The 115,343-nt window shown below is 49.8% G+C and carries 92 protein-coding genes (1 of these 92 running past the window's edge); 49 read left to right on the top strand and 43 right to left on the bottom strand.

The window, feature by feature from the left end; all coding sequences use genetic code 11:
• On the top strand, window positions 1-268 hold a 268-nt coding region (locus tag LMED105_RS09530; RefSeq protein WP_008250592.1), incomplete at its 5' end, for a hypothetical protein.
• Between the two features lie 32 nt (window positions 269-300).
• Window positions 301-1,830: an AAA family ATPase gene (locus tag LMED105_RS16335; RefSeq protein WP_008250593.1), complete on the top strand. Its 1,530-nt coding sequence runs from the start codon at window positions 301-303 to the stop codon at window positions 1,828-1,830.
• Between the two features lie 47 nt (window positions 1,831-1,877).
• Here the strand turns inward: LMED105_RS16335 and LMED105_RS09540 are convergent, their stop codons facing one another.
• Window positions 1,878-2,087, bottom strand: coding sequence for a hypothetical protein (locus LMED105_RS09540; protein WP_008250594.1), 210 nt, complete (start codon window positions 2,085-2,087; stop codon window positions 1,878-1,880).
• A 226-nt stretch (window positions 2,088-2,313) separates the two neighbouring features.
• Between LMED105_RS09540 and LMED105_RS09545 the strand changes: the two genes are divergently transcribed.
• The 7 genes from LMED105_RS09545 to LMED105_RS09575 all read left to right on the top strand — a co-directional run bounded on the left by LMED105_RS09545 (window position 2,314) and on the right by LMED105_RS09575 (window position 18,664).
• Window positions 2,314-3,006 carry a response regulator transcription factor gene (locus tag LMED105_RS09545; RefSeq protein ID WP_008250597.1) on the top strand — a complete coding sequence of 231 codons (693 nt, stop codon included), beginning with the start codon at window positions 2,314-2,316 and terminating at the stop codon, window positions 3,004-3,006.
• A gap of 319 nt (window positions 3,007-3,325) precedes the next feature.
• On the top strand, window positions 3,326-12,601 hold the full coding sequence (locus LMED105_RS09550) for a YDG domain-containing protein (RefSeq protein WP_008250599.1): 9,276 nt from the start codon (window positions 3,326-3,328) through the stop codon (window positions 12,599-12,601).
• A 16-nt stretch (window positions 12,602-12,617) separates the two neighbouring features.
• Window positions 12,618-13,001, top strand: coding sequence for a hypothetical protein (locus LMED105_RS09555; RefSeq protein WP_008250600.1), 384 nt, complete (start codon window positions 12,618-12,620; stop codon window positions 12,999-13,001).
• An 18-nt stretch (window positions 13,002-13,019) separates the two neighbouring features.
• Entirely contained in the window at window positions 13,020-14,660 is a 1,641-nt protein-coding gene (locus tag LMED105_RS09560) for a ShlB/FhaC/HecB family hemolysin secretion/activation protein (RefSeq protein WP_008250601.1), read from the top strand.
• A 21-nt stretch (window positions 14,661-14,681) separates the two neighbouring features.
• Window positions 14,682-14,876: a hypothetical protein gene (locus LMED105_RS09565; RefSeq protein WP_008250604.1), complete on the top strand. Its 195-nt coding sequence runs from the start codon at window positions 14,682-14,684 to the stop codon at window positions 14,874-14,876.
• Window positions 14,877-14,904: 28 nt separating this feature from the next.
• Window positions 14,905-15,789, top strand: a complete 885-nt coding sequence (locus tag LMED105_RS16340; protein WP_050771205.1) for a DUF1330 domain-containing protein — start codon at window positions 14,905-14,907, stop codon at window positions 15,787-15,789.
• Window positions 15,790-15,937: 148 nt separating this feature from the next.
• On the top strand, window positions 15,938-18,664 hold the full coding sequence (locus tag LMED105_RS09575) for a hypothetical protein (protein WP_008250606.1): 2,727 nt from the start codon (window positions 15,938-15,940) through the stop codon (window positions 18,662-18,664).
• Window positions 18,665-18,841: 177 nt separating this feature from the next.
• Here the strand turns inward: LMED105_RS09575 and LMED105_RS16815 are convergent, their stop codons facing one another.
• On the bottom strand, window positions 18,842-19,030 hold the full coding sequence (locus tag LMED105_RS16815) for a hypothetical protein (RefSeq protein WP_156799635.1): 189 nt from the start codon (window positions 19,028-19,030) through the stop codon (window positions 18,842-18,844).
• 272 nt (window positions 19,031-19,302) lie between these two features.
• On the opposite strand from LMED105_RS16815, the gene LMED105_RS09580 reads away from it, so the two are divergent.
• The gene (locus LMED105_RS09580) at window positions 19,303-20,544 is read left to right on the top strand and encodes a CehA/McbA family metallohydrolase (protein ID WP_008250607.1); all 1,242 of its coding nucleotides are present in this window, start codon (window positions 19,303-19,305) and stop codon (window positions 20,542-20,544) included.
• 310 nt (window positions 20,545-20,854) lie between these two features.
• On the opposite strand, the gene LMED105_RS16820 is transcribed toward LMED105_RS09580, so the two are convergent.
• Complete coding sequence (locus LMED105_RS16820; protein WP_156799637.1) at window positions 20,855-22,393, bottom strand: hypothetical protein; 1,539 nt, start codon at window positions 22,391-22,393, stop codon at window positions 20,855-20,857.
• Window positions 22,394-22,573: 180 nt separating this feature from the next.
• On the opposite strand from LMED105_RS16820, the gene murF reads away from it, so the two are divergent.
• The 3 genes from murF (at window position 22,574) to LMED105_RS09605 (ending at window position 27,227) form a co-directional block, all read left to right on the top strand.
• Window positions 22,574-25,648, top strand: a complete 3,075-nt coding sequence (gene murF / locus LMED105_RS09595) for a UDP-N-acetylmuramoyl-tripeptide--D-alanyl-D-alanine ligase (protein ID WP_008250610.1) — start codon at window positions 22,574-22,576, stop codon at window positions 25,646-25,648.
• Between the two features lie 282 nt (window positions 25,649-25,930).
• Window positions 25,931-26,632: a hypothetical protein gene (locus LMED105_RS09600; RefSeq protein WP_008250615.1), complete on the top strand. Its 702-nt coding sequence runs from the start codon at window positions 25,931-25,933 to the stop codon at window positions 26,630-26,632.
• A gap of 19 nt (window positions 26,633-26,651) precedes the next feature.
• Window positions 26,652-27,227 (top strand): hypothetical protein, encoded by a 576-nt coding sequence (locus LMED105_RS09605; protein ID WP_156799638.1) that lies wholly within the window; start codon window positions 26,652-26,654, stop codon window positions 27,225-27,227.
• Window positions 27,228-28,220: 993 nt separating this feature from the next.
• Here LMED105_RS09605 and LMED105_RS16345 read toward each other — a convergent pair.
• Together LMED105_RS16345 and LMED105_RS09615 are read right to left on the bottom strand one after the other, a co-directional pair.
• Window positions 28,221-29,522 carry a S8 family peptidase gene (locus tag LMED105_RS16345; protein ID WP_050771206.1) on the bottom strand — a complete coding sequence of 434 codons (1,302 nt, stop codon included), beginning with the start codon at window positions 29,520-29,522 and terminating at the stop codon, window positions 28,221-28,223.
• A gap of 170 nt (window positions 29,523-29,692) precedes the next feature.
• Window positions 29,693-33,103, bottom strand: coding sequence for a hypothetical protein (locus tag LMED105_RS09615; protein ID WP_008250626.1), 3,411 nt, complete (start codon window positions 33,101-33,103; stop codon window positions 29,693-29,695).
• A gap of 182 nt (window positions 33,104-33,285) precedes the next feature.
• On the opposite strand from LMED105_RS09615, the gene LMED105_RS09620 reads away from it, so the two are divergent.
• Together LMED105_RS09620 and LMED105_RS09625 are read left to right on the top strand one after the other, a co-directional pair.
• Window positions 33,286-35,175 (top strand): 7TM-DISM domain-containing protein, encoded by a 1,890-nt coding sequence (locus LMED105_RS09620; protein ID WP_008250629.1) that lies wholly within the window; start codon window positions 33,286-33,288, stop codon window positions 35,173-35,175.
• 11 nt (window positions 35,176-35,186) lie between these two features.
• Complete coding sequence (locus LMED105_RS09625; RefSeq protein ID WP_232222740.1) at window positions 35,187-35,849, top strand: response regulator transcription factor; 663 nt, start codon at window positions 35,187-35,189, stop codon at window positions 35,847-35,849.
• 185 nt (window positions 35,850-36,034) lie between these two features.
• Here LMED105_RS09625 and LMED105_RS09630 read toward each other — a convergent pair whose 3' ends face one another.
• The 4 genes from LMED105_RS09630 to LMED105_RS16675 all read right to left on the bottom strand — a co-directional run bounded on the left by LMED105_RS09630 (window position 36,035) and on the right by LMED105_RS16675 (window position 39,998).
• A complete protein-coding gene (locus LMED105_RS09630) occupies window positions 36,035-38,476 on the bottom strand; it encodes a TonB-dependent receptor (RefSeq protein ID WP_156799639.1) in 2,442 nt (813 codons plus the stop codon).
• Window positions 38,477-39,437: 961 nt separating this feature from the next.
• Window positions 39,438-39,647, bottom strand: a complete 210-nt coding sequence (locus LMED105_RS09640) for a hypothetical protein (RefSeq protein ID WP_008250637.1) — start codon at window positions 39,645-39,647, stop codon at window positions 39,438-39,440.
• On the bottom strand, window positions 39,644-39,775 hold the full coding sequence (locus tag LMED105_RS17145; protein ID WP_083797160.1) for a Na+/H+ antiporter NhaA: 132 nt from the start codon (window positions 39,773-39,775) through the stop codon (window positions 39,644-39,646). The genes LMED105_RS09640 and LMED105_RS17145 overlap by 4 nt, the downstream gene beginning before the upstream one ends.
• The gene (locus LMED105_RS16675) at window positions 39,738-39,998 is read right to left on the bottom strand and encodes a hypothetical protein (RefSeq protein ID WP_198006833.1); all 261 of its coding nucleotides are present in this window, start codon (window positions 39,996-39,998) and stop codon (window positions 39,738-39,740) included. Before LMED105_RS16675 ends, LMED105_RS17145 begins: the two co-directional genes overlap by 38 nt.
• A 191-nt stretch (window positions 39,999-40,189) precedes the next feature.
• On the opposite strand from LMED105_RS16675, the gene LMED105_RS09650 reads away from it, so the two are divergent.
• The 4 genes from LMED105_RS09650 (at window position 40,190) to LMED105_RS09665 (ending at window position 42,442) form a co-directional block, all read left to right on the top strand.
• The gene (locus LMED105_RS09650) at window positions 40,190-40,483 is read left to right on the top strand and encodes a hypothetical protein (protein ID WP_008250639.1); all 294 of its coding nucleotides are present in this window, start codon (window positions 40,190-40,192) and stop codon (window positions 40,481-40,483) included.
• Window positions 40,484-40,501: 18 nt separating this feature from the next.
• Entirely contained in the window at window positions 40,502-41,299 is a 798-nt protein-coding gene (locus tag LMED105_RS09655) for a DUF692 domain-containing protein (protein ID WP_008250641.1), read from the top strand.
• Complete coding sequence (locus tag LMED105_RS09660) at window positions 41,283-42,062, top strand: DNA-binding domain-containing protein (RefSeq protein ID WP_008250642.1); 780 nt, start codon at window positions 41,283-41,285, stop codon at window positions 42,060-42,062. Before LMED105_RS09655 ends, LMED105_RS09660 begins: the two co-directional genes overlap by 17 nt.
• 206 nt (window positions 42,063-42,268) lie before the next feature.
• Complete coding sequence (locus LMED105_RS09665) at window positions 42,269-42,442, top strand: hypothetical protein (protein ID WP_156799640.1); 174 nt, start codon at window positions 42,269-42,271, stop codon at window positions 42,440-42,442.
• A 166-nt stretch (window positions 42,443-42,608) separates the two neighbouring features.
• Here the strand turns inward: LMED105_RS09665 and LMED105_RS09670 are convergent, their stop codons facing one another.
• The 5 genes from LMED105_RS09670 to LMED105_RS09690 all read right to left on the bottom strand — a co-directional run bounded on the left by LMED105_RS09670 (window position 42,609) and on the right by LMED105_RS09690 (window position 49,376).
• Window positions 42,609-44,078: an iron ABC transporter permease gene (locus LMED105_RS09670; RefSeq protein WP_232222741.1), complete on the bottom strand. Its 1,470-nt coding sequence runs from the start codon at window positions 44,076-44,078 to the stop codon at window positions 42,609-42,611.
• A 130-nt stretch (window positions 44,079-44,208) separates the two neighbouring features.
• A complete protein-coding gene (locus tag LMED105_RS09675; RefSeq protein WP_008250645.1) occupies window positions 44,209-45,225 on the bottom strand; it encodes a Fe(3+) ABC transporter substrate-binding protein in 1,017 nt (338 codons plus the stop codon).
• Window positions 45,226-45,241: 16 nt separating this feature from the next.
• A complete protein-coding gene (locus tag LMED105_RS09680) occupies window positions 45,242-47,677 on the bottom strand; it encodes a TonB-dependent receptor domain-containing protein (RefSeq protein WP_156799642.1) in 2,436 nt (811 codons plus the stop codon).
• 104 nt (window positions 47,678-47,781) lie between these two features.
• Window positions 47,782-48,834, bottom strand: coding sequence for a FecR domain-containing protein (locus tag LMED105_RS09685; RefSeq protein WP_008250647.1), 1,053 nt, complete (start codon window positions 48,832-48,834; stop codon window positions 47,782-47,784).
• Between the two features lie 38 nt (window positions 48,835-48,872).
• Window positions 48,873-49,376: an RNA polymerase sigma factor gene (locus LMED105_RS09690; RefSeq protein WP_008250650.1), complete on the bottom strand. Its 504-nt coding sequence runs from the start codon at window positions 49,374-49,376 to the stop codon at window positions 48,873-48,875.
• Window positions 49,377-49,598: 222 nt separating this feature from the next.
• On the opposite strand from LMED105_RS09690, the gene LMED105_RS09695 reads away from it, so the two are divergent.
• The gene (locus LMED105_RS09695) at window positions 49,599-50,615 is read left to right on the top strand and encodes a class I SAM-dependent methyltransferase (protein WP_156799643.1); all 1,017 of its coding nucleotides are present in this window, start codon (window positions 49,599-49,601) and stop codon (window positions 50,613-50,615) included.
• Here LMED105_RS09695 and LMED105_RS17150 read toward each other — a convergent pair.
• Window positions 50,612-50,896, bottom strand: a complete 285-nt coding sequence (locus tag LMED105_RS17150; RefSeq protein ID WP_008250652.1) for a helix-turn-helix domain-containing protein — start codon at window positions 50,894-50,896, stop codon at window positions 50,612-50,614. The two genes, LMED105_RS09695 and LMED105_RS17150, sit on opposite strands and share 4 nt — an antisense overlap.
• A gap of 504 nt (window positions 50,897-51,400) precedes the next feature.
• Here LMED105_RS17150 and LMED105_RS09710 point away from each other — a divergent pair.
• The 3 genes from LMED105_RS09710 to LMED105_RS09720 all read left to right on the top strand — a co-directional run bounded on the left by LMED105_RS09710 (window position 51,401) and on the right by LMED105_RS09720 (window position 54,583).
• Window positions 51,401-53,227, top strand: a complete 1,827-nt coding sequence (locus LMED105_RS09710) for a CocE/NonD family hydrolase (protein WP_198006835.1) — start codon at window positions 51,401-51,403, stop codon at window positions 53,225-53,227.
• 47 nt (window positions 53,228-53,274) lie between these two features.
• Complete coding sequence (locus tag LMED105_RS09715; protein ID WP_008250655.1) at window positions 53,275-54,132, top strand: hypothetical protein; 858 nt, start codon at window positions 53,275-53,277, stop codon at window positions 54,130-54,132.
• Between the two features lie 106 nt (window positions 54,133-54,238).
• Complete coding sequence (locus LMED105_RS09720) at window positions 54,239-54,583, top strand: hypothetical protein (RefSeq protein ID WP_008250656.1); 345 nt, start codon at window positions 54,239-54,241, stop codon at window positions 54,581-54,583.
• Between the two features lie 53 nt (window positions 54,584-54,636).
• On the opposite strand, the gene LMED105_RS09725 is transcribed toward LMED105_RS09720, so the two are convergent.
• From LMED105_RS09725 to LMED105_RS09745, 5 genes are all read right to left on the bottom strand, one after another.
• A complete protein-coding gene (locus tag LMED105_RS09725) occupies window positions 54,637-56,154 on the bottom strand; it encodes an NAD(P)/FAD-dependent oxidoreductase (RefSeq protein WP_008250657.1) in 1,518 nt (505 codons plus the stop codon).
• A 23-nt stretch (window positions 56,155-56,177) separates the two neighbouring features.
• Window positions 56,178-57,011, bottom strand: a complete 834-nt coding sequence (locus LMED105_RS09730) for an SDR family oxidoreductase (RefSeq protein WP_008250658.1) — start codon at window positions 57,009-57,011, stop codon at window positions 56,178-56,180.
• Window positions 57,012-57,053: 42 nt separating this feature from the next.
• Complete coding sequence (locus LMED105_RS09735; protein ID WP_156799644.1) at window positions 57,054-57,995, bottom strand: metal-dependent hydrolase; 942 nt, start codon at window positions 57,993-57,995, stop codon at window positions 57,054-57,056.
• 535 nt (window positions 57,996-58,530) lie between these two features.
• Complete coding sequence (locus LMED105_RS09740; protein ID WP_008250670.1) at window positions 58,531-59,232, bottom strand: acetolactate decarboxylase; 702 nt, start codon at window positions 59,230-59,232, stop codon at window positions 58,531-58,533.
• Window positions 59,233-59,245: 13 nt separating this feature from the next.
• Window positions 59,246-61,345, bottom strand: coding sequence for a TonB-dependent receptor plug domain-containing protein (locus tag LMED105_RS09745; RefSeq protein ID WP_008250672.1), 2,100 nt, complete (start codon window positions 61,343-61,345; stop codon window positions 59,246-59,248).
• Window positions 61,346-61,492: 147 nt separating this feature from the next.
• Here LMED105_RS09745 and LMED105_RS09750 point away from each other — a divergent pair, with 147 nt between their 5' ends.
• From LMED105_RS09750 to LMED105_RS09785, 8 genes are all read left to right on the top strand, one after another.
• Window positions 61,493-62,101: a bifunctional 2-polyprenyl-6-hydroxyphenol methylase/3-demethylubiquinol 3-O-methyltransferase UbiG gene (locus LMED105_RS09750; RefSeq protein ID WP_008250675.1), complete on the top strand. Its 609-nt coding sequence runs from the start codon at window positions 61,493-61,495 to the stop codon at window positions 62,099-62,101.
• Between the two features lie 244 nt (window positions 62,102-62,345).
• Window positions 62,346-62,999, top strand: a complete 654-nt coding sequence (locus LMED105_RS09755; protein ID WP_008250677.1) for a peroxiredoxin — start codon at window positions 62,346-62,348, stop codon at window positions 62,997-62,999.
• Window positions 63,000-63,243: 244 nt separating this feature from the next.
• On the top strand, window positions 63,244-64,611 hold the full coding sequence (locus tag LMED105_RS09760; RefSeq protein WP_040513162.1) for a cytochrome ubiquinol oxidase subunit I: 1,368 nt from the start codon (window positions 63,244-63,246) through the stop codon (window positions 64,609-64,611).
• Window positions 64,598-65,626 carry a cytochrome d ubiquinol oxidase subunit II gene (locus LMED105_RS09765; protein ID WP_008250680.1) on the top strand — a complete coding sequence of 343 codons (1,029 nt, stop codon included), beginning with the start codon at window positions 64,598-64,600 and terminating at the stop codon, window positions 65,624-65,626. Before LMED105_RS09760 ends, LMED105_RS09765 begins: the two co-directional genes overlap by 14 nt.
• 19 nt (window positions 65,627-65,645) lie before the next feature.
• Entirely contained in the window at window positions 65,646-67,229 is a 1,584-nt protein-coding gene (locus LMED105_RS09770) for a bifunctional protein tyrosine phosphatase family protein/NAD(P)/FAD-dependent oxidoreductase (protein WP_008250682.1), read from the top strand.
• Window positions 67,226-68,932: a SulP family inorganic anion transporter gene (locus LMED105_RS09775; protein ID WP_008250684.1), complete on the top strand. Its 1,707-nt coding sequence runs from the start codon at window positions 67,226-67,228 to the stop codon at window positions 68,930-68,932. The genes LMED105_RS09770 and LMED105_RS09775 overlap by 4 nt, the downstream gene beginning before the upstream one ends.
• A 103-nt stretch (window positions 68,933-69,035) precedes the next feature.
• Window positions 69,036-69,938 (top strand): MBL fold metallo-hydrolase, encoded by a 903-nt coding sequence (locus LMED105_RS09780; RefSeq protein WP_008250686.1) that lies wholly within the window; start codon window positions 69,036-69,038, stop codon window positions 69,936-69,938.
• Window positions 69,928-70,365: a TIGR01244 family sulfur transferase gene (locus LMED105_RS09785; RefSeq protein ID WP_083797163.1), complete on the top strand. Its 438-nt coding sequence runs from the start codon at window positions 69,928-69,930 to the stop codon at window positions 70,363-70,365. The genes LMED105_RS09780 and LMED105_RS09785 overlap by 11 nt, the downstream gene beginning before the upstream one ends.
• A 70-nt stretch (window positions 70,366-70,435) precedes the next feature.
• On the opposite strand, the gene LMED105_RS09790 is transcribed toward LMED105_RS09785, so the two are convergent.
• The 3 genes from LMED105_RS09790 to LMED105_RS09800 are packed head-to-tail and all read right to left on the bottom strand — an operon-like array spanning window position 70,436 to window position 71,701.
• A complete protein-coding gene (locus LMED105_RS09790; protein WP_008250691.1) occupies window positions 70,436-71,023 on the bottom strand; it encodes a rhodanese-like domain-containing protein in 588 nt (195 codons plus the stop codon).
• A 16-nt stretch (window positions 71,024-71,039) separates the two neighbouring features.
• A complete protein-coding gene (locus LMED105_RS09795) occupies window positions 71,040-71,471 on the bottom strand; it encodes a hypothetical protein (RefSeq protein ID WP_040513168.1) in 432 nt (143 codons plus the stop codon).
• A 26-nt stretch (window positions 71,472-71,497) separates the two neighbouring features.
• Window positions 71,498-71,701 carry a DUF2892 domain-containing protein gene (locus tag LMED105_RS09800; RefSeq protein WP_008250695.1) on the bottom strand — a complete coding sequence of 68 codons (204 nt, stop codon included), beginning with the start codon at window positions 71,699-71,701 and terminating at the stop codon, window positions 71,498-71,500.
• 210 nt (window positions 71,702-71,911) lie between these two features.
• Between LMED105_RS09800 and LMED105_RS09810 the strand changes: the two genes are divergently transcribed.
• Both LMED105_RS09810 and LMED105_RS09815 read left to right on the top strand, forming a co-directional pair.
• Window positions 71,912-73,222 carry a sigma-54-dependent Fis family transcriptional regulator gene (locus LMED105_RS09810; protein ID WP_008250697.1) on the top strand — a complete coding sequence of 437 codons (1,311 nt, stop codon included), beginning with the start codon at window positions 71,912-71,914 and terminating at the stop codon, window positions 73,220-73,222.
• Between the two features lie 23 nt (window positions 73,223-73,245).
• On the top strand, window positions 73,246-73,746 hold the full coding sequence (locus tag LMED105_RS09815) for a TonB-dependent receptor (RefSeq protein ID WP_008250699.1): 501 nt from the start codon (window positions 73,246-73,248) through the stop codon (window positions 73,744-73,746).
• Between the two features lie 79 nt (window positions 73,747-73,825).
• Here the strand turns inward: LMED105_RS09815 and LMED105_RS09820 are convergent, their stop codons facing one another.
• Together LMED105_RS09820 and LMED105_RS09825 are read right to left on the bottom strand one after the other, a co-directional pair.
• Entirely contained in the window at window positions 73,826-74,869 is a 1,044-nt protein-coding gene (locus LMED105_RS09820) for a hypothetical protein (protein WP_040513140.1), read from the bottom strand.
• A 57-nt stretch (window positions 74,870-74,926) separates the two neighbouring features.
• Entirely contained in the window at window positions 74,927-80,050 is a 5,124-nt protein-coding gene (locus tag LMED105_RS09825; protein ID WP_040513142.1) for a site-specific integrase, read from the bottom strand.
• 306 nt (window positions 80,051-80,356) lie between these two features.
• On the opposite strand from LMED105_RS09825, the gene LMED105_RS09830 reads away from it, so the two are divergent.
• Window positions 80,357-81,313, top strand: coding sequence for a ketopantoate reductase family protein (locus LMED105_RS09830; RefSeq protein WP_008250705.1), 957 nt, complete (start codon window positions 80,357-80,359; stop codon window positions 81,311-81,313).
• Here the strand turns inward: LMED105_RS09830 and LMED105_RS09835 are convergent, their stop codons facing one another.
• The gene (locus LMED105_RS09835) at window positions 81,314-82,024 is read right to left on the bottom strand and encodes a GntR family transcriptional regulator (RefSeq protein WP_008250706.1); all 711 of its coding nucleotides are present in this window, start codon (window positions 82,022-82,024) and stop codon (window positions 81,314-81,316) included.
• Between the two features lie 163 nt (window positions 82,025-82,187).
• Between LMED105_RS09835 and LMED105_RS09840 the strand changes: the two genes are divergently transcribed.
• From LMED105_RS09840 to LMED105_RS09890, 11 genes are all read left to right on the top strand, one after another.
• Window positions 82,188-83,642 carry a 2-hydroxymuconic semialdehyde dehydrogenase gene (locus tag LMED105_RS09840; protein WP_008250707.1) on the top strand — a complete coding sequence of 485 codons (1,455 nt, stop codon included), beginning with the start codon at window positions 82,188-82,190 and terminating at the stop codon, window positions 83,640-83,642.
• Window positions 83,643-83,652: 10 nt separating this feature from the next.
• On the top strand, window positions 83,653-84,483 hold the full coding sequence (locus LMED105_RS09845) for an alpha/beta fold hydrolase (RefSeq protein ID WP_008250708.1): 831 nt from the start codon (window positions 83,653-83,655) through the stop codon (window positions 84,481-84,483).
• Window positions 84,484-84,488: 5 nt separating this feature from the next.
• Window positions 84,489-85,271, top strand: a complete 783-nt coding sequence (gene dmpE, locus LMED105_RS09850) for a 2-oxopent-4-enoate hydratase (RefSeq protein ID WP_008250709.1) — start codon at window positions 84,489-84,491, stop codon at window positions 85,269-85,271.
• 29 nt (window positions 85,272-85,300) lie between these two features.
• Complete coding sequence (locus LMED105_RS09855) at window positions 85,301-86,218, top strand: acetaldehyde dehydrogenase (acetylating) (RefSeq protein ID WP_008250710.1); 918 nt, start codon at window positions 85,301-85,303, stop codon at window positions 86,216-86,218.
• 10 nt (window positions 86,219-86,228) lie between these two features.
• Window positions 86,229-87,257 carry a 4-hydroxy-2-oxovalerate aldolase gene (gene dmpG, locus LMED105_RS09860; RefSeq protein ID WP_008250711.1) on the top strand — a complete coding sequence of 343 codons (1,029 nt, stop codon included), beginning with the start codon at window positions 86,229-86,231 and terminating at the stop codon, window positions 87,255-87,257.
• Window positions 87,254-88,042, top strand: a complete 789-nt coding sequence (gene dmpH / locus LMED105_RS09865; protein WP_008250718.1) for a 2-oxo-3-hexenedioate decarboxylase — start codon at window positions 87,254-87,256, stop codon at window positions 88,040-88,042. Before dmpG ends, dmpH begins: the two co-directional genes overlap by 4 nt.
• An 11-nt stretch (window positions 88,043-88,053) precedes the next feature.
• Complete coding sequence (locus tag LMED105_RS09870; protein WP_008250719.1) at window positions 88,054-88,245, top strand: 2-hydroxymuconate tautomerase; 192 nt, start codon at window positions 88,054-88,056, stop codon at window positions 88,243-88,245.
• A gap of 87 nt (window positions 88,246-88,332) precedes the next feature.
• The gene (locus LMED105_RS09875; protein WP_008250721.1) at window positions 88,333-89,337 is read left to right on the top strand and encodes a YCF48-related protein; all 1,005 of its coding nucleotides are present in this window, start codon (window positions 88,333-88,335) and stop codon (window positions 89,335-89,337) included.
• Window positions 89,334-91,742, top strand: coding sequence for an RND family transporter (locus LMED105_RS09880; RefSeq protein ID WP_008250723.1), 2,409 nt, complete (start codon window positions 89,334-89,336; stop codon window positions 91,740-91,742). Before LMED105_RS09875 ends, LMED105_RS09880 begins: the two co-directional genes overlap by 4 nt.
• A 44-nt stretch (window positions 91,743-91,786) precedes the next feature.
• Window positions 91,787-93,709 (top strand): DUF1302 family protein, encoded by a 1,923-nt coding sequence (locus LMED105_RS09885; RefSeq protein WP_008250725.1) that lies wholly within the window; start codon window positions 91,787-91,789, stop codon window positions 93,707-93,709.
• A gap of 18 nt (window positions 93,710-93,727) precedes the next feature.
• Complete coding sequence (locus tag LMED105_RS09890) at window positions 93,728-95,032, top strand: DUF1329 domain-containing protein (RefSeq protein ID WP_008250727.1); 1,305 nt, start codon at window positions 93,728-93,730, stop codon at window positions 95,030-95,032.
• Between the two features lie 101 nt (window positions 95,033-95,133).
• Here the strand turns inward: LMED105_RS09890 and LMED105_RS09895 are convergent, their stop codons facing one another.
• The 11 genes from LMED105_RS09895 to LMED105_RS09945 all read right to left on the bottom strand — a co-directional run bounded on the left by LMED105_RS09895 (window position 95,134) and on the right by LMED105_RS09945 (window position 104,974).
• A complete protein-coding gene (locus LMED105_RS09895; RefSeq protein WP_008250728.1) occupies window positions 95,134-96,798 on the bottom strand; it encodes a sigma-54-dependent Fis family transcriptional regulator in 1,665 nt (554 codons plus the stop codon).
• A gap of 141 nt (window positions 96,799-96,939) precedes the next feature.
• Window positions 96,940-97,875: a catechol 2,3-dioxygenase gene (locus tag LMED105_RS09900; RefSeq protein WP_040513143.1), complete on the bottom strand. Its 936-nt coding sequence runs from the start codon at window positions 97,873-97,875 to the stop codon at window positions 96,940-96,942.
• 30 nt (window positions 97,876-97,905) lie between these two features.
• Window positions 97,906-98,232, bottom strand: coding sequence for a 2Fe-2S iron-sulfur cluster-binding protein (locus LMED105_RS09905; protein WP_008250732.1), 327 nt, complete (start codon window positions 98,230-98,232; stop codon window positions 97,906-97,908).
• 15 nt (window positions 98,233-98,247) lie between these two features.
• Window positions 98,248-99,306 carry an NADH:ubiquinone reductase (Na(+)-transporting) subunit F gene (locus LMED105_RS09910; protein WP_008250733.1) on the bottom strand — a complete coding sequence of 353 codons (1,059 nt, stop codon included), beginning with the start codon at window positions 99,304-99,306 and terminating at the stop codon, window positions 98,248-98,250.
• A 19-nt stretch (window positions 99,307-99,325) separates the two neighbouring features.
• The gene (locus LMED105_RS09915; RefSeq protein ID WP_040513144.1) at window positions 99,326-99,688 is read right to left on the bottom strand and encodes a phenol hydroxylase subunit P4; all 363 of its coding nucleotides are present in this window, start codon (window positions 99,686-99,688) and stop codon (window positions 99,326-99,328) included.
• 22 nt (window positions 99,689-99,710) lie between these two features.
• A complete protein-coding gene (locus tag LMED105_RS09920) occupies window positions 99,711-101,252 on the bottom strand; it encodes an aromatic/alkene/methane monooxygenase hydroxylase/oxygenase subunit alpha (RefSeq protein WP_008250735.1) in 1,542 nt (513 codons plus the stop codon).
• A gap of 45 nt (window positions 101,253-101,297) precedes the next feature.
• Window positions 101,298-101,600, bottom strand: a complete 303-nt coding sequence (locus LMED105_RS09925) for an MmoB/DmpM family protein (protein ID WP_008250736.1) — start codon at window positions 101,598-101,600, stop codon at window positions 101,298-101,300.
• Window positions 101,597-102,610, bottom strand: a complete 1,014-nt coding sequence (locus tag LMED105_RS09930; RefSeq protein ID WP_008250738.1) for an aromatic/alkene monooxygenase hydroxylase subunit beta — start codon at window positions 102,608-102,610, stop codon at window positions 101,597-101,599. Before LMED105_RS09930 ends, LMED105_RS09925 begins: the two co-directional genes overlap by 4 nt.
• Window positions 102,611-102,644: 34 nt before the next feature.
• Window positions 102,645-102,941 carry a phenol hydroxylase subunit gene (locus LMED105_RS09935; RefSeq protein WP_008250741.1) on the bottom strand — a complete coding sequence of 99 codons (297 nt, stop codon included), beginning with the start codon at window positions 102,939-102,941 and terminating at the stop codon, window positions 102,645-102,647.
• Window positions 102,942-103,381: 440 nt separating this feature from the next.
• Window positions 103,382-103,678, bottom strand: a complete 297-nt coding sequence (locus tag LMED105_RS09940) for an HU family DNA-binding protein (RefSeq protein WP_008250743.1) — start codon at window positions 103,676-103,678, stop codon at window positions 103,382-103,384.
• A 249-nt stretch (window positions 103,679-103,927) separates the two neighbouring features.
• Complete coding sequence (locus LMED105_RS09945) at window positions 103,928-104,974, bottom strand: methyltransferase domain-containing protein (protein ID WP_008250746.1); 1,047 nt, start codon at window positions 104,972-104,974, stop codon at window positions 103,928-103,930.
• Between the two features lie 158 nt (window positions 104,975-105,132).
• Here LMED105_RS09945 and LMED105_RS09950 point away from each other — a divergent pair, with 158 nt between their 5' ends.
• Window positions 105,133-105,537 carry a TM2 domain-containing protein gene (locus LMED105_RS09950; protein WP_008250748.1) on the top strand — a complete coding sequence of 135 codons (405 nt, stop codon included), beginning with the start codon at window positions 105,133-105,135 and terminating at the stop codon, window positions 105,535-105,537.
• A gap of 7 nt (window positions 105,538-105,544) precedes the next feature.
• Here LMED105_RS09950 and LMED105_RS09955 read toward each other — a convergent pair whose 3' ends face one another.
• Window positions 105,545-106,045 (bottom strand): SRPBCC family protein, encoded by a 501-nt coding sequence (locus tag LMED105_RS09955; protein WP_008250749.1) that lies wholly within the window; start codon window positions 106,043-106,045, stop codon window positions 105,545-105,547.
• A 62-nt stretch (window positions 106,046-106,107) separates the two neighbouring features.
• Here LMED105_RS09955 and LMED105_RS09960 point away from each other — a divergent pair, with 62 nt between their 5' ends.
• Window positions 106,108-106,296 (top strand): hypothetical protein, encoded by a 189-nt coding sequence (locus LMED105_RS09960; RefSeq protein WP_040513174.1) that lies wholly within the window; start codon window positions 106,108-106,110, stop codon window positions 106,294-106,296.
• A gap of 174 nt (window positions 106,297-106,470) precedes the next feature.
• Here the strand turns inward: LMED105_RS09960 and LMED105_RS09965 are convergent, their stop codons facing one another.
• Both LMED105_RS09965 and LMED105_RS09970 read right to left on the bottom strand, forming a co-directional pair.
• Complete coding sequence (locus tag LMED105_RS09965) at window positions 106,471-107,106, bottom strand: response regulator transcription factor (protein ID WP_008250751.1); 636 nt, start codon at window positions 107,104-107,106, stop codon at window positions 106,471-106,473.
• Window positions 107,107-107,111: 5 nt separating this feature from the next.
• Window positions 107,112-108,737 carry a two-component sensor histidine kinase gene (locus tag LMED105_RS09970; RefSeq protein ID WP_008250752.1) on the bottom strand — a complete coding sequence of 542 codons (1,626 nt, stop codon included), beginning with the start codon at window positions 108,735-108,737 and terminating at the stop codon, window positions 107,112-107,114.
• 751 nt (window positions 108,738-109,488) lie between these two features.
• Here LMED105_RS09970 and LMED105_RS16350 point away from each other — a divergent pair.
• Window positions 109,489-111,108, top strand: coding sequence for a hypothetical protein (locus LMED105_RS16350; protein ID WP_156799645.1), 1,620 nt, complete (start codon window positions 109,489-109,491; stop codon window positions 111,106-111,108).
• Between the two features lie 55 nt (window positions 111,109-111,163).
• Here LMED105_RS16350 and LMED105_RS09980 read toward each other — a convergent pair whose 3' ends face one another.
• The 3 genes from LMED105_RS09980 to LMED105_RS09990 all read right to left on the bottom strand — a co-directional run bounded on the left by LMED105_RS09980 (window position 111,164) and on the right by LMED105_RS09990 (window position 114,469).
• Window positions 111,164-111,718: a hypothetical protein gene (locus LMED105_RS09980; RefSeq protein ID WP_232222742.1), complete on the bottom strand. Its 555-nt coding sequence runs from the start codon at window positions 111,716-111,718 to the stop codon at window positions 111,164-111,166.
• 51 nt (window positions 111,719-111,769) lie between these two features.
• Window positions 111,770-112,270, bottom strand: a complete 501-nt coding sequence (locus tag LMED105_RS09985; RefSeq protein ID WP_083797164.1) for a thioesterase family protein — start codon at window positions 112,268-112,270, stop codon at window positions 111,770-111,772.
• 84 nt (window positions 112,271-112,354) lie between these two features.
• On the bottom strand, window positions 112,355-114,469 hold the full coding sequence (locus LMED105_RS09990) for a TonB-dependent siderophore receptor (protein ID WP_008250774.1): 2,115 nt from the start codon (window positions 114,467-114,469) through the stop codon (window positions 112,355-112,357).
• Between the two features lie 233 nt (window positions 114,470-114,702).
• On the opposite strand from LMED105_RS09990, the gene LMED105_RS09995 reads away from it, so the two are divergent.
• Window positions 114,703-115,343: the beginning of a BCCT family transporter gene (locus LMED105_RS09995; RefSeq protein ID WP_008250775.1), read on the top strand. It continues 964 nt past the right edge of the window; the window shows 641 of its 1,605 coding nt (coding positions 1-641); its start codon is at window positions 114,703-114,705; its stop codon lies off the right edge, out of view.

The following is a 115,343-nucleotide window of genomic DNA, read 5'->3' on the forward strand; positions in this document are numbered from 1 at the left end:
GAACTGTGAGTTGCTTGGTCATGAGCAAACCATGCTCAAGTGGATTGCTGTGGCCTGTGCGGTTTCGGGGTGTTATTCCAGCGAACGTGAGCTTGCCCTTGAACATGCCATTTGCGCCGTGAGAAAGCAGCACGACCAGGCTGGAGCACGCAAGCGCAAAACCCCAGAAAGCTTTGTATTGCACAAGGCCGATTGTGCCAGTGCGCGTGCCTTTGATTTGGGCCAACCCAGTGTGCTGCTGACCCAGCACTTTGTTTGCGGAGAATAACCATGGGCTACTTCACAGACGGACCATTTAGAATGTCCAACAATGTTATGCGTCACCAAAAGCCTCAGCCCAAAGTGCCTGATGAGGATTTTATCCACTACACGCAAAGCGGCTATCACCGAATCCTCGTGCCCCTGGATCTGTCTGGCCAGATTGATGAGGTGATGCACAGGCTCATGCGAGAAAAGTTCAGGATCCAACTGATCCACCCTGAGAACTTCCCTGTTGTTCAGGAATACACCCTTTCAGACCAGTTCCGTGAACTGCAGCAGGAGGCCGAGATCCGGGCAGCGATCGCAGACGGAGATGATGACAATGAGGATGACCCGGGGCAAGGTGTCTCAGGCGCGAGACCGTTGCCTTTGAAATCACCAAGTGATTTTCCTGCACCCTCGAATCTGGATAGCTTTGTGCGTGCCATTCACCAGTGCATGAATGATGGCGAGGAATACGCCATGACAGAGCCCAACATGATTCGCGTGTTCACCGCCAAAGCGGCAGTTCAATTTGCAGAAGAGGTGGGCGAGGATTCAGAACGCATGCCTCGGGCTTGGCGCATGTTCACCCATTTTGCAAAAAACAATGGCTATCGCCAAATCATTGAGCCCAGTGATGAGCTTGAAGCACGTTTGCTCAAGCTTCGCTTTAACTTCCCCAATTTTGAGCGCGTGGTTGATCACCTGATCAATCAATTGCGACTGTGGCCCTTGAAACATCCCGATGAACGACGCTTCAGACCCTTGATGCTCGATGGCCCCAAAGGTGCTGGCAAAACTGCCTTTGCCAAGGAGCTCTCCAAAACACTGAACACGCGGTACGCGTTCTTCAATGTGGCCAGTGCGTCCATGGGTGGCATTCTGACGGGCATCTCCAGCAAATGGGGCAATGGACAGGCAGGTCTGATTTTCTCGGAAATGGCCAGAAGCGAGACCGCATCACCCTTGATTTTGCTTGATGAGATCGACAAGGCGATCGTGGGGGGTCCGTTCCCCATTGAAGGTGCATTGCTCAATGTGTTGGAGCCACAAACCTCAAGAGAAATGCGAGATGAATTCGGCGGCTTGGAGTTTGATGCATCACGCGTTATTTACGTCGCCACATCGAACGACCTGAACATGATTTCAGCCCCCTTGCTCTCGCGCTTTGATGTGTTCGCAGTGGATTATCCCGACCCATCACAACGTGAAGTGATCATTCGCAACATGCTGAAAAAGCAATACTTGCAAACCATTCTTACTCCGGTGGCTCTCTCAATCCTAGCCAGGCAAGACGGGGATCTTCGAGCGCTGCAGTCCTTGCTCGATAAAGTGGTGAGCCAGCATGTGCAGGCAGTGCTCAATCAAATGGGGGCCAAGGATCAGGTGGCTGACAAAGGTGGTGAAGGGAGCAGTGAAGGGATCAGTGGGGAGGGCAGCGGCGAGGGCAATAAAGCGGGAACAAAGAAATCCAACCCGCGTGCTTCGCTTTATGGACCACAGGTGATTGATGAACTCACCGTGAGGATTTGCCTCGCGCAACTGGGTGTGAAGACTCAGTCGCACTTTGGGTTCATCCATGTGTAGTGACAACGAATGCCGCCAGTCAGGGGTCTGGCGGTATTCAGATCAATTCAGATCTCTGGCTTGTTTAAGCTTAACTCCTCAACGAATTGTTCTACTTGCAAGCGAATTTCGTAGATGGAGGTGCCTTCATTGGCCAGCACCCAAATTTCTCCGTTTCGGTTTCTGTTGATTCGTGGCTTCTTGGATTTTGTACGGACGATTTCAACCTTTCCAATGTCTGGAAAGAACAGCAGTTCCTTCGGTACTTCGTGTTTCATTTACTGACAACCTTACCGTTTTACAGAATTCTCTTTTTTAAAATAGCTCAAGAAAACTAGAGTTGTCACCACCAATTTTTGGCATCAATCGTCCCTCGGCCTATTTTGTAATCTTTCGTAATCTTCAAGAATTCGTGGGTGTTATGTTCGCGCTTTGTGAGACCCAAAAGCTCGGCATTTGTTGTGCTGCTTGATCTCACCTCTTAACCACGGATGGTGACAAAGTGTGAGTAGCGAATTGCAGATTTTGCTGGTTGAGGACAACGAACAGTTGCGAGAGGAAATGCTCGACTTTCTGAACCGCCCCGGTTGGGTTGCGTATGCGGTAGGGTCTGGCGCACTGCTTGATCGTTTTCTGATTCAAAACACGCCCGATGTGGTGCTGCTGGATGTGAACCTGCCCCATGAGGACGGCTTTAGCATCACTGCGCGTTTGCGCGCGAGCCACCCCGGCATGGGCATTGTGCTGCTCACTGCCCGAGTGCACCCATCGGACCGGGTAATGGGCTACAAAGCCGGAGCGGATGTGTACTTGACCAAGCCCGCCCACACCGACGAATTGGTCGCGGTACTCAACAATCTCGCAAAGCGCGTAAAGCCTGTGGAAGTGACTCAGTATTTTACGCTGGACCGCATTGGCGGGCGACTGTTCACACCCGATGGACGCAATTGCACCTTGTCGCGTGGCGAATTGAGGTTGATGGAAGTCTTGGCCCTGTCTGCGGGCCAAGAAGTGGAGTTCGATCAAATGCATTTTGTTCTAAATGCCCTGGCTGACAAAGATTTGACCAAAGCCAGCCTGGCGACCTCGATTAGTCGGCTGCGAAGTAAATTCAAGGCCGAACTGAAGGTAGACAATTTAATTGCGGCAAGCCGAGGCGTGGGCTACCGGCTTACGGTGCCCATGCAATTGAGGTGAGCCGGACCAGAAAGTGGGCCTTGGGCCGGTTAGAAACAGGGGTGGATACCGCTTGAAAAAGGTGCAAAAAAGCCAAAAAAATTGGGTCAAAAAATCTGCTTAAAAAATATTGTGAACAATTGTTAAATAATAAAAATAACTTAAATCCGCACCCACATTGACTCTTGGGGTGGTGGGTTGGAAGAAAAAGTTGAGACTTCCTCTTTAAGGTGTCAGAAATCGCCTTACACGCTTCTTCAATGTAAACATTCGTAATGTTCACCAATTCGGGTTTGTTAGGCTGCGGAAAATACCTCCTAATTTTCTACAGGTCTACACCATGAATAGCTCGCTGAACCACATTTACCGCGTTGTATGGAATGCATCTCTTGGCCTGTGGCAAGTGGCCTCGGAAGTGGCGCGCAACGGTGGTAAAACACAAAGCGAGCAACGTAAAACGCGCCGCCCGAAAGTGGGTGCAGCAGCAGTGGCGGGTGCCTTTGCGGGGTTTGCCAGTATTGCAATACCTAGCGTTGCATTTGCACAGTTGCCCACGGGTGGGCAAGTGGTTGGTGGGCAAGCCAGCATTGTGCAAAATGGCAATGCGCTGAACATTAACCAAACCACCGATCGCGCAGCCATTGATTGGCAAACCTTTAATGTGGGCCAAGGCAACACGGTGAATTTCAACCAGCCCAGCGCCAGTTCAATCGCATTGAACCGCGTGTTGGGTAGCGATGTATCGGTGATTCAAGGTGCAATCAATGCAAATGGCCAAGTATTCCTTGTTAACCAAAACGGTATTTTATTTACCCCCACGGCCCAAGTGAATGTGGGCGGCATTGTGGCCAGTACACAAAGCATCAGCACAGCCGACTTCATGGCGGGCAAGCACACCTTCAGCGGCAACAGCACAGGCACTGTAGAAAACCAGGGCAGCATCACCACCGCTACAGGCGGCACGGTTGCGCTAATCGCCGCGAAAATTATCAACACCGGCACCATTACCGCGCCGCAGGGCACGGTTGGCCTGGCAGCAGGCAACACAGTAACTCTCGATTTGGGTGGCCCCGTCAAAATTCAAGTCACCGAAGGTGCGCTGAACACTGCGATTGAACAAGGCGGCGGCATTGTGGCCGATGGTGGGCAAATTTACCTGACCGCCAAAGCAGCAGGCAACCTTGCAGCCAGTGTTATTAACCACACTGGTGTTACCCGTGCGCGCACCTTGGCAGGCAATCAAAAGGGTGAAATCATTTTACTGGCCGACATGGAAGTGGGCACCACCACCGTGGCCGGCACACTGGATGCCAGCGCACCCAACGGTGGTGATGGCGGCTTTATTGAAACCAGTGCAGCGAATGTAAAAATTCAAGATGGTGTGAACATAACCACCCAATCTTCCCAAGGTAAGAACGGCCAGTGGCTAATTGACCCGCACGACTTTACGATAGCAGCCAGTGGTGGCGATATTACGGGCGCCGCACTGGGCACCGCCTTGGCAAACAACAGCGTGACCATTCAAACCCTGGCCAGCTCAGTGAGCTGCACAGGTACCACTTGCGGTACAGGTAAGGCTGATGGCAATGGCGATATTTTTGTGAATGATGCCATTAACGCCGGAACATCGACCAACACGCTGACCCTGCAAGCGCACCGCGACATTAATGTGAACAAAACAGTGACTGTGGGCGGTTTGAACCTGACCGCTGTGCGTAATGTGAACGTGAACGATGTGGTCACTGTGAACAACAGCCTTGCTGTGAACTATGGCGCAAATACCAACTTCACACCTAATGCATTGGTGCGCCCGACCGACAACGGCTCATTGAATATGAAATTAACCCCAGATGGGTTTGTTGGAAAAATAAATCTTGGATCATCTGCAACAGTTAATTTAAACGGTAGTAATTACACAGTTATTCGCGATAGGGCTGGTCTGGAAGGGATTCTAGCTGGTTCCGTTTCAGCAACTTTTAGCCCCGTCAAGTATGTGTTGGGTAATGACATTGATTTACAGAATGTGGCATGGACACCAACTGCCGCATTTCAAGGAAGTTTTGATGGTCTTGGACATAAGGTCACAGGATTGAGTGTTAATTCAAATGCTACCAATGTTGGGTTCTTTAGTCTCATATCACGAACCACTGCCTCTACCGAGGGTGGCAACGTGGCGAATTTCGGAGTTGAGGGCAGTGTTACTGGATCAAACTCTAATAATTCTAATATTGGCGGTCTAGCCGGGTCTATTTCAGGTGCTTTTACCCGAAATATCTATTCGAAGGTGAATGTAACAGGCGCTGGAACTCCTGCTCAGAGTCACGTAATTGGTGGAATGTTTGGTTCAGTAAATTCAAGTTCACGAATTCAAAATGCTTTCGCATCCGGTTCGGTCACGATTGCACCTACGGTAGCAAGCGCTAACTCAATAGCTGGTGGATTTCTTGGGGTGTTGAACTGTAGCTCGGGACCATGCAGTGTAGATCGAGTCTTTTCGACTGGCAATGTGAATGGTGGCGTAGGCTTTGGCGGTGGTTTGATTGGTCGTACGATCAACGTTACATCGACCACCACCATATCTAATGTGTATGCAACTGGTAACGTGGCCGGAAATAATCTCTCTGGTGGTTTGATTGGTCAATTAAGTACTAATACAGGTGCGGTTTCTCCCACGATAACAAATGCTTTTGCCTCAGGAATAGTCTCTGGGCCTAGGGCAGGCACACTTATTGGTCGTTTGGCTCTAGGGGCAGCATCTAATAACGTTAACAATGTTTACGTTAGAAGTGGCACATTAATTGGTGAGGTGTTCTCCACATCGGCTGCCCTAGATCAGGCCAGTATCACCGTGGCTGATTTCGGTAATCCAGCACAAACCTACCCCAATCTGGACCCGAATGTGTGGAGTGTCGTTAACGGAACTCCAGTGCTGAAAGTATTCCAGTCTGCAGCCCCCATGGTGATGCCCATCTTCATCCGCCTGGACTGCGGCCTGTGCGAAAGTATTTATGGCGAAACACCACAGTTCAGCTTCAAAGCATTTACTGCCGCAAGTGGTGGCACAGCGGTAGCTGATGCCATGCTGACTGGCACTGCGTTGTATTCACTCACCAATGGTGGCGTGGCTGCGGGCACTGAGCTCGGCCGATTAACCGATGCAGGCACTTACGCGGTGACTTACGCCAGTGGTTTGACTGGTAGCTCCATGTATGAATTGTCAGCAGGTGCTGCCACCAACTTCACGATCAAGCCCAAACTGCTGACGGTGGCCATTCAAGCCGCACTGGGTAGCCCATTGAGCAAGGTGTACGACGGCAACCAAAACATTGCGCTTGCTGCCAACAACTTTGCAATTTCTGGCTTCGTGGATCAGCAGGGTGTGGGTGCATCAGTCAGTGGTGTAACAAGTGGCACTTTTAACAATGCCAATGTGGCGCAGGCCAACACCATTACGGCAACGCTTGGGCAAAACAGCATTGTGCTGCCCTCAACTGCAAAGGCCGGTAACTACACCTTGCCCACCACGGCAAGCGGTGCAGGCACCATTACGCCCAAAGCATTGAACATCACCACCAATGAGTTTGTGTCTTCGGCCACGGCCAACGCGGTGATCGCCACGACCAACGGTTTGGTGGCAGGCCAAACTGTGAGCGCCTTGAACCTGGAGGGTAAAAACTTAAGCGTGGCTTTTGGTGAAAACACCCTTTCAAGTAACTACGCTACCACCGTGGTGGTGCCCGGTGCCACGGGCGCTGATTTGTCTGTGAACCGCGACCTTACCCTGGCCAGTGGTTTGAACCTGACCTTGCGATCAGACAAAAACATTTTCATCAACAAGGTGATTGATGCCACCACGGGCACGGGCGGCAAAGTGACCCTGGAGTTTGGTCAAGGTGCAGTGGCTGCGGGCAACACAGCCGAGTATGTGATGAACCTTGTTGACACCACATTCAACGGCAAAATTAACCTGCTCAAGGGGCAAAACTTTGCCACCAAGCAGGGCAGTGATGGTGAAGTGTTGAACTACACCGTGATTACGGAGCTGGGCGCACAAGGCAGCACCACGGGCACGGATTTGCAGGGCATTAATGGAAACGTTGCTGGGCGTTATGTGTTGGGTTCCGATATTGATGCCACGGTCACAAACACTTGGAATCTAAACAATCAAGGCGTAGCGCAGGGCTTTGCACCTCTTGTCTTAGTAACAAATCCAGGTAGAAACGCTGTAGTTACGCCCTTCTCTGGCGATTTCGACGGTCTGGGCCACGCGGTAAGTAATCTCACAATAAACCGGAGCGTAGCAAGCTCGGGTTTAGGTTTGTTTGGCAACAGCTCAGGTCATATTCGCCATGTGGGTCTCTCTGGTGGAAGTGTTACAGGCGGCACTGGGACCGGTGCATTGGTTGGTGGGCAAACTGGTGGCAGCATTGCCCATGTGTTCTCCACCACAAATGTTAATGGTACTTCTAGCAGCGTGGGCGGTTTGATCGGGCAGCTTCAAAACGCCGCCATTGTTCGCCATGCCCGCAGCACTGGCGCTGTGTCAGCTTCTGGCGGCGCTGTTGGTGGTTTGATCGGAAGCGTATCAGGCGCTAGCGTAGTGACCAACAGCCACGCCACCGGCAACGTTCAAGCGTCGAATGGATCCCTAGTGGGCGGTTTGGTGGGCTTTGTTTTAGGCTCTTCTACCCTGACTGATGTGTCGGCCACTGGCCAGGTAACCGGGTTTAATAGCACTGGCGGCTTGATTGGTTCTCTAGATGATTCAACCCTAAGCCGGGCCTTTGCCAGTGGTGCAGTCAATGGCCCCACAGTTGGTACCAACAACACCAATAGCTACGGCGGTCTTTTGGGAGATGCTAGTAATTCAACGATCAGCGATGTGTTTGCTACGGGCGCTGTTAATGCTGGAGCATTGCGAGAAGTGGGTGGCTTGATTGGTGGTTTAAATGGTGGTTCTCTTACCAACGGCTATGCCACTGGCGCTTTGACAGGTATGACCAATGTAGGTGGACTGATCGGATTTACTGGAAATAATGCCACACTGAGCAACAGCTTTTGGAACACCCAAACCACGGGGCGTGACAATGCGGTGGGTACTGGTGAACTCAGCGCCACCTCAGCGGGCAATGCCGGTAAAACCACAGCCCAACTGCAAAACGCTTTCACCTTCATTGATGCGGGTTGGAACTTCGAGACCGTGTGGGGCAAATCCACCCTCGGGGCGAACAACGGCTACATGCAATTGCGAAACTCAAGCAACGACAACTTTGACGATTACGTGAAAGTGGCCGATTCCAGCAAGGTCTATGGCGCAGCCAACAGTACCATCACCGGTGCAGCGCTTAGCGGCGTGGGTGTGGCCAATGTGACCGCCAGCTTTGGCAGTGCGGTGGGCGATCTAAGCGATGCGGGCGAATACCTGTACAGCACCAAGAATGTGCTGAACGTGACGAACAAAGTAGCCGGGCGCACTACCTTTGTAGAGCGCTCAGGCAAACTGACGATTACGCCGAAGGTGTTGACTGTTGCGTTGCAAGCGGCCATGAACAATCCGCTGACCAAAGTGTATGACGGCAACGAAACTATTGCACTGGGTAGCGGCAACTTTGCGCTCAGTGGCTTTGTAGGCCAGCAAGGTGTGGGGGCCACATTGGGTGGCGTGACCAGCGGCACATTCAACAGCAAGAATGTGTTGCAAGCCAGCACTGTGAGTGCCGATATTGCCAAAGCAACCCTCAGTGGCACGGCAGAGGGCTTTAAATCCAGCAACTACAGCTTGCCCACAGGGCCAGTAACAGCGGCGGGTTCCATCACAGCCAAGGGCATTGCAGTAAGCGGCCTTGCCGCGCAAAACAAAACTTACGATGGCAACCGAAACGCCGTGGTTACAGGCACCGCGGTGGTGGACACCACGGGTGTGATTCAAGGCGACACCGTGAATGTGACTGGCACAGTGAATGGCGGCTTGTTTGCGGATAAAGACGCAGGCACCGACAAAGCGGTGAGCGTGAGTGGCTTAAGCCTAAGTGGCACTGATGCGGGCAACTACGCCATTGCACCGGCTAACTTGAAAGCCAATATCGCCCAAAAGGCGCTGAGCATTACCGGCACCACAGTGGCCAACAAGGACTACGATGGCAACACCAATGCCACAGTGACTGTGGGCACGATCACCGGTGTGGTGGAAGGTGAAACCTTGGGTAGCACCACAGCCACTGGGCAGTTTGCCGGTAAAGACGTAGTGCGCAATGCACAAGGCTCTGCCATTGCACAAAACGTGAATGTGACCTACACCCTGGCCAACGGAGAAAACCCCGCGCACAAGGCGAGCAACTACACCTTGGCGAGTGAAACTAAAACCGCGACCATCAACCCCAAGGCGTTGACCATTACTGGTAGCCAAGCGGCCAACAAAACCTACGATGGCAACACAGTAGCCACGGTGAGTGCGGGCATTTTGAGTGGTTTGGTTGGCAGCGAAACACTGGGCACGACCACAGCCACAGGCCAGTTTGCCGACAAGAACGCAGGCACGGGCAAGAACGTGACAGTGGCTTACACACTGGTGGATGGTGTGGGCAGCATTACTGCAGGCGCACCAATTGGCGGGCCTGGTGGAACTATTGGGGGCGCTGTACCGATTGTTACTCCCGGTGCCAAGGCCAGCAACTACAGCCTGGCCGGTGAAACCTTGAAGGCGGATATTGCGCAAAAGCAGGTCAACATCACCGAGTTTGCAGCATCCAATAAAACATATGATGGCAACACCACAGCCACCATTTCCAATGCTGGCAAACTCAATGGTGTGCTTGAAGGTGATGCAGCCAAAGTCGCGTTGACCAACACAGGTGCAACGTTCGAGACCAAAGATGCAGGCACCGGCAAAACCGTCACACTGAACGGCAAAGCGCTGACTGGTGATGAAGCCAAGAACTATGTACTGGCTTCCGATGCAGTAACCGCCAAAGCCGACATTGCACAAAAGCAACTGACGGTGACAGGCTTTGCGGCAGACAACAAAACCTATGACGGCAACACCACAGCCACCATTTCCAATGCAGGCACACTGAACGGTGTGGTGCAAGGTGATGCAGGTAAGGTGGCTTTGAACAACACCGGGGCCACGTTTGCTACCAAGGATGCAGGCACTGCAAAAACAGTGACCTTAAATGGTAAAACCTTGACTGGTGATGAAGCCAAGAACTATGTGTTGGCTTCTAATGCTGTAACGGCCAAGGCTGATATTTCGCAAAAGCAATTGACCATTGCCGAGTTTGCAGCAAGCAACAAGGTGTACGACGGCAACACCACAGCCACGATTTCGAACGCAGGCAAACTGCTTGGCGTGGTGGAAGGTGATACCGGCAAAGTTGCGCTGGGCAACACCGGTGCCACGTTTGATACCAAGAACGCAGGCACCGGTAAAACTGTGACCTTGAACGGTGCCAACATTACTGGTGCTGAATCGGCCAACTACCTGCTGGCCCCCACAGCGGTGACAGCGAAGGCCGACATCACGCAAAAGGCCATCACATTGACTGGCTTTGATGCAGCGAACAAGGTGTATGACGGCAATACTGTTGCACAAATTGTAAGCAGTGGAAGCCTCACTGGCGTGGTGAGCAATGACACCGTGATGGTGAGCAACAGCGGTGCAACGTTCGATACCAAGAATGCAGGCACTGGTAAAACGGTAACTCTCAACGGTGTTGCACTGAGTGGTAGCGATGCAGAGAACTACAGCATTGCCAACACAGCGACTGACACAGCCGACATTGCACAAAAGCAACTGACAGTGACAGGCTTTGCGGCAGACAACAAAACCTATGACGGCAACAACACAGCCACCATTTCCAATGCAGGCACACTGAACGGTGTGGTGCAAGGTGATGCAGGCAAGGTGGCCTTGAACAACACCGGGGCCACGTTTGACACCAAGGATGCAGGCACAGCAAAAACAGTGACCTTAAATGGCAAAACCTTGACTGGTGATGAAGCCAAGAACTACGTGCTGGCTACCACACCGGTTACAGCACAGGCCAATATTGACAGACGGGCACTGAGCATTGCTGGCAGTGTAGTGGCCAACAAAACCTACGATGGCAACACAGCAGCCACGGTAACAGCAGGCACTTTGAGTGGTTTGGTTCAAGGCGAAACACTGGGAGCCACCACAGCCACAGGCCAGTTTGCAGACAAAAATGCAGGCACCGGCAAGAACGTGACTGTGGCTTACACACTGGCCAATGGTGAGCAGGGCCAAGCCAGCAACTACAGCCTGGCGGGTGAAACCCTGAAGGCGGATATTGCGCAAAAGCAGGTCAACATTACCGAGTTTGCAGCAAGCAACAAGGTATACGATGGCAACACCACAGCCACAATCTCCAATGCAGGCAAACTCACTGGCGTGTTGGAAGGTGATGCAGCCAAAGTAGCACTGACCAACACCGGTGCCACGTTCGACACCAAGAACGCAGGCACTGGCAAAACAGTCACATTGAATGGCAAAGCGCTGACTGGTGATGAGGCCAAGAACTATGTGCTGGCATCCGATGCGGTAACCGCAAAAGCCAACATCACGCAAAAGGCCATCACATTGACTGGCTTTGATGCAGCGAACAAGGTGTATGACGGCAACACCACGGCACAAATTGTAAGCAGTGGCAGCCTCACTGGTGTGGTACAAAACGACACCGTGATGGTTTCTAACAGCGGTGCCACGTTCGATACCAAGAACGCAGGCACCGGTAAAACTGTGACGCTGAACGGTGTTGCACTGAGTGGTAGCGATGCAGGCAACTACAGCATTGCCAACACGGCAACTGACACAGCCAACATCACGCAAAAAGCCATCACCCTGACTGGCTTTGATGCAGCCAACAAAGTGTATGACGGCAACACCACCGCTCAGATTCTAAACAGCGGAAGCCTTGCCGGTGTGGTGGAAAAAGACACTGTGATGGTTTCCAACAGCGGTGCCACGTTTGACAATCGCAATGCAGGCACAGCCAAAACTGTGACCCTAAATGGCGTTGCACTGAGCGGAACGGACGCGGGCAACTACAGCATCGCCAACACAGCCACTGACACAGCCGATATCACCAAACGCGGTGGTGTGGTGTTGACTGCCCAGAACAAAGAAAAGCAGTTGGGTGAAGCCGACCCAGCCTTGACCTTTGAGGTGACTGGATTGGTTCAGGGCGACAGCCTGACTGGAAGCCTGAGCCGTGTGGCTGGTGAAACCCCTGGGTTTTACGCCATCAACCGTGGCACGGTGGACAACGCGAACTACGAGATTTCGCAGTTCAACGCGGGCCAATTGCAAATCAACCAAAGCTTGCCGCAAGAAACCATTGCCACGGTGAACACCTTGAGCTCGCCCGAGTTGCGCCCCTCATTGGGCGAACGCCCACCGCTGGACCAAGGCGGTGTACCTCAGAGCCAGGCACAAGACACACCGTTCCTGGTAACCCCAGCGCAGGCGAATGTAGGTGGGCCTGCTCAGGTGGTGGTGATTGAGGGTGGTATTAACCTGAACTTTGCGGGTACCTCAGCAAGTGGTGCAGGTAACAACTCAGGCAATAACTCTGGCAACACGTCAGAACAACAATAAAGAGCAAGTTAAAACCATGACTACTTTTGAATCGAAAGACCAAAACACCACGGCTGCTGCTCCTGCTCCGCAAGAGCAGGAAACCATCAAAGGGCAAAGCGCATTTCATGTGGAGCTGTCTCCCGTGGGCATTGTTGTGCGAACTGTGTTTGTTGGCGAAAACTCTGAATTGAGAGCTGCACCTGCTGCTGTATTTCAGAATCTGGACATGGCTATTCACCAGTTGGATGAATTAAAGCGTTTGGTGCTGGGTCATTTTGGCCAAGCTGCTTTGATTGGCATGCAGGCACTGCAGCAAGCTGAGCAACAAGCTCAGCAAGCAGCGCCTCAATCTGCTTCTGAGTCTGCCTCTGAATCAGCTCCCAATCCATCAAATGATGCCAAGCCCGAAACCAAATAATTTAGGACAACGCTTGAAATGACAACAAAAAATACCTGCCTGACCCTGGCCTTGATTGCTGCTGGTGTGGTGTCCCCGGTGTACGCGCAAGTGGTGGCCCCGCCCCCGGATGCAGGTCGCTTGCAGCGCGAATTGCAACAAGCTCCCCCGGCGCCACAAAAACCATCGACTGGGGTTACCGTGCCGCAAGCGCCGCGCGAGAAAGTGGCACCGGGTGGTTTGCGGGTGGCTTTGAACCAAGTGGCCTTTAGTGGCAACACCGTGTTTGATTCAGCCCGCTTGGCCGCAGTGGTTCAAGGGGCCATTGGGCAGTCGTACGACCTGGCCGGGTTTTACGCCTTAGCCGATCAGGTGGCTGAGTTCTACCGCAGCGAGGGCTATGCATTTGCCAGCGTGTTTGTGCCCAGCGACGGTTACCGAGACGGCGTGCTCACCCTGCAAGTGGTGGAAGGGCAATACGGTGAGCGGCGCGTGCGCGCATCCGATGCATCGCAGGCCAAAGGTGCACAGAAGTTTGTGGATGTTCTCAAAGCGGGTGATCCCATTTACGCACCCGACCTGGAGCGCGCCGTACTGCTGCTGGATGATCAACCCGGCGTGGATGCCACACCAGTGATTAAACCCGGGCAAACCGTGGGCACAGGCGATCTGGATGTAGAACTGAAGCCGCTGGACAAAGTGGGCGGCAGCATTGGGCTGAGTAACCACGGCAACCGCTACACCGGTTACCTGCAAGCGCGTGCCAATGCGTTCATCAACAGCCTGTTTCAGTTCGGTGACCAACTGAACGTAACCGCCCTGCAAAGCGATGAAGACTTAAGCTACGGTGCGGTGCAATACAGCGTACCGATTGGTGGCAACGGCTTGCGTGCCACAGTGGGTTATAGCGTGACCGATTACGAATTGGGCCGCGAGTTTGCCAACCTGCGCGCAAGCGGCAAGGCCGAGACCGTGTCAGCCGCCATCAGTTACCCGTGGATACGTTCACGCAACACGAACGTGAGCTCCTCGCTGGTGTTTCAGAAAAAAGACTTCTTTGATGAACAGCAAGCGGTGAATGCCAGCGTCTCACGCACAAGCGACAGCGTATCGGTGATCACCAACTTTGACCATCTGGATGCCTTTGGCCTCACCTATGGTCAACTGGACTGGACCCAAGGCAAGTTCAATGGCCCAGTGCCCGATCCATCGAGAACCAATGGCGACTTCACACGGGTGAGCTATGACCTGGTGCGCCAACAATCGCTGAAACGCAGGCTCAGTGCCTATGCCCGCTTGAATGGGCAATTGGCCTTGGACAACCTGGACAGCTCAGAGAGCTTCACCCTGGGTGGTCCCTATGCAGTGCGTGCTTACCCCACGGGCGAGGGCACGGGCGACGAGGGCATGTTGGCGCAGTTTGAATTGCGCTTTCAGTACACCGAGCGAATCAGCCCGTTTGTGTTCTACGACATTGGCCGGGTGAAGTTGGAGAATGACCCCACCGCACCGGGCAACAACGACCGAACCCTCAGTGGTGCAGGTGTGGGTGTGCGTTACCAGGAAGGCCCGCTGGCGCTGGAATTGTCGGTGGCGGCTCGTGGAACAGGTGGTGCGGCACAGTCTGACCCAAGGGACAATAGCGTGATGACCTGGCTGACCATGCGGTATGCGTTTTAACTAAGGCAACTAAGCAATCTGATGGACTTCAACACTTCGATTCGCACTGAGGAAGACGCACGGCGCTACATTCGAGAAGCGCTAAGCAACATGCGATATGACGATTTAATTGAAGTGTTGAGTCAACTGCCGGCCTCAGAAGAAAAGCAGTGGCTTGAAGGTTTGATCTTCGAGGAGTTGGGTTGTTTATCTGACCGGGGTAAGTTCATTGTTTGATCTTCGCTCCTAAAAGTGATGACGCGCCATGGATACAGTCACCGCTACTACTTACTCTGCCGTTGCACCCAGCCCGGATCAAGTGCGATTGCTGACCCGAGTGAGATCCAAGCGAGGAGTGTACCTTCAAGTTCACTTTGCTTGGGTTGAAGGCGTATTGCCTGAAATTGCCTACAGTACCTGCATTCAAAAACTTCGCGAATTGGACGGATCAGAGACAAACCGAACCCGTTTGGATTGTTTGTTCATTGGCCATGATTTGCAGTTTTGGAATACCTTGGGTGTGTGGTTCTTTCCCAATACACATGCGCTACTGGCATTGATACGGTCTAGGGAGTTTATGGCGCTGGCTGCGCATGCCACGAATGCACTGGCCATGGTGTTGGTTCCCAATCCAGCTTTGAGTCAACGGTGGCTAAACTTGGGCCATAAACTTATGCCGCGATTGACTAGTGATCAAACCTCAAAGGCTTTAACTGCTGGTAATCAGTTCACTGGACTTGATCCCAACCCTGTGCAATTGAAGAACTTTCAGCAGTGTGATCAAGACACACCCATTCACATGTTCAATGCGCTGAAGTTTAGAAAGTTTGCCGACTATGGCACCCATCGCCAAGCTGTCTCGGGGCAACAGGTGTACCGAGAAAGGTATGGACGATTGGCCATCGCCTGCATTCACAAATCGGGTGGCAAGCTGGTGGCAGATGCGCAGTATCAATTCAACTTGATTGGCGCAAACGGAGATCCTCGAAGGGGGCAGTGGGATGAAGTAGTGATTGCGCAATACCCAAGCCGCCAAGCCTTTCTGAATATGCTGCGCTTGGATACCTATCAACACGCATTGGTTCATCGACAAGCCGCGTTAGAGAGAACGTGTTTGTGGTCTGCCACACCGCTCGAAATAAGCGACTGAAGCGAGGCTTAGTTCTCTTCAATTGCGTCGGCGATATTTCTTTGTTCAAAACTTTGTTAGCAATTGTTAATTCACCCTTTTTTAGATGATTGGTACTAGGCAAATCCGGCATGCTGCTTTTTGTCCGTAAAAAACTTATTGAGTCCTTATGTCCCAAATTATTTTGAAAACCGGCGAGCTTGCAGTGTCACGCGGCGAAGAAAAAATTCTTCTTTCCCCAGGTGATGTTATTTTGTTTGATGATGAAATTTTGAATCAAGGTCGGCAAGATGCCGTGGTTGAGATCGCATCTTTTATTGAAGGTCAGATTCCATCCGTATTGATGTTGCAAACGGGGGCTAGTGTAAGGATTCAGCGCAAGATTGATGATTCCACCGGTATAGAACAGGCCGAGGTGATTCCTACCTGCGAGCAAGGTGTGTTGCTGGAAAATGAGGACGATGAGCTGGCCGCAGGTGTGCTGGGTCAGGGTCAAGGTCAAGGATGCGGAGTTTTTGGATTGGTGGGTGGCGGTTTGTTGGCAGCAGGCAGTGGCCCTTTGGCCGGTGCAGCCGCCGCGGGTGGTTTGTTGCTTTTCTCCGATAGCGATGATTCTGGTTCCGGTGGTTCAAGTGCTCCCGGTTTGGGCGGGTCAACTTCTCCCGACCCTGGCCTATTGCCACCCTCACCGGCGGATCAAGCCAATGGCCTGGCAGGCACGGTGGATAGCGTGAGCGAAGGAGTTGCGCAAACACCCGCAGCGCCATTAGCGCAAGTGCTTGAGCCTGTTGCTCAGGCTTTGACTGAGGCTGGTTCTGCTTTGGATGAATTGGCCGATCAAGACCCCACGGGCGTGGTCAGAATCGTTGCCGAGGTGGTTGGTGTGAGCATGCCTGGCAGTGGTTCTGCTGACACGGGTTTGGTGGGTGGCATCAATGGTTTGGCGGCCGCCCTGGATGAAGGTACAAAGGGCACGGCGCTTTCGCCAGTGGTGGAGCCCGTGGCCAATTTACTTGGGTCTGAAAATGGACAAACCAGTGCACTGGCCTCCGGGGTGGCAAATTTGGGAACAGTGCTTGTTAACGATGAAAGTGCATTGAGTCCACTGACAGCCGGCTTGCTTGGACCGATTGTGGGTGGAACTGGAACAGGCGCTCAAGGGTTGCCAAAAACATTGGAAGCGGTAGGTGACGGTTTGCAGTCGCTGACTTCTGAGGATAGTGCCTTGGCGCCCCTGGCACCAGTTACTGCTGGTGTGACCCAGGTACTAGGCACTTTGACGGATGGCCTTACACAAGCAGGCCAAACTTTGGATGAAAACAAAGACGCAGATCCAACTGGTGTTGTGGATTTGCTTGCAGAAGTGCTCGGTGCACCAGTTGAAGCGGGCAGCGCAGATGACACGCCACAATCCAATGGTGAAACGACAGGTGCGGCCGGGCTGGTCTCCGATCTTGATTTGGCTTTATCCCAAACTGCGCTTGAACCACTGACTGCGGTAAGTACACCTGTGGCCGAAGCCTTGTTAACCGTAGGCGATGCAATCACCGGTGTATCTGCTGAAGATCCAACAGGAGTAACTTCGTTACTTGGCAATGTGCTCGGCACAAACGATACAAGTAGTTCATCGGACACTGGACTGGTGGGTGCGCTTAACGCGTTGGCCACCGGTTTGGACAAAGGCAGTGAAGGTACGCCTTTGGAGATGTTGGTTGATCCAGTTTCCAGAACCCTCGGCAGTGATGAGGGACAAACCAGTGGCGTTGCCTTGGGTTTGTCTGAGCTAGGTGGGGTGCTTAGTGAAGACGTTAGCCCACTGGCGCCTTTGACTGCTGAACTATTGGGCCCTGTCGTTGGAACGCATGATGGTTCTTCCAACGGATTGCCAGGAACCCTGGAGGCCGTATCTTCTGGCGTTGTTGAGCTAACTTCAGACAGCGCCTTAGAACCCTTGAGCCCGGTGACTGAAGGTCTTGCCACAGTGCTTGAGGCAGTTTCCGAGGGCGTTGAAATGGGTGGTGATACCTTGGCTGAAAATGCTGGGGCTGACCCAACTGGAACATTGGGTTTGATTGCAGAAATTTTGGGTGGGGAAATTGCCAAGCCCGAACCGCAACCGCAGCCTGAGGGGCAGAACATCAATGGTGTTGCAGGCTTGTTGGATGATTTGGGTACAGGCGTGGATCAAACAGCCTTGTCACCAGTTTCCGCAGTGACGGATGCACTTTCATCTGGCCTAGTTCAAGCTGGCGATGGATTGGGGACTCTAGCAGAACAGGACCCCACAGGACTTGCAACTTTACTGGCCAATGTACTGGGTACGACCGACACCAAGGCCAGTGCTGATAGCGGGCTTACTGGTGGAATAAACGCATTGGCCACTGGGCTGGATGAGGGTAGCACTGGCTCACCATTGGAAGCGTTGATTGATCCCGTGGCAGATTTGTTGGGTTCGCAAGAAGGCGAGACTTCCGGAGTGGCAGCCGGTGTGGGCGCATTGGGCACAAGCCTTGCGCTGGATACCTCACCATTGGCACCATTGACTGCTGAATTGTTGTCACCCATTGTTGGCGAGGCTTCGGGAGTGGAAAGTGGCCTTCCGAGCACCCTGGACCAGGTTGCAGATGGTTTGACTGATTTGACGAGCGACAGTGCGCTTGAACCGCTTGCACCGGTAACAGAAGGTGTTAGCACCGTGGTTAAAACTGTAGCCAATGGCTGCCGTGGAATCGGCAGGCAGGTGAGTGAAGTTGCTCAAGATGATCCAAGCAATATTTCTACATTGCTGGGCGATGTCTTAGGATCAGGTCGCGGAAGAGGGCGCTCAATTGGTCGTCGTGATGTGGATACTGATCTATTTGATTCCTCATCGTTGGGGCTGGATTCGCTAGGCTAAAACGACTGAAGACAAATCTGGATGACTCGTCTAAAGGCCACTCGGCTAGGCATGTGAGTTTCGGAGTTTAATAACTTGGGGTAGGGGCTTTCTATCGATCCCGGTGGTGGTGCTCCATAGACTCTCCGTTACGGCTTAAAGTCTCTCAACACACCACGTCGTTGGGAGGGTAGCTTTTTATCCAGGCTTTTTGCCAAAAAGAGAAACAAAGAATGCGGTGATACCAACGGCTGATGATAGAGCCACTACCGTATCGATTCCGTAAAAAAGAACGGTTCCATTCAGGCTAAGAATCAAGAATGCTGGCACCGTTGCCGCAAATCCCAATGATGTGGAGTTGATTACGGAAAACTGTCGAGGCTGCATGGCGATACTCCTTTTAAAATGACCAGTTGGTCATTAATAAGAGTACATCCGTACACTTAGAGGGTGCTCTACTAATTCCGGCATATTTGTCAATAAAACCAACAGAAATTGTAGGCTCCATTGTCAGTGTGACAATTCATGTAATTGTCATAGATTCCGTTGTCTCTTCATGTCAATAAAATGTCCATTCACATAGATTATTGGATCGAATCGGATCGCACAAAGGCGCAGTATCAACGTTGTGCTGTTGATTATCAATTGAGCGATTCAAGATGAATGTTCCTTCCCTATGTGCTGTATTCAGCATTTTGTTGCTCGTGGCATGCTCAAGCGATGACAATGAGCCATCCAATAGACAATCTGCAGGCGTCGACACTTCACCGAACGAAGTACAAACTGGATCGCGTGCTTTCGGCGGCTTTCCTGTGCCAGAACCCCTGCCTGTGGATGAAGGTATTTGGTTGGCTGGCGATTTACACGTGCATACCAACTACAGCACCGATGCGAGTAACAGGCCTATGGCCGAAGTCATTTCGATTGCAAAAAATAACGGGCTGAATTTCCTGGCTGTAAGCGATCACGACAACCATGTAGACGGAGATTTGGCTGGTAATACTTGGTCGGATCCAGGTTACAAATCAGATGATGAATTGCTTGTACTTTATGGGGCTGAGTGGACAACAGGCAAAGGACACGCGAATACCTTTTCAGCCACCCCCTATGATCATCAGGCTATGTACGCGGTTCGCGATGGCTTAAGTTCAGAGGTGGAGCGGGTAGTGAAATCGTTGGGGCTTCACTTTTCTGCCAATCATCCCGCCTCGGGCGATGCTTGGGGATACGGCTACGATGTTGTTCGCTCAATTGAGGTGTGGCAATCATCTGTTTGGTTTTTGAATATGAATGCTCAAACCATTTGGGACGATCAAATTCGAACTGGGCGACGAATGACTGGTCGCGGTGGCAGTGATTCGCATCACGGATATATCCGGTCGTTTCCAACCCGCATCGATCCCAATAATTTTCAACCCTTTGTCAATGCAATAGGCACACCTACCACTTGGGTTCGCGCGCGCAATCGCGACGCAGAATCGGTAGTTGAGGCTTTGAATGCCGGGCGTGTCACGATATCGGCGACACCTCAATCACCCAGGCTAGTTCTGACAGCGTCTTCTGGCGCTGATGGGGTGTTTGATGTGGGAATGGGTGACAATCTTGTGCTGAAAGAAGACCGCCCCGTTCGATTTAAAATCGCGCTTGAAAATATCGAGATTCAAAGCAGCTTTTACAGAATTGAAGTGATTCGTGATGGCTCGGCGCTGACTACATTGAATATTTTACCAGGACAAACCAGCGTTATATTCACAGATCAGCCAGGTGCAAATACCATGACGTATTACCGGGTCACGATGCAGGGAGTGTCTACACCCCTACTAGATTCACCGGGGTCTTTCATCCCCAGTTTGCCGATGGTGTCGATTAGTAATCCTGTTTACGTCAATTACAAAGATTAACTTGAAATTGACGCGTCGCCTCTGTAGAAGGTGACATGTCAGGCTCAAGGATATCTTTTTGAAATCCCCGATTAAGGGCTATGCAGATATGGCAAACATATGCGTATTAGGGAATAGCGGAGGAATTTTTTTCATGCGTTGAAGAAGGATCGGAATGGATCAACGCTAGGTTGTCAAAGCAACCGGAAGCATGCGTGTCGCGTAACGCCTTTTAACGTTTTTATTCACTTGTGAAGTCAACGGTTCGATATCAGTTGCTACCCCAAACAACCCGCTGAACGAAATTCAGCGGGTTGTTTTAATTGGGTGGTTAATTGTCTACAAGATTCAAAGGATCTGGTGCGTTGGGCCCAGTAGGGGAGGAGGAAATTGGGCTAGACGCTGCCATTGTTTCCATGTCTGCATTTGGTTGGCGATCTCCGCCTAGCAAATTGCCAACAGTTTCAACTAAGGGAGTTAATGGGCCAGCCATTTCCGCACCATCCACAATTATTTGACCAACTTGGGACACTCCGTCAGATATCGAAGAAAGCGCTTGTTCAGAGACAGCCGAAGTAACGGGGTCCAGAGGTGCGAGTGCACTGTCTTCATTTGTAAGATCGGTGAGGCCTTCGCCAATTTCTAGAAGAGTTCCACTGACTCCTTCCGAGTCTTGATCGGAGTCGCTTGTTCCGACAATTGGAGCAAGCAAATCCGATGTTATGGGAGAAAGTGGGCTTTGATCCGAGGCTAACACATCTCCTACATAGGTCAGCCCTTGAGCAACTCCATCGACACCTTCATCTTCACTGTAACCAAGCGTTTGAGCCAAGGGATCAACTATTGGATCTAGAGGTCCACCCTGGCTGCCAGCAGCTAACCCTTGAGACACGTTGCTAACCACGCCCGCTAGACCATCCTGTTCGTTACTGTATCCCGGTTGTTCCTGACCTACGGTCTGAGATAAAAGTTGTGCAAGACCTGTCGGATCTTGATCAGCAAGATCGCCAATTCCATCTGATAGTACCCCTAACCCGTCTGCTAACGCATTAGTTAGAGCGGTAGCTGGCGCTAAAGGGGTTTGTTCAAGACTCATATCTAACGATTGCAGGCCACCAATCACACCCGCGAAATCCATGTCAGCATCAGCATCAGCATCAGCATCAGCATCAGCATCAGCATCAGCATCAGCATCAGCATCAGCATCAGCATCAGCATCAGCATCAGCATCAGCATCAGCATCAGCATCAGCATCAGCATCAGCATCAGCATCAGCATCAGCATCAGCATCAGCATCAGCATCAGCATCAGCATCAGCATCAGCATCAGCATCAGCATCAGCATCAGCATCAGCATCAGCATCAGCATCAGCATCAGCATCACCTTCTTCATCAACGCGCACTGGGGAGCCACCACCACCGCCGCCGCCAAGAGAAGCCAATCCGAGCAGACCCGCTCCGATAAGTGCAGCCGTTGCAGCGTCGCCAACAAGATTGGCCCCAACTAGTCCAGTCATGTTGCCATCATAGACACCAAGAATCGCTGAGCTAATGTCATCGTCGATGTCATACAGTTCAACTCCTTCCGACAAAGGTTGAATCAGTGTGCGAGAGGCCCCGCCAGGAATTGGGGACTCAATTGCTTCTAGCTTGGCTGAAGACCCAGGAGCCAACTGAAGAAGAGTCTCACCGTGACCGCCGGACATAGCAGGAAGAATTACTTCGGCCTGCTGATTGCCAGCGTTGGTAATTATGTCATTCCATCTCAACTCATCGCCTTGTGAAAGCGTGATAGTTTGACCCGAACGTTGTACTTCGATAGGGCCTACTGCCGATTTCAATTTCCCTACTGCAAGATTGTTTGATTGCATTTAACCACCATCGCAAAAAATGAAAAATTCAGGTAAGTTTCGCACGGAGTACAGTGTGATTTTGCACGGCATTTAACATTTGACATTTTTTAACTGTTTTAAAAGCTGATGCGTTGGTTTTAATCCACTTCTGATATTTGTTTAGTAACTTTACCGACATATTAAATAGGAATATTACTAGTGAAGCTGAAAATTTTGCATAAATTTCTCTCTGAATATGAGAGGACTTCTGTGTCAGAAAAGACAGTTGTTGTAATAACTAAGCGCTGTGAAACTTATAGAGTTAGACAAGAAATATTTAAAATTGATTTAAGTTCATCAAAGGATGTCCTCGAATTTATCGCGTACTTTGAGAGTTGTGGTTATCACAATGCCAGGGTTGAAATAGTCAAAAATATAGTGCCAATCAAGTTAAGAATTTTGAGTGAATTTATCGGTGATACGAAAAGATTCTATTTCTTCCAAGGAATATCGTTTGATAGATATTTTAAGACCTTTTTTCTTCAAGAGGAGTTGAATGCTAATGCAATATTCTACAAAGGGGTTGAGCATGAAAATTCGCATTTAGATACCAATAAAATAAATTTTTTCCTCAATTTAAAATATGAGAATTATAAAGGTGTAATTGGATTGGAAGATACCGTATGGACTTTCACCACAGATGGATTCTACTTTGATGATGAAGGTTCAATATTTAGGCTGGAAAATACTAACTCTGCTGCTGGTCGAAGGGTAATAGGCAAGGATGATGGGTCTGTAAATGACGTAATGATTAAAGAGTCTTCACGGTATCTTGCAGCACAGATCGGTAACAATGGTCAGTTTAAATATGGTCAATTTCCATGTTTTGATAAAACTATAAATCATTACAATACACTTCGGCATGCAAGTTCTACGTTTGCATTGATAGAGGCTTATGAATATACAAAAGATGACTATCTTGTTGAACCAATAAAAAGATCTTTGTTGTTTCTAAGTACTGTTCTTGTTAGAACAATAAAGTTAGCTGGACACTCCGAAGTTTCCTTTCTATTGGATCTTAACAATGAAATTAAACTTGGCGGTAGTGCTGCAGCAATATTGGCGTTCGCCAAATACACTATTGTATTTGATGATCAAAAATACAAGGCGCTAGTTGACAAATTGGCATTAGGTATTCTCTCCATGTTGGACTTGTCCACTGGGGATTTTGTTCATGTACTTAATTTTCCAGAATTGACAGTTAAAGAGAAATTCAGAATCGTATATTATGAAGGTGAGGCTGTACTGGCTTTGTTAAAGGCTTATGAATTAACCAGAAAGTCAAGATACTTGCAGGCTGTTGAAATTATATTTGATCGGTTTATAAATAATCAATACTGGAAATATTCTGATCACTGGTTGGCCTACGCGACAGCTCATCTTATTCGGTATAGACCAAAGCGCGAGTATCTCGAATTTGGTTTGCTTAATGTAAAAGACAAATTAGATTTCGTTCTTGAGCGTCAGACCACATTCCCTACATTATTGGAATTGATGGTGGCTTCCAAGAAGATTCTAGATGTTGTTTTTCTGGAATCCGAAAATGTTGATTTAATTAATGATTTTGACGTTGAGAAATTTTACCGTGCAATAAACTATCGTGCTAATTATTTAAGAAACGGATTCTTTTGGCCAGAATGGGCCATGTTTTTTCCTAAGCCTCAAAAACTGAAGGGGGCTTTTTTTATAAGACATCATGCATTTAGAGTTCGTATTGATGATGTTGAACACTATTTATCAGGATTGATTGGGTATCAAAATATTTTAAAGTCAACTATACAGAGTGGTGAGAATAGTTCAGATGATTCTGTTTCTCAGGAATTTAATATTCGATCACGCTCAGTCCTACATTGGGACGCAGAACAAATAGCGCGAGTGACTGGCGGTATTTGGATAAAATCTCCACCAGACTCCTGGCGTCCATCTGGGATCTGCGTCTGGGAGTCTGGATTTAGACCGAATGATATCGTAGCACTGCGTAGTGAAAGTGAAAATGGAGGTTTGAGTGCTGATTCATTCAAGCGTTTGTCGCCTCTACCCAATGCCGTAATGATTACTAGTGGTACTCAGGTTCCACACACCTTGCCTACAACGGCCGGTGTTCTTGTTGTCAAGAGCATCCACCAAGCGGTTATTTTCATGGGACGCCATGCAAGGAGGTTGTTCACTGGAAAACTTGTGGGTGTAACTGGCAGTGCGGGTAAAACCACTACAGTTGCTATGCTGAAACACGCTTTTAACGATAGTGGGCATATCTCTGCAACACGTGGTAATGCAAATTTGCCCTACGGAGTTGCTTGGAACCTGGCTTCAATGGAGTCGGGGACAGATTATATGATTCTAGAGATCGCCATCGGGAGGATGAAGGAAAGCGCTGTTTTGGCAAGACCACATGTCGCCGTGGTGACTAATATAGGTTCTGCCCATCTGGAGTTTCACAAAACGATAGAAACAATTGCCAAGCGAAAGGCAAGAATTTTCTGGGGGCTTGTTGACGGTGGAATAGCAGTTATCAATCGAGATACTGAATGTTTTGATTTGATCCTACATGAGGCCAATAAGGTCAAAGCTGTAGTTATCACTTATGGAGAACACAGCGAGAGCGCAGTGCGTTTGATCAATATCAATGACAAGGATAAAGAGGTTGAAATTCAAGTAGAGGGTCGAATTTATATATTTGGTTCAAAGGTGCTATCCAAGCACCACATTTCCAACATGCTGTGCACAGCTGCTGTGGCTATCGCACTAGACTTACCGATAGATAAAACATTAAAAAAACTTATCAATTTTTCTCCTTTGCCTGGTAGAGGAGAACATTTCGAGGCGGTGATTGACGGTAAAACCATTTTAGTCATCGATGAAAGCTACAACGCAAATCCGCTATCGATGCAAGCAGCTATTCAAGGCGCTCGGACTACAGCGCGAAATAGGTCGAGCAAACTAATACTGGTGTTGGGCGACATGTTACAGCTGGGCGATCAGACGGAAAAATTACATCTGAGCCTGTTGCCCGAAATTTTATCGCCTGAAATCAGATTGGTGGTCTTAGTTGGAGAACAGATGGCTTTACTCAAAGGTCACATTACCGATCACGCCGAAGTAATCGCGGTCGACTCTGTTGAGGATGCACTGGAGCCTTTAATTTTCGGGATAAGGGCTAATGATGTCGTGATGGCAAAGGGATCAAACAGCATCAATCTCAACTACTTAGTGGATCAACTGAGAATGGGATGAATTAAATTGGCTTAAAAATGAGCTGATTTAAGTATGGATGCTATAAGTAAAATGCCTATTGTGTAATAAATTGCATAATTCATTTAACAATATTCTACATTGTTAGACTCAAAATTCTATTCACTATAGATAGTGAAATTACCTGATAAAGGTGACAAATTTGATCAATTGTTAAATTATTTCGGGAAGTTTACGACTTCTAGTAGAAACAGTTTGTATTTACGCTAACCAATCAACTGCTCATCATTTGCCAGTTAATGTTTAATGCAGTGAGTAATTGCGATGAGCAACCTCTGGAAAATTCTTGTTGGGCTGGCGGCCGGTTGCATGTTGAGCGGTTGTGGCTTGAAAGATCCGATCGACACTGTTAGGCATGGCTCGTTGGATGAGTGGGGGCCGATTGCCATTCAAGATCAATTAGTGTTTTGGGACTGCATTGACATTTCATGGAGTGTTGAGGAGGAGCATGAATCGTTTTCCACCGTAAATGCTGTATGCAAAAGCGCATCAAGAACGTCATTCAATTCCAAGGTTCGCACCACGGTTTGCTTGAGTGCGATTGAGTTCAGACATCATTGCCTAGATTTGTTTGATTCAACTGAGTCGATTGAGATGCGCTTTGCGCTTCACGATGATGATCGGATCGTATTGTTAGACGCCAGTGAAGTTCGCTTGAAGGCTGGGAAAATTGTGAGTGAAAGTGCCCTCCCAATGTCTTATCTTTCTAACATTCGAGACCATAGTCATTATCTGCCAGAGGTATCTTACGCGGTGTTAGAGTCAATCGAGAGAAATCCTAAATTGGTTGACCAGATTTGGAATGAATTGATTCTTGGTACTGCCAACACTAAAAAGAACAGCCATAGTTCCATGAACACCGAAATAGCGCGCTTAATTACCAAAAGACTAAAGGAGGTGTACTCTCCCAGTGAGTTGGCGTATTTAAGCGGTGTGTATGATGAAATTGATAGTATTGTTGAGTAAAGGGCTGGGAATTAGCACGATGAAAATTAAACTATTCGCTACTTTATGTTTTATTCTGGTGGCAACTTTTTCTAAAAACTTAGAGGCTCAGAATAGGATTCCACAAAACCAATATGGTACTCGAGAGGCAAATGAACAGCTTTTAATTGAGAAGCAAAGACTGATCAAAGAGATGGAGGAATCTAAGAATCTTGCCTTTAAACACAGTGACACTGTTTTAGTGGAATCTCTCTCGCAATTAAGTGATGGATTAAAAGGATGTCCCAAAGAATCTCTTGATGTAATCTACACGACGGCTGATGAGTCCTTTGGCTACGCAGTAGCAAACGCTTCCAGCACGAAATGGGAAGCTTTGATCCAGGATTGTTGGGTATTTGTAAAGCTCACCAAAAATAATTCTGATATACCAAGCGATAAAAGCTCAAACTATTTCTACTTTAGAACAATTGAAAAACTTGAAAGATTCGAAGTTGTGGATAGATCGAATGCCCAGTATATCTTGCGTGGAAGCAAAGAAGTTTATTCAAGGAAAGAGTCCGAAACGACCGTTTCTGTTTCCGCGTTTAGAGTTTCAGATATTGTGAAGTATCGTTAAATTGCTATTTGGAGTTTTTACAGGTAAAGCTGCTGTTATCAATCAAATAGTACTTTACTTAACCACGCTGGCTTCACATCTATATGCTTTAAATGCGAGCTTGACACTTCTTGTGTTCATGAAAGCTGAGGTTTTTGGCTACACGCTGGCCCTATTAAGCACCTCATTGTTAGTCTTATTATTCTCTATCGTTTGGGCTGATTTACTGCTTGAAATCGTTCTCCGAAGATGATGGTTGCTGCGCCTCAATAACCAACTTTTGCATAAACACATTTTTTGTGACTTTGGTATTTAATTTTGCTTTTTTGTTATTATTTCGATTCTTCTCTTTCGGGCATTCAAAGCAAGACTTCCGAACTGGTTCTTGCAATTGAGAAAGAGTTCTTGGTATTTTCTTTTTCCCGCGTGGATGATCTGAACAAGGCGATCGAATTTGCTGTGCCGAGTCTGATTGTATGCCGACATTCGATTAAGGATTCGGAATCGGATTCTTTAGATCGTTGTTTGAGAAAAGCAGCAAAATTCACATATCCGAAAATAATCTGGGCAAAAGATGAATACACTTACGGTCAATATTTTAATGATTCAAGATTTTTGCTTCTGTCTAATTCTGCGACAGTGGATGAATTTAAAAATCTCATTTCAATTCTATTTTCTCTTAAAACATAACTAGTAAATCAAAATAGCACTCGCTTCATCTTTGGTGTTTCTTGGAATTTTCTGGAAAAAGTATTAAACATTAGATGTGGCAAACCCTCTGAACCCTAGCAGTTCGTCAGTACTGACTTCGCCTTACACTAGGTTGAACGAATACCTAAAGCGCAAGGAATGGATAGGCGGCTTCAAGGATATTGTAGAGTCTTACTCCACACTGGATGTTTAAATAGTGCGCGCCTAGTGAATTCACGGTTTCTGGCTGCGGGCGAAATTCTGGAGGAAAGCTTATTCAATGAAGGGTTCCTCGCACAGGTCGTCGGAACCCTGTTTTGCAGGCTATCGACTGTAAAGCATCAAATTCAAAGTGTTTCTTGAGTCACTCACTACGCCTGAAGTGGCTTCATTTCTCAAGGCAGTGGCCACATTGCCAGGTGCAATACCTTTTGAAAGTAGTTTGGCTGCAGCGCCCGCCACATGGGGTGAGGCCATAGAGGTTCCACTGAGCACTTGTTGTGCGTTGTCATTGTTGATGCCGGCGGAGGTAATTTCGCTGCCGGGTGCAAACAAGTCGACGCAACTGCCAATGTTGGAGAAAGAGGAACGCCTGTCGTTGCGGTCGGTTGAGGCCACGGTCAAGGCCAATGGCTCGCGGGCTGGCGAGAATTCGCACGCATTGCGTGAATCATTGCCTGCCGCCACTACCGTTACAATGCCCGCATTGTGGGCAGCACGAATTGCTTGGTCTACCGCAGTGGATGCACCACCACCCAGGCTTAAGTTCATAACTGCCGGCTTTACATGGTTTTGAAGTACCCAGTCAATACCCGCCACGGTTGAGGACGAAGTGCCTGTGCCCGCGCAGTTAACCACCCGTACGCCGTGGAGAATTACATTTTTTGCCACGCCAAACTGCGTGCCACCAATGGTGCCCGCAACGTGGGTGCCGTGTCCGTTGCAATCGCTGGGTGTGGAGGATGGATCAAACGGATCCGAAGCATTGCCAGAGGATGGGGGCGGGGAACTGGGAGAACCGAACAAGCCCCCAAACAGCCCGCCACCGCCAAGAAATCCACCACCGAGAAAACCACCTCCCAACAAGCCGCCCGATGAAGAGCCGATCGTGGCGTCAAAACCGTTGCCCACGCGCCCCCTAAATTCGACATGGCTTGCACGTAACCCCGAGTCCACGACATAGGCATGAACTTGTGCACCTGTCGATGAGTAGGTGTATCGCATGTCTCGCGCATTCTCGCGAGTGTCCAAACGGTCAAGGCCCCAAGTGGCATTGTTCTGGGTCACTTCGTTGTTCAACTTCACAGTTTGGTCTTGCTCAACAAATGCCACCAAACCACTGCGATTCAAGCCGCGTGCGATGTGGTCGGGCAGGTTGACTGCAAAACCCTTGAATACGTTTTGATAACGGAAATTGATTTGTTGTGCTGGTAACCCCAATTGGGCTTGTGCTTGGTCCAACAGGCTTTTAACCGGGGTGCCAACAGGCAATTCAAGAATTTGGGTAAGTACAGCGGTGTCTTTCAACACCACAATGTATTGGTTTTGAATGGGTTCGGCTTGGGACAGACTTGCTGTGGCGAACAAGCTTAAGGTTGCAGTAATCCGAATAAGTCGAGAAGGCATGAAAGCTCCGTAAAAGTAGAGTAGGCGACTCCATTCACTTGATACTTCGCCTGATAAGAATTCGATTCGTGTTGTTTCACTAAATGACACGTCAATTGTTTGCAATCGTCAAGCAGTCCCGAAATACTGGTTTCGGGACTGCTTGAGTACTTTGGGTTCAAGTATTAGATTTAACTTCCAGTGGCAAACGCAACGCTATTGTTGTCGCGGTAAATCACCATGTTGCCATCACTTTGCAAGTGTAAAGTTGCATTGTTGAGGCCGCTGGTGTTGGATGCCCAAATCGGGTTGTCACGCAGGTCATAAATTACCAGGTTACCGTCGCGCTGAAAAATGATGCGATAGTTAAGGCCGCTAGTACCTGTGGCGAACCTGGCTCGTCCTTCTTTGTTGGTCTCCGGGTCGTATTCATACACCACAAAATTGCCATCTTCCTGCATGATGAACTTTCTGTTTTTCGTGATGTAGAAGCTACTCGTAGATAACTCGAATTCCCCTGCTTTAAAAATTCTGGATTCGGGCGCATTGTTCGCTGACGTCCCCGTGCAAGTTGGGGAGTCTGTTTCAGGTCTTGGGTTGATACCCACACCCTCTTTTTTGGGGAAGGGTTTATTGGTGTCAAATGCGAAATCCCAGCCATAAGATGCAATATGGAATTTTTTCTCGTAAGGAATAAATTTGTATTGGTACTTGATAAGGCTTTCAAGGGGTGAGTCGGTGGTGTCCACTTCGTAGAACACCCTGCCGCCTGCATATAGCGTTGCCGAGGCACTGCCTTGTCCATCCAGGCAGAACTTTTGCCCCACTCGCGACAATGTGGCGGGCTCGTTGCTTACTTGAATGGTAGGCCCTTCAATTTTGACTTCTGCCTGTACGAATGCCCTTGCAGCAACTTTGAACAGGTCTTTGTCGACACCGCGAATGCCGCTGTTAAGCGCCACTTGCAGGTAAGGTTCAGCCGTACCACTGACCGAAGAAGATGCTAGTTTGGCGGTGTAGAAAATACTGGGCACTACTTTCAAACCAGCTTGCACTCCGCCAACGCAGTCCCTCAAGAAGCTTTTACGACAACCCCATCCCGCTGCAAATGCACCGTCGTATCGTGTAACCACGGGTAGACGAACAGTTAGTTCTGCTGCGGCTGCAACAGCGAGCTCTAACCCTACGTCAATTGAAATAGTGCCGCGATACAAGGCGCCTGCGGGTAATGCATTTTTCGAATAATCAAATTCGTAAATTTTCTTACGCAAATCCGTCGAAGGACCTTTGCTGGCTTGAATGCCTAGACCAATTTCGGGCGTTAAGCTAACAAAGCCGTTTACAAACGCTTCCACTCGCAATGGTTTTACCCAGGTAATTCCACCGCGGGTTCGTGCTTCAATTTCAATTTTTGCCTTCACAGTCAAGGTGTAAACACCTTTGGTGATTTCAACTGAGAAAGGTGGGTCTCCCTCTTTGGGAAAACTGAATTTTGCCACCTGTGAAATGGGTGAGCCACCAAACTGTCCGCAGCCGGTCATGTGGGCGTTGCGTTTGCATACAACCTTCATCACCTCGACGGCACGCTCCTTGGGTGTGGCGGGCTTTAAATCGCCTTCGGCTTCAATCATTAACAAGCCAGGTTTGTTGGGGTTGCTGGTCAGGTAAACATTGTCGCCCAGGTCAAAAGCACGTCCGTAACCCGCCAGAATAATTTCCCGGGCTTTCACCATGCCATTTTTGTTGCCAGTCTGTTCTTTGGCCAGCACGCGCAAGGGCTTGTCATCCTCAGAACTCTTGGAATTGGAAGTCAATCGATCGTTGGTGGGAATACAGTACACACGGCCATCGACTGTGGTTAGCACATCTTCCTGAGGTACCTGGCATGATGCAGCAGACTCATCAGGTTCAGCACCTTCCTCAATACAGGCGATTACGACTTCTTCTTCCCCGTTCCCGTTGCGGATCGTGGCATAAATTTCTTCGTCTGTGGCAGCGCTACAGCTTCCTTGAGCGCCGCTTTGTCCAGATGGTGTTGGGCCTTCAATAAAGCTGCGGTTGGCGCGAGTGGGCAGTACGATTGTTTTCTGTGCCTCGTTCACCTCGGGTGCATAGCGCACGGCGGTGAGATCGTCCAGTTCAATTGGGCGGTCGTCTTCCAGGTAAGTCGCCTGCTCGAATGCGTTGAACAATTCAATGGATTCATAACGGAACTGTTTGCGGTAAAACTCCGGAGTGTTGCCTGAGCTCACCACCGGCGCCTCACCCAAGTCTTCCAGTACTTTTACCTGGGGAAAGGTGATCAAGCCTGTGTGAATCAAAGAGCCTGCCATGACGCTGTCAATTTTTGCCTTGCTCTGCGCGTCGTTCATCAGCGCAGTCAACGTCAGTGTGTTGTTGCCGGAGAGTACAACACCCAGTTTGCCGGGTGAGTCGCCCAGTGCAACTTGATTGGTCAGTCCTGCGACCAACTTGTTTTCGTTGAGCATGAATTGCGCCGACACCGCAAAGTTGTCCTCGGCATTTTGCACTACGCAAGTATCACCCATCGAAATGGCTGGCGCATCACAACCTACCCAACGTGCGAAAGTGAACCCTTCGTCCGCCGTGGCGCGAAAAGTGACTTTGCCGCCGTTGTTGGTCGCCGTTTTTCTGGCCATTTTGTGAACAAAGCTTCTGTTGCCCGAGCCTAGGTCCAGCGTTGGGATGTCTGGGCTAACCACTACACCCCCGTTGCCAGAGCTGATGTTGACAATGACCAGGCCTGTATCAAGTTGGTCAGGAAGACGCGACAAGGTCCGAACACCCAGCACAGTGTTAATCCCCATGGGAATCGCTTCCATGTTGTTGGTGTGAAACTTGGTGACCACGGAGGTACCATCGCTCTGAGGTTTCAGGAAATCGGCATAAGCAAAAGAAAGCAGCGTTTTGTCGCGTGCTCGCGTGGGGTTGAAGGAGAGCACATCGCCATAAGATATGAAACCGTCACCATCGAGATCTTGATCAAAAAGCTGATAGGCAATTTCTTCCATGGAACGTTCGATGGCCTCTTGTGGCACTGTGTCCATTTGTCCTTCAACTGCACGATAAATTGCTTCACTCAGCAAAGTGACAGCTATTGAACGCGTTTTCAGGTCACTGCCCTTTACTAATGCATTGATGGTACCTGTGTTGGGTGTTGGGTTTGCTTCGGGTATTCCGTCGTCGTTCACATCGGTGTCGTTGCCGCCGAAAACCGAAACTTTCAAGAGCTGAGAATCGAACTCAGCCGGAAGGTTCGAAGTATTCAAGGCGAATGCACCGGTTGCTGAAGTAGTACTTGAAACAAGTACGTTTTCAGGTTGTAGCAATGGTGCAACAGTCACGGTTGCGCCGGCCAGTGGGCCCAAGGCAGCCAGGTGCATGCCTGGTTCCGCGCCAGCGCCCAACACTGGTGTAGGTGCCGGTGTTGAGGAAGTGCCGTCTCCGCCACCGCCACAAGCGGCCAGGGCCAGAAAACCAACAGCAATTGCTGTTTTTGTGAGTAGAGTTGGAATAAGGCTTTGAACTGCATTGCCTTGGATTGTGTACTGCGTTTTAGACAATAAGGAAAAAATATGCATTGTAGTCTCCCGTCAGGAATGCCAAGTAAGACTAACAACAACTAATTTTTGAATATTACGTTTTCTTACAACGGCTGTTGGTACACTGCTGGGATCACCGTAATCTTTTGTAATGTTTCATTTCGGGGTAATGGTACATTACAAAATAAAGTGCCACTCCAATCAAAAGCCTGCCACCCTAAATGACCCAACCCGCCCGTTCGCCCGCCTTGTCTCTGTTAGTGGTCAGTGCGTTGCTGTTTGTGGCGTTGGGTTGGTTGTTCAGTTTTCCTGTGAATACTCCCTATCAGGACCTGGTGCAAGAACGGGCGTATTTTGAAGACACAAGCAATACGGTAACTATCGACAACATTCAAAAACAAACATTTACACCATTTATGGGGCCGCTGTTTCGTGGCAACAATTTAGATCCGGTGTGGCTCAGGTTGACAATGGCACCTTCCAGGCAGCCAAATTGGGTCGTGATGGTGCAGCCCAATTACACCCACCATGTGGATGTTTATTTGCCCACTGCTCAGGGTACCTGGGTTCAAAAAATCGTAGGTTCAAAGCATGCGTTTTCGGAAAAGGAAGTGGATACGTTAGCCCCGTCGGTGCGTTACCAACCCAGTGCAACTGATAGCTCGGTGGTTTATATCAAGGTGGTTACACCGACGACACCAATTTACGCACGCGTAATTTCTGAAACAGAAAGTGCCGTGTTCGACTCTCGCCTGCAAATGGTAGGCGGTGCTTTTGTCGGTATCGGATTTTTAGTAGCCATGATCTCGCTGATGGTGTACACGGCGACCAAAGACTCTCTTTGGTTATTGGATGCTGTTTATAACCTGTCGGGTTTGTGTGCATTGGCTTTGTTGTTGGGGCTGGCTTCACGCTTTGTGTGGCCAGATCGTGACAATTGGGTGAACCAAAGCATGGTGCTGGCTAACCTGGTGCACATGGCCATTGCTACAGCGGTGTATTACCGGATTTTCAAATTGTTTGAAGTGCCAAAGTGGCTGCTGTGGCATGCCTATGTACCTTGGGCTTTGATGCCATTGTTGATCTGGATGGCCTTTACAGGTTATCCAGATAAATCTTTGGCGGTGAACAACACACTTATTCTGTCTGGCAACTTTTTTGGCGTACTCATCGCGATATTCGCAAAACACAAAGACAAATACCTGCTGTATGCCTTGCGATTCGCCTATTTTGTGTTGACTGCATTCACTGTGTGGTGGGTTGTACCGCTTGTATTGAAGCTGCAAACTGAAAACTTCTCTGCTTTGTACCCCAACTTGCCCTTGGCCTTGTTCAGCGTGTTCATGTTGATGCTGATGTTGGTGCGCAATACGCAACTGAAAATCCAGGAAGGGGTGCGTACAGAAATTGAAAAGCGCCAGGTGGAATACGAATTGCAACTGGCCCGCAAGCGCCACGAGGAAAGCAGCAGCTTCTACGGCATGTTGATGCATGAAGTTAAGACGCCGCTTAGCACCATTCGCATGGCGGTCAGCAATTTGGAAAATGCATTGGCTGATCAGGATGAGGTAGTACTGCGTCGTCTAAAGCGTGTTCAAAATTCTGTCGACAACGTGGATGAAGTACTCAAGCGTGGTGTTGATGTGGACATTTTGGAGCAGGGCGCCCTGGCACCTGAAATTGCTCAGGTGAATGTGTCTGCCTTGGTTCAAGAGGTGTGCCGATCACACCCGAAACACCGCCGATTGAAGTGCACTTTGCCTGAACTTTTGATGGCCAAAGTGGACCGCCAACTGCTCGCCCTGATGTTGATAAACCTCATTGACAATGCAGTGAAATACTCGCCGGAGAATACAGACATTCCTGTAATTCTTCTGCAGCCAGATGTATCGCGTTGGGAGCTTTGCGTGCGCAATCAGGCAGGGCCGGTGGGTTTTCCAGATGAAGCGCAGGTGTTTGCCAAGTACTACCGTGCAGAGTTGGCCATTTCAAAAAGCGGTATGGGTTTGGGTTTGTATTGGGTGCGGGGTGTTGCTCGCCGCATGGGTGGCGATGCGCTCTATCAGCGCGATCAACAATGGGTAGTCTTTAAAGTATGTTTGCCGACTTAAGAATCTTACTGGTGGAAGACAACGAGCATTTGCGTGAAGAGATGCTTGATTTTTTAGCGCGCCCAGGCTGGACTGTGCACGGTGTGGATTGTGGCGAGGAGTTAAACGCCTACTTGAGCAAGAACACGCCAGACGTGGTGTTGCTGGATGTGAACCTGCCCTATGAAGACGGCTACAGCATTACTGCACGGCTGCGCACCACACACCCTGATATAGGCATTGTGTTGATTACTGCGCGTGTGCGCCCCATAGACCGCGCCACAGGCTACCAAGCCGGGGCTGATGTGTACCTGACCAAACCCACCAACACCGAAGAATTGATAGCGGTGATTGAAAACCTGGGAAAGCGTTTGAAACGCTTGGAAATGCAATACTTTATTTTGGATCGCTTGGCTGGAAAATTACGTACACCTGAGGGCAGATCATGCGCATTGACACATAGCGAACTGCGTTTGATTGAGCTACTCGCGTTGTCAGCAGGGCGTGAAGTAGATGTGGACCAAATGCTGACTGGCTTGAGTGTGAAAGATGAAAGAACTGCCACCAAAGAAAGTTTGGCTGCTTTGATTAGCCGTTTGCGCAGCAAGTGTAAAACTGAACTCGAGGTGGAAAATCTCATTTCTGCAAGTCGTGGACTGGGTTATCGACTAACAGTGCCAATTCAATTGAATTGAAAGATGCAATGAGATGAGAGTTCTATGACTGAGACCGAGGCGCGTCGATTTATACGAGAGGTATTTACAAAGATGAGACCCATGGAGTTTTTAGAAGTGGTCGAATCTTTGCCCGAATCGGAAGAGAAAGTTTGGTTACTAGGTCTTTTAGTAAACGAACTCAAGGAGTCTGGATATATGGTAGTTCAATAGCTTAGGTCTAAGCTGACCCCAAAAGTTCTGGGATCTCCCGCATAACCACCGTACTCACCCAAGCTGTACAGGGCTGAAACGGCAGCTTTGTAATCTTCATCAAAAAGATTTTTTACCCAAGCTTGCGCATGCCATTTTTGTTTCAAGTTGCGCACACCCAATCGTAGGTTGGTCAACTGGTATGCATCAATAAAACTGTTGCGGCTTTGGTCAACAGCGCCAAATGTGGCTGAGCGAAATGTGTGGTCTAAGCCTACATAAGGTTGCAGTTCGCCTTGGTTGGGTAATTTTTGTTCAAGTGACACAAAACCACTCCATCGTGGTGCGTTGTACAGTTGCTTTCCACTCAGGTTTTTGTCATTTTTGCGAGTATCTTCATTCGGCGCATTTGCAAATTCTGTGCTGATTGCGCGGTTGTAGGCCACACCTGCGCCCACCGTTAAACGGCGTGTTACTTCTCGAGCCATTTCAAGTTCAACACCTTGCAGCCGAACCTCAGGAATATTCAGTACATTGTTTTGGCGGGGGTTGGGAATCAGGCCCATATTTTCTTCGTAGGTTAAAGCCTGAAAGTTTTTAACGCGGGTGTTGTACAAGGTAAGGCTGGATAAGCTGCGCCCTGTGGGTTCAATTCTCTTGAGCCCAACCTGAAAACTGTCTGCAATTTCTGGGTCGAATTGGGCCCGCACGCTTGGGCTTAAACCAGCCAGGTTCAAACCACCGCTCTTGTAGCCGCGCGTCAGGCTGGCATGGCCTGAAAGAGTTTTAGTCAATTGCCGGTGCAGTGCCAATTGACCGCTTGTCCCGTGGTCTTTTCTGGAATCGGTGCGGTCAAACGATTCGCCCACCAGCATGTCGATCAGGCCATCGTAAGTTACAGCGGATAAATCTTGCCCGATCAAATTGCCCACTGTAGTCAGCGTATTGGTAAAGGCCAAAGGGCTAGATTGCAAGTTACCGCCAGACCTGCTTCGGCTAATGCTGCCGCGCCTTTTGCTCTCGGTGTAGCGAATGCCCGCTGTGGCAGTGGTGATGGCGTTGATACGCCAGTCGGCTGTGCTGAAGGCCGACAAGGTGTTGGAGCTTTGGCTGTAGGGTGTACTTAAGCGCAGGCCGTTGAGTGCATCTGGGGGTAATAAGGCATTGACCAAAAAACCGCTGTTCTGCCGGTTAAGGGTGGGCACTTGCTGACGCAAGGCACCACCCAGTGCCCACAGCGCGATTTCATCGCCAAGTATTCCGACTTCTTCGCCGCGTAGTTTCTGGTTCAACGCGAATACGCCCACAGTGGTTTTCAGGCGTTTAAAGTCGGTGTGCCAGCGAAGTTCTTGGGATATTTGCTGTGATTCCGAAGTGGTACTGCCCTCCAGCAAGTTCATGGAGGTGCCATCATCGTTGCGGGTAGGGTTGTAGGCCAAGCGGTTCAAACCGGTAATGCTGACAAACTTGTGCCGTCCGGGTGGACCCCATTCAGCCACCACGGCGGCACTTTCCTTGGTCAGTTTACTCAACGGTTGAATGTTGTTGTCAGTAACACGGTCGGCCGGGTTGGTACCAGGGCGGTTGTAGCCCATGTACTCATCAGACGCTTGAATGGTGCGCGATACTGGGCCGAACAAGGCAATTGCGCAGCACTGTTGATCGAGTTCACCGTACTCGCCGATGAAACGAATCACCAGTTCATCGCTTGGGGTCCAAAGCAGTTGACCGCGCACGCCAAATCGGTTTTGATCGTTCAACAGGGTGCCATCGAACTGATTGAATAAAAAACCATCGCGTTGTTGTTTGAACACGCTGATTCGCCCGGCCAGTTCACCCTCAATCAGCGAGCCAGTGCTCGCCGCGCTCAGTTCTCTGTACCCTTGGTTGCCTAGGCCCAAGGTGATATTGCTCTCACGGGTGTGGGAGGGTTGACGACTCTGAATTTGTACCTCGCCTGCGGTGCTGTCCAGCCCATATCGGCTACCCTGTGGGCCACGATAAACATCCACTGTGTCCAAATCGTAAAGGCCAAAGGCCGAGTACGATTGGCGAGCCAAATACACTCCGTCAACGTACAAACCTACGCTGCTGTCTAGCCCATCATTGAACTGGTTGTTGCCCAAGCCACGAATAGAAAAGCCAGCCAGTCGTGGGGTACTTCCAAAGCCATAAAAGCCCGGTACCTGTTGGCTGAGCTCCGAGAGGCTTTGAATTTTTTTTGTTTCAAGGGTGTCGCCGCTGGTTTTAATTGTTGAGCCAAGTGCAGGCGCTTCTGAAGTGTCGTTTTTCTCAATGTTGCCGGTCACTTCAACTTCTTGAAGCGAAGGATTTACCGATTGAGAAAAAGCGTTGTCCATGGGCAAAGCCAATACCAGTGCAAGACTGAATGCGGGGCGCAATTGGGCTTTTATCGCCGCGTGGAAGAGACGGCGTTGGAATTGGATTTGTCTCAATTGGCTGAACCTGGATAAGGGGGTGGTTCATTTGTAATATTGCCTAATATTAATTCACTTATTGTTATGAAAACAAATATCTGAACCAAGTTTTCTGAGGGAGTTCTCCTTAAGTTGGTAACTCATGTCTGATAGTTGCCCTCTAAGGAACTGAGGAATAGCGCGTCTAAGACCCTACGGAGCAATTCTTACGATATTCTTCATGGCCGCTGGCGGTATTAGCACTTCAATAGGAAAATTCCAGTTGAGTTTGGTTTCGAAGCAATCGGTGCCTGGGTGACGGATTATTGGGCTTCGCGAATTGTATTCATCAATTACTCGGCTTGCATACCTGCGGATATACAGGAAATAAATCCCTTAGAGAACTCCTCAAACTCCAATGAAAAATTAGGCTTTCCCGGATCCAGACTCGGTAGACGCCAGAGAAGTCCTTGATCTACCATCCCATTTAATGTGCTGTTATTCCCACCACGCCTCCACGTCGAAGAGGGGAATTGTAAATAACTACACTGCCCTCATCATCAACGCCCATAACAGCGATGGGCTCTTCCCTTGCCGGGGTGGAGTTGATGATGTCACCACTCATCCTGTCAACCGTTGTATTTGACATCACGAGAGGCCCAAACACCTCACTGCGATCTGGATCAATTTGTATTCCTAGGCCACCCATGAGCAACAAAGCATTCTCAGAAACGGTTGCGGTCTCAATATTTGACGCCTGAAGCTGAAGGGTGGCGGGGCTAGGCCAAGACGATCAAAGGCGTCAACCAAGGTCTGTAATACGGGCAATAGTAGTGGATCGCCATGAAAAATATCGTCAATCCTGGCTGACCAACCGAGCTCTCCAGTACTCCCCTTGTCAGTGATTTGAAACACGCCAGAACCCTAGGCAGCGTACAAGTAATTGTCGTAGGGCGATACGTTTACCGCCAGCATTAAGGTTGGCGGTATTCGGATAAATTCAGATATTTGGTTTGTCCACGCTTAATTCCTCAACAAATTGCTCTACTTGCAATCGAATCTCGTAGATGGAGGTTTCTTCATTGGCCAGCACCCAAATTTCTCCGTTGCGATTCTGGTTGATTCGTAATTTCTTGGATTTCGTCCGGACTATTTCAACCTTTCCAATTTTTGGGAAGAAAAGCAATTCCTTAGGCACTTCGTGTTTCATTTACTTACATCCTCACCAGCCGCCGCAAGAACGGGAAACAACGCCTTGTTTAAATTTGAAAGCTCGCCACTTACCAGTTCACGCTTGAGCTCAAGGCCAACGAGCAGGAAAAAGACGGACATACACATCGCGCCCAGAGCCGGAGCCGAGGTCGAGAATTCGTTTTCCCTTCAAGTCTGTGGGGCACACCAAGCCACATCGATAATAGCGGCTTAGCACCTCGTCATGAATATTCGACAGAAGTGGCTTTAGCCAGGCCGGTATGGATGAAAAATCACAACAGGCTGTGGTTTTCAGATCGCTGCTGCTTTGAAGTTCTTTGCCGTAGTAGTTCTTGACTGCGTCATACATGGTTTGTTTCCCTGGGAAATTAAAATCCTGATTTTTATAACTTGGATAATTCGTTTTTCTTCTCTTATAGGTTACATATTCTCGACGATAAAAAAATTTAGCAATTATTTTGATGTCGGCTGTAACTAAGTCCACGGAATAGTCGAACCCTTTGTTGTTGGCACGTGCCTTCATCAACTCAGGAGATCAGGATGACTACATTGAAAAACCTAACTTCACTGGCAGGCGCGGCTGCCATGTTTGCATTGAGTACGGCTGTGATGGCTGCTCCCGCTCCGAAGGGAAGTACCGGGGCCGCTGTAGCAGCGGGTGACAAGGTGCATTGCTATGGCGTGCATTCATGCAAAGGTAACTCGGATTGCAAAACTGCAGAACACAGTTGTAAAGGTCAAAATGCCTGTGGTGGGCACGGCTTCAAATCGATGGCTGCTGGTGATTGCCTGAGCAAGGGCGGCACAATTGGCGACCTGGTTGCCAAGAAGTAATTTCAAACAATTCGCGCTGTGAATATATCTGGTTTTGGACTCGGTCTTCGGACCGAGTACTACACTGATTTTCTGGAACACCTGCAACCAGTGGATTGGTTGGAGGTGCTTTCTGACAACTACATGGTGCCGGGTGGCAAACCACTTTATATGCTAGATCGAATCTGTGAGCGCTATCCCATTGTGATGCATGGTGTCTCACTTTCAATTGGTGCAGTGGCAGGCCCATGCCCGGAGTATTTGAACAAACTCAAAATACTTAAGCGACGGGTGGATCCTTGTTGGGTATCTGATCATTTGTGTTGGACGGGCGTGCATGGCCGTCAACTGCACGATTTAATGCCGTTGCCGTTTACCGAGGAAGCGCTAAGGGTGTTGACCCGGAATGTGCTTAAAGTACAAGACACTCTCGGACAGATCTTGGTGCTTGAGAATGTATCCAGCTATGTTGAGTTTGCTTGTTCTGAAATGGCGGAATGGGAGTTCATGAACGCGCTAGCAGACCGCACGGGTTGTCGATTCTTGCTTGACGTAAACAACGTTTATGTGAGTGCCTATAATCACAGCTTTGATCCCATGGATTTCATCGGAGCGATGGAACCTGAACGTGTGGTTCAACTTCATTTGGCTGGACACAGCGACCACGGCACGCACCTGATTGATACGCATGATCAAGCTGTCCCAGATGGCGTGTGGGCACTTTACCAAAAAGCAATTGCGCATTTGGGACCAGTGCCTACGATGATTGAGCGTGATGGGAATATTCCACCGTTGACTGACTTGATAGCAGAGTTGAACCATGCTCGCTCTTTATGAAAAATTACAGTGTCAGTTTCAGGCAGATGTACTGAATAATACACAAGGTGCAGCAAGTCTATTTAAGCAGCACGGCAGAGTACAACCCGCCTTGGGGATTGAGATTTATCAGAATGCGTATCGCCTGCGCTTGCTTGAAACGCTGCGTGACACCTATGCTTACACGGCGATGTATTTGGGCGATGCCTGGTTTGATTCCTTGGGCCTAAAGTACATTGAAGAACAGCCAAGTTTGGACCACAACATTTCCTGGTTTGGTGCGTTGTTTGCGAGCTTCTTGCGTATTCAACATCCTGTTGATCCGGATATTCACGAACTTGCTTTGCTTGACTGGAATTTGAGACGTGCCTTTGATGGACCAGATTCAACGGCGTTACTCATAGACGACTTGGCAAATATTGCACCGGACGAATGGAATCGAGTGGTGTTCGAATTTGTACCCACACTTACACGTCTCATATTTCAAAGTAACGCGGTTGCCATGTGGCAGGCTCTTAAGGAACTGCAGACTCCGCCGACGGTGGTGTTGTTTGAAAGACCAGTTTCAGTGTTGACCTGGCGCAAAGAATTTCAGCCTCACTTTAAAACGCTCGGCGCAGAGGAAGGGCGTATGTTGGAAATGGCCTTGCAACAGATACCTTTTGGCGCACTGTGCGAACAAATGGCCAGCGAATTTGCAAATTCAGATACCACCGCATTGGTGGGTTACTGTCTGCATGACTGGTTCCAACAGGGTTTGGTTGTGGGGTTTAGATTGATTTAGCGATGCCTCAAAAATAACCTTAACTTGTTGTGAATTCAGTTTGATGGTGATGCTTAAATGCCCTATCGCTACTAAACTGTGGGAGGCTAATTTTTTGGCCTGAAGTTGCCATTATCGTTATATGTCATGCTGAACAAATCCTCCTTGGGATGGCTGTAGAAAAGATCTACCTACTCGATAAAATATCGGCCTTTGGGAGCGATACCATGGATGATTTTATTAAAGAGTTAAAAAACGTACGAAAGTCACTGGAGCATGCTATTGACGCTGCTGATGAGATGCCAGTTGCAGAGCGTACGCTAAAAGATTTGAAGGAAGCTCAATCTTTGATCGAATCTGTGATTCGAAGAAACAAGGCCCAACTCAGCAAAGACAAATAAGCAACTATTTGTAGATTTGGTGATTGATCACCCTGGATTCTGCTGGTTACCGTTTGTTGCGTAGATCATCTCCTTTGGGTATTCAGATGTTCATCCCTAAACGTCATTTGGAACCTGGGGACCAATCAGAAATCGGATGGGCTGCGTTATATTTTCACGCGTGATGTCATGCTGAATGACCGATTTGATTCGTTTTGCCAATCAAATAAACTACGGGTATAAGTCCGAGCAATGCGATGATGAGCGCAGGTGATGCAGCCTCCACCCAAAGTGATTCAGACGTTAGTTGATACACCCGCACTGCAAGAGTGTCCCAGCCATATTGACGCGTCATTAGTGTGATTGGCATTTCCTTCATGACATCAATCATCACCATTAAAAATGCTGCAAGTAATCCTGGTTTGAGTAAGGGTAAATGCAGTCTAACAAGTGTTTGCCGCGTATTTAGACCCAGGGACGAACATACATCTTCTTGATTTCTCGTGATGCGTTGCATGCTGCTGTCGGTGGACTGAAACGCGACGGCCATGAATCTAGCGGTCAGGGCCAATAGCATGGAAATCAATGTTCCTTTCAGCATTTGCAACTCGGTTATCTTGAAATTTTCTAGCAGCGCTCCTAGTGCATTGTCCAGCCACGCAATCGGTATGTAGATTCCTACTGCAAGCACCACACCCGGTAAGGCATAGCCTAGTGTTCCCAGCTTGCTTATCCATATTGTGGTGGGGTCAGGATTTCTTCTTTTTATCCACGAAAGGCTCAATGCGAGCATCGTAGCCAACGATGCCGCGAGTATGGCCAAAATCAAGCTGTTGGCTGCAAATTCAAAGTACCGCATATCAATTTGTTCTTTCCAGGATTGCCATGCCCATGCGATTAACTGCAGCATTGGGACTAGGAAAGAAAACATAAAAGTTGCAGCACATAAGACTGTGCACAGAAGTGCTTGCTTGCCTCGAAGCTGTGAACGGGCAGTGATGGGGTTGTTGACATGAAAGCGTTGCTGTTTGGATGCTCTTTGTTCGAAGGCAAACAAGGTCAATACACAAAGAATCAGGATGCTTGCCAACTGCGTTGCAGCTCCCAGGTTGTGCATGTCAAACCAGGCTTTGTAAATTGCTGTGGTAAAGGTGTCGTAATTGAATACAGCCACTGCTCCGAAGTCAGCCATTGTTTCCATAAGGACCAATGCCAATCCACCCAGTATCCAAGGTTTGGCCATGGGTAGGGCTGCCTTAAAGAACGACCAATATGGTCCCATTCCCAGGCATCGTGCTGCCTCCATGGCGCGTGGACCTTGAGTAATGAATGCACTGCGGCTTAACAAATATACGTAAGGGTAAAAGGCGCTGACAAGAACCATGACTAGTCCCCAAAGGCTGCCCCGAATATCAGGCAGCCATAACTCGGGGCCAAACCAAAGTCGAAGGGTGCTTTGAACAGGGCCAGTGAACTCAAAAATGCCCATTTGCACAAAAGCCAGCACGTAGGCGGGCATGGCCAAAGGCAGAACCAACGCCCACTGAAAAAAACGTCGCCCCGGAAATTCGCACACTGCGGTTATCCAAGCCAGGGGCACACCGATTACAATCACACCCGCAGCAACACACACCATCAAAAGCAGGGTGTTACCCACCACAGGCGGAAGCACATACTGTGCAAAGTGGGCCCACAGGCTTGTTTCTGAGGACAAAGCCAAATAGAAAATGACCCCCAGGGGAATGAGGGTCAACAGCGCAATTGGCAAAGCCTTAAGCACGCCAGTTTTAACGGTAGCCAACGCGGTCGAGCAATCGAATGGCTTGCGCCTGTTTGGAACCAATGTCTGCAGCGTTAAGCGGACTTGCTTTGAACTGGCCCCACGCTTTCACGATGGGGTCGGCATCTGCTTTCACATTGACAGGGCTTTCATAGGTGCCATGGGTGTACGCTGTTTGAATAGTTTGGGACGAAAGCCATTCCAGCAATTTACGCGCACCTTCCGGGTTACGTGCATGCGTGGTTACTCCGCCTCCCGACAAATTGACATGCGCACCACCTTCGCCCTCTGACTGATTGGCCCAAAACAGTTTGACCTGTTGTCCGAATTCTGGCTCGCGAGACAGGATTCGACCGTAGTAATAGGTGTTGGAAATACCGACCTCACACTGTCCGGCGGCAATTGCTTTTAACAGGCTTGCATCGTTAGTGAATACGTCTGTGGCGAGATTGTTTACCCAGCCCCGTGCGATTTGTTCGGCTTTTGCTTCACCATGTTTGGCAATCAGCATGGCCACCAACGATTGGGTGTAGGTTTGTTTGCTGGTGCGCAGGCAAAGCTTACCCTTCCATTTGGGTTGAGCCAGATCTTCATAGGTGGATAGATTTTTGGGGTCGACTCGGCCGGCTGCATAAAAAATGGTGCGTTCGCGTTTGGACAATCCATACCAGCGTTGGCCGGGATCGCGCAGGTAGTCGGGCACATTGGCATTGAGTACGGGTGAGTCCATTTTGCGAAGCAAACCCCTCTCGGCTGCATTCCAAAGGTTACCCATGTCCACCGTAATTAATACGTCAGCAGGTGAGCTTTTGCCCTCAGCATTCAATCGCTCGGTGAGTGAACCACCTCGATCTGTGAGCAGATTGATTTTGACACCGGTTTCTTGTGTGTATTGATCAAGCGTAGGTTTGAGAAGTTGCTCAATCCGCGAGGAATAGACCGTGACTTCCTCTGGCTTTTTTTGAGCCTGTGCAAGCCCGGGTAAAAGGACTGCGCAGAGTGTGGCAGTGATTGCAAGTTTCATGATTTTTGTCCTTTGTTCAGAATGTGACATTGGCAGAAAGCCAAAGGGTTCGACCACCTGGCAAGGTGCCCTTGGTAGACTGTGCTGAGCGGAAATAGGGGCTGCCGAATACCGTGTTTCCGTTGATGTCGGAGTACGGTGTGAATTCCCGGAAGTCTTTGTCCAGCAGATTGAAGAGGGTGCCGTTCAATGTCACGTTGTTCGAGACCTTGTATTGCCCCGCCAATGAAAAGATGGCGTAACCCTTCAAGTCACCCAATGCGCGGAACTCATTCAGACTATTGCCTGTGAGTGCGGCTGGGTCACCATCAAAGCGGCGGCTATCGCCACGGTACTCTCCCCGCAGTGACCAATTCCATTTGTCGCTTGCGTCCCAGCGCAGGGCCGCGTTTGCAATGTGTTTGGCCGTGTCGCTGAGTTCGCCAACATTCTGTCCGTCTTCCACCAATTCGGTTTCGGTGAAGGTGTAATTCAAGTTGGCTGACCACTGCTTAGCGATTGGAATGCGCGTGGCCAGTTCAAGTCCGTAGGTATCGGCGCGGTCCCGGTTTACGGGGTAGGTGGCGGTGGGATTGAAACTGCAAGTGGGGATCGCAGTGGATGTGCAATCGCCACCATCGCCGCTGATGATGTCTTTGATGCGGTTGTAGAACAGCGTGCTCGATACCGTGAAACCAGCATGATTGTCGTAGAGAGCGCCGAACTCCGTGTTCGTGCTGATTTCGGGTTGCAAGGCGGGATTGCCGATGCTGATCACAGTGCCTTGACCCGTGATGCCACTGATGCCATCGGCGAGTTGGTTCAGTCTAGGGGCACGGAATCCGCGACTGACCCCGCCTTTCAGAGTCCAGGTGTCGCTCGTGTTCCATACTAAATAAGCGCGAGGGCTGAGGTTTCCACCAAATGCATCGTGTTGGTCTTGACGAAGGCCCAGTGTCAAAGCCAAGTCGTCACGCAGGCGCCACTCATCTTCTGCGAATAGTGCCCAGGTGGTTTGAGTGTAGGGGTTTGGCACCAAGCCGTCTTCAAGCTCGGCATCCCAGTACTGCGCTCCAGCGGTTACCACATGTTGATCGCCAATCGGGGTTACCAGTTTAGTGTCCAGAATAGTATTGGTGGTTTCTAGTCGTCTGGCTGTGCCGATTGATACATCACCTGCCGGGCGGGCAGAGGACGGAACAGTGCGGCCCTCTGTTTCGGTGATACTTCGAGTCAGGCTGCTTTCCAGGGTGCCGAATTGCATGCGGGTGGTGTGCCCCAACACAAATTGCTGTCGGTTAAAGCTAAGCGAATCTGAGTAGCCGCTTGCTGTATTGCTTGGAGCACCTGTGTTGCAGTTGAGAAAGTCGCGTGTCCCAAGCTGACATTCATCATTGTCGTAGGTGGTGCGATACGATTCATAATCAAGCCAAAGGTCGTTGCGGGTATTGGGCGTGGCAGTCAAGCGAAAGCCAAGGTTATGTTGGCGAGATTCTACTGGAGACGGGCCACGACGGCTGATTGTGCCACCAGGGGTACTGGGTTCCAGTGTGGATTCATCCCGGCGAAACAGGTTGCCACGAATGGCTAAGCCCAAGGTGTTTTCCATCAAGGGACCGCTGACATAGAAACTCTGTTTTTGGGTACCTCCTTCGTCGCTGTTTTCCGGGATTCCAGTTTCCAGTTGGACCGAGCCTCCCCAGGCTTTTCCAACCTTGCGGGTGATGATGTTGATGACACCGCCCAAAGCATCCGATCCATACAGGGTGGACATGGGGCCGCGGATCACTTCAATCCGCTCAATTGCAGACAGCGGTGGGATCAAGCTGGTCAGTGCATCGCCAAAACCGTTGGGTGTAACATCGCCCGCTGTGTTTTGACGGCGTCCATCAATCAGCACCAATGTATAGTCGCTCGGCAGTCCCCGAATGCTGATGTTTAGGCCACCTGTTTTTCCAGTGCTGCCGCGCACATCGATACCCTCGACATCTTTCAATGCTTCAGCCAAGTCGCGAAACTGTTTTGTTTGCAGTTCTTCGCGACTGATGACAGAAATCGACGCAGGTGCCTGAGCCAGGTCTTGTTCAAATCCAGATGCACTAACCACCACGCTGGACAATTTCGGAGCGTTGTTTGGATTGCTTGAAAGGGCAGGCTTGGTGAGCACATAGTTGCCATTGCTTTCCAGAACCTGAAGACCACTACCAGCCAACAACAGATTCAGGGCCTGCCGCGCAGTGTACTTGCCGCTCACTGTTGGAGCTTGCAAGCCCTTCACAATTGATTGATCTACTACCAGTTGCGTGTTGTAAGTGTTGGCCCATTGAATAAGCGCTTGGTCTAAGTTCTGGCTGGACAAACTGACTTGTTGCGTGGAGCTGTTTTGAATTTGCTGTGCCAGTGCCAGGCTGCTTGTCAGAGCCATGCTGATGGCCACTGCGAGCGCGCTCATGCGGAGTTGATGGGATTTCATGCTGTCCTCTTAAAAATAAGAAATGATTCTCATTTAAGAAGACGTGGGAGAAAACCAAATTACTGTAGGCCAATGAAGATTTTTTTCAGGATGCCTCGCGTGCTTTATTTACGCACCAGCAGTTGCTGTTGATTCTGTTGAATGACTTTAAGGGGAAGTGCTTGGTTGAGTACCTCTGCGATCGCTCGCTTGTTGCGAACATCAAAAGAGGCCGATACCTTCAGACTTGCTAGTTCTTGATCGCCCAGTCGCCAGGGGATGGTGCTGTAGCGATTCAGCTCAGCTAGCAATTCATCCAGTCGCGTGTTCACCACGGTGATCCGGTGCGAAGTCCATTCAGGCAAAGCGCTGGCTTGAAGATTTCGCAATTCAATGGTTTTGCCCTTTGCATCTAACGCGAGTTGTTGAACCGGGATTAGCTCCGTTCGGTGTGCATAGTTATTGAAGGACGCCCAGTTGTCATTAATAAGGTGCTCCACAGCCACGTGTCCCTGTTTTACGGTGATCACTGGTCCTTCGATACCCGAGTGATCCGGGGTCCATCGAATATCGAATACGGTGCCAAGTACTTGCACCCGTGCTTGCGGCACAGTCACCGCGAAGGGGCGACTGGGATCACGGTGCACATCGAAACGAGCCTGCCCCCGGCTGATTTCCACCGTGCGGCGTGCACGGGTGTATTGCACTTCAAGTTGGGTATTGGTATCCAGAGTTACTTGAGTGCCGTCTCCCAGTTTGACTTTCTTTATTTCGCCTACAGCAGTTTGGAACTGGTGTTGCTCCACCGGCCAGAACTGATACCAGGCCGCAGATAGTGCGGCAGTCAGCAGCACTGGCAGGCTCGCCATTGCGGCAATTTGTAATGGTTTGAGCTTCGTTTTGGGGGGTGAGCTTAGATTAAGTCGCGATTTGTCTATCAAAAGCTGTGCGCGCAGACCTGCCAATTGCTCAGCTTGAACGTTTTGCAAGGTGGCATTCACCGCCTCACACTGGGCCATAGCACTTTGATTGTCAGGGTTGTCAGCAAGCCAAGCCCGAAAGGCTTTCTCCTCTATCTCGGTCCATGGGCCTTGTTGCCGCTTCAGGGCCCAATCCACTGCGTCTGCCTGACTGGCAGTTAAGACATCGCTGTGTGGCTCGGGAGAATAAGGGCGCATTGAAACCAATTTGAAGTGGGTCTATAAATGTTGACGGATCAATCGGGCAAATTACCGTACTCAAGCCCCTTGATGCAGGCGGCCATCGCAATTCTCAGTTGCATTTCAACAGTGCGAGGTGAGATATCCATGCGTTGGGCAATTTCCTGGTAGCTGAGCCCATCAAACTTGAACAGGATAAAGGCCTCGCGACAGCGGGGCGGCAAATCATTGATGATGGCGAGTAGCTTGTCCAGTTGTTGGTTCGCGCTGGCAATCTGCTCTGGATGGATAGGTTGCGCCGCAGTCGGGAAATAACCGTTTTCTTGCTCCTCTTCAAGTGATAAAAGTTCAGGCCGGTTACTGTGCTTGCGGTGCTCATCAATTAGCCAGTTGTTGGCGATTTTGAACAACAGAGCCCGCGGGTCAAGCACGGCTGCACCTTCGCGCTGCATGGCAACAGCCCTGGAAAAGCATTCCTGTGCAGCATCGGCGGCCAAGTCATGGTCGCGCAATCGATTAAGCAAGAAATGTTTGAGCTCTCGGTAATGCTTCTCAAACATGAATATTACTGAATAATGGGAATGTTAAAATGATAATCGATAATTGTTCTCATTAACAATAGAGAAGTTTTACTAAGTATCGGATGATCAAATTTGATAGTTAGAGCCTACTAACTCTTCAAGGCCTGCCTGGCTCAGTCAACATCATTTTTTCCTTTTTACGATTTTTAGTATCAGTCCTGATGCGTGATAAAAAGAACAATATAATGTGCACACATTATATTGTTCTATTCTGCTGCTCACAGCCCTCTTAGTCCCGCCAGCGTGACGCCAGAGGGCTTTGGGCCTATAAGGGCTATGGTCATGGCGAAGTGTCGTTTATGTGGGGCTGAAACTGGCTCATCCTGGTCTGTTAAAGACGCAAAGAGTGCTGAAACTTTAGAGATGTTCATGTGTGGCTCTTGTGCACTGGTTCAACAAGCCAATTTGCCCACCGATGAGGAATTGCGAATCTATTACTCGCACAATTATCGGGAGGACTACAAATCCACACACAAACCCAAGCCGAAGTATGTGTACCGGGCAGGTAGAGCAGCCTTAGACCGTTTGGTCAGAATACGTAAGGCTGGTGTTCCGCAGGGCGAGACCTTGCTGGATATCGGAGCTGGGGGCGGAGAATTTGTGTACATGGCGCACAAGGGTGGCTTTGTGTCGCAGGGCGTTGAGCCTCACCAAGGCTACTCTGAGTTTGCGCGCGATGAATATGGCGTGAAGATCGAGACTTGCCAGATCTCGGACATCGAGCACCCAGGGTTTGGGATTGTTACCATGTTTCATGTTTTGGAGCATTTGGCTCATCCTGAGCAGGTGATGGCCAAAGTACACAGGCTTTTAAAAGAGGGTGGTCACTTTGTTCTAGAGGTTCCGAACATTACCCAGAACGATGCAAGCCCACACAATATTTATTTTAAGGCCCACTTGTTTTACTACAGCCGCCCCAGTTTGATCGCTGCGGCCAGCGCCTACTTTGAACCTATTTATGTTGAAGATACCGGGAACTTATTTATTGTATTTAAACGTAAGAGCAACCCCTTGCCCAGCGTGTTACTACCATCTGCTGCCGATGTAAAACACGTGGCCAGGCGTTTGGAGGAAAAAGGCTGGGGTGAGTACTTGTTCGAGGGTGGGGGGTTGACCAAAATATTTACCCGCATTCCTAAGTCGTTTCGCGAGGGTAAGGTCAAGCAGATGGAGCCTAAGCAAATTCTCGATCAGCTTCACCAGCAGCCCGATGTTTAGAGCTCCAAGCTTCGCTTTCTCGCAGTTCTGGGCTTGTTCGCCGGCTTTGCTGCGGCAAGGGCAATTTCAGCCTCAACTTCTAGAAACAAAGCGGAGGGTTGGATGTTCAATGCATCACAAATGCTAAAGATGGATTCAACCGACGCACTGATTTTGCCGCGCTCAACCAGACCAATCAAATTTCGGTGCAGCCCAGAGAGCTCAGCCAGCTTCTCTTGCGAGAGTTCTCTGGCGAGCCTGTACTTCTTCACTGCTAGTCCGAAAGTGAGTACCCGATTCATTGGTTTTCCATGGAAAACCGAAGTGTCCGGTGCTTAAGAGCTTTTATCTACACAATATACTGTTCATAATTTGGAGCCATACCTCATCGGAGGGGAAGTATGAATCGGATTGCGCTCAAAAATGGCAAGTCCACTGAATGCTCAGGATTTCGCAATTGGTGTTGAAAAGTATGATTTCTGAGCGCTCATCGAAAGCGTATTTCGATGAATGCTGCTCATGAATATCGTACAAGTTAAGATGCTGAAAAAACTGATTTTCAGAATTCTTGTTGATTGTGTTACTGGGTGGTAATATCAAAAACACTACTATATGTAAGTAAAAAACTGACAAGATCAGCGAGACAAAATATGAATTCAAGCCGAATCCCATTTCGAATTCTGCAAGCGTCAATGGTCGTTTTCAGTTTCTTACTGTTCGCCTGCACTTCCGATTCCAGTGACAACGAAAACCCCACCGGTACCGGTGGGGTAACGGCCCCAAGTGAGTCGACAAGAAGCGTCTCGATGCTGGGAACCCGGTCAAGTCAGTCCAGACCAGTGTCAGTGATTGAGGCAAATGAGGGTCAATGGACTAGTTATGAGCGCGCCGAAGATTTCCCATCAACCGTAACTTTGCCCAAAGGCTTTATTCGCATGCGCGATGGCATTGAATTGGCCTACACAGTCACCTTGCCTGCAAATGATTCTGGTCAGCCCGTTCCCGGTGAAAAGTATCCTGCCATTTTGATACAAACCTCTTATAACAAGGCTGCAGGCGCATTTGTACCTGCGATCGGTGGAGCTGATCCATTTATGGTGAAGCGCGGCTACGCTACAGTCGTTGTTGATGTGAGAGGTACGGGTAATTCACAAGGCGTTTGGGATGCGTTTGGTGAGAAAGAGCAGGGTGATTATTCCGAGGTTGTAGATTGGGTGATTGCTCAACCGTGGAGCAATCAAACAGTGGGTGTGTACGGAGTCTCTTATCTGGGTATCAGCGCGATTTTAACGGCTGCGCAAAATCACCCCGCGGTCAAAGCCGCGTTTCCAATAGTGCCCATTGGTGATGGTTACAGAGACATTGTGTTCACAGGAGGACAAGTCAACCCGACTTTTATTCCGCTTTGGATGGGGTTGGTGACCGGGCTTGGCGTGGTGCCGTTTGACGCTTTACAAACAGACCCAGCCCGGGGGCTTGAGTTAGTTGTGTCGCACTTATTGAATGGGGTTGTTCAATTTCAAGTGCCAACAATTCTCAAGGCGCTTTTGGGCGAGAGTGAAACTGCATTTGATGGTGAGTTTTGGAAAACTCGTTCTCCGCTTGAACAGGCTGACAATATCAAAGTGCCCACTTTCATCGTGGGTGGCTTGCGTGACCTATTCCAACGCAGCGAACCTATGTGGTTTGAGCAGTTAAAGGACCAAACCACAGCCAAACTGTTGATAGGGCCCTGGACGCATATTGAATCTGCTGGGATTCCAAGCGATGGGTTGCCACGTGACGGGGTACCTACTCTGCAACAAATTCAGTTGATGTGGTTTGATCAGTACTTAAAAGGCATGGATGTGGACGCTGATAAGTTGCCCAACGTGACCCAGTATGTGCTGGGACATGAGAAATACGTGACAGCCAGTGATTGGCCTCATCCACGTGTCCAGGCCACCGAGTTTTATCTGCGTGGTGACAAATCGTTGAAGCAAAAACCTGCAGAAGCGATGGAGGCATCCAGTGTGATTCTTCAGGCGCCGCTTTTTGGTCTGTGTTCTCCTTCGACCAACCAGTGGACAGCAGGGGCTCTTGGTTTACTTCCAATTCCTTGCAACACGGAGGACACCTTCAATCAGATTCCATCGGCCAATTTCAGAACGCCGGTACTTACTGAGGATCTTTATATCAATGGACCGATCGCTGCGGATATTTGGATTACCACCACAGGTCGACAGGCCGCATTGTCGGTTCGTGTGTCTAGTCATGATCCAGCAACCGGTCGATCAAAATCGATCAGCAATGGATTGCTAACGGCATCGCATCGAGCCGTGGATGACACAAAATCCAGATTCATGAACGGGCTGCGAATTCAGCCCTGGCATCCGTTTACCAAAGAAGCGGTGTTGCCAGTGCAGCCCGGTGAACCAATGTTGTTGCCTGTAGAGATTTTTTCGACTGCAGCAGTCATACCCAAAGGGCATCAACTTCAGGTGTCGATCAATTCAAGTAATTTGCCTCAAGGTTTGCAACCAGTGCCGCAGTTGCTCGGGGGGTTGGTGGGTGCGATTTCCATACTGAATAGCGTCGAGCATCGTTCAAAGATTGTTTTACCTGTAGTGCCAACAAGTGCATTGATGCAATGAACTATTTTTCGTACATCAATTATCGAGCTGACTGAGAGAGGTTGGGGATGACTGCAAGGCGTCTGATTGTTGCCTCTCTTTTGTTGGCTTTTCACGCTTTGGCTGTAGGCGAATCAGCTCTATCTGTGTTTATCCCTGCACCCAACGATGCGCAGCTTAATGCCCATGTTTATCTTCCCTCATCAAAAACCTGTAAAGGTGTCGTCGTGGTCTCGCATGGCGCAGGTGGCAATGAGCGAGGGTATTCCTATCTTGGTGAGTTTTTGGCATCAAGCTCCTATTTGACCGTGATTCCAACCCATCGCATGAGCGACAAAGCGGCATTGACCCGTTTGCGAAAAAGCCATGGGCTTGAGGATGGTTTGATTCAATTGACGACTAATTCAAAGGCCTATAAAGAGCGACTCGCCGACATTGGTATTGCCAAATCGTGGGCAGAGAAAAAATGTGATTCAGGGTTTTCGGTACTGTTGGGGCACTCGATGGGGGCAGCCACGGTGATGCTGGAGGCTGGGGCTACAAACTTGATGGGCTTAAGTGGCGAGGATCGATTTGATGCTTATATTGCACTCTCGCCTCAAGGAGAGGGTTCCATTTTTAACGCGAAATCATGGGGTTCAATCCAAAAACCTGTGCTGTCCGTTACAGGAACAAGGGACGATGAATTAGGCGGCAATTCCTGGAGAAACAGAACACAACCTTTCAAGAATATGCCCGCCGGATGCAAATGGTTGGCTGTCATTGACGATGCAACGCATTTGAATTTTGCAGGACTGGGGTTTTCATATCGGACTGAGAAATACGCCACAGAAGTGATTGATGCTTTCCTGGCAAGAATTAACAAGGGGTGTACCCCCCCAACATCGTTGAAGTCGGTTCAGGGTCTACACGTTTCAATCAAATGATAATTCTTATCTTTGCGGCCTGCCAGTATGACCTCATAGGTCATCGTTTTATCAAATTAAAAGTTCTAAACTCTCCGGAACATTTAAGTAATCCCGAGGAGTCCGAATGAGCTTGTTTCGCATCTATCTAGTCTTGTTGATCGTTGGGCTTGGCGCCTATACCTTGGTTGTGGGATCAAACCATGGGTGGAATCTCCTCCCAATTTTTTTCAGCAATATCACCTCAGTAGATTGGCAAGGTCAGTTCAACCTTGATTTTATGACCTTTCTTTCTTTATCTGCTTTGTGGGTCGCATGGCGACACCAGTTCAGTGCTGCAGGTTGCTTGCTTGGAGTCATCGCTTTTTTTGGCGGCATGATGTTTCTTGCCCCTTATTTGATCTGGGCCAGTTTTCGTACTAATGGAAGTGTTGGCGAATTGTTGGTTGGTGCCAACCAAGCCTCAAAATGAGGCTTGATTTTTCAATGAATGACCGGGAGGCTCATCTTGCGATTCTCGTGTGTCTACGCTGCTTTTTTATTGGCCTTGTTCGAGGACTGTCTGATTACATCGTAATCAGACAGGTTGAAGTGGCTCAGTCGTTTTTTCAGCGTGGCGAGTGACCACGGCCAGGCAGCGAAGTTACGGCCGTTTTCGTCGAGGTAATAGCTTCTACATCCACCTGCATTGAATACAGTACCCTTCAGGTGTTTTTGCACTCTTTCATTGTGGGCATCCAGAACCTCAGGTTTGATGGTGAGCTTGCTGATGGCCTGGCTCTTGATCATTTTCAGGCCATCAATAATGTAGTCCAGTTGCGTTTCGGCCAGGCCAATGAACGAGTCGTATACCAACACGTTGGGCCCCAGCACCAGGAAGGCATTTGGAACATCGCGCAGTGTTGCGCCTAGGTAGGCCTCTGGTGAGCTTTTTTTCCACAAGTCGGCAATGCGCTGGCCTTTGGCATTGATCACTTTTTTGCCAATCGGTGGATGAGATACGTTAAAGCCAGTTCCCCAAATGATCACGTCTACTTCATGCTCCTCGCCATTGGCAGAAATGACGGTATTGCCAGCGATTCGGGTCAGCCCATGTGGAATGAGTTGGGTGTTGCTGGCTTGCAGGGCAGGATAGTAGTTGTTGGCAAACAGAATTCGCTTACAACCCAAGGTGAAATCGGGCGTAACTGCTTCGCGCAGGGTTTTGTCCTTGATTTGTACTTTCAGCAGTTGCTTGGCTGCTGTGCTGACAGGCTCGAGCACGCTGGGGTTTCGCAAGCCGAAGTTAATTACATTCAACGAGCCAGCAACTGCCTTGCGCCATGTGCTTTGAATGACCGGCAATTTGTCCATCAGCATTTTGCCCTTGGTGCCCAGTTGCAGGTCGGGTTTGGGCAGCACCCACGGGGCGGTACGCTGAAACACAACCAGGCTTTTGACTTTGGGCTGAATCCGCGGAATGAACTGAATGGCTGAAGCGCCGGTGCCTACCACGGCCACGCGTTTGCCTGTCAGGTCGATATCGTGGTTCCAACGGGCGGAGTGAAACGTCTCGCCCTTGAAGGTCTCCAGACCCGGCAAATTTGGAATTTGGGATTCGGTGATGGGGCCAGTGGCGAATATCACGGTTCTGGCCAAATACTGGCCCTTGCTGGTGTCCATCACCCAGAGATGGCGCGTGTCGTCCCAGGCAGCCTGTTCAAGTTCGTTCTCAAATTCAATGAGCGGGGTGATGTTGAACTTGTCGCTGACTTCTTCAAGGTATTCCAGAATTTCCGGTTGCAGTGCAAACAGACGGCTCCACTTGCTGCTGGGTGCAAACGAATAGGAGTAGAGGGAAGAAGGCACATCGCATCCGCAGCCGGGGTAGGTGTTTTCACGCCAGGTACCGCCCACTCGCTTGGCCTTCTCAATGATTTTGAAGTGATGGTAGCCTTCCTTTTTCAGTTTGATGGCTGCTGCGATACCGGAGATTCCTGCGCCAACAATGAATGTGTCATAGACGGTGTCACCGGAATGAATTGTGTTTTTATTGACTGGCATGTTGTGTACAGGGCCTTTTTGGATTATTTGACAAACTGATATGAAAAGCCGAGGAACTTTGCGTACAGGTTCGGGGCGGCGCGTTTCATGAGCCAGAACAGCTTGGCGTCGACTTGCGGTGTGGTGTAAAGCTCACCGCTGTCCAGCCGGTTCAGTGTAAGTTTGGCTACGGAGTCGCTGGTGACCATCGCGTAATTCATCAAGGCGTGGTCTGCCAGTTTGGAGTACCGTGCAGGCAGACGGCCATCTTTGATGATGTTGGTGGGTACCAGCGTCGGGCAAAGTACATTCACCGAAATCTTGTCTTTTTTGAGTTCTGCGAACAAGGTTTCTGACAGTGCGCGTACACCTGCTTTGGTGGTGTTATAGGCGCTCATTTCCGGGGCTGCCGTGTAAGACGCAGCGGATGCAACGTTGACAATGGCGCCTCGACCAAGCTTTTTGAACCTAGGTACAAAGTAATGACAGCCATGAATGACGCCCCACAAGTTGACATTCATGCACCAGCGCCAGTCTTCCAGCGTGGTTTCTTCAATTTTGCCGCCCAGCCCGACGCCTGCGTTGTTGATGAGCAAGGTCACCGGGTGCCCCATCAGCACTTCAGCTTGCTCGGCCAACTGTTGCACATGTTCTGCTACACCCACGTCGCAAGCCACAGCGAAGGCCTGTCCTCCCTGGGCTTCGATCAGTCGTACGGTTTCCTCCGCACCTTCCAGTTTCAGGTCGGCGCAAACCACGACACCCTGCCTGCGAGAAATTTCCAGCGCAAAACTCCTGCCAATACCACTGCCCGCACCAGTCACCACGGCGTAGGCGTTCTGGCTTGGCAGGTCTTTTTTTCTTCTCAGTAAACTCATACTTGACTCACTTTGGATTTCTCGACGCGGTATTGCGCAAACTCAGGCTGCCTTGGCACCAGGGTAGAATTCCCGTGTCATGAACGGGGTTAGCAAACCATTGGAAGGATTCAGCAGCTTTTCCTTGTAATAGGCCAATAGATCGCTTGTGTCGTGGTTGTTGGGGTGAAAGTCCCGGCGCAGGTATTCCAGAATATGCTTCATGCTGCCGCCAAATACACTGCCCTTTCCTGTGAACAGCAAATGAGCACTTTTACGGGCATCTTTCCAGAAACTCAGTTTGAACACACTACCCGGTTTGCGCAGAACCGGAATCAAGGCCCCACCTAGCGGTACCAGCATCAGGATGGTCACAAACGCCAGTCCGAATCCGGTAATGCGCATCAGGTAATCGCCCGACAATTGTTGATAAACGTCATAGGCAATGTCTTTGTGCTCGCACTCTTCCAGCATGTGCCACATCCACAAGGCGCGCTGTTTTTCATCATGGCTGAGGAAGAAGATTTCCTCATGTTTCATCATGTATTCAGCCAGTACTGCAGTGAAGTGCTCAATGCCTGCCATCAGTGAAAGCTGCATGCCGTTGGGCAGTTGCTTGAAGCCATACTTGAAGACCTGTTCGGCCAGGAAGCGGTAGAACTTCACGGGATAGTCATTCTCGGCAAGGGTGTCATTGAACTCATGGTGCAATTTGGAATGAATCGCTTCCTGACCAATCAGTGCCGTGACTCTAGCCTTCAATGCCTCGTCTTTGACAAATTGACGGTGGTGTCGGGCCGTGTCGATCACAAGGTCTTCACCAAAAGTCAGAAAAATGGACAAGGCGTGAAAGTAGGCACTGGCAAAAGTCGTATTCTGAAAGAACACGGAGTCAAGGTCTTTGCTGTCGAACTTGAAGTCCATGTGCCGAATTGGAATTCGGGGAGCTGTACCTGATTTGTTTGAGGCCTGGCCGCCGTTGGGCATGGAAAAAACGTTAGTCATGATTACACTTCCATTCAATAAAACTGAGCGTTTGTTCGGGTGTGGTCGAAACAATTTCGGGTTTGTGATCTATGCGTGGGGTATCAATTCATTAAGCATGTGGGTGCTGAATTTAGCCCGCTCGAGGCTGGGTAACTTGACGTTATTTAAGTAAGCATGGGCCACCGGATTGACGACGCTATTTTCCAAGGTTTGCGGGGTATTCACCATGATTTGAAACTTCCGTCGGTTGCAGAACATATTTAACCGTTACATTGACTGATGTAATGGTAAAGCGAATGTTTGTTCGGATTCAATACGGAAAATGATCGGTTTTGGGGATTTGCCAGTAATGGGTATAAAAACAGGGTTTGGCCTAGATCTGCTTATAAAAATGCACCGATGCATCGCGAATTTAGTTTGCTTGTTCGGTTTTTAGTTGTCTATTTTGTAAACCAAGAGGTGTATAGCACTCCCCTGAGAATCGTGCATTGATCAACCCTATGGCAATCAGCATCGTACCCTCACTCCTGGTTTTGTTCCTCGCTTTCAGTCTTTAGTTGTAAGAGAACTCAATCTCCATCTGCTTATTCAGTTTCAATGCGTCAACATGGCCAGTGTGGACGCGATTTAGAACATGAAGGTGAATTCGGGCGCCTTTGTGTGTGAATACTCCGGCATGATGTTTTGAGTAAAAACCAACCAAGATCACTTCTGCGTTTTGAAGTGTTTCAACAAATGCGCCAGCCTTGTGATTTTTTTCGCCACTACCAACCGGTAGTGGCGAAAGTACATGGTATTGCAGTTCATCCACAGTTCCTTTTAATGCGAAGGAAAATGGTTTGTCTGTGCTGATACCCTTGCGTGTTGCTGCAGCTTCAATTTTGGATTCTATGGTTTCAAGGTTGTCAGCATCGAATTGTATTGGTGTGGGCTTTGTCCATTTTTCAGCATAGGTCCAAACCAAAAAACTCGCTTTTAATCCAGTCAAATTATTGGTGGATTCGAGTTGACCGTTGATCACATGCGTAGCGTAAATTTGACTTTTGTATGCAGTGAATTCCCCTTGTAGTTCTTCAAGCGGACCAACAGCAGTCAGATTCGCCTTGTTACCCAGCGCATGCAAGTCAACTTTTCCTTCGTAGTTTCCGTGATGCATTTTTCGAAGTGAGCCTTCGAACTGTACTTCGCCTGCGATAGCTGATGGAATCAAGAATGCCAATGAAGCGAGCGACCAAAATTTCAGTATGTTGTTCATGCTCAATACCCGCTTAAAACTTCAATTGCGCGCCAACTGTGAAACTTTGCGGCTCGCCCGGTGCAAAGCTTGCTGTGTCCGCGCCGGCTGCATTGAGTGATGCACCAATTACTGTAGACGCGTAGCGTTCGTCGGTCAGGTTTCGTGCTTCAGCAAACAATACCCATTCCTTGAATTGAACTTGCCCGCGAAGACCAAGGGTTAGATAGTCACCGGCACGCACTGTGTTTGTGTAATCCACATAAGCACCGCGGCTTACTGATTGTGCGAACAGTTCGGTTTGCCAGTTGTTCGATTTGTTCAAGGCGAGGGCCGAATACATGCTCAAGGGGGTAACCACAGGCAGTGTGTTGTTGCCAAACATGGGGTCGGCATCAAAGCGTGCATCCACCCAGTTCAGGTTGAATTTGGCCAACAGGTCTGCGCCAGAACCAAGTAAGTTTTGTGCTGCCCTGGTTTGCGCATTCAGTTCAGCGCCAATGCGTTGTGTGTCATCGGCATTGCGCAGGTTGGTGTTAATTTGATTCACTGGGTCCAGCGTAGCGATTACTTCCTGATTCAGTTTTGCGTAATACAGGGTGAAGTCAATCGAAGAGTAGTTTGATAAATGCCGCCAGCCAGCCTCAAAGGTTTGTTGACGTTGTGCATCAAGTGGTTTGAGGGTTGGGCGCCGCGGGTCGGCACCATTCACCAGGGCTGCACCTGCTCCAGTGCCAGCACTGTTCAACAGCAGCATGTCGTAGGTGGGTGGTTCGCCCACTGAATTAAATCCCAGAAAAACTGTGTTGGTTTTACTTAGTGCGTATCGAATTTCTGCAAAACCCGACAACTGGGTGTAATCGGTATCCAGTTCAGCGGCTGGGCGTAACGCCGATGTTTGAAAGTTGTCTTCAATGCGACGCGTATGGTGGTTCAAGCCAACAGCCATCAAAGCGCTAAACGAATTACCAAGATCACGTTCCTGGCCAGCCGTGAATGCGAAGCGATCCGCTTTCAGTGTGTTGTCAGCCCATTTCAGCCCGCGCGTACCTGTGAATGTGGGCATGGTGCCACCACCGTTGAGGTATTGCTGAAGGCTGCGTTCATTGTGCTGGTAAATGGTTTCAAGAAACCACGGGCTGTTGTTGGGTTTGAAGTGCGCTTGAAGCGCAATGTCTTCGTTGCTTTCGTCTTGTTGATCACGGCGAATGAACTGTACATCAGCCAATTGATAGGCCATGTTTACGTTCAAATAACCGGTAGCTGTTGGGCCTTCAAGCCCCGCATTCAAGCGGGTTCGTTGGGTAATTCTGCGCCAGTTGCCGCGCACATTGCCGGGTTGCGCGGCGTTGGAGCCGTTCAAAATTTGCGTAAAAGTTTGCGGCCCTGGCAGTTGCAATTCGCTGGATGAATCAGCAACACCTGCACGCCAGCGCCACGCAGATTCCTTTATCTTGGCTTCCAATGAAAGTTGGCTGCGAAGTGCCTCCTGCCGGTTGTGTAGGCGAAATCCGTTTTTTTGGTAATCAGTGATATTCACTGTTGCCTGAGTGGATCCAATTTGTTTTGTGGCTTGGCCTTGTATGGAATGCAAACCGAACGACCCTGTTTCATAGCGCAGTTGATTTTGATGAATACCCAACTGCGCTGGGTAGCGAATGAAGTCGATTACACCACCCAAGGTGGCAGAGCCGGTAACCACTGCACGCCCCGAGCGCAACACGCGAACAACGTCAAAACTCAAAGGATCGATTGATTCCACAAAATCAAAGCTGCCGTCGGCATAGCCCAAAGGCAGTCCTTGCTCGCGAATTTCAATGCCGCGGCCTGCTGGTTGTGTACCACGTTGTAAACCCGATCCACGAATGGAAAGGCGAGGGTGGTCAATTCCGCCAAACACTCCTTCAGCGATCAGGCCAGTTTGTCCTTCAAGCACTTGGGGAAGCGTGTAGGCGGGGCGTTGTTTATCCAATTCGCGCGTGTCGGTGATAGTGTCTGCATAGCTGGGTGAGCCAACCGGGGTTGAATCGCTGTTCACCTCGACGGCAGGTAGTGTTGTTTGCCCGATCGCTGTTTGTGGTTGTGCAGCAAGCAAAGCGCTGGGCAACAAAAGGGCAGTAAATTTGTGTTTCATTTCTATGTATGAGTGGATGATCATGCTTTAATTGAGTTGAAGTATAAGCAAGACGGTTAACGGTATTCGATGACTTTGAGGCAGTTATTACCGTTTACACCCCAAGTGCGACACTATGTCGCACCGTGGCAGTAAGGGGTTTGTGAATTGAATTCAGAGTTTTGGGACAGGCGCTACAGCACCGATGATTTTTTGTACGGTGAGTTACCCAATGAGTTTCTGGCAGAAATGGTGACTCTGTTAGTGCCCAACGGCAGTGTGTTCGTTCCCGGGGATGGAGAGGGGCGTAATGGAGTTTGGTTGGCTCGCAGAGGGTTCTATGTCACCACAGTGGATTCTTCTGTTCAAGGCGTTGAGAAAGCGCGATCGCTGGCATCTCGGCATGGTGTAAGGCTGCTTCAGACAGTTGCGGATCTGTCCACCTGGGAATATCCCAAATCCACATTTGACGCAGCAGTCCTGATTTATCTGCATTTGCCGGAATCTATTCGACTGCGGGTTCATCAACAAATTGCCAGCTCACTTAAACCTGGTGGGATCGTGATTGTGGAGTGCTTCCACCCGCAGCAATTGAATCGCAACAGTGGTGGGCCAAAAGACATCAGCATGTTGTACGACTGTGACTTGCTTCGCAGTGATTTCAAGGATTTATTGACGCCCCATTTCGAGTACGAAGGCAATGTATTGCTTGCAGAAGGGGCTGGCCACTCGGGTTTGGGGTATGTGAGCCGATGGGTTGGGCGCAAAATTTCATAATTGAATACTCGCTGTCAAGTACCGACAGAAACTGTCATGTACTGCCAAAGCTGACACATATGCCAAATTCAATAAAGCTGGGAACACTGCGTGGATTACTCTAAGTGATTGATTGAGTTGAAGAAGTAATTCTTTCGTATGGCTGGCATGGTTCTTGTTAATAAAAGCAATGAGACGTGTGATTTTAATAGCTTTTGTTTATTGCACGTTTGTTCGTTTCTAATCGTTCAACAAGGAGAAAGACATGGGTCTGAGAATCAATGATGTAGTACCTAACCTGGACTTGGTTACTGATCAAGGCAGCTTCAAATTTCACGACTTCATTGGCGATAACTGGACAATTTTGTTCAGTCACCCCAAAGACTTCACACCGGTGTGCACAACCGAATTTGGAGCAGTGGCTCAATTGGCTGCCGAATGGGAAAAGCGCAACACCAAGGTCATCGGCCTGTCTGTAGATGGTGTTGAAGAGCACAAAGAATGGAAGTGCGACATTGAAAAGTTTGCCGGTGCAAAAGCCACCTTCCCAATTATTGCCGACGAAGATTGTGCAGTGTCCAAGGCTTTGGATATGTTGCCAGCAAACGCTTACCTGCCAGATGGCCGCACTGCGGCTGATTCAGCAAGCGTGCGCGTTGTATTCATTTTTAGTCCTGACAAGAAGCTGCAATTGTCGATGACTTACCCCATGTCTGTGGGCCGTAATTTTGCTGAAGTGTTGCGTGCGCTTGATGCGCTTCAGGCAACTTACGGTGTGCCAATCGCAACGCCAGCCAACTGGGTTCATGGTCAGGATGTAATTGTGGCTTTGTCCCTGAACGATGAGCAGGCCAAAGCCAAGTTCGGCAGCATCGATATCAAGTTGCCTTACCTGCGCACAACAAAACAGCCAAGCTAATTCAATAGTCGCTGATTTGTTGAAATAAGAACGGGAGCCAAGTTATCTGGCTCCCGTTTTTTATTTGGCAGTGTGCCAAAAATTTGGCAGATTGTGGCAGTTTTAAGGTTGATAGATTTTTACGCGTTAATCAAAATCCTATTAAATATCAGGAGCTTGACGATTTTTTGAAATATGAGTGCGGGCTGGTATTGATCTTGCAATTGACTTGTATGAAATCAAATTTCAAGAGGAAGTACAAGCCATGGAACTGGACCCAGCACTGTTGGCCCGAGCACAATTCGGCGCAAATATTACCTTTCACATTTTGTTTCCAACTATCACCATCGCCTTGGCGTGGATGCTGCTGTTTTTTAAGCTTCGGTTCAATTCGACCGGGCAGGCGCATTGGATGGAAGCCTATCAATTCTGGGTCAAAGTGTTCGCATTGACCTTTGCTTTGGGAGTGGTCTCAGGCGTCACCATGAGTTTTCAGTTCGGTACAAATTGGCCTGGCTTCATGGAAACAGTAGGCAACGTGGCAGGTCCATTGCTGGCCTATGAAGTGTTGACGGCTTTCTTTCTTGAAGCAACTTTCCTTGCCGTGATGCTGTTTGGTATGAATCGTGTAAGCCCACGTATGCACACCCTCGCTACTTTTTTGGTAGCAGCCGGCACCACAGCATCGGCATTCTGGATTCTTGCTTTGAATTCGTGGATGCAAACGCCTGCGGGCTTCGAGATGATCGACGGCAAAGCCGTTGTGACCAGTTGGTTTGAAGTGATCTTCAACCCTTCCTTTCCCTATCGCTTGACTCACATGCTGCTAGCTTGTGGCCTGACAGGTGCCTTCCTGATGGCAGGGCTTTCAGCATGGCAGTGGCACAAGGGTATTCGCACTCCTGCTGTGAAAGCGGCACTGCGAACCGGCGCGACAGTAGCGGCATTGGTGATCCCAATTCAAATTTTCGTGGGTGATTTGCACGGCTTGAACACACTACAGCATCAGCCCCAGAAAGTAGCGGCCATGGAAGGTGTGTGGGAAACCGAGAAGGGTGCACCGCTGTTGCTGTTTGCAATTCCTGACAACGAAGCGCGGACCAATCACTTTGAAATTGGTATTCCCAATTTAGCTTCACTCATTTTGACCCACAAGGCAGACGGGGAAATCAAAGGCTTGAATGAATTCAAGGGTGCGCATCCTCCGGTGTTTCAGGTGTTCTGGGCATTCCGTGTCATGGTGGGTGTTGGTGTGCTGATGTTGCTGGTTAGCTGGTACGCCGTTTGGCGCATGGCGCGTAACAAAAATGCAGAAAAGGCATTGAACAAGCCAGTGTTGTTCTCATTGATCGCGATGACTTTTTCTGGATGGGTAGCCACAGTGGCTGGCTGGTACGTCACCGAAATTGGTCGTCAGCCATTTTTGGTACAAGGTATTTTGCGCACTGAAGATGCAATTTCAGCCGTGCCCCCCAACATGATTCTGTCGACATTCATTGGTTACCTGGTGTTGTATGTCGTGTTGTTGGTGGCCTATGTCAGCACCTTGTTCTACCTCGCCAAGAAAGCGGGTAGCAAGCCAGCCCCTATTCAAACTGTAAACCCTGTAGGTGGCCAATATGTTCACGCCTGAAGCAATGAGTTTTGAGCAGGCACTGCCTGTGATTTTCATGATCCTGATGGGGATCTCCATGTTGGCCTATGTGATTCTTGATGGCTATGACTTGGGTGTGGGTGCCTTGATGGGCTATGCCACACCCGATGAGAAAGACACCATGGTGGCTTCAATTGGACCATTCTGGGATGCCAATGAAACCTGGCTGGTTTTGGGGGTTGGTATTTTGCTGGTGGCCTTTCCGATGGCGCATGGTGTGGTGCTCGGGGAGTTGTACTTGCCCGTGACCTTGATGCTGTTCAGCTTGATTATTCGCGGAGTGGCTTTTGACTTCCGTGTGAAGGTACCTGCCGACAAGAAGCACCTGTGGAACAAACTGTTTGTTGCCGGTTCAGTGGGTGCAGCGCTTTCACAAGGTTACATGCTGGGGAGTTACATCACCGGTTTTCATGATGGGGCTTTGAGCACTGTGTTTGCCATGCTGACCGCATTGTGCCTGTTAGCGGGTTATGTGCTGATGGGGTCTACTTGGTTGCTCATGAAAACGACTGGCGCACTTCAACTGAAAGCTGTTACCTGGGCGAGCAGAAGTTTGTGGTTGGCTGGCTTGGGTATTGCCGCCATTTCACTGGTCACGCCTTTCATTAGCACCCGTATTTTCGAAAAGTGGTTTGCCGTAAATAACTTCTTTTTATTGATGCCTATTCCATTGGCCACCCTGGGCTTGTTCTTCATCGCTGATCGCGCATTGCGTCGCCTGCCAAGCCGCTTGAGTTCGGGCAACGAGTACGGTGCATGGGTACCTTTTGCATGCGCGGTCGGTGTGTTCTTCCTGTCGTTTTATGGCCTGGCCTACAGCCTGTTTCCCTACCTGGTATTGGACAAAATCGATGTGTGGCAAGCCGCAAGTCACCACGATTCATTGCTGGTGATCTTCTGGGGTGTGGTGGTGGTATTGCCTGCAATTCTTGGCTACACGGTGTACGCATACCGCGTGTTCTGGGGCAAGGCGCAGTGTTTGAGTTACAACTAAAAAAAGTGGAAGAAGGGATATGAGTAAGCAATTGGATAACGATATTTCTGTGTCAGGCCAGATCAATGAAGCCATGATTAGGCAACTTGCCGAGCAGGGTATTAAAACCATCATTAACAACCGCCCAGATGCGGAGGAAGGCGGCCAGCCAGGAAATGCAGCGCTGCAATCTGTGGCTGAAAGTCTGGGTGTGAAGTGGGTTTATTTGCCACTGATTGCAGGGCAAAAACCAGACCCGGTTCTGGCACAAAACTACCGCAAAGCCATCGATGAAATGCCAAAGCCAGTGCATGTATTTTGCCGCACTGGTAGGCGTTCGGAAATGATTCATCAAGCGGCGCAAAATCTTACTTTACAAAGGCCCACACCGAAATCATTTGACGTGGTGATTGTAGGCGCTGGCACAGCAGGAATTTCTGTGGCCACCAGTTTGTTAAAACGAGACGCAAGTCTTGACATTGTGCTGATTGATCCTTCTCCAACTCACGATTATCAGGCTGCATGGACTTTGGTGGGCGCAGGGGAATACATGCAAACCGCGACCCGTAAGCCAATGGCTGAATTGATTCCGAAAGGTGTCAAGTGGATAGCCAAAGCAGTTACGGGGTTCTTGCCCGTTGAAAACAAGGTCGCCTTGGAAGACGGCAGCACGGTGGGCTATGACCAGTTGGTGGTGTGCCCTGGTTTGAAGCTGAACTGGGCCGCGATTGAAGGCCTGCCGGAAGCTCTTGGCAAAAATGGTGTGACATCGAATTATCGATATGACCTGGCACCATACACTTGGGAGTTAGTGCAAAAAATTCGTGGTGGGCGGGCCCTGTTCACTCAACCCGCCATGCCGATTAAATGTGCCGGTGCCCCGCAAAAAGCCATGTACCTGAGTTGCAGTAACTGGGAAGAAAAGGGTGTGCTGAACAACATTGACGTTGAAATGTACAACGCAGGTGGTGTGGTATTTGGCGTGCCAACATTCGTTCCACCTTTGATGGAATACATCAAGCGTTACAACGCCAAATTGAATTTCATGCACGACCTGGTGAAGGTGGATGGTCCCAGTAAGACTGCAACCTTTGAAGTGACTGCAGCAGATGGTAGCAAAACTGTGGTCGAGCGTAAATTTGACATGATCCATGTGGTGCCGCCCCAAGTTGCGCCAGATTTTGTGGCCAACAGCCCTTTGGCCAATTCGGCTGGCTGGGTGGATGTAGACCAACACACAATGCAGCACGTTAAATTCGCTAACGTGTTCAGTTTAGGCGATGCGGGTTCCATGCCCAACGCCAAAACAACTGCTGCAATCCGAAAGCAAGCCCCAATTGTTGCAAACAATATTGTTCGCATGCGTAAAGGTATGAAGCCCTTGGCTGAGTATGACGGTTATGGTGCTTGCCCACTGACTGTAGAGAAAGGCAAAGTGGTGTTGGCCGAGTTTTCTTATGGCGGCAAATTGGCACCAACCTTCCCCTTAAACCCAGCAGTGCCACGGCGATTGAACTGGATGTTGAAAAAGCATGTGTTCCCTGCGCTGTACTGGTTTGGCGCGCTGAAGGGCCACGAGTGGCTGACAAAGTGCGCAACCCAAGCTGACAAGGCGAAGGCATGAAACTGAGCGCCTGGTTTGGCTGCAGCAGTTGGCTGCCCCAATACAACCGCGAATGGCTGGCCAGCGATTTGGTTGCCGCAGTGGTGGTCACCATCATGTTGATTCCGCAAAGCCTTGCTTACGCCTTATTGGCAGGTTTGCCTGCCCAGGTGGGTTTGTACGCCAGCATGGCACCACTGTTGGCGTATGCCGTTTTTGGTAGCAGCAGGGCCATGGCCGTAGGGCCTGTTGCAGTGGCATCTTTGATGTCTGCTGCTGCGGCTGGCCAATTCGCACAAGGCAATGTGGAATTGTTCTATCAAGCCTCTGTGGTGCTGGCCTTCATCGGGGGCGGGGTGTTGATCGTGCTTGGCTTGTTGCGGGCAGGCTTTGTGGCGAATTTGCTGAGCCATCCTGTTGTGGGCGGTTTCGTGTCCGCATCCGCGCTGTTAATCGCGGTGGGTCAGTTGGGCTCTGTGCTTGGGGTAAGTGCCAAAGGCGAAACATTTTTTCAAACCGTGATGGCACTGCTGAAGAATTTTGCGCAGTTTGATGTGGCCACAGCCTTGATCGGCGCGCTTGCCTTGCTTTGGTTGTGGGCTGCAAGAAAGTGGGGAAAAAATGTTCTGAAAGGATTTGGCTTGAAAGGCCTGACATTGGAAATTGTTTTCCGCGCAGCACCAGTGCTTGCAATTGTGATGAGTATTGTGGCGGTGTCTTTGTTGCAATTGGGCACTGTACGAACCGTGGGTGCTATTCCTACTGATTTGCCAGACTTGTTTTTTCCTTCGCTTGAATTGAGTCGCTGGGTGGAGTTGTTTGTGCCTGCTGTGTTGATCGCTTTAGTGGGCTTCGTAGAAACCGTATCTGTTGGTCATGCTTTGGCGGCCAAGCGAAAACAGCGCATTGATCCCAATCAGGAGTTGCTGGGTTTGGGCGCAGCCAATATTGCTTCTGGCGTGTTCGGCGGTTATTCAGTAACAGGAGGCTTTTCCCGTTCGGTTGTGAATTTCGATGCCGGTGCGCAAACGCCTATGGCTGGTGTATTCACCGCGGGTGGCATTCTGCTGGCCACATTATTCCTAACCCCACTGTTAACCAATTTACCGCACGCCACATTGGCTGCAACCATCATCATCGCTGTGCTGGGTCTGATTGATCGGCACTTGCCTGGCATGTTGTGGCGTTACTCCAAGCGCGACTTCCTGGCTTATTTGCTGACCGTGATTGTTGTGCTTGTTGCGGGCGTAGAAGCGGGCATTATTGCTGGCGTGGTGTTTTCAATACTGGCTTTGCTGGCAGCAATCAGCAAGCCACACATGGCTGTGGTTGGGCAGGTGCCAGGTACTGAGCATTTCAGAAATGAAAAGCGTCACAAAGTGACTATGGTAGATGGAGTTGTTTCTGTGCGTGTGGATGAAAGTTTGTACTTTCCTAACGCGAGATGGCTTGAAGATGCACTGCTTGAAGTGGCTACTCAAAAGCCTGATACCAAAACCATGGTTCTTCAATGCAATGCGATCAACCACATTGATGCCAGCGCACTGGAGTCGCTGGAAAAAATCGACGAGAACCTTCAGGCCATGGGCATCACTTTGTATTTATCCGAGGTGAAAGGGCCTGTGCAGGACCAGCTTTTAAATTCGCATTGGTACGCAACCATCAAAAATCGCATCGGCTTGACCCATCTGGAAACAGTAGAGCGGGCGAGGCGTGGCCTGTGATCGATTTTTCCACTTGATTTATTCGAATTAATCAATTGGAAAGCATGAGCCAGTACGCATATATTTAAATTGTAGTTTCAACAGCAGTTGAAGGAGTTAGAAAATGAACCAGCAAAGCAGTATTCAATTCAAAGTGGACATGAGCCAGCAGCCCGAGGTGGTCCATTTTTTTGATGAACAAAGCAACACCTTCAGTTACGTGGTGAAGGATCCACACAGCAATTCATGCGCGATTATTGATTCGGTGTTGGACATTGACTATGCCGCTGGTCGTTTGTCGTATCAGGGCGCCGACGAAATTATTGATTATGTTCGCCAGCATCATCTGAAAGTGGAATGGATCATCGAGACCCATGTGCATGCGGATCACCTGTCAGCGGCGCCTTACATCAAAGAGCGCGTAGGTGGCTTGATTGGTATTGGTGAGAACATCAATGTCGTGCAAGATACCTTTGGCAAGGTATTCAATGAAGGCACAGAATTTCAACGCGATGGCTCTCAGTTTGACCGTTTGTTCTGTGACGGCGATTCTTACCAAATCGGTTCGCTAATAGGCCATGCAATGCACACACCTGGCCATACACCGGCTTGCATGACCCATGTAATTGGAAACTCGGCTTTCGTGGGCGACACCATTTTCATGCCCGACTCGGGCTCTGCTCGCGCAGACTTCCCAGGAGGCGATGCACGCACGCTTTACCGGTCCATTCACCGTTTGCTCAGCCTTCCTGAAGAGGTTGTACTGTACATGTGCCATGATTACGCACCCAATGGACGTGAGCTTAAGCACGTGAGCACCGTTGGAGAGCAGCGCCGCCAGAATATTCACGTGGCCGATGCGATCAGTGAAGACGAATACGTAAAAATGCGGGAAACCCGTGATGCAACGCTTGCAATGCCCAAGCTGATCATTCCGTCCATCCAAGTCAATATGAAGGCGGGGCATTTGCCCGAGCCTGAAAGCAATGGTCAGCGCTATTTGAAGGTACCCATCAATGGACTCTAATATGGAAATGAATGCGATGCATGTGAAGAGTTTGACGGATGTGTATTCTTGCTCAGCTCAAATATCCAAAGACGAGCTTAAGCACCTTCAAGCGCTGGGCGTTAAATCGGTGATTTGTTTCAGGCCAGACGGAGAACACCCCGAGCAGCCTGAGTTTGACGATTTGAGCCGTGAAGCTTCTGAGTTGGGATTGGTGTGTTACTACCTGCCTTATGATGTGGCGCAGGTGTCTTCAGAATTGATGCAACAGATGCATCGCATCATTGAAGAAGCGCCCAAGCCAGCGCATGCTTTTTGTAAAACTGGTCGTAGGGCGGCATTACCACTGGCTTTTTCAAAATTAAAGAATGGTGAAAGTGTTGAGTCGGTGGTGAATGAGTTCAAAGCGCATGGCTTTGACGTGGAGGTTTTGAAGAATCACCTGTAAAAAAAACGTCAGCTCATCACGAGCTGACGTCAAAGAAATGCGGCAAACAGCTTGCCGCTTTCGGGGTTAGCTACTTGGATCGATAAATCGTTTCAGGGTTCATTTTGCTGCTCCAGGGCAATCCACTGTTTAACCACCCATTAATCAAGTGTTGACCTTTTTGTGGTCCATCTTTCAAAGTTTCGCCTTGGAATCCATGGTCTACGTAGTAGGCGTTGGGAAAACCGTTTTTCATCAAAAACTCTGCGCTGGGCAAACCGCGTGAGCTACCCGTGCGGCACATCGTGATGATAGTGGCGTTGCGGTCAAGCCCACGCTTTTCCAGCTCCGCCTGAATTTCTTTGACGAAGTTCGCGTTTTGTTTCATGGCGAACGCACCAGATTTAGCGTTCCATTCGGTGCGATCCGCAAACATGAATGGAATGTTCACGTGGGTTGCTGGCGTACTGCCGATGAACATGATTTCGATCGGATCGCGTACATCAACAAACAGCACACCAGGATCGTTCAGCACCATCTCAAATGTTTTGTGCGGTGTGAGAGAGCGAGGCTTGATCTCTTGGGCGAAGCTTAGCGTGGCCGCGCCCAGGCCGATGGCTATCAAGGCGATCACCACCAAGTCGCGGAAAAATAGATATTTTCTTATTTGATAGGCCATCTTGTAGCTCCTTGGTTTAGTTTGAAATTACTTTTGTTTCCTGCTGCCCCATCATGGCAGCCATATCAGGGGGTGAGGCCACAGTGATCCCTTCACGTAAGTCTTCTTTGCTGGCGCCTTTGTTAGGCAGGTAAAGTGCGCAGACTTTCACCAGCGCACCGCCTTTAATAAGGTTCATCATCAATCCTTCTGGTGTAGCACCCATTGGTTTAAGAGTTTCACTTGTTGTGCTCTTCAACGCCAGGTCGCCTGCCTTGTCGCAGAGCAAAACATTGACTTGTGTACCTTGCTTGACCATGGCATTGGCCAACACCATGCTCATGCCTTGGGTTTGCAAAGAGTTGCTGGTCAAGATAAACAGTGCTTTTTCAGTTTTGGCGCCGCTTGTTTGTGCAAAAGCCCCAAAGCTGAGGGAGGTGCACAGAATGGTCAAGATTGTTTTTTTCATGATTTTGTTCATTGATAGTCCTTTGTTTACTTGAGTTTCTTAGCCTGAATCGGGCAGGTGTTGATTCCAAAGACGCGGTACACGGGGCAGGATCCACTTATGCCTGTTAACAAGGGAATCGCGCCAAGAAAACCCCATGCTCCAATGTTTCCTGTTGCAGCAAGGCCAATCAGACCAATTCCAATTGCAATCCGCCCAATTTTGTCAAATCCACCCACATTTTTTTTCATGTCAATCTCCCTGAAAAAATACTATTGCTATCTCTATATCAAGAAACATGCCTGATTGCTCATGTTTAAATTTATACATATGAAACAGATGTTTATAAGCTCTTATTAATTGAATCGCGCCTGGGGGAGAATATTTTTGATTCATTAAACCTGCCATTGGCAGTATTTTTGGCAGTAAGATGGCAGAGTTGTTGTTGGAGGTATTCACCGTTGAAAGAAAGTATTCAATCCCTCTTGTCATATCTGGAAATTGATTCCGAGCCTTCAATCGTCCTGGATCTCGATTACACAATTCTGGGTGCCAACAGCGCCTATCTTCGTGCGTATGGGAACCCCGCAGAAGATGCCCCGGTGGGTAAAAAATGTTTCCAGGTTTCCCATCACTACGACAAGCCATGTGATTTGTCGGGTGAGCAATGTCCGATGAATGCTGCGAAGAAAACCAAAGCGCCAGCCAAGCTGTTGCATATTCATTACACCCCACGCGGCCAAGAACACGTTGATGTAGAGTTGCGCCCGATATTGAACGATTCGCGTGAAGTAGTTGGCTACGTGGAGCGAATCAACACTATAAAGTCCGCTTCAGTGCAGGCAACTGGAAGCGGCTTGGTTGGATCTTCCCCGGTGTTTAACAAGGCGCTATCCGATTTATCGCGTGTGGCCAAAACTGATTTGCCTGTGCTGTTACAAGGTGAAAGCGGAACCGGCAAGGAGTTGTTTGCACGCGCTGTGCATGATGGAAGTCCCAGAAAAAATGCGCCGTTTGTGGTGGTGGATTGCACTGGGTTGGCTGATACCTTGTTTGAGAGTGAGCTATTCGGCTACGAAAAAGGAGCATTTACTGGTGCGCAACAGGCCAAAGCCGGGTTGATTGAAACTGCAAAGGGCGGAACTGTTTTTTTGGATGAAATCGGTGATGTGCCATTGACCATGCAAGTGAAGTTATTACGCTTATTGGAATCTGGAACCTTTCGTCGAGTGGGTGGTTTGGAAACGAAAAATTCTGACTTTCGACTGGTTGCTGCCACCCACAAGCCATTACAGAAAATGGTGGACGAGGGCAAGTTCCGGGCAGATCTCTTTTACCGAATTTGTGCGTTCCCAATCGAACTGCCCGCCTTGAGAAATCGAAGGGACGACATTCCCAAGTTAGTTCATTCGTTGCTGCGTCGGGGATCTGGACCGCTGGGAATTCAATATGTTGTGAGTGAAAAAGCCATGCATGCCCTGATGGGCTTTTCATGGCCTGGCAACATCCGACAACTTAAAAACGTTTTGGATCGCGCTCGCGTATTTGCTGATGATGGGCGAATTGAATTGGAGCATTTGCCCGAGGAATTGATTCGACCCGCTCAAACTAATCTAGCCAGAGAGTTTGCACCAGGTAAATTAAGGACTAAGAAGCTGACTTCTGATGAATTGCGAGAAATAGAAACAACTTTCATTGGTTCGCGAAAAGAGCTAGCAGAACACCTGGGTATGAGTGAACGGACTCTTTATCGAAAACTCGGAACTGGTTAGGATGTTGATCTGCAGACCCGGACATGGACGGAAATTACGTGAGGACGTCCGGTACCACAGAACCCAATGGTGCCACCCAGCGCAATGGGCTTGAGTTGATTGCAAGTTATTTCAACCGGTCAGGCTTTGAGGTAGATGGCTTCATCACGCTGGTAGACGCACGATTTGTGAACGTGGCTGACAACGGCATTCCCAACGCCATTGAAGAATCGGCGGCGGTGTCCATTGGGCAAACACTGGGCGACTTCAAATTGGGTTACAAGCTGAAATATATTGGCAGTGCACCGTTGGTTGAAGACCGCAGCATCAAGTCTGACTCGGTGATCAATTCAGACCTGTTCGTGAATTACGAAGTGAACAATCACCTGAGCTTGAATTTTTCCATATTCAATCTGTTTGATCGCGACAACAGCGACATTCAATATGCACACGATTATTTCCTGGCAGGCAATCAGGCGTTTGGAAAAACATTTCACCCCGCATTGCCACGGCATGTACGAGTGACCGCCAATTGGTTGTTCTAATTGAATTCAAATTGAATGCTTGGACTACCCTTCCTATAATGGAAATTATAATCGGTATCACTGAAGATCTAGTTTACGGTTACTCAACATCGAGTACTCGTATCAAAACGAGTTCACCACTGCAACTTGATTTTTCTACGATAACGGTAATTTTTCTAGCAGAACCTTGATCACGCTCCTGCTGAGGAAATGATTCTTTGAGGAGGTCACATTCACCCGAGATTTCAAGGGCTTGCGGAACTAATACTGTTACTGCTTCAAATCCATCTAATCCTATCGAATCTACTTGCTCTAAGGATGCCTGAGTTTCAGATTTGTTGACTTTACATTCGATAGTTATTTTTGATCGACGATTAGATTTTGTGGTTGGAGGTCGTCTGACCCAATCCGTCCCAATTAGGGCGCCCTGTATTATTACTTGAGCAACAATATTTTCACGCTCGATTTTTCTAAATTTAGAGGGTTGTTTTATTTCTGCTTTAACTGCCGATGTAGGGCTGTCAGTTGGTTTGTTTAAAATCACTGTGTGACAAGGAATAACAGTTTGAATCGTTGACTTGTGCTTGTTGTGAGGTTGTATTTCTTGAATTTCTTTGAACTTGATCTCGGCTGCGCGCTCTACTTCCGCTATCAGTTTTATGTAATCGTCGGGTAAATCGTCGAATGATGATTCTTCAAGGCTAAGGCTCTCTTGTACACATTCAAGCACTGGCCTTTCCGCGTAGGTGATTTGTGTCCTCTCGTCGAACTTTGTGGCTGACTTTGGGGTGTATTCCGCTTGGCCTTCATTGATTGCTTCTGGCTTGCTTAAAATTAATTGGACGATTTCTGTCACTTTTGCTATCTGATCTTCATCTGCTAGATCTGGGATGCAAACTGTCTGGTAAAAGACAAGCTCATTTTCCTGTTGTGAGAGCCTGAAGGTAGTTCGCCACTCAACTTTGAGTTGCTGCCCTGTGACTTGCTGGATCGCTTCACAAAAGAGGGTCTCATACATACAGAAGAGTGGTAGCTTGGGGTCTAAGAGCTTTAACTTTGCCCCTACTGACTGTAAAGAAAAGTGGAAGGATCCATTTGGTTGTTTGGCCACTGGAACTGATTCAGGTATTGAAAAAGTAATCATCAAATATTTGGGGCATCTCACTGGTTCAATTAGCATCGTGGCCAGTTGCGTCCCACCTCATCGAAGTTGCGATGATTCTATATTTGCAAGCGAATGGCAAAAGCTCAAGAAAAAGACCATGTAAAAAAGCAGTGCTGGTTTTGGGGCGATTGCCCTCACATCAAACTGGCTCTCCTCATGTAAAGGAAAGCCGTAGATCTTCCCCCCGGAGACATTCCTAGAGACCTTAACTTCTTTTTTAATGAATCGAGACTCAACATTGAAAGGGTCGGTTGAAGGGCAACTACCTTTCTTCACGAGGAATTTCAACTCACCTATGTATTTTTCGTGCTTTAAAAGTGTATTGACCAGTTCTTGGGCGACTAATAGGTTTTCCTCTCGGATTACAACTGTCCATTGGCTGGTGATGTTTATCAAAGGATCGGCCAGAAATGCGCTTGGTTTTTTTTCCACAAGGTCATCAAGATACTTCTCTGCATATTGGATAAACTCGATCTCTTTCTTTGGGGTTCTTCGGGCTCTTTTAATTAGGTCCGATCCTAGGTAACCCGGCTGATTGACCTGCGATCGCAGATCCTCAATTTTCTCCTGAAATCTACGAGCTTCCTCCCTATTGAATTGCGTCAAAAGACTAGGTATTTCATCGAATTTATGATGAGTCATTCGTATGACAATCTGCGCAATTAGTTTCGCCTTTAATTGATTTGATAGTGTGGGTTGTAGTTGAATAACATTCTCTGTTTTTATAGGTTCGAATACTACCTCAGTGCTTGGCTTCGGCTTCTGTAGTTGCGATGCCGCATGAAAGTACCGCGAAAGTGTCGAATCTTCGAGACTCATGTGTCCAACCATGCGAGCAAGTGAAAACAAAGAATACGCCCGAGGTTTTCCGAGTGAGAGTTGATTCATCATCCTATCAAGTTCCTCTTGTTCTGGATTTGAATATCCGAAAACCAGGCCGCAGTTGCGATCAACAAATGAATGTCTTAATGTGTGCAAAGACCCCATTCCCAAGGCATCTTTGAGTAGTAACAGAGCTTCGCTGTAAATTCGCATCTTGTGCTGTATCGAAAAAATTCGACCCTCATTTAGTGCATTTTTTTGATTGACTGCTGCATTTATTAGGGCTTGTTCCTTCCCGGGTAAATTTCTCCAGCATTGAGAAATTCGATTCGAACACGGATACTTTGTCTTTGCTCCCTTACGCCCCTGAACTTGGATTGTTAGATGTACGTCTCGTAAGTGAATATCTTGTGCTCGCAGATTCAAGGCTTCATTTCTTCTAAATCCGAATCTGTAGGTCAGGATAAAAAGAAGCTTAACTTCTTGACTGAACCTACTCGGAAGGTAATCAGATGCTGTTAACAAAGCCTGAAAGTCACTTTCGCTAAAGATGATTTCGGATCTTTCTACCTCGCCTGTTTGGGGAACTTGGACAAGAGGAAAATTTGTCCTTGAAGCTAAGAATTTAAAGAAATTATTTATTCTCGAGATTTCATGCGATTTTGTGGTCTTCGATCGCTCAATTGAATCGTAATAGTCTTCTGCAACCTCACTTATTTCATCCTGCTCCCAAGGTAATTCTAAAAGTACACCATCAAAGTACTTCAACATTGGATAAACCAAATCAAAGCTACGAATCAAACTGTCCTGCCTAAATTCATCTACACGCCCATGATGTGGCAGCTCTTCGATTGCCTTTATGAGCCAATTTTTTAGGTGATCAGCAAGTTTGTTTTCAGTGAGGGGTAGCTTTTCAAGTGCGTTGATATAGGTAGACTTCTTGTTACTTTTCGTTATTTTTACGATATCGCGTAATTTTTTTCCTTCAACCTCAAAGTTTGCTTCGAACTGCATTTCTTCCATTTGAGTCATGTAAGAGGGATTTCTTGATTTTGAGTTGACTGGTTGCGTGTCTTCAGATTCATGCAGCTTGTTGCCTGGCAACAGTTTTTTAACCAAGCATTGAAGATTCATTTCTTGTGTGACGATTGAACCGTTTAGCAGTTTTGCTTCAGCCAGTGGAAGTTCAAAAATATTTCTTTCGTTTGATGCGTATATAGCGATGTCAATTAGATCTTGAGCAGTTTCTAAATTGTCAGAGCGAGACAGTGACAGTGCGTCAACCAATTCTTCAGTCAGTGGCTTTTCCCAAAAAGTTGTGGCAGGTGAGTTGGGTTTATCTATGTCCTTGAGTAAATAAGCGACCCTTTGAGATACACATACGCGAGATGCTGTTTTTACCTGAGAGCTAGGCTTCCCAATCTGAATGTATTCCTCTTCGCCTATTGAAAAGGTGTGGAAATTTAACTTCTGAATTTCTTTTATGATTGATGCGTCAGCTCTTCTACTCTCCCAAGCGATCAACATGCAAGCCTCAATCAACCTTAGTTTTTTGCTTGTTCTGGCCTTTTTCTGTTCGAGTGAGAGTAGGATTTTTCTCAGCTTTTGTACTCGATTGGTGTGTCCAATGAATTCTTGTTGAAGAACCGATCCAGTGAGTGCTTTTTTAGACTGTTTTGAAAGTCTATTTTTGTGAGGCGTCATCCTCAAAAGCACGCTTAGGGCATCATTGATAACTTTAATGATGACTTCCTCTGGCCTTACACCACCTAAATCAATAGCTCTTGTACTGAGTTGATTGATCAATAGTTGCGGTGGAATATCAGTTTTTTTTAGTTGAGAAAATTGCGTTGCATGCTCTCTGATGAGTTGGTGGCGTATCGCCCGTAGCGATTGCTGATCTTTCTCTCTTTGCTCCTTTCTTCGTCTCCTACCCCACGATGCAGGTGGTCTTGCTTTTATATGCAACAGCGGTATAGAAAAATTTTCTTGATGCTGAAACGAATCCAGAGCTATATCAAGTTCTTCAGTCAGGAACCCTTCTATAGCAGCTCGAAATAAGTCGAGCATTTCTTTGGGTGCTCTAAGACTTTCAACGCCATGTGGTGTGAATGCACCATCTGAGTGGCCCATCACGTATTCGACGCATTCCCGGTCTGCGCGTAAAGATAACTCAGTACTTACGAAGTGTCTTTGCCAGTTGGTTGGCAGTCCTTGGTCAATTAGTAAATCTTTCGCTGTGATCGTTCTCCATCCCTCGGGCTGATTGCCCTCCAGTAGAAAGAAAAGCGGAATTCCATTTCTGTTTTCTTTTAGATTCCCTTTGAAGTTTTCTATGTCCCATTTTTGCTGATCAACTCTGATGTAACGCAGTAACGTTTTTAGTTGTGGCAGGTAGGTTTCTTTGAGAATCCTGATCATGAAATCTGGTATCGGTACGATTCTACCGGGAGCATCGGGGTCTTTGACCTTGTCTTCAACGTATGCGATCTTACCGTCAAGGTCAAAGTCATTGAGGCCTTCAAATAACTCATCGGTTCCCCTGGACGCGCTGCAAATACCTAGGAGTCTTACTACGCAAATACTGAGGTGGTTCCAATAGCCTATAAAGTTTTCTGTATTTGCTAATTCTTTGAGTAATTCATGCTCAGCCCTTAGGGTTCTCTCAAGTTCTGTAAGATTAAATTTCAGTGGCGATCCAATGACATTCAATTCTTTGGTTGATTGGTCATCTCCAATCTTCGAGTCGGCGGTGTAATTGCACATCGCCGGCTGAGCTCTGGCGTGATGACCATGTTTGAGAATAGATCTAACAACATCCTCGTTGCGCTGAATGTCAAACAGCAGTCCTTGTAGTGGAATCAATTTAGCTAAACCGTCCCCAACAGGAATTCTAATTTCTTTAAGATTTTTAACAAGCCATTCTTCAGTAAGCACTTCGCCATTACTGATTGCCTCAATCGGAGCAGTAAAGGGTAGCTGCAATGAAATTTGATTTTTAAACTCAATCAGTAAATTGGTATTTCTCGGTTTTGAGGGTTGCTGAGTACGTGTACGCAGAACGTGTGTCCCATCTGGAGATAATTTCCATTCAGACTCCTCTTTGCGGTTCAAGCAGTCAAAAGCCTCGATCGGCGAGAGTTCTAAATTTGTACAAATGAAAACGATGAGCTTGAAATAACGAGTCTCATTGTTGTCTTCCTCAAAATTTTTAAACCAGTTCTGTAGTGCGAGCCAATCTGATTGTGGAAGTTGATAGCGATTAGTTCCACTTGGCGCTACGGTTTCCTTTTTGCGAAAGAATTCGATCGCCCGGCTTTCTTTGAGCTGCGATAGCAAGTTGACTGGAACAGCAAATATATTGTTATTTAGATTCGGTTTTCTTCGTCGAGAGCCAATATCTAACTGCCCATCACTATCGTTGTCATATCTTCCGATATCGGTTGTTTCGTCTTGCAGTGAGTCTTCAGTGAGAAATCTTAAGCTAGGTAAAGTGAATTTGCGGGGTTCCCCTTGAAGAAGAGGTTCAGATGCTGTTTTTGTCAGTGCATCTGCAAGTTGAAATAAAGATTGTCTTGCTTTGCTCCTGTCTGATTTCAGTTGATTTGCGAATTTCAGCATTGCAACTGTGAATTCATCAAAGCTGATTGAATCTGTAATCGTTACATTTAAAAGGTAGCTTCGAGTAGCTTCATTTGTGCTTCCTTTTCCTTCTGCTGCTAACTTTAGTTTGTTACAAATCAGGTTCAGCGTACTCAGGTAAGGTTCGTCCTTTGTTTCTAAAGCTTGAAGGTGGCGAATTAACAAAAAGCAGATTAAAGCTGCATGGATATTTGCTGGTTTGTCGATCTGTCCTTTTTCGCTGACATGGCTATCAGGTTTAAATCCCGATTGTTCAGCAAGGGTGAATAGTAAAATTTCAGGGGGCCTTTGTTCTGCCTTTACTCTTATCAGAGCCCTTGAAAGAGTCTCTCCTTGGTATCGTGTGCGTATTGGTTTCTTAAACGGGTAATGATCTAAAGATTCAATGAACGAAGTGATCAGTTTGAACAGATGTTCGGCTGTTTTGTTCTGTTTTTGGAATATCGCTAATTGAGCAAGAATTTGTGGTTGAGCTAGGGTGTGTAAAAACCTCATAAGGTAGCCAGACCCGTCATTGCTAGTTTCGGCTTTTGTGATTTGGACAAGAAGGCGGGAAGTTTTATTTAAATGAGGATCATTCTTATTGGACTCTATGAAGTCTTTGATCAACGACGGTTTTGTTGCTATAGAAATTCCGTACTCAACGGGGTCTGATTGAGCTAATTGCTCGTTCTCTATGGTTGAACCGATACTCAATTGTTATCTCTCTTGGGCTTGGTTGAGCCCAATCGAGAATGATCTTAATCTGCGTCGTTCTACACGCGAGAATGGGGCCGTGGACGTTAAGATTCGAATTCGAGCAAGCTAGGTGTCCAGATTTACACAGTTTTGGCTCAATTGGCAACATTTTTGCGTGCATGCACGCAGAATATCTGGATAGTTCTTCTAAATTTGCGAAATGCACCGAAGATAGGCCAAATGTAGTGGTCTGCACATGGACGATGTTCGACCAACTGTACATCGCAATTTCACTTGCGTTATGGTGATGCCAAAGGAGAGTGTATGGAATCGCTTGGTGAGAAAAAACCGCTGCGCTTGCTGTTTGTGGGTGCCGGGGGCGTGGGTGCCTACTATGCTGCCCGCTTGATCATGGACGGAAATTCCGTGGTGTTGACGGCGCGCGGGGGTCACCTTGAAGCGATGAAAACCCGTGGCTTGCAGGTTGAGCATGATCAGTTTTCATTCAAGCAGCCTGTGTGTGCAGTCGATCAAGCCACCTTGCAACGCCAGTACCAATGCGAAGATTTTGATGTACTAGTACTGTGTTTGAAATCGCAGGACACGGCGAGTTGGCTCGATTCAAATTCAGTTTGGCTGGCCGCTGGCGCTACGCCAGTTTTGTCTTTGCAAAATGGTGTCGAGAATGAAGCAGTACTCAGCAAGGTATTGGGCGTTGACCGAGTAGTTGGCGGTTTGGCTGTAAGAATTGGTGCACATATCGTTTCGCCAGGGTGTGTTGAGGCACAAGGCTTATGTCAAATTGTGTTGGGTGCATGGCCAAATGCGGTTGTAAATGAAGGCTTGCAAAGCGTAGTTAAAAGGTTAGCGGATGCATTCAATGCATCGGGAATTCCCACCCGGGCCGCGGTCGACATTCGACATGAGTTATGGAAAAAACTGTTGGTGAACAATGGTGTGAATCCGTTGTCGGCTTTGACTCGCAAGGACACTGGCTTTTTAACGAAACACCCGCATTACAGGCAAGTGGTTTATGCGGCAATGCAAGAGGTGGCCGCAGTTTCAGGGGCAGACGATGTGGTGTTGAGCCAGTCTGATGTGGATGAAATGTTCAAATTGATCTGTGAGTTTGATCCGATCAAGACTTCGATGTTGGTAGACCTTGAAAAGGGCCGCCCTTTGGAGCTAGATGCGATCAGCGGCAGCGTGCTTAGGCGTGCTGAACGCTTGGGGATTGATACACCAGTAACAGCATTGATTCATTCAATGCTTAGCAGCTGATTACTTTCCAAATCTTTCTTTGGGTAGCTTTTGCACTGCGATCAAGGATCGATTGATGTGCTCAGCCAGAATTTGCGTGGCCAGTTCGCTGTTGCGGTTCAAGGTGGCATTCAAGATTTCTTCGTGCTCGGAATGCACATCTCGAGGGATGGGCTTCTCGGAAAGAATCAGCCTGCGATAACGTTCTGACTGCATGTACAGCAGATGCTGAAACTGCTTAAGCCAGCGGGAAGGGCAGGCGGAAATGAGCGTGTCGTGGAACAGGCGGTTTTTGCGTTCCCATTCGCTGCGGGTTTCAACTGTTTCCTCACCTAAGCGTGATTCTGCACGGCTTAGCATGTGAAATGCACCCATGACTTCAGCTTCCCACTGATCGTCGCCCAAGGCGATGGCCTGGCGCAGAGCCTCTGTTTCAATCATCACACGGGTGCGGGTAATGTCCTGAAAATCCTCAGGCGACATGGGGGCGACGGTGAAGCCTCGGTGCCCTTGCGCCACCACCAGACCATCATTCAGTAGCAGTTGCAGTGCTTCACGCAGGGTGCCTGCGCCCACGTCGTAATTGTCTTTCAGGTGTTCTACCCGTAGCTTGGTACCCGGCTTATGCACGCCTTCAATGATGTCGTGGCGCAACTTGCGGTAAGCGGTTTCGGCCAGGGTCAAGCTTTCGCCGTTGGTGACGCTGCTTGGCAGTGAGACCACTTCATTCATACACACCCCAAAAAAATTCTTTCTGTTTCGCCATTGTAGACGAGTTGCGGCGTTAATCAATATTGTCGATGAAAAATAATATTCTCGAGAAAATATATTGACGTCGAGAAAAATAAGTTTTATCGTTTGTTCATGGTTTAATCGATTGGCAAGGAAGAATGCAATGAAAGAAGTCTTGAACTTCATCAACGGGGAATTCGTCGCAACGGGAAAAACATTCCCCAAGCACTCGCCTTTGAACAATGCGGTGATTGCGCAGGTCCACGAGGCCAGCCGTGCACAGGTCAACGATGCAGTGGCCGCTGCCAAAGCTGCTTTGAAGGGCCCATGGGGCAAGATGACGGTGGCAGACCGGGTGCAAATGCTGTACGCCGTGGCCGATGAAATCAATCGTCGATTTGATGACTTTTTGCAGGCTGAGGTGGCCGACACCGGTAAGCCGGTGAGCCTGGCCAGTCACATTGATATTCCCCGCGGGGCGGCCAATTTCAAGGTGTTCGCCGACACCATCAAGAATGTGCCCACAGAATGCTTTGAAATGGCCACTCCGGATGGACGCGGCGCGCTGAACTATTCCATTCGTCGCCCTGTGGGTGTAGTGGGCGTGATTTGCCCCTGGAATCTCCCTTTGCTGCTGATGACCTGGAAAGTTGGCCCTGCGCTGGCTTGCGGCAACACGGTGGTTGTAAAACCTTCGGAAGAGACCCCACAGACTGCTGCGCTGTTGGGTGAGGTGATGAATAAAGTGGGCGTCCCTCCTGGCGTATACAACGTGGTGCACGGCTTTGGTCCAGATTCCGCGGGTGAATTCGTGACTACCCACCCCGATGTGAATGCAATTACCTTCACCGGCGAAACACGCACCGGTGCCGCAATCATGAAAGCGGCTGCGCAAGGTGCACGCCCCGTGAGCCTTGAAATGGGTGGCAAGAATGCCGCAATCGTGTTTGCAGATTGTGATTTTGATGCCGCCATTGAAGGCACCATGCGCTCGGTGTTTGCCAACAGCGGGCAAGTGTGTTTGGGCACTGAACGTGTGTATGTGGAACGTCCGATTTTCGACAAATTTGTGGCTGCCATGAAGAAGGGCGCGGAGGGTTTGAAGCCCGGATTGCCAGACGATAAAGACACTGGCATTGGCCCGGTGATTTCACAGGAACACCGCGACAAAGTATTGGGCTATTACCGAAAGGCGGTGGAGCAGGGCGCAACCGTGGTGACTGGTGGTGGTGCATTTGAGATGCCTGGCGAACTGAACCAGGGCGCTTGGGTGCAGCCCACCATTTGGACTGGCCTGGATGACGATGCGGCGGTGTGTGTCGAGGAAATCTTTGGACCCTGCTGCCACATTGCCCCCTTTGATTCTGAAGACGAAGTGGTGGCGCGTGCCAACAACAATGTGTACGGCCTTTCCACTGCTGTTTGGACCCAGAACCTGGCCAAAGCACACCGTGTGGCTGCCTCGATTGAAGTGGGTTTGGCTTGGGTGAACAGCTGGTTCTTGCGCGATTTGCGCACACCGTTTGGTGGTGCCAAGCAATCGGGTATTGGCCGAGAAGGGGGTGTGCACTCGCTGGAGTTTTACACCGAACTTAAAAACATTTGCGTGAAGCTGTAAGGAGCCCACGATGAACGCACCCGCTTCACCCGAAATTGGATTGAGCATTCAGGCCAACGGCCTTCAAACAAATTATCACGATCAAGGTCAGGGCACGAACCTGATGCTGATTCATGGTTCCGGCCCCGGTGTTTCGGCTTGGGCGAACTGGCGCTTGGTGATACCCGGTTTTGCAAAACAATTCCGCGTTGTTGCCCCAGACATGGTGGGCTTCGGTTTCACTGAGCGCCGCCAAGGTTACCAATACAACCTGGACAACTGGGTGGCCCACGCAATTGGTGTGATGGACGCACTGAACATGGAACAAACCGATTTGATTGGTAACTCGTTTGGTGGCGCTGTAGCGCTGGCGCTGGCGATTCGCCACCCCAGTCGTGTTCGCAAGCTGGTGTTGATGGGCAGTGTAGGCGTGCCATTCCCGATTACTGAGGGACTGGATGCAGTGTGGGGTTACCAGCCGTCATTCGAGAACATGCGTCGCATTATGGATTACTTCGCATACGACCGTAGCCTTGTGAACGATGAGCTGGCTCAGTTGCGTTTTCAGGCCAGTATTCGTCCCGGTTTTCAGGAAAGTTTCTCAGCCATGTTCCCCGCGCCGCGACAGCGCTGGGTAGACGCCATGGCCAGCCATGAAAGCGATATTCGCGCGCTGAATAAAAGCACATTGATTGTGCATGGCCGGGATGATCAGGTCATTCCCTTGAGCACTTCGCTGTGCCTGCACGAAATGATTGTGGATTCGCAACTGCATGTTTACGGCAAGTGCGGTCACTGGACCCAGATTGAACACGCTGCGCGCTTTGAGCGCTTGGTGACTGACTTCCTGCGAGAGGCTTAAAGCAAATGGACACTACTCAAATTCGCGACTTGGGCGATGAACTTTATAACGCGTTGACCCAACGACACACGATTGCTCCGCTAACCAGCCGTGGTTTCGACATCACGATTGAAGACGCGTATCACATTCAACAGCGGATGATTGCGCGACGCTTGGACAACGGCGAGCACGTTATCGGCAAGAAAATTGGCGTGACCAGTGCAGCCGTGATGAACATGCTGAATGTGCATCAGCCCGACTTTGGCTACCTGCTCAATGGCATGGTTTACAACGAGGGCGAAGCCATTGAAGCAGCCAGCCTGATTCAACCGCGTGCTGAAGGTGAAATCGCATTTTTGATGAAACGCGATTTGATGGGCCCTGGTGTAACCGCCGCCGATGTGCTGGCCGCCACTGAAGGCGTGATGGCTTGTTTTGAGATTGTGGACTCACGCATCGCCGATTGGAAAATCAAGATTCAAGACACCGTGGCCGACAACGCCTCTTGCGGCGCCATTGTGTTGGGTGACCGGGTTGTTGATCCTCGCAAAGTGGACCTGTTTACCTGCGGCATGGTGCTGCAAAAGAATGGTGACATCGTGGGCACTGGCGCTGGCGCTGCTGCACTTGGGCACCCAGTGAACGCGATTGTTTGGCTGACCAATACGCTGGGCCGTTTGGGCATTGGTCTGAAGGCAGGTGAAATTATTTTGTCAGGTTCTCTGGCAGCACTGATTCCCGTGAAGGCAGGCGATTCGCTGCACATGTCGATTGGCGGAATTGGCAACTGCTCTGTTCGCTTCGCGTAAGTTACAACGCAAAAGGCAAAAGGAATTCGATGATGAAAAAGATCAAATGCGCACTGATTGGTCCCGGCAATATTGGCACCGATCTCTTGATGAAACTGAAACGCAGTGCGGTGCTCGAGCCTGTGTGGATGGTGGGTATTGACCCTGAATCAGATGGCCTGAAGCGTGCTCGCGAGATGGGTATTAAAACGACAGCGGAGGGCGTGGATGGTTTGCTGCCCCATGTGGAAGCCGATGGTGTGCAAATTGCATTCGATGCCACCAGTGCTTATGTGCACGCAGAGAACAGTCGCAAGCTGAACGAACTGGGTGTGTTGATGATCGACCTGACCCCCGCAGCAGTTGGGCCTTTTTGCGTGCCTCCTGTGAACCTGAGGGAGCATGTTGGCAAGCGCGAGATGAATGTGAACATGGTGACTTGCGGTGGCCAGGCGACCATTCCCATGGTGTATGCGGTATCGCGTGTTCAACCAGTCAGCTACGGCGAAATTGTGGCCACGGTGTCATCGAAATCCGTAGGCCCAGGTACCCGCAAAAACATTGATGAGTTTACCCGCACTACAGCAGGTGCTGTTGAAAAAGTGGGCGGTGCCAAAAAGGGCAAAGCCATCATCATCATCAACCCGGCTGAACCGCCCCTGATCATGCGTGACACCGTGCATTGCCTGGTGGAAGGCACACCTGATCAGGAAGCAATCACCAAGTCGGTTCACGACATGATCAAGGAAGTACAGAAGTACGTGCCTGGCTACACGCTGGTGAACGGTCCTGTGTTTGATGGCAACCGTGTGTCGGTGTTCATGCAAGTGGAAGGCCTGGGTGATTACCTGCCGAAGTACGCAGGCAACCTGGACATTATGACGGCGGCTGCAGCCCGTACTGCTGAAATGTTTGCTGAAGAAATTCTCAGCGGCAAGCTGACCCTTGAACCCACCGTGAGCGCCTAAGGAGAACCCCATGAGCTTAAAAGGAATTGAAATCAAAGTGCATGACATGACGCTTCGCGATGGCATGCACCCCAAGCGCCACTTGATGAGTCTGGAACAAATGCTGAGCATTTCAAAAGGGCTGGACGAGGCAGGTGTTCCACTGATTGAAGTGACTCATGGCGATGGTTTGGGTGGGTCATCTGTGAACTATGGTTTTCCGGCGCACAGCGATGAAGAGTATTTGAGCACGGTGATTCCTGCCATGAAGCAGGCCAAGGTGTCCGCCTTGTTGTTGCCTGGTATTGGTACGGTGGATCATTTGAAAATGGCCAAGGAACTGGGTGTTCACACCATACGTGTAGCCACCCACTGCACCGAGGCCGATGTGAGTGAGCAGCACATCACTTATGCCCGCAAGCTGGATATGGACACTGTGGGTTTCCTGATGATGGCCCACATGGCCAGTGCAGAGAAGCTGGTTGAGCAAGCCAAATTGATGGAAGGCTACGGCGCAAATTGCATTTATGTGACTGACTCTGCAGGCTACATGCTGCCCGAAGATGTGTACGCAAAAATCAGCGCAGTGCGCGATGCACTGAAGCCTGATACCGAAATTGGTTTTCATGGTCACCACAACCTGTCGATGGGCGTTTCAAACTCCATCGAAGCCATTCGTGGCGGCGCTCGCCGCATTGATGCAGCCGCAGCCGGTTTGGGTGCGGGGGCAGGTAACACACCGATGGAAGTGCTGGTGGCGGTGTGTGAACGCATGGGCATCAAGACGGGTGTGGATGTATTCAAGATTTCCGATGTGGCAGAGGACCTGGTGGTACCGATCATGGATCACCCCATTCGAATTGATCGTGACTCTATGACTTTGGGTTACGCCGGTGTGTATTCAAGCTTCCTGTTATTTGCCAAGCGAGCCGAGAAAAAGTATGGCATCAGCGCCCGTGAAATTTTGGTGGAGCTTGGGCGGCGCGGCATGGTGGGCGGTCAGGAAGACATGATTGAAGACACGGCCATGACAATGGCCCGTGCAAGGAGCGTTGCATGAAACTGGATAAGAAAACCATCTCTGCACTGGCGGAGCACCTGGAAAGCGCAGAACTGAATGCGCGCGATGTGGTGAAGATTACCGATGACCACCCAGACATGGATTGGGACGATGCCTATGCCATTCAGGATGAAATTCGCGCTCGCAAAGAACGCCGTGGCGTGCGCATTGTGGGCTTGAAAGCTGGTTTGACTTCGCATTCCAAAATGAAGCAGATGGGCGTAGACACACCCGTATTCGGGTTTCTGGCTGATTACTACAGCGTGCCGGAAGGTTCGGCCGTGAAGGTGAGTGAGTTGATTCACCCAAAGGTGGAGCCTGAAATTGCCTTTGTTACCAAAGCTGATTTGCGTGGCCCAGGTTGCAACATTGCCACTGTGCTGGCGGCCACTGACTTTGTGATGCCAGCCATTGAAGTGATCGATTCACGTTACCGCGATTTCAAATTTGATTTGAAAAGCGTGATTGCAGACAACACGTCCGCTGCACGTTTTGTGGTGGGTGGCACCATGAAACCAGTCAACGGCATGGACTTGAAAACCACTGGCATTGTGTTGGAAAAAAATGGTGTGCCCGTGGCTTTTGGCGCAGGTGCCGCAGTGGTGGGTCACCCGGCAGCAGCCATTGCCATGTTGGCCAATGAACTGGCCAAGCGCGATCAGTTTGTGCCGGCAGGGTCGCTGATTTTGTCGGGTGGTATTACCGAGGCCGTGGCCGTGGAAGCCGGCGACAACGTCACCTTGCATGTGCAGGGTTTGGGCCAGGTCGGCCTGCGTTTTGAGTGAGGGCGAACACCATGCCATTTGCACAAATCAATTTGATTGAAGGGCGCACGGAAGCGCAAAAACGTGCGGTGATTGAGAAGGTGACCCAGGCCTTGGTTGAGGCTGTGGGTGCACCGATTGAAGCGGTGCGGGTTCAGATCATTGAGGTACCCAGCACCAATTGGGGCATTGCAGGCGTGTCTGCAAAAGACCGGGGGCGATAAGCCAGTGAGATAAACCACTCGCATTCCAGCTGCACATAAAAACCACAGCAGCTTTTCATTTGCCAAACAGAGAAGGCAGGAGACATTGTGAATATTCAGTATTCAGGGGCGCCTTTGCGCCTAAAAAAATCAACAATTGGCTTGGCACTGCTTGCAGTGGTCGGTGCTGCGCTGTTGAACGCTTGTGCTGATAGCACGGTTCAATCTGGCAGCAATTTAGCGCAACCCCCAAAAACTGTTGAACGTTTTGAGGTTATTCAAACCTTGAGCGCTTCCGGCAAGACCGTGTTGGGTGGTACGCAAACCGGTGTTGTGACTGTGTCTACCGACGCTGGTAATACGTGGACCCGCAAGCAGGTATCGGACACCGCATCGTTCATTGATTCGACATTTTGCCCCGATGGCAGCGCTGCCATGCTGGATGTGTACAACACGGTGTGGACCTCATCAGGCGATTTTAAAGACTGGCTGCCTACCAAATTCGACAAGCCCTCTAGCCCGGTGGCAATAGAGTGCCACAGCAGTGGTTTGTGGGTGGTCGGTTCTGGTTCCAACCTGATCAACTCCACCGATCAGGGCAAGAGCTGGCGCGTTGTCAGCTTCGATGAAGATGCACAGTTCACGGCACTGGCTTTTACCAGTGATACCCATGGAATTGCTTTTGGTGAGTTCGGCATGCTGGCGTTTACCGATGATGGGGGCCAAACCTGGCAACGCGGTGAACCGATCGCCGGTGATTTCTACACCTACGACGCTTTGTTCACTGATCCTTCCACAGGTTATGCAAGTGGGCTGGCAGGTCAGGTGTTGAAAACCACGGATGGCGGGGTGACTTGGGCGCGTCTGGTGAACACCACAGAGGCTCCGTTGTATCGCCTTTTCATGCACGCAGGGTTTCCACATGGTGTGGGTGCCAATGGCACGCTGGCGAAGCTAGAGGGTGATCAATGGGTGCGCGTGGCCTATGACCGCCCAGTGTTGTCTTTCCTTGGCGCTGCTGTGTCAGGTAATCAATCTATTGTTGTGGGCGGCCCGGGCGGTCTGCTTCGCACTGTTCAAAGTTCCAACTCCAGTCAGGCGGACCCATCATGATCAAGTCATTCGCCGATCGTTTGATCGCACAAATTATTCGCGCCGAGGAGTGGTTGTTTGCCAACCCGAAAATTGTGTTGGGCATGATCATGCTGGTCACTTTGGGTTTTGCCGCAGCCATTCCGCAGCTGAAGGTGTATTCCGATTTCTCGGACTTGTTACCGCAAAACCACCCCTATATCAAAACCTACAACCAACTGAAAGAAAACTTCGGTGGCGCCAATATGGTGGTGATGGCGGTGGAGGTGAAAGAGGGCACGATTTTCAACAACGATACCTTGAAGTTGATTGAAAAAGCGACCCAAGGTGTGGACAACCTGCCGAGTGTGAACCACAACCTGGTCAGCAGCTTGACTCACCGTTCCTCTCGAAAAATTTATCTGGATGAAACCGGTGCCTTTCTTTCCGACACGTTTTACGACAGCAATAACGGCGAGTTAAGTGATACCCAACTGAAACAATTGCAGAAAGACGTGACCGCGAACCCCACCATTTACGGTTTGCTGGTGTCGCCTGATATGAAGGCCGCCTTGATTAAAGCGCAGCTGAACGAAGGTGACATTGATTACGAAAAAACATTCGGTGCGCTGATGCAACTGCGCAGTGAGTTGACCGACGACAAACACAATTTGTACACCACGGGTAACCCTGTGCTAACCGGTTGGGTATACACCTATCTGGATCAATTGGTGGCCATCATGGCCTACACACTCGCTTTGCTCACGCTATTGCTGATTGTGTATTTCCGACGTTTCTACGGCATTGCCTTGCCTTTGTTGGGAATCGCTTTGTCATCGATTTGGGGTTTGGGTTTCATGGCCATGGTAGGTATTAACCTTGAGCCGCTGTCACTACCCATTCCATTTTTGATTGCCGCTCGGGCCACTTCGCATGGTGTGCAGTTGGTGGTGCGTTATTACGAAGAACTGGCTATTGTAAAGAACGGAAAGAAGGCGGCACGCAATGCGCTGGAAGCACTTTTCCGCCCAGGTTCACTGGCGATTATTGTGGATGCCTTGGGTATTGCCGTGCTGGTGCTGGGTGCTGCACCTTTCAACTACAAGCTCGGTATTGCAGCCGGCTTCTGGGGCTTCTCGGTCATTTTTACAGTGCACTTCATGGTGCCACTGGCGCTGACCATTCTTCCCCAACCCAAAAATACCAAAAACGAAAACCAGGGTATTCGTGATGCACTGGGCAGTATCACCAGCAAAACCGTGGCGCGTTTCAATGGCGCACTCACTGTGTTGATCGCCACCGTGGCATTTTCAGCGGCGGGGCTCTATTACGTCAAAGATGTACAGATGGGCGAATCCGAGCCAGGTTCTCCAATTCTGAACCGTGATCATGACTACAACCTGGGCACCAAGGCCATCAACGACCTATTCCCAGGTTCCGAAGAATTGCATGTGTTGGCACGCACGTCGGAGAAGGGTGGCATCAAGCGGCCGGAAGTGATGGCAGCGATTGAAAAATTTCAGGCACACATGCTTAGCGACCCTGAGTTGGGTGGCACCAAAGCCATTCCTGGTGTGGTTCGAGTGGTGAACCGATTGTTGCACAACGATGATCCGCGTTGGGCACAGCTACCCGACAACGAATCTGAAGTGGGTGGATTGATGTTCGCCTATCAGGTGTCAAGCCCGATTCCAGGTGCGCTGAAAGAGTTTGTAACGCCCGATGAGAACGAAGCCAACATGGTTTTTTACTACAAAGACCACAAGGCCAGCACTATCAACCGCATTGTTGCTTTGGCTGAGGAAGGAAAGCGGATGGCCGAAGCCGAGGTACCCGGACTGACCATTGAACTGGGCGGCGGCATTATTGGCGTGACAGCCGCAGCCAACCAGGCTTTGCACACCGACCACATGATTATTATTCCTGCCGTAATGATCATGGCCTTCACGCTGGTCATGGTGTATTACCGCTCCGTTCATGCCGGCTGGCTGATGATCATGCCCATGCTGTTTGCCACGCTAATGACCTACGCCTACATGGGGGCATTTGGTATCGGTATCAGTGTGAACACTGTGCCGGTGATTGCGGTGGGTGTAGGTGTCGGTATCGACTATGCCGTGTACTTCATGGACCGCATTCGCGAAGAAATGCATGTCGTCAAAAATATCAAGCAAGCCGTGATCAATGCCGTGGCCTCCACAGGCTATGCCGTCAGCTTCACTGCCGCCACGCTGATTGCTGGCGTGGTGTTGTGGATATTCATGTCCGATCTCCGATTCCAGTCTGATGCGGCCGTGCTGCTGAGTTTCATGCTGATTGTGAATGCCATCGCCGCCATGTTGATTGTGCCGGCGTGGTGTGTGGTGTTCAAACCGAAGTTTGTAATGGGTGAAGTGCACATAGAAAAGGCACAAGCCGCTGATTTGAAACTGGCGAAAGCCGCCTGAAAAATTATCAAGCAGTACAACAGCAAAAAAGGAGAAGGGGCAACATGAAAAAGATGAGACAAAAACCCGCCTTGCGTTCAGCGGTGTTGGCAGCAGCGGTACTCGGCGCATGGCCGTGTGTTGCAACTGCGGCAACGTTTGAAGGTGAGGATTATGAGGTGGACATGTTCTACGAAAACCACTCGGTGTATCGCGGTGAAGACAACACTGGCGAATCGGTGGGCATGGCCAAATTCAGAAATACACTTATTGCGGAAGGTGAAAAGACAGGCAAGAACGGTTGGCGTTACAACGGCACGTTCCGTGGTACCTACGATGGTGTGTATGACCTGAATAAGGACCAGTTTGGTAAGTCTGCGGGCGGTCCAATTCAACTTCAAAGTTCAATTGGTCCCGGTGGCAGCGTACCGCATGGCGGTGGTGTACCTTTGTTCAATGGCGCAACTTACCCCAATAGCCCCAATGAAGGATTCCGTGTATTGGGTGACCGCTGGCATGGGCAAAACGGTGGTGTGGCTTTTGGTGTACCGGTGCGTCCGTGCGACTACGATTCACGGGGTTGCGTCGACTTTGGTGGTTACGGTGATTTGACGTTGAACGAGTTGCGTCACCCGGAGTTCAACAGCCGCCTCGACTTCATTCGTGAAGCGTATGCAACCAATAGCTTTGCATTGAAAGATGGAACGGATCTATTTGTTCGCGTGGGCAAGCAGCAGGTTGTGTGGGGACGCACCGATTTGTTCCGTGTTCTTGACGTGATCAATCCAGTTGATTTTTCCCGCAACAATATTTACGACGAGCTCGAAGACATTCGCATTCCGATGTGGATTGCTCAGGCTGAGTGGCGTCTTGGTCCATCAGAAACCATGCAGGATCGCAACTTGCAGGTCGTTTGGAACTTCGATAAGTTTCGCCCCAACAATCTGGGTCAGTGCGGTCAACCCAACGTGATTCTGGATGCGGGTTGCCTGTTTCGCGGTTTGAAAAACCTGTGGGACAACGGTGGTACTGTGGCCAACTTTTTGCCCGATGGTGGGGGTATGCAGACCATTGCTGCCAACTTTGGCCCTGGTCAAATTGGTATTCGAAATGTGCATTTGCCCGACTGGAAACTGGACAACACCCAACTGGGTATCAAGTACGAAGGCATCACTGCCAACGGCACAGGCTTTTCTCTGAATGCACTGACTTATCGTTCGCAGTTACCATCGTTGCGCGGCATTACCAGTGGCGCTGTGAACGTAGGAACCGGTGCGCCTCAAGGCCCCGACAACACGCACTTGATCGCATTTGATTTCGTGTATCCACGTGTGAACCTGGTGGGTGGATCACTCGACTTCCAGATTGAAGCTGCTGCAGCTGCTGTGCGCGTAGAGGCCGCATTAACCGAAGGTGAAGAGTTTGCCAACACGCTGCAGCCGCAGTTGTACTCTGAGAACAATGTATTTCGTGCAGTGGTCGGTGTAGACCGCCCAACCTTTATCGACTGGATCAACCCACGAATTGCCACACTCATTTCTGGTCAGCTGTTTGTTCAGCATATTTTTGATCACGAAGTGGCACAGCGCCCGCAAGGTATTGCAGGTATGCCCGATTGGGAAACCAATGCAATTGGTACTTTGCTGGTGAAAGGTTTTTTGCAGAACGGCCGTGTCAGCCCAACGCTGATCATGGCACACGACTTCAAGGCAGAAGCTACCGCAATTGCGCCATCGGTTGAATGGCTTTACAGCGATAACCTTAAATTTGTGTTCGGTGCCAACTTCAAAGTGGGTGAGAACAACAAGTACCAGTTTGATGATTGCCGTTCTTGCAACCCATACCCAGGCGTAACTGGTCCACCCGGATCGACACCTGGGTCAGCAGGTTTGGGTGGATTTGAACCACTTGGCCGATTCCGCGCAGGCCCGATTGGCGCGGCATTCAAAGAAGACGATCTGTTTGTGCAGATGCGTTACAACTTCTAATCAGACAGGAGACACAACATGAAACTGAGAACTCTCGCAATTTCCATCGCCGCAGTGGGCATCTTGGGTACAGCCCAGGCCGCCACCGAGGCTGATTTGCAAAATTCATTCAATCCGTACAAAAGTGGTGTGCCTTCTGTGCCAGGTTTACAGCCCGGTACAGTGGTAAACAAATCCAATGTGGAGCAGTTTAAAGAGGTACTCGACCCTGGTATGTACATGACTGTGAAGAATGGTTGGTACGACATCAAGGTTGGAAAGACCACCAGCTTTGACGTGGATAAATTTTATGTGGAAGCTAGCCGCAAGAATATGGGCAAAACGAAGTTAGGTCCCAAGAATGGCGATTTGACTGGTTTTGCTGGTGGTCGTCCATTTCTTGAGGAGCCGGATGCCAAGGATGCACGTGCGGGCGAGAAGCTGGCCTGGAATTACAAGTACGGCATCAACTGGGGCGATGGCGCCGCAATTTATCCCTTCTACTGGAAGTTCCGTAACCTGCAAACCGGTCAGCTTGAGCGCACCATCAAGTACAACTTTCACTTTTTGAATTTCAAGCATCGTGTTCAACACTCGCCGACACCCGAGGTGACTCCGAATCCTTCAGACTTTTTCCGTGCAATTTATGTGAAAGTGCTTGAGCCTCAGGATTTGAAAGACACCCAGTTGTTGATTCAACGTTATGACGATGATCAGAAGCTGGACGAAGCCAACTTGTACCTGGGTTTTCAGCGCCGAGTTCGTCGCCTGGCCACCGGGCAAACCACAGATTCATTCCTGGGTTCTGACCTGATGATTGAGGACTTTGAGGGTTACAACGGTCGGGTTTCTGACATGAACTGGAGTTTCAAAGGCACAAAGAACATTTTGATGCCGTTTTACAATCACACCGAGATGAAGTTGACAGACGAGTTCAAGGAAGCTGATGGCTTCAAGTTCATCAACTTCACTGGGCAAGGCCAGTGTTTCCCCGACATTACCTGGCAGTTGCGCAAGGTGTATGTGCTGGAAGCCAAGCCTGTGAATCCTTCGCACCCCATCGGCAAGCGTGTGATGCACGTAGATGCGCAAACCTTTGCTGTGTCCAGAACGCTGGTGTATGACCGAAAGAATGAGTTGTGGAAAAGCTGGACGATTGGCAAGAGCCATCCTGATTTCCATCACCCCATTAACAAGGGCACAGGTGTGGCGATTGACGACAGTTTCAGCATGGTTGACGTTCAAAGCCAGCACTGCACCACAGGCCAGTTCAAGGGGTTGGTTGATCCCAAGCTGACTCCGCCAGAAATGATGCGCGTGCAGTTCATGCGCGGTGGCAATTGATCTGTTCATCCGCTAGTGTCCGGTAGCGTCTCGCCGGAACTGATCCTCCTCCAGGAGGCTTTAAGGCAAATTTCTGATTTTCAGGGATTTGCCTTTTTTTATTACTCCAGCGGAATGCCTTCTTTCTTCAGCCGGTAAGCCAGTTGTGGGCGGGTAATACCCAACACCCGTGCAGCTTGAGACAGGTTGCCTTTGGCCTGTTTCAATGCGGTTTGCATCAGCCGGCGTTCCAAGGTGTCTAGTCCCACATTCTTGGTCAAAATTTCGTTACACAAGTCATCAATAGGGCGCGTTTCAACTGGTGCTAATTCGCCTTGCGCATTAAGCTGCGATTTTTCTTTGCAGGGCTCGATGCGGTCATCAAACAAGTGGCAGGCCTCCACATACCCCCCGTCGGGTGCCAGCACCACGGCGCGTTCAATCAGGTTTTCCAGTTCGCGAATATTGCCGGGCCATTCATAGCTCATCACCTCTTGCATGGCTTTGTCAGTCAGCCCTTGCAGCTTCTTGTTATAGCTTGCGCAGTACTTGGTCATGAAGCGGTTGATCAGCGGCGAAATGTCCGCCTGGCGTTCCCGCAGCGGTGGAATTTTGATGGGGAAGGTGTTCAGCCTGTAGTACAAATCGATTCGGAACTTGTTTTCGCGAATGGCTTGTTGCAGCTCCACATTGGTGGCAGCGACAATTCGTACATTTACCTTTTGTACCCGCTCAGAGCCCAACCTTTCGAATTCCCCAGTTTGCAGCACGCGCAGTAATTTCACCTGGGTTGACAAGGGCAGGTCGCCTACTTCATCAAGAAACAGGGTGCCGTGGTCGGCACGCTCGAAGCGGCCTGCGCGCGGGGTATGTGCACCTGTGTAAGCGCCTTTTTCCACACCAAACAACTCTGCTTCAATCAGTTCATGCGGAATGGCCGCGCAGTTTACGGCCAGAAAGGGACCTTTGGCGCGCGGGCTGTTGTCGTGTAACCAGCGGGCAAACATTTCCTTGCCAACGCCGGTTTCGCCCAGCAGCAATACGGTGATGCTGCCCTGTGCTGCACGCTGCAGCAATTCGAATGCATTCATAAAGGCAGGAGATACGCCCACCAAATCGTCATTGCTGCGTCGGCGAACCAGGGCCGTATCCAGCTTCTCTGCACCCATGTGGTATTCAATCAATTCTTCGGCAAAGGCCTGTGCCTTGAAATACTCCTCGTAGTCGGGGTCGTTCCAGGCTTCAGCACTTTGGCCGATGATCAGGCACTGTGAATCTCCCTGGCTCATGCATTCCATCTCGCGAAACAGCACCAGCTTGCCCATGAAGGCGCTGGTGTAACCCGACGCGTAACCAATCATGGTCCAGCAGGCAGGTTCATCGCCTTGGCCATAGTCGGCCACATGCGCTTCGTCTTCCCACGAGTTCTTCCATACAAATTCACCGTAGAAGTGTTTGGTTGGCAGATTAATTTCCATGCTGAGCTTTTCAACCTGCACCATGCCCTCCAGCGTGTGCAATTGTGGTCCCAGCATGAAGGCTTCCTCGACAGAGCTTCCGGTGCGCCTGTGCTTCAGGGCCACCTGACCATCGCGGATACCCGAGGCAAAGCCGAGCCGAATCAGCAGGCCGCGCGCGCGTTTTAGGCCCAGGGTTTCAAACAATTCCTTGCGCAGCGCGCCCAGTGCGCGGGCATGCATCAATAGCATGCGTTGCTCGTCCAGCCAGATGTGGCCGGATGGCAGATTGAATTTCAACAGGGATTGCAGGTCGGTCACAGTATTCATGTCTCCAATGTGCCTTTGGCTTTTTTCTTTTGATTATGCCTTGTTTTTCAGCCAAACAATGTAAAAAAGCCCAAGCGGGTTGACTACCCCGTTTGGGCTTTTCAAGGCCGCAAGAACGGCCCACCGAAAGCAGTCTGTTGCTTAGGTGAATACGCCCAAAAAGTTCTCGTTGAGCTTTCTGTCATGGTAGAAAATCGCCCGGCCAAGATCGTCGCTTGTCCAGGTAATTATTGGCTTGTCCGGGTAGTGGATGTAACCTCCCGCAAACACCTCGTTGCGGTTGCCCGAGGGGTCGAAGAAGTAAATCGTCTCACCACGGGTAATACCATGGCGTGTGGGCCCAAGGTCGAGTGACACTTTCTTTTTGGAAATGATGTCGGCCGCGCGAAGTACCTCGCCCCAGTTGTCCAGAATAAACGAGGCATGGTGAAACGCCCCTTTCATGGGCTGTCGAATGAAGGCCACATCGTGCGGTTTTGTGGAACAACTCAAGAATACGCTGATGCGAAAGTCGTGGTTGTCCTCAGCCACTACTTGTTCAGTGATGTCGAAGCCTAGTACCTCTGTGAACAGTTTTACCACGCCATCCAGGTCATCGCCGTACAGCAGGCAATGGTCAAAGCGGGAGGGGCCCATGCCCTTCAGATCGTCGGGCCAAGGGTCAGGGTTCACCAGAGGCAGGCAGTTACCCACTTTGTTTTTCTCGGCCAGCAATTCCATCGTGTGGCCAGTGGTTGTGGTGAAGCGGAAGCGTTCACCAGTTTCCAGATGCTCGCCAGCAGGTATCCAGCAGCAGTCGGTGGCAAGGCCACTTTCTTCAACCTTTTTGGACAAGTCTTTCAGAGTTTGAATGCTGTCCACGCGCCAGCCCATATAGTCCATACCGGCAGCGTCGGCCTCACGCAGCACCACACTGTGGTGATCGTGTTCATCCCATGCTTTCAGGTACACGCGACCTTGCTTGTCGCGCCCGGTTTCCAGCAGGCCTAGCACATCGGTGTAGTGCTTCACGGCTGGTTCCAAATCCAGCACCCGAAGCGCCACGTGGCTTGGCCTTAATACGCCTGTCATTGCCATGTTGATCTCCTTATCCCTATGGTTTTATAGCTATGTGTGCATGGGTTGCTTGGCGAAATGCTTTGCAATGCACTTTTCCATTTTTCCGATTGCCGACAGTTCAAGGTCGGTCAGCGGAAAACATCTGCAGGCCAGCACCACACCTTGGGCTTGTTCTTCAGCAGTCACATGCTGTCGACTCATTTTCAGGGTGCGATATTCGCCCGATTCAATCCGGACACGGCATACGCCGCATCCACCTCCACGGCACCCCACCGGGATGCCTTTGCGGTTCAGTTGCTCCATGCCTTTCAGCAGGTTGTCCTCTGAGCTGCAGGTGTACTCTTCCTTTGTGTTCTGAATGGCCACGCGGTGCATGTGTGCGGCCCTCCATCACACGTGTTTGAACAGTGGACTTTTCTTGGCCAATCCCTCTGCATCGGCCGAGGTCAGGAACCGTTCGGTGTAAATGTCTCGTTCAAATAATTGCCCTTGCATCAGCGTGGAGATACACGCTTCAATCATGGGTGGTGGGCCGCACATGTAAGCCTTGTGGCCCCGAAAATCATTGTTGAAGTGCGCCTTCAATGCCTCGTGTACAAAGCCTTTTGCACCTGTCCATCCTTCGCCGATGTCTGCGTCCGATAGCGCTGGAATGTAGGTGAAGTTGGGGTGTTTTGCTGCCAGTTCCACAAAGTAGTTGTGGTAGTACAGTTCGGCTTCGTTGCGCGCACCTTGTACCAATGTGATGGGCAGTGTGCAACCCTCATTGAACAATTCTTCAATCATGGCTTTCGGGCTGGAAAGGCCAGAACCACCTGCCAGAAAAATCATGGGTAGATTGGCCGATTTGCGTGTGAAAAAGCGCCCTAGCGGGGCTGTGAACTCAAGCGTGTCGCCCAGGTTCAGCACATCGTGCAGCCAGGTAGTTGCTGCGCCACCTGGTACTTTTCGAATGTGCAATTCAACCAGGTTTGTGCCTGGGGCATTGCCGATAGAAAACGCACGTTCGCCCTGCACGCCCGGTACTTTCAGCATGACGTACTGCCCGGCTTGAAAGTGCACTGGCTCATCGACTTCAAGCCAGATACCGCGAATGGTGGGGGTGAGCATGTCAGCTTTGACCACACGCCCGGCGAAGTCCTGAAGACCAATGAATTGGGCATCGGGATCTTCGTCCACCTCAGCTTCAATCACGGTGTCGCATTCAACGGTTGCGCAGCACGCCAGAATTTTTCGTTCATCGCGTTCAAAGTCCATCAGCGCAAACGGCGAGGCTTCCCCATGTTCGAATTCACCTTCCACCACTTGTACCTTGCAAGTGGCGCACAGGCCATGACCACAGGCGTGGGGTAGCCAAACACCTGCACGAAGGCAGGCGTCCAGCACGGTTTGCCCTTCCTCGATGTCGATTGTTTGACCAATCGGTTCGATGGTGAGTTGATAGCTCATTGCGGGTTCCCCTTTGCGCTTACGCGCCCGAACCAGACAGGCCTGTCAAGCCGGGGGTGGTGAAGCGCAACACCGACTTGTGCGTCAAACCGTTTTCATCCAGCGATTTGCCCAAGTCGGGGGTGAAGTTTTCACGCCCGTGTTTCCACTGAACGGTGCTCCAGTCAATTTTTGCAAAGTCGGGGTGACTTCCATACAGCGAAGGCAGTACCTCATTCACCAATGCCCCGAAGGGCATGGCGGGTGGTAGTGGCAAGGCCATGGGTGCGCAAAACATGAGGTGGTGTTCCCAGTTCACGAACAACAAGCGGTTGCCGTGAAAGTTCTCTTCAAGATCGCGTACCACGCCGGTGTAGCCCGGCTGTAATGAAACGAGTGCCATGTTGTTCTCCTCCTAGTTGTTGTCAGGCCGCCGGTGCGTCTTTGTGGTCGCGCCCGGTCCATTGCTCCCAGTTCGTCTGGTCCTGACTACCCATGTACTCGCCGTTGTCCTGGCCGGGCACGATGTTGTAGTACTTCATGACGTTTTCAAGGCCTTCGCCACCGCAGTTACCCTGGAAAATCTGGTGCACCGGCAGCCAGCTTTGAACGTACTTCTCGGGCTCGTTTTCGAAAATGTCTTTACAGCCATCTGAGCAGAAGTGGTACTTCATGCCGTGGTAGGTTGTTTCCCGCAGGCAGGTGGTTGTGGGGTCATCGGGCTCCGTGAAAATTGTCGGCACCTGGCACAACTGGCACAGCATCGGCAGGCCAGGGTTGCTCCAGCGCTTACCTTCTTTCTGAAGGGCATCCCAGTGCTCAAAACGTGGACGATAGTGCTTGTCGAAAGTGTCGGGGTACTTCTCGCTCAACCACTTCAGTTCGCTTTCTTCAGGAACCCAGGTGTGGAAAGCTGCAGCATGGCTGTAGTTGTAGAAGGTGGCCCACACTTCATGGCTCAAGCGGCTTTTCTCTGCTGTGGCCACTTCGTGGTACTTTGGCATGCGGATGCCGTAGCGGCTCAAGTCTTCGAAAAGGGCGCCGCCGTTTTTCTCGAAGTAGGTTTCCCAGGCTTCCTGCCAGCTCATCACGCGCTTGGGCAGCATGTAGTCCATCATCATCGACACCAAGGCCAGCAGGCGATAACCGCGCCAGAACCATTTGTCGATCCATTTTTGAACGATGTCTTTGTTGCCTGGGTCTTGTTCCAGCATGAACTTGACCACTTCAAGACCAAGAGTCATGTGGCGGGATTCATCCGATTGTGCTGAAAAGCCGAAAGTAACCGTGGCCATGTCGCCGTTGTAGGCAGCACCGCTCATGAATGGCATAAACAACAGGTTGGTCAACACATACTCAAAGGAAAACGAGATGGCTGTAATGAACTCGAATGGCCCTGCTGATTGCGCATCTTCAAAATAGCTTTTGGGCACGCTGAGGTACCAGACACGGTCGTGCATGTGGCGGAAGTCGTGCAAGCCATTGAAAAATTTGTTGTAGTGGCTGATGGTGTGTACCTGCGTTTGTGCATGGCGCAATTCATCAATTGCCTGCATCTGCGATGCGATTCGTGCACTAACTCCACGGAAAGAACGACCCACGTGGGCATAGCCACGGTGCGCTGCATATTCCAGTGGTGATACACCTGTGAGAAATAACTTCAATGTGTTGATGTAGCGAGCATCCGTCACATTGAACTGGCCGTTGTTCTGTGCAAAGGCGTCAATGATGGCGTAGAGTTTCTTCTCTTTCTCGCCCTGGAATTTCCAGTACGCGTCCATGGTCAGGCGGAAGGGGTCTTCCCACTTGTCCCAGTCATGGATTTTGATGCCTTCGAACTGGTCGTAAGGGAATACATCGTCCATGGCCTGGTAGGTGGTGTCCCAGCCAAGTCCGCGGGTCATCATGCCGTATTTCTCTTTCAGGCCCAGTTTTTTGTTGCCTGTGTTCTTGGGTACTGCGCTCATGTCTCTACTCCTTCAAGTTGAAAGTTCACTGTGGCTAAGTCGCGTTTAAGCGGCCTGGCCCCAGTACAGTTCAAATTCATCCTCTGTTTCATTGATGCTGCCGGACAGGGAAATCAGGTTCAGGTGAATTTCCTGAAGATCCCAGTCGCGCCCCATCAGGTCGGATACGCTTTGGCGCTTGACCACCAAACGGCCGGGCGACTCGATCTTGACCATCGCCGGGAACTCCTCGACCGTGGCTTGCGGGTTGTCTTCCCGAATGGCGGCTACGATATTGCGCGTGTCGTCGTTGGTTACAAATGCGATGAACACCGGCGTTTTTGTGCGTTCGGGGGTAGGCGTGTTCATGCTGGGGCTCCAGGGGTTTTCAAACCGATTTTCTTGGCGCGCACCAGCAGCTCTTCCTTGATCTGCATGAAAATGCTGGCGGCTTCTTCTGCAAACAATGCGGTCATCAAAGGCTGCAAGGCGCGTGTGGTTTCAGTCATCCAGATGTCGAACCAGCGGCTCAGTATTTCCTTGTTCTCTGGTGATTCATCCACTGCGGTTTTAATGGTGGAGTCCACCCAACGCTGGGTTTCGACAAACCATTCCTGCATGAAATTGGTACACATAGAGAAGGTTTGGCCGGCCATTGGGTTCAGGCGGGTCTCAAGATGCTTGTAAAACATGGGATAGACCAAGCCGTCCATCACAAAATTCTGGGCCAGAAAGACTTCAAACCAGTCTTTGGTGACAAACAGGTTTTCCATGCTTCGGCGCAATTCTTGCCATTCGGGGGTGTGCAGCCAGTGTTGTTTACCCACTTCCAGCGAGTCGCCAGTGTTGCCATCGAGTAGCAAACCGAGGCGGCTGACGTATTGCGCCAGGCCCAAGCGGTCCATGGTGTTGTACATGGTGGCTTGTGTAATTGCAGCGCCGTAACCGAAGCTGGTGCAGAAGCAGTTGTTCATGTTTGCGCCCCACTCGTAGTGGCGAAGCGGCAGCACGGCGAAGATCAGATGTTCTTTGTCTTTTTCCGAGAGGTTGAAAAACACACCACGCTTTTCTGCAAACTCAAACTGCTTTTCGGCTGCATCTTGTTGCTTGGCACGGTTCATGGTGTACACGCCGTAGTAATACTGGCGTGGATCTTTGAAGCTGTACCAATCGGCCATTTTGATGGCTGTGCGGGCAGTGTCGTACAGTTCGTACTGTGGGTCCCAGATAGGGCGGTAGTGGAAGTTGGTGTCCGACTGCATGTCGAATGTGGCTTCCTGATACCGTGATGCAGGTTTGTCTGCGCCCAGCCTACGGGCCACATGTGAGAACGTGTTGCGCAGTTGTTTGATGTTCGACGTTTTGATGTCGACTTGCATGATGTCTTCTCCTTTCCTCTATTTATTTGATTTTTTATTCGCTAACGCCGGCCTGGCCAAACTGCCATTTCAGCCTTTCGTAATCCAGCCAGGCGCATTGTTCGGCGGTTAGCTCAACGGCCTTGTGCTGTTTGCAGAACTCTCGGAACTGCTCAAACTGCATGACCAGTTCCACGCACAGCTCTGGATCGCCAATCGAAAACTCGAACTCGACAAAGCGATTGTTCAAGGTGCCGGTGACCCGCACATAGCGTGGAATTGATGCCTCCAGAATTCCGTTCATCTCCGGTGGCGGGGTGTCGCTTTTTGATGTTTTGACTTCTTTGATCATTTGGAACCCTCTTGCTTGATTTCCCTAGTAGAGGGGGCAAGGGGTGTGCCAGGTGCTCTAAGTGATTGAAATTATTAGGTAGTAAAAAAATAGAGGGGGAATCTAAGAAATTACGGGTGTGAAAAGATCAATTGCTGCGGTGCAAGTTGATCAAATGATGAAGTGGATGCGTGTTTCAAACCGATTCCGTCCGGAGTCGAATGTTGACGCATGGATGATTGTTCAGATTGCACTATGAATCTGTACGACCGCGTTGACTTCACTCCTTTTAACAAAGTAGTAGCGTTGCCAGTAACGATATCGCGCGTGGCCTTTTTGTTACCGCTCTATCGCCAGATTTGACGTGCTTTAAAAACAAACCCCCGCGAGGTATGCACCAGCGGGGGTCCGAAACCGAAACCAGGAAGCAACGGTTTGTAGCTTGAGTTTTGTGTCTTTGTTTATTTCTTTTTCTTGGCAGGCTTTGTGTTTACTTTGGTCTTAAGACCTTGGCCTGGCGTAAATTTTGGTACTACAGCGGCTGCAATCTTGATTGTTTCGCCTGTGCGTGGGTTACGACCCTCACGGGCTGCGCGTGCGCCGGTTTGAAATGTACCAAACCCAACCAACACAACTTTGTCGCCATCAGCCATTTGTTGGCTTACGGTGTCGATGAAAGCATCTAGCATTTTACCGGCTGCGGCCTTGGAGCATTCGCTTTTTGTGGCGATCGCGTCAATCAATTCGGTTTTATTCATTGTTAGTCATTCCAAAGAGTTAATGAGCGTAGATAATATTCCACGGAAAACTGCATGTATCAAGGGGTTCAGGCTGTTTTGGGCCTAATTATTTGCAGATTGGGATGCAGAATTCGGGAAAACGCGTCTTCACTGCCCAAGTCGGTGATCATGCTGCTTACTTGTTCACTTTTTAAGGGCACGCGCATTGACGCCAATTGAACACTAATTGCGTGGTTTCCTACGCAGTCATGTGTACTAAATTTCCGCTTAGCAACAAGCCCCTAAAATTGGTGAATTAATACCTTGTTCAAATGGTATGGAACTGCCGCAACCTTGAAAAATTCCGTAGTGTCTGGAAAAGTCGCCAATGAACTGGAAGTGTTCTTTGAAGCGCGTGTTTTGCAACATACGGAAAGTGTTGCCGCACACGGGGAAAACCTTGCCGGTTTCCATGAAGTGGTGTTTGTCCAGCAAGAAGCCGTGTGGCTGGTTTTCGCTGGTGCCCTTGTAAATCACTGCCTGGCCGTGGTCTTCACATGCTGTTTCCAAACCGTCCAGCTTGAACAGGCGGTAAGTGGCCGAGTAAAAGCGGGTTTGCCCAACCAACTGGCTTAAACGTTCGTCGGTAATCTCCAGGGGGCGGTCTTCAACCAAACGCGGATCGGTGAAACCGTTTTTTGTAGCCACGCGCAAGAAGTCGTTCCAATACAGGGCACCACCCAGGCATTCGCCGTAGAGAACCGGGTCACTGGCCACATGTGGAGAAATTCTGCGGTCTGAATACACATCGGAGAAATAAAATTCGCCACCTGGTTTCAGCAGTTCGTAGGCCTGGCGCATAACAGCGTCTTTGTCGGGCGAAAGATTAACCACACAGTTTGAAACGATCACATCAAAACTGTTTTTCTCCAGACCCAGTTCATCGAGTCGTTCAATGTAGCCTTGAATGAAGGTAACGTTGCTGTGTGAGTATCCAAATTTTTTCCGGTGGTATTCGATGTGCCGGTTGGCCACTGCCAGTTGTTCCTCGGTCATGTCCACACCCACTACATGGCCAGTTTCACCAACCAGTTGTGCAAGGGCATACACATCGCGCCCAGAGCCGGAGCCGAGGTCGAGAATTCGTTTCCCCTTCAAGTCTGTTGGGCACACCAAGCCACATCCGTAATAGCGGCTTAGCACTTCGTCGTGAATATTGGACAGCAATGGTTTCAGCCATGCAGGCATGGATGAAAAATCACAACAGGCTGTGGTTTTCAGATCACTGCTGCTTTGTAGTTCTTTGCCGTAATAGTTCTTGACTGCGTCATACATGGTGTAATTCCTGTGTTGAAGGCTGTTTGCGTTGAGCACTGCCGTAATTCGCCTGCCTGCGCCGAAAAGTTACTTGCCCCCGGTTACAGGAATACGCGACTGAAGAATGAGTTGCTTGTGGTATGGTCTGAAAATTGAAACCTGCTTATTGATCGCATATGACCAACAACAACAGCCACAGTATCGTCATCGGATACATTCTCTGGATTTTCGGTTTCATGGGCGCCCACCGTTTTTATTACGGCAGGCCCATCTCCGGCATCATCTGGTTCTTCACGCTCGGCTTGTTCTTGATCGGCTGGATTGTGGATTTGTTCTTGATACCGAGCATGGACAAAAGCGCCGATCGTCGCTTTCTGCAAGGCCCGATCAATTACAACATTGCCTGGGTGTTGCTCACCTTCCTTGGCGTGTTTGGCATTCACCGCTTTTACCAACGCAAATGGATCACCGGTTTGATCTACCTGCTGACCGTGGGCCTGTTTGGTATTGGCATCATTTATGACTGGTGCACCTTGAATGACCAAATCGATGAGCTGCACCGCGACGGTACTTTGAACTGAAACCGGTTTATTTCATGGTACCGAAATGTTTCTTGGTGTCGCGTATGAACCCATCGAACAAAGCCAGTTTGGCGGCAGGGCTAATCAGCTTTAAGGGTAGGCCCAGCCCGAAACGCCCAGCCATTGCAAATTTCCACACAAATATGCAGCCCTTCTCAGTCGGCGTGACCTCATACAATTCTGCAAACTGCTTGAATGCAGGGGCGTTGGCCTGTTCCACGTAAAAGGCATGTCGGCGTTCAGCTTCGTCCCAAATGAAGAATCGCTCTTTCAGTTTGATGATGTTGAAGTTGGCTGCCACTTCCCGGGTGGTACCCACGCGAAAGGGCCTTTCGCTGGTGTAGCGGCCGTCCAGTGCTTTGCACCACGCCAGTGGTTTGTCAGCCACAAGGCCAGCCCACACTTCGTCAGCCGTGGCATCCAAGTGCATTGAGTATTCAAAGCGAAGTGGGGCTGTGTCGAAAAACGATTCGTCAGTGACCTTGTCGAGGTCGAACCAAATGGCCATGTTGTGTCTCCTTGTTTTGTTTTATGATTTTACTCAAAGCAGTTGTAGCAAAGGTAGCACCCATGGCGAAGCGAAATTCAATGAAGCAGGTTGAAAGCCCGGATCAATTGAGCAATCTGGATGAGCTGGTTGTCGACAAACGATACGGCAAACGCGCGAAGGCTAAAAAGGCGCGCCGCAACCGCCATTATGAAAAGCAGTTTCTTCGCAATGCGGTGACTTCCGGCATTCTTTCTGAAGACCCTTCCTGAAGCCTGTTTATTCATTTTGTATTCATCTTCCCGTGGCGTGTTGTTCATGGAACAGCACGGTTTAGGTTAAGGCGTGGCGGTCAAACTGATTTCCATGCAGACACGTTGCTGCACTTGACCGAGAAACCCCACAGGAGGAATAACAGGGATGTGATTACTGTTAGGTAATTTGTTTTAGAGTAGCCCAAACCCCTGCGCCTTGATTGCTGCCTCGGCGCGGGAGTTGATATTTAGTTTTCGATAAATATTTTTCACATGATCGCCTACTGTGTGGTGTGAAATTTCAAGTTGCTTGGCGATATCCACCAAGCGAATACCCTTCGCCAGAAAACCCAGCACTTCAATTTCTCTAACACTCAATACCGCAGTACTTGCTGATTGCTCACCCTGGTTTGGTTGAAAGTACTGCATGAGTTTTCTTGCAATGGAGGGTGACAAAGGCAGGCTGCCATTTGCAATTCCGCTAAGCTGAAAGATCAATTGATCCTGGCTTTGATCTTTCAGCAAATATCCCTGGGCGCCTGCCTGAAGCGCTTTGAACAGGTTGTCGTCATCTCCCATGACACTGGCCACCACCAGTGTGCAGTTGGGTTGCGTGTGCGACATCTCGCTAATCAGTTCGGTTCCATGCCCATCTTGCAGCAATAGATCGATGAGAGCGAGATCAAACTGACAGTTTGCTGCGGCTTGCTGCCCAGCTCTCAGTGAGTCTGCAAGTTCAATTGTGGTTTCGGGAAAGGCCTTTTCAGCTGCGTTGGCAAGAAGACTGCGAGCTTGGGGCAAATCATCAACAATAAGTATTTTATTCATGATGGTCAGGGGCAGATACGTGCTTGTATGCGTACTTCGGTTTCACCTGATGGTGTTAATCGCGCATCTAAGATGCCGTCGCATGTTGCCAAACGATCCAGTAATCCTTTTGTGCCTATACCGGGTGTCCATTGTGTTGGGTCGCTGCGTTCGCCGTTGTGGGTCACTAAAATAATCAATCTATCGTTCAGCATCTGGATTGTTGTAGAGATGGTGCTGGGTTTTCCATGCTTGATTGCGTTGGTCATGCATTCCCGAAATGCGCGTTGCAGCAGGGTTTTCAAGCGTGGTTGCAGCCATTGGCTACTCGATTCAAGTTTATTTTCCCAATGCAGCTGAATTTTCGCTGCATCGCATCGTTGGTTGGCCTCGTCGCGCCAATCTGCCACAGCATCTTCAAGACGTATTGGTAAGCCATCAATATTGCTCAGTGCAGTGCGAAGGTCTTCCATGGCCGAGCGGGCCAATTCTGCTTGCTTCGGGTTTTCGCTGCTATGAATCAGCATCAACAAGCGTGCGCCAACATCATCGTGTATGTCTCGGGTAATTCGTTTGCGCTCCTCAATGGCGCCTTGTTCCTTCGAGGCTCGTGCAGCGTCGGCTTGCCCCATCAACTCTGCGAGTGCATTGACGAATTGCGTATCCATCGTGGAGAAAAGTTGCTTGCCCTGACCACGGTGTATCAATTCAAAAGCAGGCATACCGGCGCAGCTTGGTACAAGCAATGCAAGGCCACTCTCGAAAAGTTCTGCCTTTTTGGCGGTACTACTGCTTTGCCGTATTTGCAGAGGCGTGTAAATGGTTCGCAGCAATCTTTGCCACTGCTTGGCACGCTGTTCCGCAGTACCAGAGAATGCAATCAGCAATAACTCGGGGAGTAAGGTAGGTAGCTCAGGCGCCTTTCTGGATACGAGTTTTTGCCACAACCACTGGCGAATTGGAAAGTACAATACACCGCAAATCCATAGCGACACGCCAAGTGCCAAACCTTGAGACCAGTCGAGTAAAAAGATCAGTGCGGTATCCAGTAAAACCACGGCGAGTGTGGCAGCAATCCAGAGAAGCAGACGATAAGCCCACACGTCAAGATCGAACAGGCGATACCGACCAATACCGAGCGCAATTCCAATGTAAATCATCAAGAAAAAGCCAAAGGCGTAACCCTGTGGAATGGCCGTAATCCATCCTAAACCTGCTGAGGCCGTGAATAGAAAAATATACAAAGACGCGCCAAGTAGCAGAGACAGCGCCAACCAGCGCAATGAGGCACGTTGTAATGGTTTGCCTTTGGTCTTGCGCCATTGTTGAAAACCGAACCAGAAAGAGAGCAGCAAAAGAAGAACAATGGCCGCACGCAGCCCGATATCCATGCTGGATACCAGTCTGCCAGCGTTAACAATCCACCAGCAAAACATGAGTACAAACAGGCCATAGAGCCATCTCACGTTTACCAGTCGAACAGGGTGCATCATGAAAATACCCACGAATGCACTACCAAACATTTTGCTGCCCAATTGGTTGGCGACGCTCATCGAGAAGAACAGGTTTTCGCTGAGCGCCAGTTCTCGACCGCTATAGATTGCTGCCGGTAGCACGAATGCTGGAAACAGCAGGCCTGTAATTCCAAACATTGTTGCGCCGAGTTCCCGGGGTTGAAGCACCCATACCCAGACGGCGATGAGACAGCCTAGGCTGCAGATTAGAATTTGAAACCAGAACAGAGTGGGCAAAGAGGAGAGTGGTCGTTCCCCTGGTTCTACCAAGGTGGATTGGGTTTGTCCGTTGACAGGATTTTGCCATTGGATAAAGACAGTGGGCGAATCAAGAATTTGAGCAATTTCTCCTTGCCTTGCGAAGAAGGCATCCAATTCCGTGTAGCCAGGTAGAAGGTCGGGCTCTTCCATCACATCGAGAGCCTGCAGTTCCAGCCAAGGCGAGTTAGGGGCGGGTGAGATAGCTTCGAGGATCGCTCCTTCGGGGATGCGGGCTGAGGGTCCGCGGGTAACTGAGGCGATTAACTGATCCGAATTGGCTTTGATGGTAAGACCAAGCCAGGGAGCCTGAAGTGATTGCCATACGGTAAGGCTGGCAAGAATAAATACGTAGAAAAGGGCAGCGCTTAGCCCCTGTGCGGGGAGAACCAGGATTTTATTTCGCAAAACAACGAAGTCCGTCTTTATATTGTTGAAACAATAAAGCGATGGCAGCTTGTCCGCTATTGGACATTTGTATTATTTATTAAATGATGTGCGAATGTTAGCGCAAAAAATGCTGAAACCCAAGTTCGCTGGGGCCTTGACCAAGATTCAATCCCGTGTTCCCGGGATTGTCGTTATGCCGCTTGAAACGTAATGTGAAACGAGTTTAAAGCGGAGTCTAAAAATGTACTTTTCTATTTCAGAATATAAATTAAGGGCGATGTGCAGTGCCATCGGGTTGAGTGCAGTATTGGTCGCCTGTGGTGGCGGAGGCGATGGTGCTGCTGGTGGTGCGTCAGCGGGCGGAGGAGGTACCACAGCCCCTGCCGCCAGCACGGTGAGTGGTGCAGTGGCAGTGGGTGCCCCGGTGAGTGGAGCAACCGTCACGATCAAGTGCGAAAATGCGGCTACGGCAATTACAACCACCACCACCGCAGCCGGCGCTTACACCGTTGAAATTCCATCAGACAGTTTTCCTTGTGCCTTGCAGGCCACAGGAGGAAACCTCCCGGCTGGTTTTAGCGCTTTGCATTCTTTCGCCTCGAGCAGCAATGCAAGCACCATCAACATTACTCAGTTGACGGATTTGGCCTTGACCGCTGCAGTAGGTGGTGGCATTGCGGCTTGGTTTGACAATCCCGTATGGGCATCGGGCAATAATCTGCCAGCAGAGTTGGAAAGTCTGCGTACCCTTTTGGTGACGCAGGGCTACACAATCCCCAGCACATGGACTTCCGGCAGCACAGCGCCTTTGACATTGGCTTTTACCCCAAGTACCACACCGCCTGCAGATAGCATTGACCGGCTGCTTGAAGACATTCAAGCAGGGATCGAAAACGCAGGGATCGACTACGACACGGCTCGTGGCAATTTCGAAGAAGATGAGTCCTTTCCAATGGCCATGACTGAGGAACCCGACACTGGCGGGGGCGGAAACACCGGTGGTGGCAATACAGGCGGCGGAACTGGTGTGGCCCAAGAATCATTGGGTGCCGCAGCGATCGGCGAGTACAACTCCAATTCCACGCGCGACCAATTTCTGGCAGCGGTTACCGGAACATGGCCAGTGGCCATTCACAAAGTGCCTGCAGGGCGCGAGAGCTTATACGGACAGGGCATGCTGACCTTGTCAGGAACCGAGCAAAATTGGTCTATGGAATTGAAAGGGGCAGACGGCACTACAATTTTCAATCGCACGAATCAGGGCGCACTCACCACACAGTTAAACCCTTTCATTGGTCAGCTGTTTTTGAATCATGGGGCGGACATTGATGAGTTTTTGAATGTGTTCATTGATCCGAATGGTTTCATCGAGGGCAGTGCAGGTGGAAACAGCGAAATCCAGTTCCGCAACGAAGTACGAGCTTGGGGAGAAGTGGCACCTCAGATTTTTGAATCACTGGCAGGAACTTGGACCAGCCCCGCAACTGTGTCATCGTCGGGCAGTCCATTTGGGCCATTCACGACAGTGACCAATACTGCTGCAATTACATCAACTGGGGATGTGACGTTGACTGGCAAAACCCAGTTGGGGAGTGATGTGAACACAACACTTTCATGGGGCGCTCTGGATGACTTCTTAATTCCTGACCCTGAGGATCCTGGTTTCATCATGCATCTCGATATTCGGACCACTGTGGGTGTGAGTATGGGCACCTTCCAGATCCGGTTTGACGACATTACTACCCCGACCGTGCGGAGAATGACGGGTTTCATTACCACCAGCAATGGTCAACAGACTTTCGAAATGAATGCCCCGAGCCAGCAAAATACTGCACCCGTTGAGGCGGTGGAATTGCGGTAAATTGAAACTGGTGGGTTGAAGAAAAGAGCGCACCTTCGAATGCGCTCTTTTCGTTTCAGTGGGGGTCGATTGAGGTCATAAACAATGCACCAAGCTTGCTGTATTCAGGATCGGTTTTGTCACCTTGATCTTTCTGAATTGCTTGCACCTTTCTTAGCACCTCTTCCCAGCGGCGCTCAATGTTCGGGTTGACCATGTTTTGGCGTTTCAACTCGAAGGCTTCGGCAAAAACTGACATGCCGGTTTCGATGTCTATTCCTTCATAAAAACAGCTTTGAATGCCTTGCAGAGTGTCTCGGTCCAGTACCCTTCCGCAAGAAGTGTCGAGTGCTCCGCCGAATACTTCGTCGATCCAATCCACCGACGCATCAAAAAACAAGTTTATTTGGCGGCCGCTGTCAACTCGATGGGGGTGACCGGCTGGCACAAACACGCCGATTGATCTGATCCATTGCCCGTCGCAAAAGCACTCCACATCGTGGCCATCCATGTCGATTGCAATTTGGTGTGTCCAGTGCGCGTGATCGTGGGTTGCACCCGGTACGCCGATGAATACGGCCAAGCCCATGGTGCAGGCGAACTTTTCGTTCAGTACCAGTATTCTGTCCATCATCACATTACCAACTATTCAACAATTGTTAAGAGTGTAACGACTGTTGGTTTAGTTGGGATGGATCACTGCCCGGTAAGCTTCAATAAAACGGGGCGGCTGCTTTTTAGGTCTGCCGGTTTTCATGTCGATGCACACCCACTGGGTGTGCCCCAGCATCACTGTGGCTTGGTCACTTTCTCGCACAAACTGGTATTGGCGGGTCATGTCGGCTTTGCCCTCGTTGTGACTGATCCAGGTGGCCACCCACAGTGTGTCCCCGGCGAAGGTGGGGCGTTTGTATTCCAGGTGATGCTGGCGTGCCACGCAGCCATAGCCCAATTCTACAAAGTCTTGAAAGGTTAGTCCCAGTTGAGCTGAATGCAGCGCCGCAATGGCCTGCATCCACACCAGGTAAATGGTGTTGTTGGTGTGTTCAAATTCGTCGAGATGTTCTGGCTGCACCGTTAACTTGCCCACAAATTGTGGGGTGCATTGCCACACGCCTGATGGTGTGTCGCTTGCGGCGATGGTTTGAATATCGCTGTCTTTGAAAATGTTCGAGTTGGTCATGAAGTGGGTGGTGCCAAACACAGAGTGAAAACAACAAGCTGTGATTTGACCGCCACCCGAGATCCAAGTCAATGAAAGTCTTGCTTAAAAATCCACTGAAGCCGACACGATGAACGTACGCGGTGCTGCAACTGAGGCAAAAGTGCCGCTGACCAACCAGTAGTTTTCATCGGTGAGGTTTTCAATATTGGCGCGCAATATCAGGGGTTTGTTGCCCAGGCTGGTGCGGTATTGGGCACCAATGTCGTAGCGTGTCCATCCAGCCACACTCAGGTTGTTGGCTGCGTTCACTGCCATCTCGGAGGTGTTGATGATGCGACCATTCACGCTGGCTTTGGGTAGCCAAGGCAAGTCATAGTCCAGGCCAAGGCTGAAGGTTTGGCGGGGCACGCTCGGTGCTTCATTGCCTTGGTTAACACCACCTGCAGTGCTGCTCAATTCAGCGTCGTTGAACAAGGCACTGGCCATGCCGCGCAGGCCCGGGAAGACCTCGCCGTATGCGCCCAACTCAAGCCCTCGGTTGCGTTGCTCTCCATCGTAGTTTGAGGTGTTGGTGGCTGCGTTGGTTTGCAGGTTGGGTCTGGAAATTTCAAACACCGCTGCGGTGGTTGTAATGCGTCCCCAATCTTTTTTCACACCAATTTCAAATTGTGGCGATTTAAATGGGGCCAGTACTTCACCCGCATTTGCAAATGCCGGGCCCACGATGGTGCCGCGTGTTAGGCCTTCTGTGTAGTTGCTGTAGATCGATGTGCTGGGCGTGGCTTTGAACACCACGCCAACCAAGGGGGAAATGGAGCTTGCGTTGTAGGAACTGGTTACAGCACCTGTGGTGGTGTTGAAGCCGTCTTGCTCCACGGTTTGATCTCGTGCACCCAAGGTGAGTAGCAAGCGGTCGTCCATGAACGCCATGGTGTCGGACAACACATAACTGAACAAGGTACTTTCACTGGCTTTGGCAGGGCCACGGCGCGGTTGCCCTACTGGTGGTAACGGTGTTGGGTTGTAAATATTCGAGGGTACATTGGCACCCCCAGATACAAACACATTGCCGTTTTCCTGTTCAAGCAAACTGACGCCCACATTCACGGTGTGTTTCACACTGGCTGTGTTGAACTTCAGTCGAACACCAGCATCCATGCTGCTTGTTTTGGAGTAAGAGTCAAAGAACGTACCGCGCACGGTGAAGTTGCCTTGTTCATCCAGATCACCTCCGGTCACAGGAAATACCTGCGTGGCATCGCCTTGGCGATAACCCAAACCACCATAGGTGGTTACGTGCTCATTGATGTCGTATTCAAACTTGCTCGCCACGGTGGTGTCTTGCAGTTCTAGGGGGTTGCCCGGGTAAAAATTCAGGTCGCCTGGGGGTGGAGCAGGCACCGCGCTCAACGTGGCTGGAATGCCAATTTGCGGGCGCAATTCCTCAATGTCCTCACGCTGCTCAAAGGCATCGAGTGACCATCTCAATTGGCGGCCACGGTAATCCAGCCCAATGGCTGCAAGCCCCAGTGCAGCATCGCCATTTTTAATGCTGCCTTCGCCATCGCGAAGCACGCCGTTGAAGCGAACACCCCATTCGTTGTTTTCGCCAAATCTGCGACCAATGTCCAGGTGTGCACCTACCTGACCTTCGCTTTGAATGCTGGTTTCAAGCCTTGTTAGTGGAATGTCATCTGCACGCTTGGTGACCACATTGATTCCGCCGCCTACACTGCCATTGGGGGCAATGCCATTGACCAAAGCACCAGGGCCTTTCAGCAGCTCGACGCGTTCCAGAATTTCAATTGGCAAACGGCTGGAGGACACCAGACCATACAAACCATTCAAGCCAACATCGCCACTGGGCACGTTGAAACCACGAATTTGAAAGTCTTCACCAAAGCCGCCGGTACCTGTGAGTACGCGCACCGAGGCATCATTTTCAAGTACGTCTTTCAGGGTTCGTGCCTGTTGGTTTTCAAGCAGGGTGGATGTGAAATTAACCGTGCTGAACGGAATGTCCATGACATCGTTGGTGCCCAAAACCCCGAGTGTTCCCTGGCGTGACACCTGACCACCTGCATAGGGCACGGTGCCCGAGCTACTTTCTGTTTCCGCAGAAACTTTGACTTCAGGAAGGGCGTTGTTTTGCGCCCAAGCGGAGGACAAGCCGGCCAGGCCCATGGCCAGGACGGTGGTTTTGAGTTTGAAAGACATAGTGCACACCAAGAAAGGAATGAAAGAAAGAATCTGATGGATTGGTAATGATAATCATTTTTAATAGGTGGGGCGCTGCCAATGCGCTGAAGGCACGAAATAAATAGTAATGACTCTCATTATTATTTGATGGATCTTTGAAAATAGTTAGTTTTATGAAATAAATGGGGTGTTTGGTCTGCCTTAATCTCTGTTAAGGTAAAAGCTGATCCCAAGAAAATCTGAGGAAAAAGATGAGCGACAGCAAAGATTTGATGGCACCCGACGGTGCCGTAAATCCTATCAATACAGACTACAAAGTGGGGCAGGACAATATCGTGATGAAGGTCGGTCCATTCGGACTCGACATACACAATCGTGTGTTTGCGATTTCTGGTTTGGCAGTGGTTGCATTTGTCATTCTTACCCTGGCATTTCAGAACGACGTAGCACCCCTCTTCACTTCCATGCGCAACTGGCTCACGTCAAATCTTGACTGGTTCTTCTTGAGTGCAGCCAATGTATTCATTCTGGTGTGTTTGGGTATCGCCGTCTCACCACTTGGAAGGGTACGGTTAGGTGGCACCGAGGCCCAACCCGACTATTCGTATTTGGGTTGGTTTTCGATGTTGTTCGCTGCAGGTATGGGTATCGGTTTGATGTTCTATGGTGTGTCAGAACCGCTCTCACATTATTCAAGTTCGGTAGGTGGAACCGACTGGGCTCCGCTGGGTGGTGCGGCAGGTGATCCTGAAGCTGCCGCAAAATTGGGGATGGCCGCCACAATATTCCATTGGGGTTTGCATCCTTGGGGCATATACGCAATCATCGCATTGGGTTTGGCAATCTTTTCATTTAATAAAGGATTGCCGTTGACCATCAGGTCGATCTTTTA

Origin of the sequence: Limnobacter sp. MED105 (assembly GCF_000170915.1) — a bacterium.
In the GTDB taxonomy this organism is placed as follows: Bacteria; Pseudomonadota; Gammaproteobacteria; order Burkholderiales; family Burkholderiaceae_B; genus Limnobacter.

Excerpts from the sequence above, each read along its gene's own strand:
- LMED105_RS09745 (WP_008250672.1), bottom strand. The coding sequence starts at position 61,345 with ATGAAACACAAATTTACTGCCCTTTTGTTGCCCAGCGCTTTGCTTGCT.
- LMED105_RS09650 (WP_008250639.1), top strand. The coding sequence starts at position 40,190 with ATGACTACATTGAAAAACCTAACTTCACTGGCAGGCGCGGCTGCCATG.
- LMED105_RS09605 (WP_156799638.1), top strand. The coding sequence starts at position 26,652 with ATGAAAATTAAACTATTCGCTACTTTATGTTTTATTCTGGTGGCAACT.
- LMED105_RS16820 (WP_156799637.1), bottom strand. The coding sequence starts at position 22,393 with ATGCAATCAAACAATCTTGCAGTAGGGAAATTGAAATCGGCAGTAGGC.
- LMED105_RS09980 (WP_232222742.1), bottom strand. The coding sequence starts at position 111,718 with ATGGACAGAATACTGGTACTGAACGAAAAGTTCGCCTGCACCATGGGC.
- LMED105_RS09765 (WP_008250680.1), top strand. The coding sequence starts at position 64,598 with ATGTTCACGCCTGAAGCAATGAGTTTTGAGCAGGCACTGCCTGTGATT.
- LMED105_RS09755 (WP_008250677.1), top strand. The coding sequence starts at position 62,346 with ATGGGTCTGAGAATCAATGATGTAGTACCTAACCTGGACTTGGTTACT.
- LMED105_RS09965 (WP_008250751.1), bottom strand. The coding sequence starts at position 107,106 with ATGAATAAAATACTTATTGTTGATGATTTGCCCCAAGCTCGCAGTCTT.
- LMED105_RS09685 (WP_008250647.1), bottom strand. The coding sequence starts at position 48,834 with ATGCGCCCTTATTCTCCCGAGCCACACAGCGATGTCTTAACTGCCAGT.
- LMED105_RS09900 (WP_040513143.1), bottom strand. The coding sequence starts at position 97,875 with ATGGCAATGACAGGCGTATTAAGGCCAAGCCACGTGGCGCTTCGGGTG.
- LMED105_RS09815 (WP_008250699.1), top strand. The coding sequence starts at position 73,246 with ATGGACGGAAATTACGTGAGGACGTCCGGTACCACAGAACCCAATGGT.
- LMED105_RS09935 (WP_008250741.1), bottom strand. The coding sequence starts at position 102,941 with ATGATCAAAGAAGTCAAAACATCAAAAAGCGACACCCCGCCACCGGAG.
- LMED105_RS09960 (WP_040513174.1), top strand. The coding sequence starts at position 106,108 with ATGGCGAAGCGAAATTCAATGAAGCAGGTTGAAAGCCCGGATCAATTG.
- LMED105_RS09690 (WP_008250650.1), bottom strand. The coding sequence starts at position 49,376 with ATGTTTGAGAAGCATTACCGAGAGCTCAAACATTTCTTGCTTAATCGA.
- LMED105_RS09800 (WP_008250695.1), bottom strand. The coding sequence starts at position 71,701 with ATGAAAAAAAATGTGGGTGGATTTGACAAAATTGGGCGGATTGCAATT.
- LMED105_RS09560 (WP_008250601.1), top strand. The coding sequence starts at position 13,020 with ATGACAACAAAAAATACCTGCCTGACCCTGGCCTTGATTGCTGCTGGT.
- LMED105_RS09895 (WP_008250728.1), bottom strand. The coding sequence starts at position 96,798 with ATGAATACTGTGACCGACCTGCAATCCCTGTTGAAATTCAATCTGCCA.
- LMED105_RS16815 (WP_156799635.1), bottom strand. The coding sequence starts at position 19,030 with ATGCAGCCTCGACAGTTTTCCGTAATCAACTCCACATCATTGGGATTT.
- LMED105_RS09555 (WP_008250600.1), top strand. The coding sequence starts at position 12,618 with ATGACTACTTTTGAATCGAAAGACCAAAACACCACGGCTGCTGCTCCT.
- LMED105_RS09885 (WP_008250725.1), top strand. The coding sequence starts at position 91,787 with ATGAAAAAGATGAGACAAAAACCCGCCTTGCGTTCAGCGGTGTTGGCA.
- LMED105_RS09665 (WP_156799640.1), top strand. The coding sequence starts at position 42,269 with ATGGATGATTTTATTAAAGAGTTAAAAAACGTACGAAAGTCACTGGAG.
- LMED105_RS09735 (WP_156799644.1), bottom strand. The coding sequence starts at position 57,995 with ATGACTAACGTTTTTTCCATGCCCAACGGCGGCCAGGCCTCAAACAAA.
- LMED105_RS09925 (WP_008250736.1), bottom strand. The coding sequence starts at position 101,600 with ATGAACACGCCTACCCCCGAACGCACAAAAACGCCGGTGTTCATCGCA.
- LMED105_RS09715 (WP_008250655.1), top strand. The coding sequence starts at position 53,275 with ATGACTGCAAGGCGTCTGATTGTTGCCTCTCTTTTGTTGGCTTTTCAC.
- LMED105_RS09710 (WP_198006835.1), top strand. The coding sequence starts at position 51,401 with ATGCTGGGAACCCGGTCAAGTCAGTCCAGACCAGTGTCAGTGATTGAG.
- LMED105_RS16675 (WP_198006833.1), bottom strand. The coding sequence starts at position 39,998 with ATGTATGACGCAGTCAAGAACTACTACGGCAAAGAACTTCAAAGCAGC.
- LMED105_RS09950 (WP_008250748.1), top strand. The coding sequence starts at position 105,133 with ATGACCAACAACAACAGCCACAGTATCGTCATCGGATACATTCTCTGG.
- LMED105_RS09880 (WP_008250723.1), top strand. The coding sequence starts at position 89,334 with ATGATCAAGTCATTCGCCGATCGTTTGATCGCACAAATTATTCGCGCC.
- LMED105_RS09725 (WP_008250657.1), bottom strand. The coding sequence starts at position 56,154 with ATGCCAGTCAATAAAAACACAATTCATTCCGGTGACACCGTCTATGAC.
- LMED105_RS09565 (WP_008250604.1), top strand. The coding sequence starts at position 14,682 with ATGGACTTCAACACTTCGATTCGCACTGAGGAAGACGCACGGCGCTAC.
- LMED105_RS09760 (WP_040513162.1), top strand. The coding sequence starts at position 63,244 with ATGGAACTGGACCCAGCACTGTTGGCCCGAGCACAATTCGGCGCAAAT.
- dmpE (WP_008250709.1), top strand. The coding sequence starts at position 84,489 with ATGGACACTACTCAAATTCGCGACTTGGGCGATGAACTTTATAACGCG.
- LMED105_RS09955 (WP_008250749.1), bottom strand. The coding sequence starts at position 106,045 with ATGGCCATTTGGTTCGACCTCGACAAGGTCACTGACGAATCGTTTTTC.
- LMED105_RS17145 (WP_083797160.1), bottom strand. The coding sequence starts at position 39,775 with ATGTGTATGTCCGTCTTTTTCCTGCTCGTTGGCCTTGAGCTCAAGCGT.
- LMED105_RS09790 (WP_008250691.1), bottom strand. The coding sequence starts at position 71,023 with ATGGCCTATCAAATAAGAAAATATCTATTTTTCCGCGACTTGGTGGTG.
- LMED105_RS09835 (WP_008250706.1), bottom strand. The coding sequence starts at position 82,024 with ATGAATGAAGTGGTCTCACTGCCAAGCAGCGTCACCAACGGCGAAAGC.
- dmpG (WP_008250711.1), top strand. The coding sequence starts at position 86,229 with ATGAGCTTAAAAGGAATTGAAATCAAAGTGCATGACATGACGCTTCGC.
- LMED105_RS09575 (WP_008250606.1), top strand. The coding sequence starts at position 15,938 with ATGTCCCAAATTATTTTGAAAACCGGCGAGCTTGCAGTGTCACGCGGC.
- LMED105_RS09870 (WP_008250719.1), top strand. The coding sequence starts at position 88,054 with ATGCCATTTGCACAAATCAATTTGATTGAAGGGCGCACGGAAGCGCAA.
- LMED105_RS09830 (WP_008250705.1), top strand. The coding sequence starts at position 80,357 with ATGGAATCGCTTGGTGAGAAAAAACCGCTGCGCTTGCTGTTTGTGGGT.
- LMED105_RS09930 (WP_008250738.1), bottom strand. The coding sequence starts at position 102,610 with ATGCAAGTCGACATCAAAACGTCGAACATCAAACAACTGCGCAACACG.
- LMED105_RS16335 (WP_008250593.1), top strand. The coding sequence starts at position 301 with ATGTCCAACAATGTTATGCGTCACCAAAAGCCTCAGCCCAAAGTGCCT.
- LMED105_RS09740 (WP_008250670.1), bottom strand. The coding sequence starts at position 59,232 with ATGAACAACATACTGAAATTTTGGTCGCTCGCTTCATTGGCATTCTTG.
- LMED105_RS09940 (WP_008250743.1), bottom strand. The coding sequence starts at position 103,678 with ATGAATAAAACCGAATTGATTGACGCGATCGCCACAAAAAGCGAATGC.
- LMED105_RS09845 (WP_008250708.1), top strand. The coding sequence starts at position 83,653 with ATGAACGCACCCGCTTCACCCGAAATTGGATTGAGCATTCAGGCCAAC.
- LMED105_RS09550 (WP_008250599.1), top strand. The coding sequence starts at position 3,326 with ATGAATAGCTCGCTGAACCACATTTACCGCGTTGTATGGAATGCATCT.
- LMED105_RS09775 (WP_008250684.1), top strand. The coding sequence starts at position 67,226 with ATGAAACTGAGCGCCTGGTTTGGCTGCAGCAGTTGGCTGCCCCAATAC.
- LMED105_RS09660 (WP_008250642.1), top strand. The coding sequence starts at position 41,283 with ATGCTCGCTCTTTATGAAAAATTACAGTGTCAGTTTCAGGCAGATGTA.
- LMED105_RS09675 (WP_008250645.1), bottom strand. The coding sequence starts at position 45,225 with ATGAAACTTGCAATCACTGCCACACTCTGCGCAGTCCTTTTACCCGGG.
- LMED105_RS09920 (WP_008250735.1), bottom strand. The coding sequence starts at position 101,252 with ATGAGCGCAGTACCCAAGAACACAGGCAACAAAAAACTGGGCCTGAAA.
- LMED105_RS09985 (WP_083797164.1), bottom strand. The coding sequence starts at position 112,270 with ATGACCAACTCGAACATTTTCAAAGACAGCGATATTCAAACCATCGCC.
- LMED105_RS09600 (WP_008250615.1), top strand. The coding sequence starts at position 25,931 with ATGAGCAACCTCTGGAAAATTCTTGTTGGGCTGGCGGCCGGTTGCATG.
- LMED105_RS09640 (WP_008250637.1), bottom strand. The coding sequence starts at position 39,647 with ATGAAACACGAAGTGCCTAAGGAATTGCTTTTCTTCCCAAAAATTGGA.
- LMED105_RS09795 (WP_040513168.1), bottom strand. The coding sequence starts at position 71,471 with ATGAAAAAAACAATCTTGACCATTCTGTGCACCTCCCTCAGCTTTGGG.
- LMED105_RS09820 (WP_040513140.1), bottom strand. The coding sequence starts at position 74,869 with ATGATTACTTTTTCAATACCTGAATCAGTTCCAGTGGCCAAACAACCA.
- LMED105_RS16340 (WP_050771205.1), top strand. The coding sequence starts at position 14,905 with ATGGATACAGTCACCGCTACTACTTACTCTGCCGTTGCACCCAGCCCG.
- LMED105_RS09890 (WP_008250727.1), top strand. The coding sequence starts at position 93,728 with ATGAAACTGAGAACTCTCGCAATTTCCATCGCCGCAGTGGGCATCTTG.
- LMED105_RS09780 (WP_008250686.1), top strand. The coding sequence starts at position 69,036 with ATGAACCAGCAAAGCAGTATTCAATTCAAAGTGGACATGAGCCAGCAG.
- LMED105_RS09620 (WP_008250629.1), top strand. The coding sequence starts at position 33,286 with ATGACCCAACCCGCCCGTTCGCCCGCCTTGTCTCTGTTAGTGGTCAGT.
- LMED105_RS16345 (WP_050771206.1), bottom strand. The coding sequence starts at position 29,522 with ATGCCTTCTCGACTTATTCGGATTACTGCAACCTTAAGCTTGTTCGCC.
- LMED105_RS09945 (WP_008250746.1), bottom strand. The coding sequence starts at position 104,974 with ATGTATGACGCAGTCAAGAACTATTACGGCAAAGAACTACAAAGCAGC.
- LMED105_RS09970 (WP_008250752.1), bottom strand. The coding sequence starts at position 108,737 with ATGTTTGGAATTACAGGCCTGCTGTTTCCAGCATTCGTGCTACCGGCA.
- LMED105_RS09680 (WP_156799642.1), bottom strand. The coding sequence starts at position 47,677 with ATGAAATCCCATCAACTCCGCATGAGCGCGCTCGCAGTGGCCATCAGC.
- LMED105_RS09770 (WP_008250682.1), top strand. The coding sequence starts at position 65,646 with ATGAGTAAGCAATTGGATAACGATATTTCTGTGTCAGGCCAGATCAAT.
- LMED105_RS09580 (WP_008250607.1), top strand. The coding sequence starts at position 19,303 with ATGAATGTTCCTTCCCTATGTGCTGTATTCAGCATTTTGTTGCTCGTG.
- LMED105_RS09910 (WP_008250733.1), bottom strand. The coding sequence starts at position 99,306 with ATGAGCTATCAACTCACCATCGAACCGATTGGTCAAACAATCGACATC.
- LMED105_RS09990 (WP_008250774.1), bottom strand. The coding sequence starts at position 114,469 with ATGTCTTTCAAACTCAAAACCACCGTCCTGGCCATGGGCCTGGCCGGC.
- LMED105_RS09540 (WP_008250594.1), bottom strand. The coding sequence starts at position 2,087 with ATGAAACACGAAGTACCGAAGGAACTGCTGTTCTTTCCAGACATTGGA.
- LMED105_RS09915 (WP_040513144.1), bottom strand. The coding sequence starts at position 99,688 with ATGGCACTCGTTTCATTACAGCCGGGCTACACCGGCGTGGTACGCGAT.
- LMED105_RS09840 (WP_008250707.1), top strand. The coding sequence starts at position 82,188 with ATGAAAGAAGTCTTGAACTTCATCAACGGGGAATTCGTCGCAACGGGA.
- LMED105_RS17150 (WP_008250652.1), bottom strand. The coding sequence starts at position 50,896 with ATGAATCGGGTACTCACTTTCGGACTAGCAGTGAAGAAGTACAGGCTC.
- LMED105_RS09615 (WP_008250626.1), bottom strand. The coding sequence starts at position 33,103 with ATGCATATTTTTTCCTTATTGTCTAAAACGCAGTACACAATCCAAGGC.
- dmpH (WP_008250718.1), top strand. The coding sequence starts at position 87,254 with ATGAAACTGGATAAGAAAACCATCTCTGCACTGGCGGAGCACCTGGAA.
- LMED105_RS16350 (WP_156799645.1), top strand. The coding sequence starts at position 109,489 with ATGTACTTTTCTATTTCAGAATATAAATTAAGGGCGATGTGCAGTGCC.
- LMED105_RS09855 (WP_008250710.1), top strand. The coding sequence starts at position 85,301 with ATGATGAAAAAGATCAAATGCGCACTGATTGGTCCCGGCAATATTGGC.
- LMED105_RS09730 (WP_008250658.1), bottom strand. The coding sequence starts at position 57,011 with ATGAGTTTACTGAGAAGAAAAAAAGACCTGCCAAGCCAGAACGCCTAC.
- LMED105_RS09905 (WP_008250732.1), bottom strand. The coding sequence starts at position 98,232 with ATGCACCGCGTGGCCATTCAGAACACAAAGGAAGAGTACACCTGCAGC.
- LMED105_RS09785 (WP_083797163.1), top strand. The coding sequence starts at position 69,928 with ATGGACTCTAATATGGAAATGAATGCGATGCATGTGAAGAGTTTGACG.
- LMED105_RS09720 (WP_008250656.1), top strand. The coding sequence starts at position 54,239 with ATGAGCTTGTTTCGCATCTATCTAGTCTTGTTGATCGTTGGGCTTGGC.